General features: G+C 71.2%; 104 protein-coding genes, 4 pseudogenes and 1 riboswitch (1 of these 109 running past the window's edge). Of the genes and pseudogenes, 67 read left to right on the top strand and 41 right to left on the bottom strand.

Going from position 1 to position 113,762, the window contains the following annotated elements:
* A protein-coding gene (locus FB157_RS35895) for an ArgE/DapE family deacylase (protein WP_261386750.1) crosses the window boundary here: on the top strand, positions 1-77 show its final stretch. The gene continues 1,192 nt to the left of window position 1, outside the view; 77 of the gene's 1,269 nt are visible here — the last part of the coding sequence; the start codon falls outside the window, past its left edge; it ends in the stop codon at positions 75-77.
* Here the strand turns inward: FB157_RS35895 and FB157_RS35890 are convergent.
* The 4 genes from FB157_RS35890 to FB157_RS35875 form a co-directional block, all read right to left on the bottom strand.
* Entirely contained in the window at positions 61-1,881 is a 1,821-nt protein-coding gene (locus FB157_RS35890; protein WP_145884898.1) for a phosphatidylglycerol lysyltransferase domain-containing protein, read from the bottom strand. The genes FB157_RS35895 and FB157_RS35890 overlap by 17 nt on opposite strands.
* A gap of 102 nt (positions 1,882-1,983) precedes the next feature.
* Positions 1,984-2,265 (bottom strand): hypothetical protein, encoded by a 282-nt coding sequence (locus tag FB157_RS35885; protein ID WP_145884897.1) that lies wholly within the window; start codon positions 2,263-2,265, stop codon positions 1,984-1,986.
* Between the two features lie 51 nt (positions 2,266-2,316).
* Positions 2,317-2,493, bottom strand: coding sequence for a hypothetical protein (locus FB157_RS48895; RefSeq protein WP_261386749.1), 177 nt, complete (start codon positions 2,491-2,493; stop codon positions 2,317-2,319).
* A 402-nt stretch (positions 2,494-2,895) separates the two neighbouring features.
* On the bottom strand, positions 2,896-3,507 hold the full coding sequence (locus tag FB157_RS35875) for an ABATE domain-containing protein (protein ID WP_145884896.1): 612 nt from the start codon (positions 3,505-3,507) through the stop codon (positions 2,896-2,898).
* A gap of 107 nt (positions 3,508-3,614) precedes the next feature.
* Between FB157_RS35875 and FB157_RS35870 the strand changes: the two genes are divergently transcribed.
* The 5 genes from FB157_RS35870 to FB157_RS35850 all read left to right on the top strand — a co-directional run bounded on the left by FB157_RS35870 (position 3,615) and on the right by FB157_RS35850 (position 8,374).
* On the top strand, positions 3,615-4,397 hold the full coding sequence (locus FB157_RS35870; RefSeq protein ID WP_145884895.1) for an MBL fold metallo-hydrolase: 783 nt from the start codon (positions 3,615-3,617) through the stop codon (positions 4,395-4,397).
* A 155-nt stretch (positions 4,398-4,552) separates the two neighbouring features.
* On the top strand, positions 4,553-5,500 hold the full coding sequence (locus FB157_RS35865) for an ATP-binding cassette domain-containing protein (protein WP_145884894.1): 948 nt from the start codon (positions 4,553-4,555) through the stop codon (positions 5,498-5,500).
* Entirely contained in the window at positions 5,497-6,336 is an 840-nt protein-coding gene (locus tag FB157_RS35860) for an ABC transporter permease (protein WP_145884893.1), read from the top strand. Before FB157_RS35865 ends, FB157_RS35860 begins: the two co-directional genes overlap by 4 nt.
* Positions 6,337-6,449: 113 nt before the next feature.
* Positions 6,450-7,703: a sensor histidine kinase gene (locus FB157_RS35855; RefSeq protein ID WP_222440999.1), complete on the top strand. Its 1,254-nt coding sequence runs from the start codon at positions 6,450-6,452 to the stop codon at positions 7,701-7,703.
* On the top strand, positions 7,700-8,374 hold the full coding sequence (locus FB157_RS35850) for a response regulator transcription factor (protein WP_145884892.1): 675 nt from the start codon (positions 7,700-7,702) through the stop codon (positions 8,372-8,374). The genes FB157_RS35855 and FB157_RS35850 overlap by 4 nt, the downstream gene beginning before the upstream one ends.
* Here the strand turns inward: FB157_RS35850 and FB157_RS35845 are convergent.
* Positions 8,368-8,877, bottom strand: coding sequence for an FxLYD domain-containing protein (locus FB157_RS35845; RefSeq protein ID WP_145884891.1), 510 nt, complete (start codon positions 8,875-8,877; stop codon positions 8,368-8,370). The two genes, FB157_RS35850 and FB157_RS35845, sit on opposite strands and share 7 nt — an antisense overlap.
* A gap of 248 nt (positions 8,878-9,125) precedes the next feature.
* Between FB157_RS35845 and FB157_RS35840 the strand changes: the two genes are divergently transcribed.
* The gene (locus tag FB157_RS35840; protein ID WP_145884890.1) at positions 9,126-9,461 is read left to right on the top strand and encodes a hypothetical protein; all 336 of its coding nucleotides are present in this window, start codon (positions 9,126-9,128) and stop codon (positions 9,459-9,461) included.
* 31 nt (positions 9,462-9,492) lie between these two features.
* On the opposite strand, the gene FB157_RS35835 is transcribed toward FB157_RS35840, so the two are convergent.
* A complete protein-coding gene (locus FB157_RS35835; protein ID WP_186581841.1) occupies positions 9,493-9,930 on the bottom strand; it encodes a plastocyanin/azurin family copper-binding protein in 438 nt (145 codons plus the stop codon).
* Between the two features lie 478 nt (positions 9,931-10,408).
* Here FB157_RS35835 and FB157_RS35830 point away from each other — a divergent pair, with 478 nt between their 5' ends.
* The gene (locus FB157_RS35830; RefSeq protein WP_145884889.1) at positions 10,409-10,906 is read left to right on the top strand and encodes a GNAT family N-acetyltransferase; all 498 of its coding nucleotides are present in this window, start codon (positions 10,409-10,411) and stop codon (positions 10,904-10,906) included.
* A 151-nt stretch (positions 10,907-11,057) separates the two neighbouring features.
* On the opposite strand, the gene FB157_RS35825 is transcribed toward FB157_RS35830, so the two are convergent.
* Entirely contained in the window at positions 11,058-11,495 is a 438-nt protein-coding gene (locus tag FB157_RS35825) for a hypothetical protein (protein ID WP_003974483.1), read from the bottom strand.
* A 540-nt stretch (positions 11,496-12,035) separates the two neighbouring features.
* Here FB157_RS35825 and hemL point away from each other — a divergent pair.
* The 8 genes from hemL (at position 12,036) to FB157_RS35780 (ending at position 20,310) form a co-directional block, all read left to right on the top strand.
* The gene (gene hemL / locus FB157_RS35815) at positions 12,036-13,355 is read left to right on the top strand and encodes a glutamate-1-semialdehyde 2,1-aminomutase (RefSeq protein WP_145884954.1); all 1,320 of its coding nucleotides are present in this window, start codon (positions 12,036-12,038) and stop codon (positions 13,353-13,355) included.
* Positions 13,352-14,053: a histidine phosphatase family protein gene (locus FB157_RS35810; protein WP_145884887.1), complete on the top strand. Its 702-nt coding sequence runs from the start codon at positions 13,352-13,354 to the stop codon at positions 14,051-14,053. The genes hemL and FB157_RS35810 overlap by 4 nt, the downstream gene beginning before the upstream one ends.
* 170 nt (positions 14,054-14,223) lie before the next feature.
* A complete protein-coding gene (locus tag FB157_RS35805) occupies positions 14,224-15,525 on the top strand; it encodes a hypothetical protein (protein WP_145884886.1) in 1,302 nt (433 codons plus the stop codon).
* 115 nt (positions 15,526-15,640) lie between these two features.
* Complete coding sequence (locus FB157_RS35800; protein ID WP_261386746.1) at positions 15,641-16,231, top strand: TlpA disulfide reductase family protein; 591 nt, start codon at positions 15,641-15,643, stop codon at positions 16,229-16,231.
* A gap of 1 nt (position 16,232) precedes the next feature.
* The gene (locus tag FB157_RS35795; protein ID WP_145884885.1) at positions 16,233-16,997 is read left to right on the top strand and encodes a cytochrome c biogenesis CcdA family protein; all 765 of its coding nucleotides are present in this window, start codon (positions 16,233-16,235) and stop codon (positions 16,995-16,997) included.
* A 3-nt stretch (positions 16,998-17,000) separates the two neighbouring features.
* Positions 17,001-18,692, top strand: coding sequence for a cytochrome c biogenesis protein ResB (locus FB157_RS35790; RefSeq protein ID WP_145884884.1), 1,692 nt, complete (start codon positions 17,001-17,003; stop codon positions 18,690-18,692).
* A complete protein-coding gene (gene ccsB, locus FB157_RS35785) occupies positions 18,689-19,771 on the top strand; it encodes a c-type cytochrome biogenesis protein CcsB (protein ID WP_145884883.1) in 1,083 nt (360 codons plus the stop codon). Before FB157_RS35790 ends, ccsB begins: the two co-directional genes overlap by 4 nt.
* A 131-nt stretch (positions 19,772-19,902) precedes the next feature.
* On the top strand, positions 19,903-20,310 hold the full coding sequence (locus FB157_RS35780) for an SRPBCC domain-containing protein (RefSeq protein ID WP_145884882.1): 408 nt from the start codon (positions 19,903-19,905) through the stop codon (positions 20,308-20,310).
* A 15-nt stretch (positions 20,311-20,325) separates the two neighbouring features.
* On the opposite strand, the gene FB157_RS35775 is transcribed toward FB157_RS35780, so the two are convergent.
* The 5 genes from FB157_RS35775 to FB157_RS35755 all read right to left on the bottom strand — a co-directional run bounded on the left by FB157_RS35775 (position 20,326) and on the right by FB157_RS35755 (position 27,036).
* Positions 20,326-21,873 carry a hypothetical protein gene (locus tag FB157_RS35775; RefSeq protein ID WP_145884881.1) on the bottom strand — a complete coding sequence of 516 codons (1,548 nt, stop codon included), beginning with the start codon at positions 21,871-21,873 and terminating at the stop codon, positions 20,326-20,328.
* Complete coding sequence (locus FB157_RS35770; protein ID WP_145884880.1) at positions 21,873-23,987, bottom strand: hypothetical protein; 2,115 nt, start codon at positions 23,985-23,987, stop codon at positions 21,873-21,875. The genes FB157_RS35775 and FB157_RS35770 overlap by 1 nt, the downstream gene beginning before the upstream one ends.
* Positions 23,988-24,058: 71 nt before the next feature.
* Positions 24,059-25,462 carry a condensation domain-containing protein gene (locus FB157_RS35765; protein WP_145884879.1) on the bottom strand — a complete coding sequence of 468 codons (1,404 nt, stop codon included), beginning with the start codon at positions 25,460-25,462 and terminating at the stop codon, positions 24,059-24,061.
* Positions 25,463-25,616: 154 nt separating this feature from the next.
* Positions 25,617-26,594 (bottom strand): isopenicillin N synthase family oxygenase, encoded by a 978-nt coding sequence (locus tag FB157_RS35760; protein ID WP_145884878.1) that lies wholly within the window; start codon positions 26,592-26,594, stop codon positions 25,617-25,619.
* Complete coding sequence (locus FB157_RS35755) at positions 26,587-27,036, bottom strand: nucleoside deaminase (protein WP_145884877.1); 450 nt, start codon at positions 27,034-27,036, stop codon at positions 26,587-26,589. The genes FB157_RS35760 and FB157_RS35755 overlap by 8 nt, the downstream gene beginning before the upstream one ends.
* A 112-nt stretch (positions 27,037-27,148) precedes the next feature.
* Here FB157_RS35755 and FB157_RS35750 point away from each other — a divergent pair, with 112 nt between their 5' ends.
* Positions 27,149-27,916, top strand: coding sequence for a CDP-alcohol phosphatidyltransferase family protein (locus tag FB157_RS35750; RefSeq protein WP_145884876.1), 768 nt, complete (start codon positions 27,149-27,151; stop codon positions 27,914-27,916).
* Between the two features lie 182 nt (positions 27,917-28,098).
* A complete protein-coding gene (locus FB157_RS35745) occupies positions 28,099-28,545 on the top strand; it encodes an RICIN domain-containing protein (RefSeq protein WP_145884875.1) in 447 nt (148 codons plus the stop codon).
* Between the two features lie 75 nt (positions 28,546-28,620).
* Here FB157_RS35745 and FB157_RS35740 read toward each other — a convergent pair whose 3' ends face one another.
* Complete coding sequence (locus FB157_RS35740; RefSeq protein WP_145884874.1) at positions 28,621-29,244, bottom strand: TetR/AcrR family transcriptional regulator; 624 nt, start codon at positions 29,242-29,244, stop codon at positions 28,621-28,623.
* 104 nt (positions 29,245-29,348) lie between these two features.
* Here FB157_RS35740 and FB157_RS35735 point away from each other — a divergent pair, with 104 nt between their 5' ends.
* Positions 29,349-31,196 (top strand): serine/threonine-protein kinase, encoded by a 1,848-nt coding sequence (locus FB157_RS35735; protein WP_261386745.1) that lies wholly within the window; start codon positions 29,349-29,351, stop codon positions 31,194-31,196.
* A 10-nt stretch (positions 31,197-31,206) separates the two neighbouring features.
* Here the strand turns inward: FB157_RS35735 and FB157_RS35730 are convergent, their stop codons facing one another.
* Positions 31,207-32,181 carry a zinc-binding dehydrogenase gene (locus tag FB157_RS35730; RefSeq protein WP_145884873.1) on the bottom strand — a complete coding sequence of 325 codons (975 nt, stop codon included), beginning with the start codon at positions 32,179-32,181 and terminating at the stop codon, positions 31,207-31,209.
* 129 nt (positions 32,182-32,310) lie between these two features.
* Between FB157_RS35730 and FB157_RS35725 the strand changes: the two genes are divergently transcribed.
* Together FB157_RS35725 and FB157_RS35720 are read left to right on the top strand one after the other, a co-directional pair.
* Positions 32,311-32,646, top strand: a complete 336-nt coding sequence (locus FB157_RS35725) for a helix-turn-helix transcriptional regulator (protein ID WP_145884872.1) — start codon at positions 32,311-32,313, stop codon at positions 32,644-32,646.
* A gap of 337 nt (positions 32,647-32,983) precedes the next feature.
* On the top strand, positions 32,984-33,931 hold the full coding sequence (locus FB157_RS35720) for a DMT family transporter (protein ID WP_145884871.1): 948 nt from the start codon (positions 32,984-32,986) through the stop codon (positions 33,929-33,931).
* Here the strand turns inward: FB157_RS35720 and FB157_RS35715 are convergent.
* Positions 33,828-34,709: a LysR family transcriptional regulator gene (locus tag FB157_RS35715; protein WP_145884870.1), complete on the bottom strand. Its 882-nt coding sequence runs from the start codon at positions 34,707-34,709 to the stop codon at positions 33,828-33,830. The two genes, FB157_RS35720 and FB157_RS35715, sit on opposite strands and share 104 nt — an antisense overlap.
* Before the next feature lie 6 nt (positions 34,710-34,715).
* Positions 34,716-35,027 (bottom strand): annotated as a pseudogene (locus FB157_RS35710) (PLD nuclease N-terminal domain-containing protein); the annotation flags it as partial.
* Positions 35,028-35,103: 76 nt separating this feature from the next.
* Here FB157_RS35710 and FB157_RS35705 point away from each other — a divergent pair.
* From FB157_RS35705 to FB157_RS35675, 7 genes are all read left to right on the top strand, one after another.
* Complete coding sequence (locus tag FB157_RS35705; protein WP_145884868.1) at positions 35,104-36,555, top strand: menaquinone biosynthesis decarboxylase; 1,452 nt, start codon at positions 35,104-35,106, stop codon at positions 36,553-36,555.
* Complete coding sequence (mqnP, locus tag FB157_RS35700) at positions 36,552-37,454, top strand: menaquinone biosynthesis prenyltransferase MqnP (RefSeq protein ID WP_145884867.1); 903 nt, start codon at positions 36,552-36,554, stop codon at positions 37,452-37,454. Before FB157_RS35705 ends, mqnP begins: the two co-directional genes overlap by 4 nt.
* 64 nt (positions 37,455-37,518) lie before the next feature.
* Positions 37,519-38,193: a UbiX family flavin prenyltransferase gene (locus FB157_RS35695; protein ID WP_145884866.1), complete on the top strand. Its 675-nt coding sequence runs from the start codon at positions 37,519-37,521 to the stop codon at positions 38,191-38,193.
* 70 nt (positions 38,194-38,263) lie between these two features.
* Positions 38,264-38,719 (top strand): Lrp/AsnC family transcriptional regulator, encoded by a 456-nt coding sequence (locus FB157_RS35690; protein ID WP_066995366.1) that lies wholly within the window; start codon positions 38,264-38,266, stop codon positions 38,717-38,719.
* Between the two features lie 176 nt (positions 38,720-38,895).
* Positions 38,896-40,059, top strand: a complete 1,164-nt coding sequence (mqnE, locus tag FB157_RS35685) for an aminofutalosine synthase MqnE (RefSeq protein ID WP_145884865.1) — start codon at positions 38,896-38,898, stop codon at positions 40,057-40,059.
* Positions 40,060-40,063: 4 nt separating this feature from the next.
* On the top strand, positions 40,064-40,588 hold the full coding sequence (locus FB157_RS35680; RefSeq protein ID WP_145884864.1) for a GNAT family N-acetyltransferase: 525 nt from the start codon (positions 40,064-40,066) through the stop codon (positions 40,586-40,588).
* A 75-nt stretch (positions 40,589-40,663) separates the two neighbouring features.
* Entirely contained in the window at positions 40,664-40,972 is a 309-nt protein-coding gene (locus FB157_RS35675) for a DUF4229 domain-containing protein (RefSeq protein ID WP_145884863.1), read from the top strand.
* 68 nt (positions 40,973-41,040) lie between these two features.
* Here FB157_RS35675 and FB157_RS35670 read toward each other — a convergent pair whose 3' ends face one another.
* Positions 41,041-41,598, bottom strand: a complete 558-nt coding sequence (locus tag FB157_RS35670; RefSeq protein WP_145884862.1) for a GNAT family N-acetyltransferase — start codon at positions 41,596-41,598, stop codon at positions 41,041-41,043.
* Between the two features lie 336 nt (positions 41,599-41,934).
* Between FB157_RS35670 and FB157_RS35665 the strand changes: the two genes are divergently transcribed.
* Both FB157_RS35665 and FB157_RS35660 read left to right on the top strand, forming a co-directional pair.
* Positions 41,935-43,941, top strand: a complete 2,007-nt coding sequence (locus FB157_RS35665) for a transposase (protein ID WP_145884861.1) — start codon at positions 41,935-41,937, stop codon at positions 43,939-43,941.
* Between the two features lie 28 nt (positions 43,942-43,969).
* Positions 43,970-44,614, top strand: coding sequence for a TetR/AcrR family transcriptional regulator (locus tag FB157_RS35660; RefSeq protein WP_145884860.1), 645 nt, complete (start codon positions 43,970-43,972; stop codon positions 44,612-44,614).
* A gap of 16 nt (positions 44,615-44,630) precedes the next feature.
* Here the strand turns inward: FB157_RS35660 and FB157_RS35655 are convergent.
* Positions 44,631-45,460, bottom strand: a pseudogene (locus FB157_RS35655) (IS5 family transposase).
* Positions 45,461-45,756: 296 nt separating this feature from the next.
* Positions 45,757-46,617, bottom strand: coding sequence for a MaoC/PaaZ C-terminal domain-containing protein (locus FB157_RS35650; RefSeq protein ID WP_145884859.1), 861 nt, complete (start codon positions 46,615-46,617; stop codon positions 45,757-45,759).
* A 358-nt stretch (positions 46,618-46,975) separates the two neighbouring features.
* On the opposite strand from FB157_RS35650, the gene FB157_RS35645 reads away from it, so the two are divergent.
* From FB157_RS35645 to FB157_RS35625, 5 genes are all read left to right on the top strand, one after another.
* Positions 46,976-48,919, top strand: coding sequence for a long-chain fatty acid--CoA ligase (locus FB157_RS35645; RefSeq protein WP_261386757.1), 1,944 nt, complete (start codon positions 46,976-46,978; stop codon positions 48,917-48,919).
* Positions 48,920-49,088: 169 nt separating this feature from the next.
* The gene (locus FB157_RS35640) at positions 49,089-49,988 is read left to right on the top strand and encodes a LysR family transcriptional regulator (protein WP_186581840.1); all 900 of its coding nucleotides are present in this window, start codon (positions 49,089-49,091) and stop codon (positions 49,986-49,988) included.
* Positions 49,989-50,239: 251 nt separating this feature from the next.
* Entirely contained in the window at positions 50,240-51,058 is an 819-nt protein-coding gene (locus FB157_RS35635; RefSeq protein ID WP_145884857.1) for a hypothetical protein, read from the top strand.
* Between the two features lie 112 nt (positions 51,059-51,170).
* Complete coding sequence (locus tag FB157_RS35630; protein WP_145884856.1) at positions 51,171-51,965, top strand: AfsR/SARP family transcriptional regulator; 795 nt, start codon at positions 51,171-51,173, stop codon at positions 51,963-51,965.
* Between the two features lie 169 nt (positions 51,966-52,134).
* Positions 52,135-55,152 (top strand): BTAD domain-containing putative transcriptional regulator, encoded by a 3,018-nt coding sequence (locus tag FB157_RS35625; protein WP_315903859.1) that lies wholly within the window; start codon positions 52,135-52,137, stop codon positions 55,150-55,152.
* A 122-nt stretch (positions 55,153-55,274) separates the two neighbouring features.
* Here FB157_RS35625 and FB157_RS35620 read toward each other — a convergent pair whose 3' ends face one another.
* The 4 genes from FB157_RS35620 to FB157_RS35605 form a co-directional block, all read right to left on the bottom strand.
* Positions 55,275-55,478: a hypothetical protein gene (locus tag FB157_RS35620; RefSeq protein WP_145884855.1), complete on the bottom strand. Its 204-nt coding sequence runs from the start codon at positions 55,476-55,478 to the stop codon at positions 55,275-55,277.
* Positions 55,479-55,628: 150 nt separating this feature from the next.
* Entirely contained in the window at positions 55,629-56,288 is a 660-nt protein-coding gene (locus FB157_RS35615) for a class I SAM-dependent methyltransferase (protein ID WP_145884854.1), read from the bottom strand.
* A 53-nt stretch (positions 56,289-56,341) separates the two neighbouring features.
* The gene (locus FB157_RS35610) at positions 56,342-56,638 is read right to left on the bottom strand and encodes an AzlD domain-containing protein (RefSeq protein ID WP_391337898.1); all 297 of its coding nucleotides are present in this window, start codon (positions 56,636-56,638) and stop codon (positions 56,342-56,344) included.
* 14 nt (positions 56,639-56,652) lie between these two features.
* Positions 56,653-57,369 (bottom strand): AzlC family ABC transporter permease, encoded by a 717-nt coding sequence (locus FB157_RS35605; protein WP_145884852.1) that lies wholly within the window; start codon positions 57,367-57,369, stop codon positions 56,653-56,655.
* 68 nt (positions 57,370-57,437) lie between these two features.
* On the opposite strand from FB157_RS35605, the gene FB157_RS35600 reads away from it, so the two are divergent.
* The gene (locus FB157_RS35600; RefSeq protein WP_145884851.1) at positions 57,438-58,013 is read left to right on the top strand and encodes a helix-turn-helix domain-containing protein; all 576 of its coding nucleotides are present in this window, start codon (positions 57,438-57,440) and stop codon (positions 58,011-58,013) included.
* A 92-nt stretch (positions 58,014-58,105) separates the two neighbouring features.
* Here FB157_RS35600 and FB157_RS35595 read toward each other — a convergent pair whose 3' ends face one another.
* Entirely contained in the window at positions 58,106-58,309 is a 204-nt protein-coding gene (locus FB157_RS35595) for a cold-shock protein (RefSeq protein ID WP_003992177.1), read from the bottom strand.
* A gap of 286 nt (positions 58,310-58,595) precedes the next feature.
* On the opposite strand from FB157_RS35595, the gene FB157_RS35590 reads away from it, so the two are divergent.
* The 6 genes from FB157_RS35590 (at position 58,596) to FB157_RS35565 (ending at position 66,589) form a co-directional block, all read left to right on the top strand.
* Complete coding sequence (locus tag FB157_RS35590) at positions 58,596-59,444, top strand: menaquinone biosynthetic enzyme MqnA/MqnD family protein (RefSeq protein ID WP_145884850.1); 849 nt, start codon at positions 58,596-58,598, stop codon at positions 59,442-59,444.
* A 77-nt stretch (positions 59,445-59,521) separates the two neighbouring features.
* Positions 59,522-61,210, top strand: coding sequence for a serine/threonine-protein kinase (locus FB157_RS35585; protein WP_145884849.1), 1,689 nt, complete (start codon positions 59,522-59,524; stop codon positions 61,208-61,210).
* A gap of 336 nt (positions 61,211-61,546) precedes the next feature.
* Positions 61,547-63,934, top strand: a complete 2,388-nt coding sequence (locus tag FB157_RS35580; RefSeq protein ID WP_145884848.1) for a protein kinase domain-containing protein — start codon at positions 61,547-61,549, stop codon at positions 63,932-63,934.
* Positions 63,935-63,981: 47 nt separating this feature from the next.
* Positions 63,982-64,701: an A24 family peptidase gene (locus FB157_RS35575; protein ID WP_145884949.1), complete on the top strand. Its 720-nt coding sequence runs from the start codon at positions 63,982-63,984 to the stop codon at positions 64,699-64,701.
* Between the two features lie 71 nt (positions 64,702-64,772).
* Positions 64,773-65,972 (top strand): cyclic dehypoxanthinyl futalosine synthase, encoded by a 1,200-nt coding sequence (mqnC, locus tag FB157_RS35570; RefSeq protein ID WP_145884847.1) that lies wholly within the window; start codon positions 64,773-64,775, stop codon positions 65,970-65,972.
* 17 nt (positions 65,973-65,989) lie between these two features.
* Positions 65,990-66,589: an imidazolonepropionase-like domain-containing protein gene (locus FB157_RS35565; protein WP_145884846.1), complete on the top strand. Its 600-nt coding sequence runs from the start codon at positions 65,990-65,992 to the stop codon at positions 66,587-66,589.
* A 26-nt stretch (positions 66,590-66,615) separates the two neighbouring features.
* Here FB157_RS35565 and FB157_RS35560 read toward each other — a convergent pair.
* Positions 66,616-67,086: pseudogene (locus tag FB157_RS35560) on the bottom strand (hydrolase); the annotation flags it as partial.
* Between the two features lie 111 nt (positions 67,087-67,197).
* Here FB157_RS35560 and FB157_RS35555 point away from each other — a divergent pair.
* On the top strand, positions 67,198-67,893 hold the full coding sequence (locus FB157_RS35555; RefSeq protein ID WP_145884845.1) for a demethylmenaquinone methyltransferase: 696 nt from the start codon (positions 67,198-67,200) through the stop codon (positions 67,891-67,893).
* A gap of 23 nt (positions 67,894-67,916) precedes the next feature.
* On the opposite strand, the gene FB157_RS35550 is transcribed toward FB157_RS35555, so the two are convergent.
* Together FB157_RS35550 and FB157_RS35545 are read right to left on the bottom strand one after the other, a co-directional pair.
* Positions 67,917-68,225, bottom strand: a complete 309-nt coding sequence (locus FB157_RS35550) for a PASTA domain-containing protein (protein WP_145884844.1) — start codon at positions 68,223-68,225, stop codon at positions 67,917-67,919.
* 119 nt (positions 68,226-68,344) lie between these two features.
* A complete protein-coding gene (locus FB157_RS35545; RefSeq protein WP_186581838.1) occupies positions 68,345-68,851 on the bottom strand; it encodes a GNAT family N-acetyltransferase in 507 nt (168 codons plus the stop codon).
* A gap of 47 nt (positions 68,852-68,898) precedes the next feature.
* On the opposite strand from FB157_RS35545, the gene FB157_RS35540 reads away from it, so the two are divergent.
* The gene (locus tag FB157_RS35540) at positions 68,899-70,233 is read left to right on the top strand and encodes a geranylgeranyl reductase family protein (RefSeq protein WP_145884842.1); all 1,335 of its coding nucleotides are present in this window, start codon (positions 68,899-68,901) and stop codon (positions 70,231-70,233) included.
* Here the strand turns inward: FB157_RS35540 and def are convergent, their stop codons facing one another.
* Complete coding sequence (gene def, locus FB157_RS35535; protein WP_145884841.1) at positions 70,234-70,857, bottom strand: peptide deformylase; 624 nt, start codon at positions 70,855-70,857, stop codon at positions 70,234-70,236.
* 89 nt (positions 70,858-70,946) lie between these two features.
* Between def and FB157_RS35530 the strand changes: the two are divergent.
* Positions 70,947-72,742 (top strand): annotated as a pseudogene (locus FB157_RS35530) (FAD-dependent oxidoreductase).
* 115 nt (positions 72,743-72,857) lie between these two features.
* Here FB157_RS35530 and FB157_RS35525 read toward each other — a convergent pair.
* A complete protein-coding gene (locus FB157_RS35525; RefSeq protein ID WP_145884840.1) occupies positions 72,858-73,673 on the bottom strand; it encodes a C40 family peptidase in 816 nt (271 codons plus the stop codon).
* A 745-nt stretch (positions 73,674-74,418) separates the two neighbouring features.
* Between FB157_RS35525 and FB157_RS35520 the strand changes: the two genes are divergently transcribed.
* The 14 genes from FB157_RS35520 to nuoN are packed head-to-tail and all read left to right on the top strand — an operon-like array spanning position 74,419 to position 90,399.
* Positions 74,419-74,778 carry an NADH-quinone oxidoreductase subunit A gene (locus FB157_RS35520; RefSeq protein ID WP_003992243.1) on the top strand — a complete coding sequence of 120 codons (360 nt, stop codon included), beginning with the start codon at positions 74,419-74,421 and terminating at the stop codon, positions 74,776-74,778.
* Between the two features lie 15 nt (positions 74,779-74,793).
* Positions 74,794-75,348 (top strand): NADH-quinone oxidoreductase subunit B family protein, encoded by a 555-nt coding sequence (locus FB157_RS35515; RefSeq protein ID WP_023547484.1) that lies wholly within the window; start codon positions 74,794-74,796, stop codon positions 75,346-75,348.
* The gene (locus tag FB157_RS35510) at positions 75,345-76,097 is read left to right on the top strand and encodes an NADH-quinone oxidoreductase subunit C (RefSeq protein ID WP_145884839.1); all 753 of its coding nucleotides are present in this window, start codon (positions 75,345-75,347) and stop codon (positions 76,095-76,097) included. The genes FB157_RS35515 and FB157_RS35510 overlap by 4 nt, the downstream gene beginning before the upstream one ends.
* Positions 76,094-77,434 (top strand): NADH-quinone oxidoreductase subunit D, encoded by a 1,341-nt coding sequence (locus FB157_RS35505; RefSeq protein ID WP_145884838.1) that lies wholly within the window; start codon positions 76,094-76,096, stop codon positions 77,432-77,434. Before FB157_RS35510 ends, FB157_RS35505 begins: the two co-directional genes overlap by 4 nt.
* Complete coding sequence (gene nuoE, locus FB157_RS35500) at positions 77,431-78,300, top strand: NADH-quinone oxidoreductase subunit NuoE (RefSeq protein ID WP_145884837.1); 870 nt, start codon at positions 77,431-77,433, stop codon at positions 78,298-78,300. The genes FB157_RS35505 and nuoE overlap by 4 nt, the downstream gene beginning before the upstream one ends.
* Complete coding sequence (gene nuoF / locus FB157_RS35495) at positions 78,297-79,646, top strand: NADH-quinone oxidoreductase subunit NuoF (protein WP_186581837.1); 1,350 nt, start codon at positions 78,297-78,299, stop codon at positions 79,644-79,646. Before nuoE ends, nuoF begins: the two co-directional genes overlap by 4 nt.
* The gene (locus tag FB157_RS35490; protein ID WP_145884835.1) at positions 79,643-82,147 is read left to right on the top strand and encodes an NADH-quinone oxidoreductase subunit G; all 2,505 of its coding nucleotides are present in this window, start codon (positions 79,643-79,645) and stop codon (positions 82,145-82,147) included. The genes nuoF and FB157_RS35490 overlap by 4 nt, the downstream gene beginning before the upstream one ends.
* The gene (nuoH, locus tag FB157_RS35485; RefSeq protein ID WP_145884834.1) at positions 82,144-83,508 is read left to right on the top strand and encodes an NADH-quinone oxidoreductase subunit NuoH; all 1,365 of its coding nucleotides are present in this window, start codon (positions 82,144-82,146) and stop codon (positions 83,506-83,508) included. Before FB157_RS35490 ends, nuoH begins: the two co-directional genes overlap by 4 nt.
* The gene (gene nuoI / locus FB157_RS35480; protein WP_145884833.1) at positions 83,501-84,130 is read left to right on the top strand and encodes an NADH-quinone oxidoreductase subunit NuoI; all 630 of its coding nucleotides are present in this window, start codon (positions 83,501-83,503) and stop codon (positions 84,128-84,130) included. The genes nuoH and nuoI overlap by 8 nt, the downstream gene beginning before the upstream one ends.
* A complete protein-coding gene (locus tag FB157_RS35475) occupies positions 84,127-84,969 on the top strand; it encodes an NADH-quinone oxidoreductase subunit J (protein ID WP_145884832.1) in 843 nt (280 codons plus the stop codon). Before nuoI ends, FB157_RS35475 begins: the two co-directional genes overlap by 4 nt.
* Positions 84,966-85,265, top strand: coding sequence for an NADH-quinone oxidoreductase subunit NuoK (nuoK, locus tag FB157_RS35470; protein ID WP_073901863.1), 300 nt, complete (start codon positions 84,966-84,968; stop codon positions 85,263-85,265). Before FB157_RS35475 ends, nuoK begins: the two co-directional genes overlap by 4 nt.
* A 15-nt stretch (positions 85,266-85,280) precedes the next feature.
* On the top strand, positions 85,281-87,176 hold the full coding sequence (gene nuoL, locus FB157_RS35465) for an NADH-quinone oxidoreductase subunit L (RefSeq protein WP_145884831.1): 1,896 nt from the start codon (positions 85,281-85,283) through the stop codon (positions 87,174-87,176).
* A gap of 5 nt (positions 87,177-87,181) precedes the next feature.
* Entirely contained in the window at positions 87,182-88,753 is a 1,572-nt protein-coding gene (locus FB157_RS35460) for an NADH-quinone oxidoreductase subunit M (protein WP_145884830.1), read from the top strand.
* Complete coding sequence (gene nuoN, locus FB157_RS35455; protein WP_145884829.1) at positions 88,750-90,399, top strand: NADH-quinone oxidoreductase subunit NuoN; 1,650 nt, start codon at positions 88,750-88,752, stop codon at positions 90,397-90,399. Before FB157_RS35460 ends, nuoN begins: the two co-directional genes overlap by 4 nt.
* 60 nt (positions 90,400-90,459) lie before the next feature.
* Here nuoN and FB157_RS35450 read toward each other — a convergent pair whose 3' ends face one another.
* The gene (locus tag FB157_RS35450) at positions 90,460-91,005 is read right to left on the bottom strand and encodes a hypothetical protein (protein WP_145884828.1); all 546 of its coding nucleotides are present in this window, start codon (positions 91,003-91,005) and stop codon (positions 90,460-90,462) included.
* 334 nt (positions 91,006-91,339) lie between these two features.
* Here FB157_RS35450 and recQ point away from each other — a divergent pair, with 334 nt between their 5' ends.
* Positions 91,340-93,379: a DNA helicase RecQ gene (gene recQ, locus FB157_RS35445; protein ID WP_145884827.1), complete on the top strand. Its 2,040-nt coding sequence runs from the start codon at positions 91,340-91,342 to the stop codon at positions 93,377-93,379.
* A gap of 66 nt (positions 93,380-93,445) precedes the next feature.
* Here the strand turns inward: recQ and FB157_RS35440 are convergent, their stop codons facing one another.
* From FB157_RS35440 to fahA, 10 genes are all read right to left on the bottom strand, one after another.
* Positions 93,446-96,193: a fumarate reductase/succinate dehydrogenase flavoprotein subunit gene (locus FB157_RS35440; protein WP_145884948.1), complete on the bottom strand. Its 2,748-nt coding sequence runs from the start codon at positions 96,191-96,193 to the stop codon at positions 93,446-93,448.
* Between the two features lie 47 nt (positions 96,194-96,240).
* Positions 96,241-97,038 (bottom strand): ABC transporter ATP-binding protein, encoded by a 798-nt coding sequence (locus tag FB157_RS35435; RefSeq protein ID WP_145884826.1) that lies wholly within the window; start codon positions 97,036-97,038, stop codon positions 96,241-96,243.
* Complete coding sequence (locus tag FB157_RS35430; protein WP_261386737.1) at positions 97,022-97,954, bottom strand: ABC transporter permease; 933 nt, start codon at positions 97,952-97,954, stop codon at positions 97,022-97,024. Before FB157_RS35430 ends, FB157_RS35435 begins: the two co-directional genes overlap by 17 nt.
* Positions 97,951-99,294 carry an ABC transporter substrate-binding protein gene (locus tag FB157_RS35425; protein ID WP_145884825.1) on the bottom strand — a complete coding sequence of 448 codons (1,344 nt, stop codon included), beginning with the start codon at positions 99,292-99,294 and terminating at the stop codon, positions 97,951-97,953. Before FB157_RS35425 ends, FB157_RS35430 begins: the two co-directional genes overlap by 4 nt.
* 36 nt (positions 99,295-99,330) lie before the next feature.
* On the bottom strand, positions 99,331-99,558 hold the full coding sequence (locus FB157_RS35420; protein WP_016437651.1) for a ferredoxin family protein: 228 nt from the start codon (positions 99,556-99,558) through the stop codon (positions 99,331-99,333).
* A gap of 33 nt (positions 99,559-99,591) precedes the next feature.
* Entirely contained in the window at positions 99,592-100,383 is a 792-nt protein-coding gene (locus FB157_RS35415) for a GntR family transcriptional regulator (protein ID WP_145884824.1), read from the bottom strand.
* Between the two features lie 246 nt (positions 100,384-100,629).
* Complete coding sequence (locus FB157_RS35410; RefSeq protein WP_145884823.1) at positions 100,630-101,568, bottom strand: M56 family metallopeptidase; 939 nt, start codon at positions 101,566-101,568, stop codon at positions 100,630-100,632.
* A gap of 202 nt (positions 101,569-101,770) precedes the next feature.
* Entirely contained in the window at positions 101,771-102,151 is a 381-nt protein-coding gene (locus tag FB157_RS35405; RefSeq protein ID WP_145884822.1) for a GntR family transcriptional regulator, read from the bottom strand.
* Positions 102,148-102,966, bottom strand: a complete 819-nt coding sequence (locus FB157_RS35400; protein WP_145884821.1) for a hypothetical protein — start codon at positions 102,964-102,966, stop codon at positions 102,148-102,150. The genes FB157_RS35405 and FB157_RS35400 overlap by 4 nt, the downstream gene beginning before the upstream one ends.
* Positions 102,967-103,118: 152 nt before the next feature.
* On the bottom strand, positions 103,119-104,336 hold the full coding sequence (gene fahA / locus FB157_RS35395; protein WP_145884820.1) for a fumarylacetoacetase: 1,218 nt from the start codon (positions 104,334-104,336) through the stop codon (positions 103,119-103,121).
* Positions 104,337-104,608: 272 nt separating this feature from the next.
* Between fahA and FB157_RS35390 the strand changes: the two genes are divergently transcribed.
* From FB157_RS35390 to FB157_RS35380, 3 genes are all read left to right on the top strand, one after another.
* Positions 104,609-105,859, top strand: a complete 1,251-nt coding sequence (locus FB157_RS35390) for an ATP-grasp domain-containing protein (RefSeq protein ID WP_145884947.1) — start codon at positions 104,609-104,611, stop codon at positions 105,857-105,859.
* A 44-nt stretch (positions 105,860-105,903) separates the two neighbouring features.
* On the top strand, positions 105,904-107,106 hold the full coding sequence (locus tag FB157_RS35385; RefSeq protein WP_145884819.1) for an FAD-dependent oxidoreductase: 1,203 nt from the start codon (positions 105,904-105,906) through the stop codon (positions 107,104-107,106).
* A 154-nt stretch (positions 107,107-107,260) separates the two neighbouring features.
* Entirely contained in the window at positions 107,261-108,073 is an 813-nt protein-coding gene (locus FB157_RS35380; protein ID WP_145884818.1) for an HAD family hydrolase, read from the top strand.
* 34 nt (positions 108,074-108,107) lie between these two features.
* On the opposite strand, the gene FB157_RS35375 is transcribed toward FB157_RS35380, so the two are convergent.
* Complete coding sequence (locus FB157_RS35375; RefSeq protein ID WP_145884817.1) at positions 108,108-108,596, bottom strand: transglycosylase SLT domain-containing protein; 489 nt, start codon at positions 108,594-108,596, stop codon at positions 108,108-108,110.
* Between the two features lie 5 nt (positions 108,597-108,601).
* Positions 108,602-108,816: riboswitch (cyclic di-AMP (ydaO/yuaA leader) on the bottom strand.
* A 498-nt stretch (positions 108,817-109,314) separates the two neighbouring features.
* Between FB157_RS35375 and FB157_RS35370 the strand changes: the two genes are divergently transcribed.
* The 4 genes from FB157_RS35370 to FB157_RS35355 all read left to right on the top strand — a co-directional run bounded on the left by FB157_RS35370 (position 109,315) and on the right by FB157_RS35355 (position 113,672).
* Positions 109,315-110,325 carry a polyprenyl synthetase family protein gene (locus FB157_RS35370; protein ID WP_145884816.1) on the top strand — a complete coding sequence of 337 codons (1,011 nt, stop codon included), beginning with the start codon at positions 109,315-109,317 and terminating at the stop codon, positions 110,323-110,325.
* A gap of 247 nt (positions 110,326-110,572) precedes the next feature.
* Positions 110,573-111,769 carry an outer membrane lipoprotein carrier protein LolA gene (locus tag FB157_RS35365; RefSeq protein ID WP_145884815.1) on the top strand — a complete coding sequence of 399 codons (1,197 nt, stop codon included), beginning with the start codon at positions 110,573-110,575 and terminating at the stop codon, positions 111,767-111,769.
* Positions 111,770-111,808: 39 nt separating this feature from the next.
* Positions 111,809-112,783, top strand: coding sequence for an ABC transporter ATP-binding protein (locus tag FB157_RS35360; protein ID WP_145884814.1), 975 nt, complete (start codon positions 111,809-111,811; stop codon positions 112,781-112,783).
* Entirely contained in the window at positions 112,770-113,672 is a 903-nt protein-coding gene (locus FB157_RS35355; RefSeq protein ID WP_145884813.1) for an ABC transporter permease, read from the top strand. The genes FB157_RS35360 and FB157_RS35355 overlap by 14 nt, the downstream gene beginning before the upstream one ends.
* The last annotated feature ends 90 nt before the right edge of the window (positions 113,673-113,762 follow it).

Genomic DNA, 113,762 nt, shown 5'->3' with positions numbered 1-113,762 from the left:
CCGTGTCCCTCCGTGAGGTGGTGGAGGTGGCGCGCACGCTCGTGCTCACCGTGCTGCGGACTACCGGGGTGAAGTGAGCTCCGGGCAGCCGGACTGCCTGCGGCGGGTGAGGGCCGGCAGGGCGGGCGGGGTGAGGAAGCCCTCCGCCCGGGCGCTGGCCAGGCCGATGCGGGGGATGTCGCTGCTCTTCGCGAAGAGCAGGAAGCGCGGCTCCCAGACCGGGCGGTACTTGGCGTTCGCGCGGTACAGGGACTCGATCTGCCACCAGCGGGAGAAGAAGGTGAGGACCGAGCGCCAGAGGCGGAGCACGGGCCCGGCGCCGAGACGGGAGCCGCGTTCGAAGACCGAGCGGAACATCGCGAAGTTCAGGGACACCCGGCCGACGCCCAGCTCCTCGGCCCGCAGCAGGAGTTCCACGACCATGTACTCCATCAGGCCGTTCTCGCAGTCGCGGTCGCGGCGCATCAGGTCGAGGGAGAGACCGGCCTCGCCCCAGGGGACGAAGCTGAGCAGGGCCCGGGGCACGTCGTCCGCGTCCCGGCACTCCAGCATGACGCAGCGGCCGTCGCCGGGGTCGCCGAGGCGCCCCAGGGCCATGGAGAAGCCGCGTTCGGTGGCGCCGTCGCGCCAGTGGTCGGCGCGGTCGACGAGGAGGGCCATCTCCTCGTCGGGGATCTCCTCGTGGCGGCGGATGCGGACCGTGTAGCCGGCCCGGCGGACACGGTTGTGAGCCTGCCTGACCACCCGCATGGCCCGGCCTTCGAGGGTGAAGTCGGACAGGTCGACGATCGCCTCGTCGCCCAGTTCCAGGGCGTCCAGACCGTGGCGGGAGTAGATGGTGCCCGCCTCCTCGCTCGCGCCCATGACGGCCGGGGTCCAGGCGTGGCGGCGGGCCTCGGCCAGCCAGGCGTCGATGGCGCCGGGCCAGGCCTCGGGGTCGCCGATGGGGTCGCCGGAGGCCAGGCTGACGCCGCCGACGACACGGTAGGTGACGGCCGCCTTGCCGCTGGGGGAGAAGATGACGGCCTTGTCGCGGCGCAGGGCGAAGTAGCCGAGGGAGTCGCGTTCGCCGTGCCGGTCCAGCAGCGCACGCAGCTTCCGCTCGTCCTCCTGCGCCAGCAGGCACTCGCCGCGCGGAGCACGGAAGCAGGCGTAGAGGACCAGGAGGAAGGTCGCCGCGACCAGGACGTTGACGATCACGTCCGTCCAGCGGGGTGCGTCGACGGCGGCGACGCGGTCGGCGAGCGGGCCGACGCTGATGCCGCGCAGCAGGGTGTAGGCGATCTCGTCCTCGAGGGTGGCCCCGGGCAGCTTGTTGGTCGCGTGCACGAGCAGCGTGCCGAGGGCGGCGCTGAGCAGCGCGCCGCCGGTGCCCACGGCGAGCGCCAGGCGCGGGTTGGACCGGTCGCCGATCGCGTCGAACTCGCGCCGGCCGATCAGCAGGGCGGTCACGAACAGGCCGGTCAGAGCGGCGGAGAGCCAGTTGAAGACGTGCTCGCGGTAGGGGTCGCGGGTGAGGGCGAGGACGTAGAGGGAGAAGAGCGGACCGGCAAGGAGGAGGTTGAAGACCCAGGCCGCTCGCTTGCGGCGGCGCATCACGATCGCGAGGAAGAGGGCGAGGGCCGCCGAACCCAGGCCGGCGGTGGCCAGGTAGGGCGTGAAGAACGCGCCTCCGTTGTGCTCGTGCACCTCCTCGCGGAACGGCAGCGAGACGACCGCCGCGATGTTGAGCACCACCTGCAGCCGCAGGTACCAGACGGTGGCGGTCGCCGCCCGCTTCCGGAGCCGGCCGTCGCCGGCGGACGGGAAGGGGATGCGGGCACGGCGGTTGCGCTGAGCGGGGACCTGTGGGGTGGTCAGGCTCGACTGTTGTGCGGGCATGGTGGCGGGCACCTTGGGGAGGGGGACGGGGCTACGCTGACCCTACAGATCGTAGGGTAGCGCGCATGTGTACAGGTGTACACATGCCTGCTTCACAGGATCTCATCCCGGACCTTGGCCGCCCCGCCGGGCCGCCGCAAGGGTCCACGCCAGATTGCCCGCCGCCGCCCCGGCCGCCACGGCGGCGACGATCACCCCGCCGGTCGCCAGGCCGTCGCTGAACAGGTGCGGGCGCCGGTCGAGGCTGTGCAGCCCGAAGCCGCACAGCTCGTACACGCCGACGGCGGCGACGAGAAGGCTGACGATCAGCAGGGTCAGCGTCGGGGCGAGAGCGCGTACACAGACCTCCTCCGCCGGGCTCGGTTTCGCTTCCGTGTCCTGCATGGTGCTCCCCCGGTGAACGGATGTGTGACCGCTGGCGGTTGGGAACCTACATTACGTAGGGTCGGTCGGGGTCGCAGGCGTGCGGACCCACCTGGGCGTGGACATGGCGGGTGTCGCCTGCTCGGCTCCGACGACCTCCGGCCCGGCCAGGACCACGAGCCGGACCGCTCCATGATGGCCGAAGGACGGGAACGCCGCGGTGCGCGGCACGCTGGCGGCGGACGCCACGGACATCCTCGCCCGAGCGGATGCCCGTGCCGGAGGGGCTCGGCCCCGGGTACGACGCCGTGCTCTGTGGCGGATACCACTCCAGGGCCGGTGCCCTCGGCGTGCTCGGCCACGGCTTCATGGGTCATGAGAACGAGGCCGTCCGGCCGGACGGCCGTCCCGTCGGCAGGGCGGCCTCGCGAACGCCACCGCGGCGGCCCCGGGCGTCCCGCTGGTGGCCCGCACGAGTGACGACGCCGCGTGCGCGGAGATGACGGCGCGGGACGCACCGGTCGTCACCGCCCGCGTGAAGTACGCCCACGACCGGTTCGCGGCCGGGCCGCGCCCGGCGGGCGCCGCGCGCGGGCGTCGGGATGCGCCGGTCGGTCCGGTCCGGCCGTGCGCCGGTCCGCCCCGGTCGGTTCAGTCCGGCTGTGCGGGCGCGGTGCGGCGGGCGTAGGCGCGGGCCGCGCGGGCGCGGTCGCCGCAGCGGGTGGAGCACCAGTGGCGGCGGCCGTGCCGGAGGAGGTAGCGGTTGCACGGGCTGGAGCCGCAGGCGGTGAGACGGCCGGCGTCGGGGCCGGTGAGCAGTTCGGCGGCGTCGGAGGCGAGGGTCGCCAGGGCGTGCTCGACGATCTGGGTCGTGGGGTGCGAGGCCGCCCGGTACAGGCCGCGCTCGGGGTGCCAGTGCAGCAGGGCGGCCGCGGGGGCGCGGGTGAGCGCGTCGTTGAGCGCGTCCAGTGCGTCGGCGGGGGCGGCGTGCCCGTCGACCCGGGAGGCGAGCAGGGCGCGGATCTGTTCGCGCAGGGAGCGCAGCCGGGCCGCGCAGGTCTCCTGGAGCTGCGCGCCGGCCGGGGCCAGGCCGTGCTCCACGAGCCAGCGTTCGGCCGCGGCGGGCGTTTCGAGCAGGTCGGTGAACTGGCCGCCGGGCTGGGTGACGGCACTGTTGGCGAGGTCGAGGGCGGCGTACTGCTCCGCGCCCGGCGCGGGGTGCACGGTCGGCTCGTCGGTCACGGTCCCCTTCATGAGTCTCATGGTACGGCTTGCGTCCATCCGTGAGAGGCGGCTAGCGTTCATCACGGATAGAAACTCTCTATCCGTGAGACAGGTGTCCCTGAGACGACCCTCCGCGAGGTGCCCCCATGACTGCAGCCGGTCCGAACTCCGACCCCACGAGCGAGCAGGTGCCCGTCCGCGTCCTCGGCGGTCCGACCGTCCTCATCGAGTACGGCGGCCTCCGCCTTCTTACCGACCCCACCTTCGACGCCCCCGGCGACTACCCCTCGCCCAGCGGCCGGGTCCTGACCAAGACCGCGCCGCCCCGCCTCACCCCGGCCGAACTCGGCCCCGTGGACGTCGTCCTGCTCTCCCACGACCAGCACGCCGACAACCTCGACCACTCGGGCCGCGCCCTGCTCGCCGAGGTGCCCCGCACCCTCACCACACCGAGCGCCGCCGGCCGCCTCGGCGGCACCGCCCGCGCCCTCGCCCCCTGGGAGTCCGTCGAACTGCCCCGCCCCGACGGCGGCACCGTCACCGTCACCGCCGCACCCGGCCTGCACGGCCCCAAGGGCTCCGAGCCGATCGTGGGCGAGGTCACCGGCTTCGTCCTGACCTCCGCCGACCTGCCCACCGTCTACGTCAGCGGCGACAACGCCTCGCTCGAACTCGTCCAGGAGATCGCGGACAGGTACGCCCCCGTCGACACCGCCGTCCTCTTCGCCGGCGCGCCCCGCCTGCCCGTCCTCGACGACGCCCTCCTCGTCCTCGACGGCGCCGGAACCGCGACCGCCGCCCGCCTCCTCGACGCCCGCCGCGTGGTCCCGGCCCACTGCGACAGCTGGGCCCACTTCACCGAGACCAGGCAGGACGTGGTGGCCGCGTTCGCCGAGGCGGGACTGACGGAGCGGCTGCAGCTGGACTGAGCGGCCGGCGGTGTCGCGGGGCCGTAGTACCGCGGTACCACCCGGCCGGGCCCCGTTCAGCCCCCGGTACCACGGAATCGGGCGATTCGGACTTTAGCGTTGCGGGTGAGGCGCCGGACGCGACGGGCGCCCGAGGCCGAGGGAGAGCGACGCGCATGATCGACGCACGGCAACTGACCAAGCGGTACGGAGGGAAGACGGCCGTCGACGGGCTGGACTTCGTCGTGAAGCCGGGCACCGTGACCGGCTTCCTGGGGCCCAACGGCGCGGGGAAGTCCACCACCATGCGGATGATCGTCGGGCTCGACGCCCCGACGAGCGGCACCGTCACCGTGAACGGCCACCACTACGCCCACCACCGGGCACCGCTGCAGGAGGTCGGGGCGCTCCTGGAGGCGAAGTCCGTCCACCCGGGCCGCACGGCCCACCAGCACCTCAGAGCACTCGCCCTGACCCACGGCATCCCGCGCCGCCGGGTCGACGAGGTCATCGAGCTGGCCGGGCTCGGCAGCGTGGCCCGCAAGCGGGCCGGTGCCTTCTCTCTCGGCATGGGCCAGCGGCTCGGCATCGCGGCGGCGCTGCTCGGCGATCCGCAGACGGTGATGCTGGACGAGCCGGTCAACGGCCTCGACCCGGAGGGCGTGCGCTGGATCCGCACCCTGCTGACCTCGCTCGCGGCCGAGGGCCGGACCGTGTTCGTCTCCTCCCACCTGATGAGTGAGGTGGCACTGGTGGCGGACCATCTGATCGTCGTGGGCCGGGGCCGGCTGCTGGCCGACACCACCGTGAGCGACCTGGTCCGCGAGGCGGGCGGCGACACGGTGCGGGTCGCGACCGAGGACCCGGCACGGCTGCGGGACGTGCTGGCCGGGCCCGGCGTCGACATCACCGGCCGCGTCGGCTCCGAGGAACTGCAGGTCACCGGTCTGACCGCCCGTGAGGTCGGGCTGAAGGCCGCCGCACACGGCATCCCGCTGTTCGAACTGACCTCACGGACCGTCTCCCTGGAGGAGGCGTTCATGGACCTGACCCGGGACGCCGTGGAGTACCACGGCTCCACGACCGGCAACGAGAGCCCCGAGACCGCCGGGAGGACGGCATGACCACCCTCACCGCCACCGCCGAGGAACCCCGCACCGCTTCCGCCCGCCCCGCCTACCGCGTGACCGGACGGCGCGTGCTGTCCTCCGAGTGGGCCAAACTCTGGTCGCTGCGCTCGACCTGGATCACCCTGGCCCTCGGCCTGCTGTTCCTCGTCGTCTTCGGACTCATCGCCGCGGCCCGCTACCGGTCGATGGTCGGCACCCCCCGCATGGCCCCGGACTTCGCCCGCGCGACGGCCGTGAGCCTGTCCCTCTTCGGCACCAACTTCGCCCAGCTGGCCCTCGGCGTCCTCGGCGTGCTGGTCATGGCGGGGGAGTACTCCACCGGCCTGATCCGCTCGACCCTGGCGGCCGTACCGCGCCGGCTGCCCGTCCTGTGGTCCAAGGCGGCCGTGTTCGGGCTGGTCGCGCTGGTGGTCGGCACCGCCGGCGCGTTCGTCGCCTTCCTGCTCGGCAGCGGCATCGTCTCCGGCACGCCCGCCGCGATGGACCTGACCCACGCGGGGGTCGTCCGCAGCCTGCTGGGCGCCGGCCTCTACCTCGGCCTGGTCGGCGTCGTCGGTATCGCCCTGGGCGCGCTGCTGCGGTCGGTGGCCGGCGGCATCTCGGTGCTGGTCGGCACCCTCATGCTCATCCCCGGACTGACCTCCCTCCTGCCCAGCTCCTGGCAGGACGACATCAGCCCCTACCTGCCGAGCCACGCGGGCCAGGCGATGTTCGCCGTGACCCAGGACTCCACCATCCTGTCGCCCCTGCCCGGACTGCTGGTCCTCCTCGGCTGGACGGCACTCGCGCTGGCGGGGGCGGCGTACCGGCTGGTGCGCAGCGACGCCTGAGCATGGACGCGATGGACACGGTGATGTCCGAGGGCGGGGGGAACGGCACGACGGCGGACGGCCGTGTGCACCATGGGCGGGTGACCGCCGTGACCGCCTACGACATCAGTGGGATGGGGCCGCTGGTCGCCCGGCTCGGCCGGGCGGGCCAACGGCTCCGGCAGGCCGACCGGGCCCGGCCGTGGGTGCTGGACACCACGGTGGTGCTGCTGGTCCTCCTGATGTTCTGCCTGCCCGACCTGCTGCACGCGGGCGCCGGGGACGGCGACGGACCGCGCCACGCGCGGCTCGCCTTCACCCGGCCGTCCGTGGCGGCCATGTCCGCCCTGCAGGCGGGTCTGCTGCTGCCGCTGCTGTGGCGAAGGCGCCGACCCCTGGCCGCCTTCGGTGCCGTCTGGGCCGTCTTCGTCCTGCAGTGGTCCCTCGATGTGGCGCTGCGCGCGGACGTGGCCCTCTTCATAGCGCTGTACAGCCTGGCCCTGCACGGGCGGCTGCGGCAGCTGCCCTGGGCCTGCGGGGCCGGCGCGGCCGGGATGGCGCTGGTCGCGGTGCGCGTCTCACCGGCCGTGTCCGTCTGGGACGCACTGTTCTTCCTGCTGAGCACGGCGACCGCGGCCCTGGCGCTCGGCCTGGTGGTGCGCATCCGCCGGGCCCAGCTCGCAGGACTGCGGGACCGGGCGGCCCGGCTGGAGATCGAGCGCGACCAGCGCAGCAGGCTGGCCGCCGCCACCGAACGGGCCCGGGTGGCCCGCGAGATGCACGACATCGTCGGACACAACCTGTCCGTCATCATCACGCTGGCCGACGCCGGCGCCTACGCCACCGACACCGCTCCCGAACGCGGCAAGGAGGCCCTGCACCTCATCGGCGACACCGGCCGCCAGGCGCTCGGCGAACTCCGGCGTGTCCTCGGCGTCCTGCGCGAGGCGGCCGACGGCCCGCCGGGTGCGCCCGAACTCAGCCCGCAGCCCGGCATCGCGGACATCGGGGCACTGTGCGAGGGCGTGCGCGCAGCGGGTCTGGACATCGTCTACCGGTCCGCCGGAGACGTCGACGCCCTGGACGACGGAGTGCAGCTGACGGCCTACCGGATCGCCCAGGAAGCCCTGACGAACACCCTCAAGCACGCGGGAGCCGGCACCCGGGCCCGTCTGTCGATCGCCGTCGAGGACACCCGGCTGACCATCCGGGTCCAGGACACCGGCCCGGCCGTCCGGCCCGGACCGCCGAACGAGGAAGGGCACGGCCTGGTGGGTATGCGGGAACGAGCGGCACTCTACGGCGGAACGGTCAGCGCGGGCCCGGCGGGCGGCGGCTGGCGGGTGGCCGTCTGCCTGGACCTGGCCTCGGCGGGCGGTGCCGCGTGACGACCGTACTGATCGTCGACGACCAGCCGCTCCAGCGCTACGGCTTCCGCCTGCTGCTGGAGTCCGTCCCCGGGACCGAGGTGGTCGGCGAGTCCGCGCACGGCGCCGAGGCCGTCCGCATGGCCGCCGAACTGCGCCCGGACGTCGTGCTGATGGACGTACGGATGCCCGGCATGGACGGCATCGAGGCCACCCGCCGTATCGCCGGGTCCGGCGGCCGCTCCCGGGTCCTCGTCCTGACCACCTTCGACCTGGACGAGTACGTCCACGCGGCCCTGCGCGCCGGAGCCAGCGGCTTCCTCCTCAAGGACGCGCGCCCCGAGGAACTCCTGGCCGGCATCCGCGCGGTCGCCGTCGGGGACGCCGTGATCGCGCCCGCGCTCACCCGGCGCCTGCTGGACGAGTTCGCCCGGCTCCTGCCGCGGCCCGCCGGTGATCCGGCCGAGGACACGCGTCTGAACTCCCTCACCGAGCGAGAACGCGAGATCCTCGTCGCCATCGGCAGGGGCTGGACCAACGGCGAGATCGCCGCCCGCTTCGTCCTGTCCGAGTCCACGGTCAAGACCCACGTGGGCCGGGTCCTGGCCAAGATCGGCGCGCGGGACCGTGTGCAGGCGGTGATCTTCGCGTACGACCGCGGGCTCGCCCTGCCGGGCGACGGCGGTCAGTAGCGCAGCGCCGAGCCGACCACCGCGTGCACCTCGCCGGTCAGCTTGCGGTTGCTGGTGGCCGTGGCCTCGCCGGAGGCACCCGCGCCCACGTCCTTGACCGTCGCCACGGTCACGTCCAGCAGGTTGCCGCTCTTGTCCGTGAAGTTGACCTGGACGGCGAAGGACTTGGCGGAGTCGGCGGTGTTCTTGGCGGTCACCTTGACCGTGGCCTTGCCCGCGCTGTCGGGGGCGGGGACGCCGAGCGTCACGTCGTCCTTGGCCTTCACCCCGTTCTTCACCGAGTCGAGCTTGTTCCTGGCCTGTGCCGAGGCCGAGGCCAGCGCCTCGCCGCCCTGGGAGGCGAGGGAGGCGGCGGCGGAGGAGGCCGCCGATGCCGCCTTGCTGGCGACGCCCGACGTGTTTCCGGAGCTGTTGCTGCCGGAACATCCGGCCGCCGCGACCCCGACGGCCAGGGCCAGCGCCGCGCCCGCCGTGCCCCTCGTCCACTTCTTTCGCACTGCCATACCGCGCCTCCACGGACTCCCGAAAGCTGTCTGTTCCTCTCACCTCAGTGAAGGGGCCGCAGCCGTGCCCTGCACGCCGGGTGAGATGTCCGGGTGCCGTCCGTCGGGCCGCAGGTTCCGTCGCTTCCGTCGCGAAATTCACCCGAATGCAGCAGCGGCCATACGTGCCGGGGGCGCCGATCGGAGTACCGACGGATAGTGGTGCCCGGGGAACGACGTCCCGACGGCTCCCCGGTACAGGAGGCTCCATGCGTGCTTCACGGTCGCTGGCCGCACTCACCGCTGTCGCATCGCTCGGCATCGCGCTGACCGCTTGCCAGGACCAGGCGTCCGGCACGGTCGTGGCGCACACCGGTGCCCGATATGTGGAGACCTTCACGAACCCGCCGATCCGCGGGTGCCACCGTTTCCGCGAGGGCGTGACCAACATCAAGAACTACACGCTGAGCAGCATGCTCCTGTACACGACACCCGACTGCACCGTGCCGCCGGGCGGATCGAGGATCTACGTGGACATGCAGTCGTCGGACCAGGTGGTCCCGGCCTCCGGCCTGTGGCGGAGCTTCTCCTTCGCCCCTGAATGACGCGTGAGGGGTGAGCGGGAACGCGAACGTCTCAGCCGACCCTGATGTGCTGGTTCATTCCCATCTGCCGGTGACTGTCGACGGGGCAGTACACGTCGTACGTGCCCTTCGCGAGGGTCACCGTCACGGTCGCACTGTGGCCTGCCGGTATGTCCTTGGTCCGGGCGTCCCGCACGCCGGGGCCGTCGACGGACAGGGCGTGGGTGATCTTGCCGGCGTTGTCGGAGACGAAGGTGTAGGTGCCCGGTGTGAACGACGTCCGGGGCAGCTTCAGCGTGTACTCGGTCTCGATGACCGTCACCCGGGTCCCCGAGCCCGCCCGGGGCGTGCCGGAACCGGCCGGACCGCTCGCCCGACCGCCGCCTCCGCTCGAACAGGCGGCCAGGAGGAGAGCGGCGCAGAAGGCTCCCGCAGTCGCACGGAGTGCCGTGCGGGGTGCCGTACGGGGTGTATGTGTCGAGATCGTCATGTGGCTCATCCCCTTTCCCCTATGACGGATACGTTCGAACGGGCCGGATGGTTCGTGCCGGCGTCCATCTGCGGCCCGGCGGCGGGAGCCTGTGCTCACATCCGCCCCCGGGCCCTGTGCGGTGCGCTTAACCCCTGGTGATCCGGTGCAGAGACACCCGCGTAATGAGCGGTTCGTACCGTGGACAGGCCGCCGCGAGTTTCCGGGCCTCGTCGAAGCCGGAGTGGCTGAGCAGGACCCAGCGGGCGGTTGCGGGGGATGGGCGTCATGATCGGCTCGTGTGAACCGCGCAAGCCGAGGGTCGGCGGCGGGGCGGGCCGGGTGCCGTGACCGGATAGGTTCGCCGAGGTCTCGTGGCCTGCGGGTGCGTGAGTCACTTTTTCTCCCCGGTTTGGGTTGGTTGCGGGGCTGAACGGCCTCGTTTGCATGGTGGTAATCAACTTGCTGCCCGCCCCGGCGGGCGGGCAGGGTCTGGATCATGCTTGAACTACGCACCTTGGAATCAGACGACTGGCCCCTTTGGCGGGAGTTGCGACTGGCTGCGCTTGCTGAGGCGCCCTACGCGTTCGGATCGACGCTGGCCCAGTGGCAGGGCTCCGGCGACCGAGAGGAACGCTGGCGTGCCCGTCTGTCGATTGCTGGCGCGCACGATCTCATCGCGCTCCTAGACGGCCGCCCGGTGGGCATGGCCAGCGGAGTGCCGGGCGAGGGAACAGAGAACGTGGAGTTGATCTCCATGTGGGTCAACCCCACGGCGCGGGGCAAGGGCGTGGGTGACTACCTGATCCAGGCGGTCGAGCGGTGGGCGGCGGAGCGCGGTGCCACGACGCTGCGGTTGTCCGTCATGCCGGACAACCGCAGGGCAACCGCGCTCTATGAGCGGCACGGTTTCACGGACACGGGTGAGCCCGGCGATCTTCTGCCCGAGGGCGTGGGCAGGGAGCGAGTCATGGCGAAGAGCCTGGCCGCTGTCTGATCTCCACATCCGGGCACGGCGGGATCCGCACTGGGCACCGCCACCGCCGCAGCCATCACCATCTGGCTCCGCACATGATCGCCCGGACAAGTCCTGGGCGGGACGAGGCCCGAAAGCCCCGCCCAAACCTTACGAAACCCCAGGTCAGGACTCAGGGCCAGACCAGGCAGTACGGCTGATGCCCCGCCTCGTGCAGCCGATGCGAGAAGTCCTGCCACTCGTGCAGCAGCTGGTACACGTTGAACGCGTCCCGTGGCCCGCCCCGGTCAGGGACCGTCGACCAGATGAACGCCGCCGCGCCCACCGCTTCCTCACCGATGCCGCGCAGGGGGTCGACCACCGTCATGGGGAGCTTGACGACGGCGTAGTCGGGGTGCAGGACGACCAGCTCCAGGGGTGGCACCTTGTGCAGGGGCACGCCCTCGATGCCGGTCAGCACCATCGCGGCCATCGTCTCCGGCTTGATCTTGGTGAACATGCCGTTCATGCCCAGCTCGTCGCCGCCGAGTTCCTCGGGGCGCATCGAGATGGGGACGCGGGCCGCGGTCGCGCCGTCCGGCGCGCCGAAGTATTTGTACGTCACCCCCACCCGACCACCATTCCTGCTCCCCGCCCGGAGGCGGTCGACCCGCTGGTCGAGCCGGCTGTCGAACTGCCGGTCGTGCCGCTCGGGATCACTCGGTACACCCTGTGCCTGACGTGCGTCAGTCTGCCGTGCTTCGGTAGTTTCCTCCGCGTCGCGTCGGTGCCTTCCCCGCCGGGCACGTCGAGGACCCAGGTCATCAGTCCCCTCGCCCAGTCCGCCACCGCGATGCATATCTCCACCCGACTGCTTTTCTAGGACGCGTGGCCCCCGCCGCGCAACCCGATCATCGTGTCAGTGACCTCCCCCACGGCCGCTCGCCGAAACGTGCGGTGAAACACCAGTCCGCAGGATCTTCTACGGCCCCTTACTACTACGTGCCGTATGAGCTGTGTGTATCAGCTCTCAGTCTCGCAGATGGCACAACCGCGATCTCGGTTCCGATCTTGAGGCGGGCCGCGGCCGGGGCGGGGTGCGGCCTACCCTGAGGAGGTCACCACGCAACCGGAGTCCGAGAAGTCGGAGAATTCGCACGTCATGAGCGCCATGAGCGAACTGCCCTATCCCTATGATGCGCCCGTCTCACAGGCGCTCTTCGACCGTGCGTCCGTCGTCACACCGGGCGGTGTGAACTCGCCGGTGCGCGCCTTTCGTGCCGTGGGCGGAACGCCGCGGTTCATGGTTTCCGGCACGGGGCCGTACCTGACCGACGCCGACGGGCGGGAGTACGTGGACCTCGTGTGCTCCTGGGGGCCGATGATTCTGGGGCACTCCCACCCCGAGGTCATCGGAGCCGTCCAGGAGGCGGTCGCGCGCGGTACGTCGTTCGGCACGCCCGGTGAGGGCGAGGTCGCGCTCGCCGAGGAGATCGTCGCGCGGGTGGAGCCCGTCGAGCAGGTGCGGCTCGTGAGCAGCGGCACCGAGGCGACCATGTCGGCGATCCGGCTCGCCCGCGGGTTCACCCGGCGCTCCAAGGTGATCAAGTTCGCCGGGTGCTACCACGGGCATGTCGACTCGCTGCTCGCCGCGGCGGGGAGCGGGGTCGCGACGTTCGCGCTGCCCGACACGCCCGGCGTCACCGGCGCCCAGGCCGGCGACACGATCGTGCTGCCGTACAACGACCTCGAAGCCGTGCACGAGGCCTTCCACCGGCACCCGGGCGAGATCGCCTGTGTCATCACCGAGGCCTCGCCCGGCAACATGGGCGTCGTTCCGCCGGACCCCGGGTTCAACCAGGGGCTCAAGGACGCCTGCCGGAAGAACGGCGCCCTCTTCATCTCCGACGAGGTCATGACCGGGTTCCGGACCAGCCGCGCCGGCTGGTTCGGGATCGACGGGGTCAAGCCCGACCTCATGACCTTCGGCAAGGTCATGGGCGGCGGGTTCCCCGCCGCGGCCTTCGGCGGTCGCGCCGACGTCATGGCCCACCTCGCTCCGGCCGGGCCCGTCTACCAGGCCGGCACCCTCTCCGGGAACCCCGTCGCCACCGCCGCCGGACTCGCCCAGCTGCGGCTGCTCGACGACGCCGCGTACGACAAGGTCGACGCCGTCTCCGAGCAGATCCGGTCGCTCGTGACCGAGGCGCTCGGCAAGGAGGGCGTGGCGCACCGGCTCCAGACCGCCTCCAACATGTTCTCCGTGTTCTTCACCGACCGGCAGGTGCGGAACTACGAGGACGCCAAGCGGCAGGAGTCGTACCGCTTCACCGCCTTCTTCCACTCGCTGCTGTCGAACGGCGTCTACCTGCCGCCGTCGTCCTTCGAGTCCTGGTTCGTGTCCACGGCCCACGACGAGCGGGCCATCCAGAAGATCGCCGACGCCCTTCCGGCGGCGGCCCGAGCGGCCGCGGAGGCCACCGCAGCATGAGCAGCAACGACAGCTACGTCAGCGAGAAGGACATCACCGTCGTCCACCTCATGCGGCACGGCGAGGTCGCCAACCCGGACGGGATCCTGTACGGGCGGCTGCCCGGCTACCACCTGTCCGAGCTGGGCCGGCAGATGGCCGACCGGGTGGCCGAGCACCTCTCCTCGCGCGACGTCACCCACGTGGTCGCCTCGCCGCTGGAGCGCGCGCAGGAGACCGCCACCCCGATCGCCAAGGCGCACGGGCTCGGCCTCGCCACCGACGACCGGCTGATCGAGGCCGACAACGTCTTCCAGGGCAAGACCTTCGGGGTCGGGGACGGCGCGCTGCGCAAGCCCGACAACTGGAAGCACCTCGTCAACCCGTTCAAGCCGTCCTGGGGCGAGCCCTACATCGACCAGGTCGTCCGGATGATGGGCGCGCTGAACGCGGCCAAGGACCAGGCCCGCGGGCACGAGGCGGTGCTGGTCAGCCACCAGCTGCCGATCTGGATCGTGCGGTCGTACGTCGAGAAGCGGCGGCTGTGGCACGACCCGCGCAAGCGGCAGTGCACCCTCGCATCCCTGACGACTTTCACATATCTGGGCGACAGGATCGTCTCCGTCGGCTACAGCGAGCCCGCCATCGACCTCGTGCCGGCTCATCTCCGGGCCGGTGCCAAGCCGGTACAGGGGAAGAGCAAGGCCTTCGGGGCGTGACGCTCCGGTCGAAAACCCACCTGACGCCCGCTTCTGACGGACCGTTTGGAATGGCTTAGGGTCTCTTTGCCGCATCCGTTACGAAAAACATAAATATCAGCGGAACCTCCCCGATCGTCGCGCCCTCTGACTGGGTGACCACCAGCAGGCGCGATGAATCGGGGATCTCCATGCGCACCAACTCCCGGACCGTTTCCCGGAGGGGAATACTCGGCCTCGGCGCGGGCGCGGCGGCTGCCGCCACACTCGCGGGCTGTGGGTCTCTCAAGTCCTCGGACGGCGGTGGGCACGGATCCGGTTCCGGGGGCTCGGCCGGGGGGGACGGCGGCAAGAACGGCGGGACCAAGGCGCGGCCCATCGGCGACGGCTCGACCTCCTTCACCGGCAAGCAGCCGCACCAGCCGGCCAGGCCCGAGCCGCTGGAGCCGGGGCAGACCCCGCCGCAGTTCGTGATCTTCTCCTGGGACGGTGCCGGCGAGGTCGGCAACGGGCTCTTCCCGCGCTTTCTGGACCTGGCCAAGGAGCACGGCGCGAGCATGACCTTCTTCCTCTCGGGGCTGTATCTGCTGCCCGAGTCGAAGAAGCGGCTGTACGAGCCGCCGAACAACCCGCGCGGCGCCTCCGACATCGGCTACCTCACCGACGAGCACATCAAGTCGACGCTGGCCAACGTCCGCCGGGCCTGGCTCGAGGGGCACGAGATCGGCACCCACTTCAACGGGCACTTCTGCGCCGGGACCGGCACCGTCGGCAACTGGACCCCGCAGCAGTGGTCGAGCGAGATCAGGCAGGCCAAGGCGTTCGTGAAGGAGTGGCGGACCAACACCGGCTGGACCGATCTGCCCTCGCTGCCGTTCGACTACGACAAGGAGCTGGCCGGCGGCCGCACGCCCTGTCTGCTCGGCCAGAACAACCTGCTGCCCACCGCGAAGAAGCTGGGCTGGCGCTACGACGCCTCCTCACCGGGCGGCCGTCAGGTGTGGCCGGAGAAGAAGCTGGGGATCTGGGACCTGCCGTTGCAGCAGATACCTTTCCCGGGACGTTCCTTCGAAGTCCTGTCCATGGACTACAACATGCTCGCCAACCAGTCGGTCAACTCGACCAAGGCGCCCGCCTACAACTACCCGGGCTGGCGCAAGCAGTCCGCGCAGGCGTACATAGCGGGATTCGAGCGGGCGTACAAGACAAACCGGGCGCCGTTCTTCATCGGCAACCACTTCGAGCAGTGGAACGGCGGCATCTACATGGACTCCGTCGAGGAGGCCTTCAAGCACATCGCGCGCGAGAAGGAGAAGGGTGCGGACGTGCGCCTGGTCTCCTTCCGGCAGTTCGTGGACTGGATGGACGTCCAGAAGCCCGAGGTGCTCGCCAAGCTGCGCACGCTGGAGGTCGGTCAGCAGCCGGCCGGAGGCTGGAAGGGCTTCCTGCGGGACGCCGGGGGTGCCAAGTCGGCCTCCCAGAACGCCGCCTGAGGGGCTACCCGGCGATCTGCCTGAAATGTCCGGAGTAAATACCTCCTGAAATGCGGTTTTCCACCCGCCAGGGGGGTGCGCGAAATCCCCGGAACAGGCATGCGAAACTTTTCACATGAGTACCCGTAGCCGCGCCGTCCTGTTCGGCGCCATGGCCGCCGCGGCGGCCCTGACCCTGTCCGCGTGCGGCAACGGCGGCACCTCCGGCGGGGGCGGCAACACCGGCTTCGTCACCGGCAACAACGGCATCGACACCGTCGCGCAGGGCAAGCGGGCCGCGGCGCCCGACCTGTCCGGCAAGACCATCGACGGCAAGACCCTGGACGTCGCCGACTACAAGGGCAAGGTCGTCGTGATCAATGTCTGGGGCTCCTGGTGCGGACCGTGCCGGGAGGAGGCCAAGTACTTCTCCAAGGTCTCCAAGGCGTACGAGGGCAAGGGCCTCCAGTTCGTCGGCATCAACACCCGGGACACCAGCACCACCCCCGCGATCGCCTTCGAGAAGGAGCACGGGATCGGCTACCCGAGCCTGTACGACCCCACGGGCAGGCTGATGCTCCGCTTCAAGAAGGGCACGCTCAACCCGCAGCTGATCCCGTCCACGCTCGTCATCGACAAGGACGGGAAGGTCGCCGCGCGGGCGCTGGAGGCGCTCGACGACACCACCCTGCTGAAGATGGTCAAGCCGGTCCTCGCGGAGAAGTGACGTGAGCGCACTCGTCACACTCGCCGCGCAGAACCAGACCGTCCTCCACGGGGCCCTGCTGGTCTCCCTGCCGATCGCCCTGCTCGGCGGTCTCGTCTCCTTCTTCTCGCCGTGCGTCCTGCCGCTGGTGCCGGGCTACCTCTCCTACGTCACCGGGGTCGCCGGCACCGACCTGGCCGAGGCCAGACGCGGGCGCATGGTCGCCGGGGCCTCCCTGTTCGTGCTCGGGTTCAGCGCCGTGTTCGTCTCCGGCGGGGCGCTGTTCGGCTCGTTCGGCTGGACCCTGCAGGAGCACAAGGCCGTCCTGGCCAAGGTGCTCGGCGTGCTCATGATCCTCATGGGCGTGTTCTTCATGGGGCTGATGCCCTGGCTCACCCAGCGCGAGTTCCGCTTCCACCGCCGGCCCACGACCGGACTGGTGGGCGCACCGCTGCTCGGCGCCCTCTTCGGCATCGGCTGGACCCCCTGTCTGGGGCCGACCCTGTCGTCCGTGAACTTCCTCGCCATGGAACAGTCGAGCGCCGGGCGTGGAGCGCTGCTGATGGTCGCCTACTGCCTGGGCCTCGGCGTGCCCTTCGTGCTCGCGGCCGTCGGCTTCCGCAAGGCGCTCGGTGCCTTCGGCTGGGTCAAGCGCCACTATGTCTGGGTGATGCGCATCGGCGGCACGATGATGATCGTGACCGGTGTGCTGCTGCTGACCGGGGCCTGGGACCGCCTGGTGCAGGAGATGCAGACCTGGTCCGACGGCTTCACTGTGGGGATCTGATCGATGAGCAAGACCGAAACCGACAACGGCCCTGAGCAGGAGGATCTGGGGGCGGCCGGCTCCCAGCTGTCCACCGCCCCGCAGGAGGAGACCACGGCCGCACCGGGCCTCGGCGTCATCGGCTGGGCCCGGTGGTTCTGGCGGCAGCTCACCTCCATGCGGGTCGCGCTGCTGCTGCTCCTGCTGCTGTCGCTCGGCGCGATCCCCGGCTCGCTGATCCCGCAGACCGCCGCCGACGCCTCCAAGGTCGACGACTTCCGCCAGGCGCACAGGACGCTCGCGCCGGTCTACGACAAGCTCGGCCTGTTCCACGTCTACAGCTCGGTGTGGTTCTCCGCGATCTACATCCTGCTGTTCGTCTCCCTCATCGGCTGCATCGTCCCGCGCACCTGGCAGTTCGTCGGCCAGCTGCGCGGCCGCCCGCCGGGCGCCCCCAAGCGCCTCGACCGGCTGCCCGCCTACACCACCTGGCGCACCACCGCCGAGCCGGAGCAGGTCCGCGAGGCCGCGCTCGCACTGCTGAAGAAGCGCCGCTTCCGCGCCCACCTCGCCGGTGACGCCGTCGCCGCCGAGAAGGGGTACGTCCGGGAGCTGGGCAACCTGGTCTTCCATGTCGCGCTGATCGTGCTGCTCACCGCGTTCGCCTCGGGCCAGATGTTCAAGTCGGACGGCACCAAGCTCATGGTGGAGGGCGACGGCTTCGCCAACGCGCTGCCGATGTACGACGACTTCAAGTCCGGCAGCCTGTTCAGCACCGACGAGCTGGTGCCGTTCAGCTTCGACCTGAAGGACTTCGAGGGCACCTACGAGCTGACCGGCCCCAACCGCGGCACCCCGCGCACCTTCCAGGCGAAGATCACCTACAGCGAGGGCGCGTACGGCAAGGAGAAGCCGGCCACCGTCAAGGTCAACCAGCCGCTGGAGATCGGCGACTCCAAGGTCTACCTGGTCAGCCACGGCTACGCGCCCGTGATCACCGTCCGCGACGGCAAGGGCAAGGTCGTCTACCAGGACGCCGTACCGCTGCTGCCGCTCGACGGGAACGTCACCTCGCAGGGCGTCATCAAGGTCATGGACGGCTACCGCAACGCCCAGGGGCAGAAGGAGCAGCTCGGCGTCCGGGCCTTCTTCCTGCCGACCTACGGCGGCGGCGCCTCCGTGCTCTCGCAGTTCCCGGCGCTGCTGAACCCGGTGCTGAACCTGGAGCCGTACCACGGCGACCTCGGCGTCAACTCGGGCCTTCCGCAGAGCGTGTACCAGCTCGACAAGACCCACATGAAGGCGTTCAAGGACGCCAAGGGCCTGCAGCTGCGCGGGAACCTCAAGCCCGGGCAGACCCTGCAGCTGCCGAACGGCGCCGGCTCGATCACCCTCGAGAAGGACATCAAGGAGTGGGCCGGCTTCGAGATCGTCCAGGAGCCGGGCAGCGGCTGGGCGCTCGGCGGTGCCCTCGCCGCGATCTTCGGTCTGGCCGCGTCCCTGTTCATCCAGCGCCGCCGCGTGTGGGTGCGGGCGGTGCGCGGCGCCGACGGCGTGACGGTCGTCGAGATGGCCGGGCTCGGCCGCAGCGAGTCCGCCAAGGTGCCCGAGGAACTGGGCGACCTCGCCGGAACCCTCTACGACCAGGCGCCGGGGGCGCCCGACCGCGACTCCACCGAATCCGACGTCGTACCTGCCGAAGGGGCTGAGAAGTGACTCTCGCCGCCGCGACCAACGAACACCTGGCCAGCATCAGCAACACGCTGATCTACTCGTCCATGGCCGTCTACACCCTGGCCTTCTTCGCGTACATCGCCGAGTGGCTCTTCGGCAGCCGCAGCAAGGTGGCCCGTACGGCCGCGGCGCTGACCTCCGCCGGCGAGCAGAAGGCGGGCGGGCCCGCCGTCACCGTCAAGCAGGCCGGGGGCACCGCCGTACTGGAGCGGCCCAAGGTCGTCGTGCGCTCCGCGTCCGGCGCCCGGGACGTGCCGGACGGTCCCGGTGCGCACGGCGGGGACGAGCAGGGCGACCTCTACGGGCGGATCGCCATCTCCCTCACCGTGCTCGCGTTCCTGGTGGAGCTGGCCGGGGTCGTCACCCGCGCGGCCTCCGTGGAGCGGGCGCCGTGGGGCAACATGTACGAGTTCAACATCACCTTCTCCACGGTCGCGGTCGCGGTCTACCTGGGGCTGCTGGCGCTGAAGAAGAACGTGCGCTGGCTCGGTCTGTTCCTGATCACCACGGTCCTGCTCGACCTCGGTCTGGCCGTCACGGTCCTGTACACCGCGAGCGACCAGCTCGTCCCGGCCCTGCACTCGTACTGGCTGTACATCCACGTCTCCACCGCGATCTTCTGCGGTGCGGTCTTCTACGTCGGCGCGGTCGCCACGATCCTGTACCTGTTCAAGGACTCGTACGAGAACAAGCTGCAGGCCGGCGGCAAGCCCGGCAGCTTCGCGACCTCGGTGCTGGAGCGGCTGCCCGCCTCCGCCTCGCTCGACAAGTTCGCCTACCGCGTCAACGCGGCGGTCTTCCCGCTCTGGACCTTCACGATCATCGCGGGAGCGATCTGGGCGGGCGACGCCTGGGGCCGCTACTGGAACTGGGACCCCAAGGAGACCTGGTCCTTCATCACCTGGATCGCCTACGCCTGCTACCTGCACGCCCGGGCCACGGCCGGCTGGAAGGGCCGCAAGGCCGCCTACCTCGCGATGATCGCCTTCGGCTGCTGGCTGTTCAACTACTACGGCGTCAACATCTTCGTGAGCGGCAAGCACTCCTACGCGGGCGTGTAGGCCACCTGGACCGAGGGCCGGTTCCCGTGACGTGGGTCGCGGGAACCGGCCTTCGTCGTCCACGTCGTCGACCGCGCAGGTCAGCGGCCCTAACGGGTGCGGATCCGCGGGGCCGGGGTCACGCTGGTGTCATGAGCGGTTCCATCGAACAGGGCACCAGCCGGACGCACGGGAACACGCACATACTCCACTTCCTGGTGCGCGTCCCCAGGCGTATGGAGGAGGTCTGGGTGGCGGTGGCCACCCCGGCGGGGCTCGCCTCCTGGTTCACCGCGGCCGACGCCCTGGAACCCAGACTCGGCGGCGCGGTCACCCTGCGTGGCGTGGGTTCCGGGCGGGTCACCGCGTGGGACGTGGACCGGGTGGCGGAGTACACGGTGGAGGGCGCCGGGCGGATCAGGTTCCATCTGGAGCGGGACGGGGAAACGGCGAGCGTGCTGCGCTTCACCCACGAGTTCCGGGGCGAGGGGGAGGCGGAGGCCCGCTGGCGCTCCCGATTCGAACGCCTTGTCGACATCCTCCAGCTCTCCCAGGCCTAGGGCGTCCCGCCGGACCTACGACGGCGGCAGGCACTCCTTCGTCGGAGGCCTGCCCTCGGGCCAGGCGATCCTGACGAAGCGGGAGCCGCCCTCCGGGGTCAGTTCCACGATCGGGACCGCCTTGTCGTACGGGTTGCCGTGTACGTCCAGGCAGATCCAGCCGCTCGCGCCGCTCACCCGGAGCGAGCCCTTGACCTGCGGCCACTGGAGGCCGACGTCCGTGAGGGCCGGGACGTTCCCGCCGTCCGGTACCGCCTCGCGGATGCCGTGGACCGCCAGCTGCAGGGCGTCGTAGCCGATGATCAGCTGGCCGTCGTCCAGGGCGACCGAACCGATGGGCCCGGAAGGCCCCCGCTCGGCGGCGGTCAGCAACCGCCGCAGCACCCCGAAGTCCGCCGCCGAGCCGCCGGTCTTCGCCGGGTCCCTCGTCCAGGCGTCCGGGTGGGCGAGGGAGGTGTAGCGGACGGAGAGGTTGTGGCGCAGGGCGTCGCGGTCCAGATCGCTCTCGTGGGTCAGGTACGACGCCTCGTCGCCGGTCAGGACCGTGAATCTGCGGTCCTGGCAGCCGCGTCCGCCGAGCGCGTTGATGAACTGTCGCAGCTGGGTGTGACGTCCCGCGAACAGGATGGTGTCGGTCTCCCGGGAGGTGTCGCACACCAGGTGCGTGATCTGCCGGAAGGTGTTCGCCGTCGTCCCTTCCCTGCTGCGGTCGGCGGGCGGCGTGAACGGCTGCGGCTCGTACGGCGAGCCCTTGATCAGCGCCGCGAACGACTCCTGCAGCGTCCGGGTGTACGGGTCGCCCGGCTTGTCGTAGACCAGCAGCGCCCTGCCCGCGCTCACCTTGGCGAACGACGCCAGCGCGCGGGCCTCGTCGGTGTTGGTCGGCGACACCCGGGCAAGGCCGGGGTAGGGGTCCGTGCCGCCCTGCCCGTTGGCCAGGTCGTCGGCGGTGATCGAGGAGCCGACCACCGGGATCCCGAGCCGGGTCAGCGCCTGGACGGCCTTCTTGTTGTTGTCGGTGCTCTGCCCGATCCCCGCCACGGCCCGCAGCCGGTCCGCGCTCGTCGTCATCCGCTTCAGCCGGTCCACCGTCTGCTGCCAGTGGTCCCCGGTCGCACCCGGGTTGGCCAGCACCAGCCGGATCGCGGGCGCCTCCCCGTTCGACTCGTGGTTGGCCTGGTACTGCGCCAGATAGGCGCCCTGCAGCTGGTGCTGGATGTCGTTCAGGTTGGTGGCGGAGGAGGAGCTGTACGGGAGCATCAGCGCCACCGTCACATAACTGCCGGGCTTGAGGCGTTCGTTCTCCCGCGCGACCGCCCCCACGACATCCTTCAGCTGCGCGTGCCCGAAGGAGTACGAGCCCGTCGCCACGCCCACGCACTCGTCGCTGCCCTGCGGCCGGACCACACCGGGCGCACAGGACCGGTTCTCGTGCATGAGCGCCCGGCCCGCGAACACCAGCCCCGTCACCAGGGCCGCCGTCACCAGCAGCGCCAGATAGCGGCGCAGCGGGATCTCCCACACGCTCTCGCGCACCCACGTGCCCACGCCTCTGCGTGCCATCACGCCTCCCCGCTGCGGTCGTCCGAGCCGTCATCCGTGTCGTCGGGGTCGTCGTGGCCGTCGGGGTCGTCGGGGTCGGCCATCGGGTGCCCGGCGAGCGCCGCCGCCGGCCAGTCCCTGGACGCCCGCCACAGCAGCGCGTTGGCGGCCGGCCGCAGGTTGGACAGCTGCTCCAGCTCGAAGCGGAGCCGGTCGCACACCTTCGGGTCGGGCAGCACCAGCGGATCGCCCAGCTGCCACACCGCGTGCAGCAACCGCCGTATCCGCAGGTGCAGTACGGCGTCCACGCCCTCGGGCGGTTCCTGCCCGGCGTCCGTGCGGCCGAGCGCGATCGCGGCCCGCCGGTCGCCGTGACCGGTGAAGTCGCGGCCGTCGGCGTCGTGCGCGTGGAAGTAGGGCGCCGACGCCACGAAGCGCAGGGTGCGCAGCCAGCTCCGGATGTCCGCGGTGTGGAAGGTGTCGCGCAGGTGGTCGACCGCCGGCTCCGAGCTGCCCAGGGCGAGTTCGTGATGGAGCCGGTAGCGGGCCTGTTCGGGGTCCGGGTGGTGCGCGATCAGCGTCTCGTGCGCCGTACGCCACGACGTGTGGTCGGCGTCCCGCAGATGCAGCCTCAGCAGCAGCAGGGTGCGCACGAAGGGGTCGCCGACGAACCGGCCCGGCTCGGCCGGCAGCCCCTCCTCGGCCAGCCGGGTCCGCAGGGCCCGTACGTCCGCCGGGCCGAAGGTGTCCGGCAGCAGGGCCGCGGCCAGCGCGCAGGCCGAGTCGTGGTCGTGGGCGGCGGCCAGTACGGTCAGCTCGTCCAGGTGCTCGGCGGGCACGAGTCGGTCCAGCAGCGCCTGGTAGGCGGGGGCGGCCTCCTGGTCCTCGTCCAGCTGCACGTCGGCGGTGAGCAGCGCACCGAGCGAAGCGGCCCGGTTCTGCGCGGCGGACTCGGCGAGCAGGACGATGCCCAGCGGATTGCCGCCGGTCAACCGGTGGGTCGCATGCGGCATTTGGGGCGGGACCGGGATGTCGTCGCAGACGGCGCCCACGATGTGCAGGGTGTCGTCCGGGCTCAGCGGGGGAAGCGCGACGAGCAGCGCCCGCGAGGAGGGGGCCGCGTCCGGGGTCCAGCCGCTGCGCCGGGCCACCTCGGGCAGCTCCCGCCGGACCGCGCTGCGCAGCTCCTCGCGGCCCTCGCCGCGCCGGGCGGCGACGAACGCCACCTGGTCCGCGATGCCCTCGGCACGGTCGCGCAGCACGGCCTCCACGAGCCCGGGCCCCGGCGCGGTCTGCGCGTCGTCGATCAGCACCAGCGGCCGCCCGAGCCGCTGCATGCGCGGCAGCACCCCCGCGTACGCCTCCGTCAGGTCGGCCAGCAGCGCCCGCACCAGATACCGCTCGGCGTGCTCCCGGGAGGTGCCGCCCGCCCGGAAGTGTCCCGACAGCAGCATGAGCCCGCGCTGGGCGTGCCCGCCCGCGTTCGGGTACGTGCGGTACCAGACCGACGCCTTCTGGTGCCGCCGGCTGGTGAAGCCCTCGGCGACGGACTCCAGGGTCGCCTCGATCGCCCCGGACAGCAGCGGCCCGGTGCCGGTGGCCGCGGCGACCACCTTGGCCGCCACCTTCCCGGCCCAGCGGCCGGCCAGACCGCTGATCCACGAACCGCTCTCGTTCAGCAGCAGGATCCGCTCGACCTCCCGGCGGATCCGCTCCGAGTCGGCGTCGCCCCAGCCGCTCGCGGCCACCGCCACCAGGCCCGACATCAGCCGCGGAAAGGTGATCCGCCCGGCGCCCGTCACCGGCGCCGCCAGCTGCTCGGCGATCACCAGCAGCGCCTGCGCCACCGGCGACCACGACTCGGCGGGCCGCTCCGCGGGCGGCCTCGTGAACTGTTCCTCCGCGCAGTCGATCAACGCGACCGGCGTGTGGCCCTTGTAGGCCTCCCGTAACTCGGCCAGTACCGCGCTCTTGCCCAGCCCGCGGGCGCCCGTGAGCACCACGAAGGGCAGCTCGCCCGGGTGCTCGAACGGATGACCACGGTGCTGGTGGGGGCGCAGGCCCACGAGCCGGGGCGCGAGACCGGCCGGATCGACGTCGAACAGCGCTCCGCGCCCGTGCAACCGTCTGTGCACCGCATTCCCCCCTCAACAGCAGTGTAGAAAGGGGAAGTTGTCACTGACCAGGGTCAGTGATGTCCGTTGGGTTACGAAATCTGTCCGGGCCGCGAGGCCGTCGCCGTGACCAGATCCCGCAGCCGCTCGACGTACAGCCGCATGTGCTTGGCGGCCACGTCGGTGTCCGGGTAGCGGCTCGCCACCCACAGGCCGTCGTGCAGCCGGGTGACCCACACGCACACCTGGTCGCCGTACGAAACCCGCAGCAGCCCGTACGCCTTCTGCCCGGCCCACCGCGCGGCGCCCGGGATGCCGCGGGCGTCCAGGAACGAGACGATCGAGTACAGGTCGGGGGAGGGCGGCCGGAAGTCCGCGCCGAGCAGCTTCAGCACCCGGGCGAGCGGCATGCGCGCGAGCGGCCGGTTGGCCTGCAGCTCGGCCCGCACGGCCCGCAGCGTGCTGGGCAGGTCGGGCGTGCCGGCCACGGGCACCTCGATCGGGGCGCCGCCCACGAACCAGCCCACCGAGCCGCTCCAGCGGGACTTCACCCGGGTGTGGAACGGCACCACCGTCCGGTACACGGACTGCCCGCCGAGTTCGTGGACGATCAGACCGGTGGCCGCCAGCAGACCGACCAGGCTGCCGCCGTGAGGCCGGCAGTACGCCTCGAACGCGGCGGCCGAGTCCGCGTCCGCGAGCGGCTCGCAGATCATCTTCTGCGGCGGCAGCGGACCACCGGGTCCGAGGCCGAGGTCGACGGGGAAGCCCGGCAGCGTTCCGTCGCACCGCCGGACGAACTCCCGCCAGCGCGCCACGATCTCGTGGCCGCCGTCGATGCGGTCGGCGTCCGCCCGCTCCAGCTCGCAGAAGTCGACGTAACTCGCGGCCGGGGTGCGCACCACGGGCCCGCGCCCCCGCAGGCTCGCCGCGTACAGCTCGTGGATCTCGGCGGGGATGCCGTGCAGGGAGTAGGCGTCCACGTTGCTGTGGTCGAAGGCCATGTACACGCTGGTCGAGTCGTCCCGGACGACCGCCGTGTAGATGAGGTTCGGCCAGCGCAGGGCGTCCGCGACGGTGTCGAAGCGGTCCTGGAGGTGCCGGGCCAGGGCGTCCGCGTCACCGAAGTCGCCGACCGTCTCGCGCCGCAGGGACACGTCACCCGCGTCGAGGGTGAACCGGCGCAGCCGGTCGTCCGCCCAGCGGAAGCCGCTGCGCAGCGTCTCGTGCCGCAGCGTCCAGGCCCGCAGGGACTCCTGGAGCACGTCGAGGTCGACCCGGCCCGGCAGGTCGAAGGCCGTACCGATCCAGGTCGGCACGAACAGCCCGCCGTCCCGTACGGACCTGGCCGTTCTGATGTGCGACTCCTGGATGTAGGCCGGCGGCCGGGAGTCCTCCGGCAGCCCCTCCGCCGTGGCGACGGTGGCCGGACTCAGCGTCCACTCGACGAGCCGTCCCGGCCGGACCTCGCAGCGCTGGATGTCAGTGATTCGCACGCGTCTCCGATCGCAGAAGGGGGCCCTGTGATGTGGGCCCCCTTCAAGGGAATGCCGTCGGACGCGGCCGGGACATGCCCGACCGGGGCATTTCAACGGAACGGATGGCGGGGCGAACGTGGAAGTGAATAACCCACGGTGACCGGGCCGGGGTTCATTCGACGGTGATCGAGTTCAGCTTCTCCCGCAGGTACACGTGCGAGTCGACGGGCGGGTACGCCACCCGGCCCACCGGCGCCGGCACGGACTCCACCAGTGTGCCCGGGGTGCACTCGCCGAAGTACACCAGCGACATCAGCTCCTCGCCGGGCGCGTCGGCGGGCGGCGGCAGCACCCGGTGCCGCCCCGACCGCCACCGGTCGCCGGTCCACCGGGCCATCAGGTCACCGATGTTGATGGTGAAGGCCGCCGGATCGTAGGGCGCGTCCTCCCACCCGGCACCTCCTTCGGCCGGGTCCGTGTAGACCTGCAGGCCGCCTTTCCCCGCCTGCCGGTCGAGAATGGTGACGGTCCCGAAGTCGGTGTGCGGCCCGATCCGGAACTGCCCGGGCTCGGGCTCTCCGACGACCTCGGTCCCCGGGTACCAGTTGATGTTGAAGCCGTACGTCGGACGGTCCATGTGCCGGGAGAAGAAGTCGGGTTCGAGCCCGAGGGCGTACCCCAGCAGCGACAGCAGTTCCTTCTCCAGCCCGGCCATCCTGGTCAGGTACTCCTCGCACAGCGGGCGAAGCCCGGGGATCTCGGCCGGCCACACGTTCGGCGCGTACCACTCGGCGTTGACGACCGGGTCCTCGTACGGCTCGTGCGTGGCGAAGGTCAGCGACTCCTTCAGGTCGGGCGGGGTCTCGGTGCCCTCCGCGTACGCGTTGGCCTCGGCGCCCGGACCCAGCCAGCCGCGCCCGCCGACCCTGGCCTCGTACCGCCGCTTGGCCTCTGGTGGCAGCAGGAAGAAGTCCCGGGCGGCCGCACGGATCCGGGCGCGCAGCTCCGGCTCCACGCCGTGCCCGGTGACCAGCAGGAACCCGGCGGTCCTGAGGGCCTGGTCGACGGTGAGGGCGAGGGCCGCCCGGGCCTCGGCGTCGCCGTCCAGCCAGGGGCGGAGGTCGATGGTGGGAATCCGCGGTTCAGTCACCGATGTCCTCGTTCCACAGAGCCGGGTTGTCCTTGACGAAGGCACGCATCACGGCGACACACTCGGGGTCGTCCAGCAGCACGATCTCCACGCCGTGTCCGGCGAGCCAGTCGTGACCGCCGTGGAAGGTGGTCGCCTCGCCGATGACCACCCGCGAGATCCCGAACTGGCGGACCAGACCGCTGCAGTACCAGCAGGGGGAGAGGGTGGTCACCATGGTCGTGCCGCGGTACGTGCGCTGCCGTCCCGCGGCGCGGAACGCCGCCGTCTCCGCGTGCATCGAGGGGTCGTCGTCCTGGACGCGGCGGTTGTGGCCGCGGCCCAGCAGTGTGCCGTCGGGGCCGTAGAGGGCGGCGCCGATCGGGATGCCGCCCTCGGCGAGTCCGGCGCGGGCCTCGGCGACGGCGGTGGCGAGCCAGGCGCGGGCCTGTTGCTGATCCATGTCCTCACCCTTCCCCGGTGAGGGTGCCCGGACAACCCGCGGCGCCCGCGTCCGGGTGTCCCGAACCGCCTCTGTACCCTGGCCCGATCACATCGCGCGGGAGGGAACGTCCATGGTCGCTGCCCCGGTTCTGGAGGAGCTGCGGGAGGTCTGCCAGCCGCACGCCAAGCTGGCGAGCCGCAACGGGGAGCACTGGGCGGGCCGGCTGTACATGCGCAGGATCTCGCTGCGGTTCACCCGGCAGCTGGTGCGCACCCCGGTCACCCCGGACCAGCTGACCTGGACCATGGTGGTCTGCGGCATCGCCTCCGGCGCGGCCCTTCTGATCCCCGGCCCGACCGGGGCGGTCCTGGCCGTCGTCCTCATGCAGCTGTTCCTCCTCTTCGACTGCGTCGACGGCGAGGTCGCACGCTGGAAGGGGCAGAACAGCGCGACCGGCATCTACGTGGACCGGCTCGGGGCCTACCTCGCGGACGCGGCGCTGATGGTGGGGATCGGGTTCCGGGCGGCTCAGAACGGCCTCGGCGGCTGGCTCTCGCTCGGCATCGCCACCGCGCTCGGGGTGGTCCTGCTGAAGGCCTCGACCGACCTGGTGGACGTGGCCCGGGCCCGGCGCGGGCTCGGGGTGGCCGACGACGAGTCGACCCGGCCGCGGTCGCAGGGCGTGGCCACGGTGCGGCGGCTGGCGGCGGCCTTCAGGATCCACCGCGTGACGAACGGCATCGAGGCGTCCCTGGTCCTGCTGGCGGCGGCACTCGGCGACCTGGCCATGGGCGGGGTCGAGGTGACCCGTTGGGCGCTGGTCGCACTGGCCGCGATCACCTGGCTGATGGTCCCGGCCCACCTGCTGTCGATCCTGGCGTCGTCGCGGCTGCGTTAACGCATTGCTGGGGTGATCGCGTCGGAGTAGCGTGCCACCGACCGCAATGATCGATTCGGCACGTCCAGGCCGCCGTCACCCCTGGGTGCACGCAGCGCACTTGCCGCTCACCGGTCGTACGCCCGCAGGTGAGGCAGCCGTTGTCGCCGGACACGACATTCGACCTGTGAACGGGGAACTCCATGAAGAAGCGTTTGGTGGGCAAGTTCGTCGCGGCGGCACTCCTCGCCCCGGCGTTGGCCTTCGCGGGTACGGGGCAGGCGCTCGCCGCCGACCACGCCGTCACCTGGAAGAGCAAGAGCAACGGCGAGTACCTGGCCTACTTCAACGGCAAGGTCCGTACGACCTCCGCCACCGGGGCGAGCATGAAGTGGGACGAGAACAAGCAGTCCGACGGCGCCTTCACCATGAAGCACGACCTCACCGGGAAGTGCCTCGACAGCAACAGCAACGGCGCCGTCTACGTGGGTGCGTGCAACGGCGGCGACTACCAGAGGTGGTACGAGAGCAACGACGCCTCGGGCTGGCACCTGCAGAACAAGGCGACCGGGCGCACCCTCGGGCTGGCGCTCAGCGGGGCCGTCGTCACCGCTCCTGACGCGGGCACCCCGCGCCAGCGCTGGAGCTGATCCGCGGTTCGCTGCGTCGAGCAGGCCGGGCCGGTCCGCATCCGTTCGCGACGGGGGCGGGCCGGCCCGGCCGCTTCATGTGCGCCCGTACGGCTCTCGGTTCGGCTCCGCGGCGACCGACCGCCAGATCCTCTCGGGCAGGATCACCGCCGCCTCGTCGAGGTCGACGTCGTCCACGCCGGAGAGCCAGCGGCGGGAGATTCCGATCACCGGGCCGAGGATCAGCGATTCGATCAACGCCGGTGGCAGCGGGGCGAGTTCGCCGGAGGCGACGTACGTCCGGGCCCAGGCCGCGAGGGGGGAGAGGCGGGCCTCCTGGGCGTCGCGCAGGCGCCGGCCGTCGGCCATGCCCGCGCGGTCGGCGTAGGAGGAGTGCAGGAGCAGGGCGGCCTCCCGGTGCTCCTGGACGAAGCCCAGGTAGGCCGTGACCAGCGCCCGGATGCCGGTGTGGGCGGTGCGGGTGCCCCGCAGGGCTTCGACCAGTTCGTCCAGCAGCCGCCCCAGCCAGCGCAGCAGCAGCGCGTTCAGCAGGCCGTCGATGCTGCCGAAGTGGTGGTAGAGGCTGCCGAGGCTGACCCCGCTCGCCTTGGTGACGGCACCGACCGTCAGGCCCTGGTCGCCTGCCTCGGCGTACACGCGCAGGGCGGCGTCGAGGAGCTGCTCGGCGGTGGCTTCCCCACGCTGTTGTTTGCGGCTCATTCTGGAATACTTTTCTAGAAACTTATTTCAGAACAGTGTACTGCCCGGTAGGAACTGCCTGGTGGGCCGCGGCTCGTACGCTCGCTGAACTCAGGGGGAGAGACGTGAACGGGGAACAGAACGGGGTCGAGCCGCTGGAGGACGGCGATCCCCGGCGGATCGGACCGATCCCGCTGCTCGGCCGGCTCGGAGCGGGCGGCATGGGGCGGGTCTACCTGGGCGTGCACGAGGGCCGGTACGCGGCCGTCAAACAGGTGCTGCCCTCGGTGGTGGGCGAGGACAAGGACTTCGTACGGCGCTTCGGGCACGAGCTGGACAACCTCTCCCGGCTGCCCGCGGGAGCGACCGCGCCGCTGCTCGCGGGTGACCGGGCCGCCCGGCCGCCGTGGTTCGCCACCGCGTACGTGCCCGGGCTGACCCTGCGCGAGGCCGTCGAGGTGCACGGCGGGCCGCTGCCGCCCGGGGCGCTGTGGCTGCTGCTGCGGGAGGCCGCGGCGGGGCTGGCCGCGGTGCACGAGCTGGACATGGTGCACCGGGACGTCAAGCCGTCGAACGTCATGCTGACCCTGGAGGGTGTCACCCTCATCGACTTCGGTGTGGCCCGGGCCGCCGAGCAGAGCCAGCTGACCCGGACCGGCATGGTGGTGGGCACTCCCGCCTACATGTCTCCCGAACAGGCTTCGGGGGCGAGGCGTCCGACCGGCGCGGTGGACGTGTTCGCACTGGGTTCGGTGATCGCGTTCGCGGGCAGCGGCCGGCCGCCCTTCGGTGACGAGTCCGGGCACGGCGTGCTGTACCGGATCGTGCACGAGCAGCCCGACCTGGAGGAACTGAGGGCGGCCGACGCGGAGTTGGCCGCAGTCGTCGCGTCCTGCCTGGACAAGGATCCCGAGGGCCGGCCCACCGCCGCCGAACTCGTCGAACTGGCCGCCGACCGAGGCCCGTCGGAGCCCCCGCTGTGGCCCGGGTCCGTCACCGAACGGCTGACCGCCCGGGCGGCGTTCGCGGCGCGGGTGCCGGAGGCGACGGTGGCGGATCCTGAACCCGAGCCGGCGCCGGAGGCCGAGCCGGAGCCCGAGGTGGTCGTACGGCCCGACGGGAAGCAGCGGCCGGCCGAGCCCCGCGAACGGCGCCGCAGGCGCGTCCTGTTGGCGGTCGTGCCGGCCGTGGTCGTCGTGGGTACGGCGACCCTGGCCTTCCAGCTCCTGCCGTACGCCACCGGCTCCGACCGGAAGGACACCGCGGGCACCCCCGGGGCGTCCGCCTCCGCGTCGGCCGATCCGGCGCCCGGCCGGTCCTCCGCGGGCCCGTCGGACAGCGGGAAGCCGGGCGGGAAGGGGTCGGCTTCTCCCGCGGGCAGGAAGAAGCGGGACAAGGGGGGTTCCGGTGGCGGCAGGGATGCCTCAGGTGCCCCGGGCGCCTCGGGGGATTCCGGAGGCTCGGGTCCGGCGGGCGGTGGCAGCGGCGGCACCGGCGGTGACCAGGGATCCGGCTCGGGCGGCTCGTCCGGCGGCTCCTCCGGCGGTTCTTCGGGCGGCTCCTCCTCCGGCGGTTCCTCCTCCGGAGGGACCTCCACGTCCAGCCCCGGCACGGGCTCCTTCCGGCTCGAGAACGGCGAGAACGGCAAGTGCCTGATCCAGGTCTACGGTTCCACGGGCCTCGGTGACTGCTCGGACTCGTCCGCCAAGTGGACCTTCCGCAGTGCCTCCGGCGGCAGCGTCAAGGTCATCAACGTGTCGACCGGCGCCTGCCTGAGCGCCAACGGCAACGGCCAGGCCGTCTTCGTCGGCGACTGCTCCCAGAGCAGCAGCCTGCGCCTGTGGAAGACGGGCTCCGGCAACTCCCTGCGCACCGTCTACGACGGCGGCTGCCTCGACCTCGCCTTCGGCGGCGGGGTGGCCGAGGCGACCTGCCGGTCGGGGGCCGCCTCCCAGAGCTGGGCGAGGACGTGAGGCGGGACGCCTAGGCGTGCACGCGGAGCAGCAGCTTCCCCGTGCTCGTCCGGGTGCCCATCAGCCGGTGTGCCCCGGCCGCGTCCGCCAGCGGGAACTCGGCCGTGACCGGCAGGGACACCGTGCCGTCGACCACCTTGGCGAAGGCCTGTTCGGACAGGCGGCGCAGCTCGGCCGGGGCCGTCCGCGCGAGGGTCAGGATGGAGAACCCGGACACCGAGATGCCGAGCGGGTACAGCTCGGGCTGGCCCACGGTCCACGGCTCGGCGGAGCCGGCGTTGCCGAAGGAGACCAGGCGGCCGAAGGGAGCGAGGGAGGCGAGGCCCGCGCGCAGGGTTTCGCCGCCGACGGGGTCCAGGACCAGGTCGACGCCACGGCCGCCGGTGGCCTGCCGCACCGGGTCCTGGAAGGCGCCGACGAACACCTCGTCGTAGCCGTGCTCCTTGGCGTGGGCGACCTTCGCCGCCGAGGACACCACGCCGTACACCGCCCCGGCCCCCGCCGCGCGGGCCAGCCGGCCGGCCACCGTGCCGACCCCGCCCGCCGCTCCCTGGACGAGGACCGTCTCGCCGGGCTGGAGGCGGCCGACCGTGTGGATCAGGGCGTAGGCCGTCGGCAGGACCGTCGGGAGCGTGGCCGCCGTGCGCAGGTCCACGCCCGCGGGGAGCGGGAAGACGGTGGTCGTGCCGGCCACGGCCACCTCGGCGTACGCCCCGCCCTCGGTCAGTGCCGCCACCTCCTGGCCGACGGCCAGTCCGGTGACACCCGCGCCGAGTGCGCGGATCCGGCCGGAGACCTCCAGGCCGGGGACGTACGGCAGCCGCGGCACCCGGTAGCCCTCAGCGCGGGCCTTCAGGTCGGCGAAGTTCACGCCCGTGTAGGCCACGTCGATGCTCACCTGGCCGGGGCCGGGCTCGGGCACCTCGGCCGTCACCGCCCTCAGCACCTCGGGACCGCCGTACTCCTGGAACTCGACCGCGCGCATGCCGTACCTCCGGCTCGGGAGAGTGTTCAATGAAAAGCGAACACTCGTGAGTGTATGATTTTCATCGAACACTCGGCAAGTGCCCGCCCTCGAGGCGTGCGAGCGGGACCCGGCAGCAGGGAGGACGGCATGGCCGCGAGCAGTCACCGCGCCGCCCCGGAGCACACCCACCCCGACGACGTGCCCGTCCTCACCGCGCTCGCCGCCCTCGCCGACCCCGTGCGCCTCGCCCTGGTCAGGGAGTTGGCCGGCTCCGCCGAGTGGTCCCGCAGCTGCGGCAGCTTCGACGTGCCGGTCGGCAAGGCCGCCCTCAGTCACCACTTCGCGGTGCTGCGCGGCGCGGGTCTCGTCGAGCAGCGGGACGAGGGGCCCAAGCGGGTCAACCGGCTGCGCCGGGCGGAGTTCGACGTGCGCTTCCCGGGACTGCTCGACCTCGTCCTGCACACCCCGGCCCCGGGTAACTGACGTACCGTCACTTTCGTCGCGTCACCCTTCGGGCGGCTTCGAGGACTGCGAGGTCCAGTGGCTGCTCATCCGGCAACGGCTTCCGGGTGCACATCGCCGTTCCAGGGCTGTTGCCCCGCGTTGGCCAACTCGCCGTGATCCGGACATATGGTCCGGTGGCCCCCCCCGAACGGTCTTGAGGGCCAGGGAACAGCGCGAGCTGGTCACCTCGGCGCAGTCGGGTCTGGCCGCCCTGAGGGCGTCCGGCCTGCGCCCATCGGCACCGCCGATGCCCCCATCGGCAGGACGCCCCACCAGCCCGTGGACCGGTACCGGCGGCCGCTCGTAGCTTCCGGGCATGATCTCAGAGCACAAGGGCACGGCCCAGCTGACCACCGCGATGATGCTGTCCGGCACCCTCGGCGTCTTCGTCGTCGAATCGGGCGCCTCGCCCTTCGACGTCGTCTTCTTCCGCGTCCTGTTCGGCGCCCTCGCCCTCGGCGGCTACGTCGTCGCGCGCGGCTGGCTGCGGGACCACGGCTTCACCCCGCGCACCCTCGGACTCGCCGTACTGGGCGGGGTGTTCATCGTCTTCAACTGGGTGCTGCTGTTCCAGTCGTACGAGAACACGTCCATCTCCGTGGCCACCGTGGTCTACCACACGCAGCCCTTCTACGTGGTCCTCCTCGGCGCCCTCCTCTTCCGGGAACGGCTCACCGCCGCCCGCGTCGGCTGGATCGCCGTCGCCTTCGCGGGCCTGATCCTGGTCTCCGGCGTGACCCCCGCCGACTTCACCGGCGGCGGCGCCTACCTCACCGGCATCGGCCAGGCGTTGCTCGCGGCCCTCCTCTACGGCCTGTCCACCCTGGTCACCAAGCGGATCACCGGCGTGCGCCCGCATCTGATCGCCCTCGTCCAGGTCCTGGTCGGCATCCCGCTGCTGCTCCCGTTCGCCGACTTCGGCGCGATGGCCGGCACGGGCTGGGACTGGGGCTGGCTGATCGGGCTCGGCCTCATCCACACCGGCGTGATGTACGTGCTCATGTACGCCGCCTACGCCCAGCTGCCGACCGCGAAGATCGCCGTACTCGCCTTCGTCTACCCGGCCGTGGCGATGCTGACGGACTGGGCGGTGTACGGCCACCACATCGGCCTCGTCCAGGCGCTGGGCGTCCCGCTGATCGTGACGGCGAGCCTGAAGGTCACCCTTGCTCGGCCACGAGCCGCCGCGCCTGCTCCACGAACAGCCGCGCATGAGCCGGAAGCCGCTTCCCGGACCGCCACGCCAGCTGCGTGCGAAGCGTGAACGGAGGCTCCCAGCCGAGCCCTACCAGGGAGCCCTCCGCGAGTTCGGCGGCGACCGTCACCTCGGGCAGCAGTGCCGTCCCGAGGCCGGCCGCCGCCGCGCGTTTGGTGGCCTCGATCGTGCCGAACTCCATGAACTCCACCGGCTTCAGCGCGGTCAGCTCCCGCTCGAACAGGTCCCGGTAGGCGCAGCCGGGCTCGGTGGCCAGCAGGGCCTGCCCGGTCAGGTCGGCCGTCGTGACCGGCCGTCCGGCCAGCGGGTGTCCGGGCGCCGCCACCAGTGCCAGCGGCTCCACCGCGAGCACCGCGCTCTCCAGACCCGGATGCTCGGTCTCCTCCTCCATCAGGAAACCGACGTCGTACGTCCCCTGCCGCAGCGCCCGCCGGGTCTCGTCGCCGATGGTGGTCCGCAGGGCGAGCCGCACCTTCGGGTGGCGGTGGTGGAAGTACTCCAGCAGCGGGGGCAGCCGGTAGGAGGTCAGGGACTCCATGGTGCCGACCGTGAGGGTGCCGGACGGCTCCTCGGCACCGGTGACGGCCGCCCGGGCCTCCTCGGCCAGCTCGATGATCTGCCGGGCGTAGGGCAGCAGCCGCCCGCCCGCCTCGGTGAGCCTGATGCGGCTGCCGAGCCGGTCGAACAGCTCGACGCCCAGGTCGGACTCCAGGGTGCGGATCTGGCTCGTCACGCTGGACTGCGCGTACGACAGTTCGGCCGCCGCACGGGTGAAGCTCAGGACCGTGGCGACCTTCTCGAAGGTGACGAGCAGCCGGAGTTCCATGTGTCAGTCGCTCTTCGGGTCGTCCTTGTCGAGGGACTTGAGGAACTCGGGGTTGTCGTCGGGGGCGACCCAGGCGGCGGCGCCGCGGTGTCGCCCCGGAAAGGGGGACGGAGCGGAGCCCGCCTCGGGGGCGCGCCGCACCTTGCCGGTGACCAGCCAGGCGACCGGGCCCACCAGCACCTCACCGAACAGCAGGATGATGATCACCCACACCACCTTCGGCAGATGGCGCACCTCTTCCTCGGGGGTGTTCAGACAGTCCACGAAGGCGTAGATCCACAACGCCAGGACCAGCAGGAACGGCAGATACCTGAGCATCGGTGTGCGCTCTTTCCGACAGGTGAGTGGGCCCCGGTGGCGGGCCCAGGTTAGCGGGTGACAGATACTGGGACACATGGCTTACGACGATCTTCGCTCCCTGCTCAGGGCGCTGGAGCGCGAGGGAGACCTCAAGCGCATCAAGGCCGAGGTCGACCCGTATCTGGAGGTCGGGGAGATCGTCGACCGGGTGCAGAAGTCCGGGGGACCGGCGCTGCTCTTCGAGAACGTGAAGGGCTCGGCGATGCCCCTCGCGATGAACGTCTTCGGGACCGACCGGCGGCTGCTGAAGGCGCTGGGCCTGAAGTCGTACGGCGAGATCTCCGAGAAGATCGGCGGGCTGCTGCGGCCCGAGCTGCCGCACGGGTTCGTGGGCGTGCGCGAGGCGTTCGGGAAGCTGGGCGCGATGGCGCACGTGCCGCCGAAGAAGGTGAAGGAAGCGCCCGCACAGGAAGTCGTCCTGCGCGGCGACGACGTGGACCTCGACCGGCTCCCGGCCCTGTTCACCTGGCCGAAGGACGGCGGCTCCTTCTTCAACCTGGGGCTCACCCACACCAAGGACCCGGAGACCGGGATCCGCAACCTCGGGCTCTACCGCCTCCAGCGGCACGACAAGCGCACCATCGGCATGCACTGGCAGATCCACAAGGACAGCCGGAACCACTACCAGGTGGCGGCCCGGCGCGGCGAGCGCCTCCCGGTGGCGATCGCCTTCGGCTGCCCCCCGGCGGTCACCTACGCCTCCACCGCGCCCCTCCCCGGCGACATCGACGAGTACCTCTTCGCGGGGTTCATCGCGGGCAAGCGCATCGAGATGGTCGACTGCAAGACGGTCCCGCTCCAGGTCCCCGCGAACGCCGAGGTCGTCCTGGAGGGCTGGCTGGAGCCCGGCGAGATGCTCCCCGAGGGCCCCTTCGGCGACCACACCGGCTTCTACACTCCGCAGGAGCCGTTCCCGGCGCTGAAGATCGACTGTGTGACGATGCGGAAGCGCCCGCTGCTCCAGTCGATCGTGGTGGGCAGGCCCCCGACGGAGGACGGCCCGCTCGGCCGCGCCACGGAACGCTTCTTCCTGCCCCTGCTGAAGATCATCGTCCCGGACATCGTGGACTACCACCTGCCCGAGGCCGGCGGCTTCCACAACTGCGCGATCGTCTCGATCGACAAGAAGTACCCGAAGCACGCGCAGAAGGTCATGCACGCGATCTGGGGGGCCCACATGATGTCCCTCACCAAGCTGATCGTGGTCGTCGACTCCGACTGCGACGTGCACGACCTGCACGAGGTCGCCTGGCGGGCCCTCGGCAACACCGACTACGCCCGTGACCTGACCGTCGCGGAAGGCCCCGTCGACCACCTCGACCACGCCTCCTACCAGCAGTTCTGGGGCGGCAAGGCGGGCATCGACGCGACGAAGAAGTGGCCCGAGGAGGGCTACACGCGCGACGGCGGATGGCCGGACATGGTGGAGTCCGACCCGGATACGGCGGCCCTGGTGGACCGCCGCTGGAAGGAGTACGGCCTGTGAGCAGCGCCTCCGCGGCACTCCCGCAGCCGGGACGCACCAAGGCGTTCCTGCGCCTGGTGATGATCGAGCACTCGGTCTTCGCGCTCCCCTTCGCCTACATCGCCGCCCTCACCGCGATGTTCCAGTGGGACCGGAACATCCACTGGGCACGGCTCCTCCTCGTCACGGTCTGCATGGTCGGCCTGCGCACCTTCGCCATGGCGGTCAACCGGATCATCGACCGCGAGATCGACGCCCGGAACCCGCGGACGGCACACCGCGAGCTGGTGACCGGCGCGATGTCGGTGAAGCACGCCTGGACCGGCGCCCTGATCGCCCTGGCGGTCTTCCTCGGCGCGGCCGCCCTGCTGAACCCGCTCTGCCTGGCCCTGGCCCCCATCGCGGTGATCCCGATGGTGGTCTACCCGTACGGGAAGCGGTTCACGAACTTCCCGCAGGCCATCCTGGGCCTCGCCCAGGCGATGGGCCCGGTCGGCGGCTGGCTCGCGATCACCGGCGAGTGGTCCTGGGACGCGGTGATCCTGGGCCTCGCCGTCGGCATCTGGATCGGCGGCTTCGACCTGATCTACGCCTGCCAGGACGTCGAGACCGACCGCGAGATCGGCGTCATGTCGGTCCCGGCCCGCTTCGGCATCCCGGCGGCGATCCGGGGCGCACGCGCGTGCCACGCCGTCACCACGGCCCTGTTCGTCTGGTACGCCCTGAGCACCCACGCCGGCGCCTTCTTCTGGCTGGGCCTGGTGATCGTCGCGGCCGCCTTCGGATACGAGCACCGCATCGTCCGCCCGCATGACCTGTCCCGTCTGAACAGGGCGTTCTTCAGCGTCAACGGTTTCATCGGCATTGCCCTGTTCGTGTGCGCGCTGCTGGATCTTCTGGTTCGAGGGCTGACTGTCTGAGTACGGTGCGGTGCCGCGGGTGGCCCGGCCTGAGCACCATTTCGTCCGCCGGTACGCTCAAGGTGTGAACGCAGGAAATACGCAGCGCGCGCCTTGGATCGTGGGGGTGTCCGGAGCTTCCGGGACGCCGTATGCCGCTGCCGTGCTGCGGGCGCTGCTGGACGCCGGGGAGGCCGTGGACCTGGTGGTCAGCCGGGCCTCGCGGCTGACGCTGCTGGACGAGACGGGGATCTCGTTCCGGGACGCGCACTGGCAGGAGGACCTGCGGGAATGGCTGGCCCGGGGCGCCGACGGCAAGCCCGGGACCTTCGACGTGGACGTCAGCGCGGTGCGGTACTGGAGCGCGGGGGATCTCGCGGCTGGGCCGTCCTCGGGGTCGTACCCGGCGAAGGGGATGCTCATCGTGCCCGCCTCGACCGCCTGTGTCGCCGGTGTCGCCCTCGGGCTGTCCAAGGATCTGCTGCAGCGCACGGCGAGCGTCACACTGAAGGAGCGCCGGCCGCTGGTCGTGGCCGTACGGGAGACCCCCTTGAACGGTCAGACCCTGCGGCACCTGGTCGCACTCGACGACGCGGGGGCGAGTGTGGTGCCGGCCTCGCCCGCCTTCTACGCGGGCGCGACCCACATCCAGGATCTGGTGGACTTCGTCGCCGGGCGGGTGCTGGACGCGGCGGGCGTCGGGCACGGTCTGTACCGGCGCTGGAAGGGCGAACTGGGCGGCGGTTCAGCGGCCCGTTAGCCGAGCAAGTCGCAGTACCTCTCATCACTTCAGGAACGTCAGAACTTTTCCAGGGGAAGGCTTCGATCGCATGGACGCGGTGGACAGGCAGCTCATCCAGGCCCTGAGGGAGAACGGCCGGGCCTCCTACGCGGAGCTGGGACGCCTCGTCGGCCTGTCGGGACCCAGCGTCACCGACCGCATCAACCGGCTGGAGGCGGCCGGTGTCATCACCGGTTACCGCGCCACCGTGAACGCGGCCTCCCTCGGCCTCGGCGTGACCGCCCTGATCGGCATCTCGCTGTCCGACGCCGCCGACCACGAAGACGTGGCCCAACGGCTGAAGGAACTCCCCGAGATCGAGGACTGCTGGTTCATCGCCGGCGACGACTCCTACATGCTCAAGGTGCGGGCGGCCGACGTGGACGGGCTGGAGCGGATCATCCGGCGGCTGAGCGGGACCAAGGGCGTCTCCCGCACCCGCACCACGATCGTGCTCTCCACCAAGTGGGAGAACCGGGTCGGGGAACTTCCCGAAGAGGTATAGGCGCGTTCAGCGCCGTGTGGGGGTACCGCCCGCCCGAAGGGTGGGGGAGCGTTCAGCGCCGTGTGGGGGTACCGCCCGCCCGAAGGGTGGGGGAGCGTTCAGCGCCGTGTGGGGGGTGCCGTCCGCCCGAAGGGCGGGGAGTACGGTTGGTCGGGCTGTCGAGGAAAGGTGTTGGCATGGACGTCGGGCTCAAGCGCGAGCTGGAGGAGAAGGTCCGCTCCGGTGAGCGGCTGACCCGCGAGGACGGCATCGCGCTGTACGAGTCGGACGACCTGGCCTGGCTCGGCGGTCTCGCGCACGAGGTGCGGACGAGGAAGAACGGCGACGTCGTCCACTTCAACGTCAACCGGCACCTCAACATGACCAACGTGTGCACGGCCTCCTGCGCCTACTGCTCCTTCCAGCGCAAGCCGGGCGAGAAGGACGCGTACACGATGCGCATCGAGGAGGCCGTCCGGCTCGCCAAGGCGATGGAGTCGGAGAACCTCACCGAACTGCACATCGTCAACGGCCTGCACCCCAACCTGCCGTGGCGCTACTACCCGCGCTCGCTGCGGGAGCTGAAGGCCGCCCTGCCGGACGTCTCGCTGAAGGCGTTCACGGCGACGGAGATCCACCACTTCGAGACCATCTCCGGGCTGTCCGCCTCCGAGATCCTCGACGAGCTGATCGACGCCGGTCTGGAGTCCCTGACCGGCGGCGGCGCGGAGATCTTCGACTGGGAGGTCCGCCAGCACATCGTGGACCACAGGACCCACTGGGAGGACTGGTCCCGCATCCACCGGCTGGCGCACGAGAAGGGTCTGAAGACCCCGTGCACCATGCTGTACGGGCACATCGAGGAGCCCCGCCACCGGGTCGACCACGTCCTGCGCCTGCGTGAGCTGCAGGACGAGACGAACGGCTTCCAGGTCTTCATCCCGCTGCGCTACCAGCACGACTTCGTGGACATGAAGGACGGCAAGGTACGCAACCGGCTGCAGGCCCGGACCCAGATGGCGACCGGCGCCGAGGCGCTGAAGACCTTCGCGGTCTCCCGGCTGCTCTTCGACAACGTGCCGCACGTCAAGGTCTTCTGGGTCATGCACGGCGTGCAGACGGCCCAGCTCGCCCTCCAGCACGGCGCCGACGACATGGACGGCTCGGTGGTCGAGTACAAGATCACGCACGACGCGGACAACTACGGCACCCCGAACAAGCTGACCCGCGACGACCTGCTGGACCTGATCCGCGACGCCGGCTTCCGCCCGGTGGAGCGCAACACGCGGTACGAGATCATCCGCGAGTACGACGGCCCGGACCCGCTGCGCCGGGAGTCGCCGCAGCCCATGCGGGTCTGAGCCGGTGACGCTGTCGTTCGAGCTGGACCCGGCCGTCTCGCCCGCACTCAGGGACGAGGTGCTCTCGCTGTGGGCGGACGTGTCCAACGCGGGCGGCTCGGTCGGCTTCGTGCCGCCGGTGACCACGGACGAGATACGCCCCGAGCTGGTCAGGCACCTCGTCGCGATGGCCGAGGGCCGCACCCGGCTGCTGGTGGGCCGGGACGGGACGGGCGCGGTCGTGGCGACCGCGTTCCTCACCTGCAACACGCACCGGCTGATGCGGCACTGGGTGTGGCTGTACACGGTGATGGTCCACCCCCGGCACCAGGGCAAGGGCTACGGCCGCGACCTCCTGGACGCCGCGGCCGACGCCGCCCGCGGCCTCGACGGCATCGAGGCCATCCGGCTCACCTGCCGGGGCGGCCTCGGCCTGGAGCGGTTCTACGGCTCCTGCGGCTACAAGGAGGTCGGCCGGATACCCGGCGCGATCCGGGTCGCGCCCGGCGACGACCGGGACGACGTCTTCATGCTGCTGCCGCTGCCCTGACCCCGCTGCAAGATCGGGTCCGCACCGTGCTTCACTGGACGGTGCCCCTGTTTGGAATCGGAAGAGTGGATTGAGATGCTCCGCTACACGCTGATGCGCCTCGGCATCTTCGCCGGCTGCTTCGTGGTCGTCTGGGGAGCCGTCTACTCCGGGATCTTCCCGCGCGGCTTCGGCGACTCCAACTTCCTGTGGGTCATGCTGCTCGCGCTGGTGCTCTCGGCGCCGATCAGCTTCGTGGTGCTGCGCAGGGAGCGGGACCGGGCCTCCGTGCAGATCGTGAACCGGGTCGACCGGATGAAGGCCAACCTGGATGCCAGCCGCAGCCAGGAGGACGTGGCGGACGACTCCGCGCGGGCGCAGGGCGGGGCAGCCACGCCCAACTGAGGCTTCTCGTCCGTCCGGTTCGGCGTGGTTTCGTGCCCACCTCAGACGAAGGCCGCCTTCAGACCAGTTCACAGTCTGCTCACCGAGTGCAGTTGGGCGAACTCGTCAGCGAGCATGCCCATCATGACGAGATCATGGTGTCGGCCGGCGAAGAACACGTGATCGCGGAGGCGGCCCTCTTCGGTGAATCCGAGCCGACGGTGGAGTGACAGCGATGCCTCGTTGTGGGCGAAGATCCGCGCCTGGCACCTGTGATAGCGCCGCTCGGCGAACATGAAGCGCAGCAACAGCACGACGGCTTCTACCGCGTAGCCCTTGCGCCAGTGGTCAGCACCGATGGTGACGCCGTACTCGAACCAGCCGGCACGAGGATCAGCGAGATGCGAGCCGACAGTGCCGACTATTTCTCCCGTGCCGACGGCCTCGACTGCCAACCGGAAGCAGTCACCGCCGGGCTGGGCACCGGCTTGCTCCCTCGCCCAGACGCGGTAGCCCTCGGCAGAACGAGGCGGCTGCAGCAGGTCTCCCAACCGCTCCTCGTCCGCGGTGAAGCGCATGAACGCCGCCCAGTCGTCGGGCTCGATACCGCGCAGGCGTACCCGTTTGCCGGTCCAGAACGACGTCATCCCCTATTTGATCACGCTGCCGCCCGGCGAGTTCCAGGCTTGCTGCCCCTGAGGCAGAAGGTCAGGCCGGTCCAGTGCTTGAGGGTACGGGCGTTCAGGCCGGCGGCGCAGAACCTGGGCCGACGCGGGGCATATGTCCGAGCAGGTGAGTCCTCTTGGCTCGACCTTTCCCCGCAGAGGATGTCGTGCTGCCGAGGTCGCGTTGGGTGTCCGTACGGCGATGCGGGGCTCGAATGCGTGACCCTTTCATCGTGGTGTCGTTGATCGGGTGACGGCGCCCCGAGCGGGAATCGGCGCCGCGCAGTCTGGCTGTTGCGTCTGGAGGGGGTGTCAGTCATGCAGGCTGACCAGACGCGGCGGTTTCGGGGGAAGAACAAGGCCCCGAAGTGGACCAAGCCCGACGACGGGACCGTGTCGGTGATGGTGCTGCCGCTGGCCGTCACTGACCCCGCCGACCTGGACCGGCTGGAGAAACTGTTTGGGTCGATGTGGTCGATCAAGCGGGCCGTCCAACGCGACGCCCGCGCCAAGGTCGATGCCTACTGGGCCGCCAAACACGAACGAGACCACGACGGCGCCAAGGCCGTAAGACAGCGCCTCGGCCTGTCCCGGGAGGCACTGGAGCGCTGCGCCTACCGGCACTTGGAGGACGCAGGCCACCTCAAGCACCACGCCACCAAGGCCCTGGTCATGCACATGGCTGACGAGGTGTGGAACGGTGTCTCCCGCCACCTGTTCGCAGACAACTCGGGGCGTCGGCTCGGGCGCCCGAAAGTGGGCCGATGGCACGACTTCACCCGCATCCCCGGGCGCGCCCGCTCCCACACCACCGCGAACAAGTGGGAGACCTTCCGTCTCGTCGGTACCCTCCAGGGCCACGCCTTGGCCTACGCCTCCGGCGGCCGGTACGAGTTGATGCAGCCGCACCGGATGCCCAAGCCGACCGCACCGACCGGCCGGGTGCCCACGGGCAAGTTAACCGTCTCGGCCAAGCCGGTCACGCGTAAGGCCACCTGGTGGGACCACACGGGTCCGCTCGCCGTCGTCTTTGCCGGAGGCTCCAACTCCAGTCGGGGTGACCTGGTACTCCCCGTCCGCGTCCCCCAGGGGCCGAAGCAGTACGCACGCGTGGAGTACTTCCTCAGCGATCCGGGATGCTGGCACAAGGTGGACCTTGTACGCCGCCGGAAGGCATCCGCGCCGGGCGGCTGGTCGTACGAGGCGCACCTGATGATCCTGGGCCCCGGATACGTCTCCCCGACCGTGCGGGAGATGCGCCGAACGGCCGCCGAGCTGGACCGGATCGGCGGCGTGGATGGCAACGTATCCAACCTGTCGATTGTGTCCTTCCCTGCCTCCCTGGACCCCGCCGACGGGTGTCCGAAGTCCTCCGAAGTCGTGTTGACCGAGGAGGAACGGGTGCGGCTGGAGAAGGAGGCGAATAAGCGGCGGGGGCGTGCGCGGGCCCTGGAGCGCTCCCGCCGGGCCACCAACGCCGCCCAGTACGGCCTTTCCAAGCGGCAGGTCAAACGCGCCGAGCGCCGGGCCGCCAAGGGCCTCAAGCCCAAGACGGTGACAGTGCCGGGTGGTGCCCGCGACGCCCGGTCTAACGGGGTGCCGAAGCAGGCATTCCGCCGCGACCGGCTGTCCAACGGCTACCAGGAGCTGCGCGCCCGCCAGACCGAAGCCGCAGCCACCGCTGCCGAGTACCGGCGTCACCGCGCCCGAGCCGTAGCCCGCGACATCATCGCCGTCCACGGCCCCCACCTCACGGTGGAGGACTGCGACATCCGCACCTGGTACCGGCTATGGGGCAAGCGCCTCTCTCAGACCACGCCCGGCATGCTGATCTGTGCCCTGGAGATCGAATGCAAGGCCGCCGGTGGAAGGCTCGTGCGGGCCTCCACCTGGTCAACAGCCCTGTCCCAGCACTGTCTCTGTGGTGAACGCGTCACCAAGTCCCTGCGGGACCGGGAACACAAGTGCATCGCGTGCGGCCTGATCGGCAAGCGTGATCTCGTGTCCGCGGCGCTGGCCGCCTTCGTGGATCTGACCGACCCGGACGATCCCAGCACTGCCCGGCTGGACAGCGCCCGGTCGCGGCACGCACAGATCATCTTCTCTGAAGGGCTGGAAGAAGCCCTGCGTGAGTCAACCACACCGTGCCAGAGCGCCCCTCGGGGTGCCGGTCGCGTGGCAGTTCCGCGTCAGCGCGGGACCTCTGCTCACCGAACCGTCGGGAAGCGACTCCGAGCAACCCCGGATGAGACACGCCCCGTGCGTGACCACACCGGAAAGCCCGGGTATCGCCCCGCGTGCGGTCCCCAGCTCACCTTCTGGTGAAGTGCGGATCAAGTCTTAGGCTTGCCCTATGGGTGCCGTGAAGACCAAACGGATGCCGAGGGCGGTTCGGGAGCAGCAGATGCTCGATGCCGCCGTGCGGATCTTCGGCCAACGCGGCTACATGGCCGCCTCGATGGACGAGATAGCCGAGCTCGCGGGCGTGTCCAAGCCGCTGGTCTACCTGTACCTGAACTCGAAGGAAGACCTCTTCACCGCCTGCATCCGTCGTGAGGCCGATGCCCTCACCCAGGCCGTCCGGGCCGGGGTCCGCGCGGGGCTGCCCGCCGACCGCCAGCTGTGGGACGGGCTCCAGGCGTTCTTCGCGCACACCGCCGAGCACCCCGACGGCTGGTCCGTGCTGCACCTCCAGGCCCGCACCCACGGCGAGAGCTTCGCCGCCGAGGTCAGCGCGATGCGCGAGGAGATCGTCGCGTTCGTGACCCAGCTGATCGCGGAGGCGGCCCGTGCCGCCCACCGGGACCCCGACCTCCGTGACCACGAGGTCGCAGGCCTGGCCGAGGCCCTGGTCGGCGCCGCCGAGTCCCTCGCCGCCTGGGCGAACACCACGGACGGCGTCACCGCCAGGGAGGCCGCGTCCACCCTGATGAACTTCGCCTGGTCGGGTCTGGGCAACCTGATGCAGGGGCGTCCCTGGGTTCCGCCGCAGGACTAGGAGTTGTCGTCAAATGTCACGCCCACATCAGGAGCGCTGCGAGGGTGACGGCTGCCTGGTAGGACTCGGCGGTCTTGTCGTACCGGGTGGCGATGCCGCGCCATTGCTTCAGTCGGTTGAAGCAGCGTTCCACGACGTTGCGTCGCTTGTAGAGCTGCTTGTCGAATGCCGGCGGCCGCCCGCCACGACTGCCGCGCTTCAGCCTGTTGCGGACCTGATCGGCCCGTTCGGGGATCGTGTGGGCGATACCGCGCCGCCTGAGCCAGCTGCGGATGGCCCGGGAGCTGTAGCCCTTGTCGCCCAGGACGTGGGCGGGCCGCATACGAGGTCGTCCCGCACCGACTCGGGGCACCCGGATTGCTTCCATCACCGCGGTGAACTGGGTGCAGTCGTTGGTGTTCCCGCCGGTGAGGGTGAAGGCGAGCGGGCGGCCGGCTCCGTCGCAGGCGAGGTGGATTTTGCTGGTCAGGCCGCCACGGGACCGTCCGAGGGCCGGGCTGCGGGTCCCCCTTTTCGAGCTCCGGGGGCGTGCTGGTGGGCGCGGACGATGGTCGAGTCGACCGACACGAGCCAATCGATGTCCCCGGCCGCGTCCGCCCGGGCCTGGGCGGCCTTGAGCATCCGCTCGAAGGTGCCGTCCGCCGCCCACCGGCGGAAACGGGTGTGGAGCGTGGCCCACGACCCGTACCGCTCGGGCACATCCCGCCAGGCCGTCCCGGTCCGGAACTTCCACACGATCCCGTTGAGGACCCTTCGGTCGTCCAGCCTTTTCCGCCCCCGCAAGGACGCGGGCAGCAGCGGCCGGACGAACTCCCACTCGGCATCGGACAGTTCATGGCGACGTATCACCCGACCATGATCCACTATCCAAGATCATTTGAAGACACGTCCTAGGGGGTTTCGTTCGGTTCAGCCCGGGTCCGCGACGGCCGGCACGGCACCTCGCCGCGTTGTCGGACCACCCGGGTGCGCCCGGTACGCGGGTGCTCCTCCGCCTTGCGATGCACCGCACCGGACGCCGCGGCCTGATCCGACCTGATCCGAACGAAACCCCCTGGGCGCCGTCGGGGTCCGCGTCGTTGCCGGGTGCGGACAACCCCCATGCACCCCCACCCGGCAGCGGCGACGCACCCGTACGGCGCCTAGCTCACCTCCCCGGTCAGGTGCAGGCGGCCCCCGGCGCCCCTCAGCTCGAAACGGCCCGTGCCGTCCGCGCCGTACCTCACCGTCCCGGGCAGCAGTACCGGCGCCCGGAATTCGGCCCGGACCACGGTGGAGCCGCTCGTGCCGTGGGCGGCCAGGCTGCGGGCGACCGTCCACATGCCGTGCGCGACGGCCCGCGGGAAGCCGAAGAGGCGGGCGGCGATGGGGTGCAGGTGGATGGGGTTGCGGTCACCGGAGGCTGCGCCGTAGCGGCGGCCGACGTCCCCGGCGAGCCGCCACTCGGCCAGGACGGGCAGCGGGGCCGGGCGCTCGTCCCCGGACCGGCCGGGCCGGCCGGGTGTCCGGTGCCGGGCGAGGTAGGTGCTCCGCGACTCCCACACGGCGTCCCCGCCGGCCGACAGCTCGGTGACCACCGTGGCCTGCGTGCCGCGCCGGTGCGGGGCCAACCCTTCGATGTGGACGGCCAGTTCGTACTCCCGGGTGGCCGGCAGGGCGGTGCGGCGGACGATCTCGACCGAGGTGTGGACCAGGCCGAGCAGCGGCAGCGGGAAGTCCCGGCCGCTCATCAGGCGCATGGCCAGCGGGAAGCCGAGGACGTGCGGATAGGTGACGGGCAGTGCGTCCGTGCCGTCGGCCGAGCCGGTGGCGAAGCCGCACACCCGCTCGTACGCGGCCAGCCGGGCCAGGTCGATGCGCAGGCCGGGCAGCACCAGCCGGGTGCGCGGGAAGCCCGCTTCCGGGGACGGGCGCTTGAGGGGAGAGCGCAGCGCGCCCCGGGCCAGCAGCGGGGCCAGCGCGGGAGCGGCGGCCAGGGTGAAGCTCAGACGGCGGTCGGCCATGTCCAACTCCCGCACGACTCGGTCCAAAGTCCTTACTCTGGAGTAAGGTTACCGGAGGTAAGCCTATGCCACGACTGAGGAGCGGTCGAGATGAGTCACCTTGAACCACCTCGGCCGACAGGGGCGGGCGGGCAGGAGGGCAGGGGAAGTTGAAACCCCCTCACATGCCCCCCGAGGCTGCACACCCCCGGCTCCGGACCGCCGCCGAACCCGCACAAGCCCCCCACAGGGGCCTCGTACGATCACCTGCCTAACCAGCGGTAACCCCTTTTCGAGGGTCGCCGGTGAACACCTCGCCGCACGAGGTACGTACGTCATGCAGCAAGCAGTTCGCCGCTGCACGCCCGAGGAGCCGCCCGTGTCCACGCCGTACCCGAACACCTCCGTCTCCTCCGGCGCCACGGTCTCGGCCACCGACTACGACGGCCTGCCGGTCCTGGTGGAGCCCGAGACCCGGCGGCTGGACGGTGCCGTGCGGGAGGCGTACGTCCCCCCGTTCGCGCCGCCGGTCAAGCACGGCTCCCTCGCGGACCTCCCGTTCGACAACGCCGAGGCGGCCCCCGGCGCGATCGTGCTCAGCCGCAGGTTCGCCGACGGCAGCTGGACGGACGTGACCGCCGAGGAGTTCGCCGGACAGGTGCTCTCGGTGGCGAAGGGGATGATCGCGGAGGGGCTGGTGCCGGGCGACCGGATCGCCGTCATGGCCCGCACCACGTACGAGTGGACCCTGCTCGACTTCGCGGCCTGGGCGGCGGGCCTGGTCACCGTCCCCGTCTACCCCACCTCCTCCGTCTTCCAGACCCGCTGGATCCTGCACGACTCCGGTGCGAAGGCCCTGGTCACGGAGACCGCGGGGGAGGCCGCGGCCATCGCCCCCGAGCTGGAGCGCATACCGGACCTGCGGCACCTGTGGGTGATCGAGAAGGGGCACGTGGAGCGGCTGGCGGAGCTGGGCGACCAGGTACCGGACGGCGAAGTGGGCGTCCGGCGCGGGATGCTGGGGCCCGACACGCTCGCCACGCTCATCTACACGTCCGGCACCACCGGCCGGCCCAAGGGCTGCGCCCTCTCGCACGGCAACTTCTTCGCCGAGGTCGACAACGCCGTCGAGCTGCTCTACCCGATCTTCAAGGCGAAGTCGGGTGAGGAGGTGTCGGTGCTGCTGTTCCTGCCGATGTCCCACGTCTTCGGGCGGATGGTGGCGATCGCCTGCGTCCGGGCCCGGGTGCGGCTCGGGCACGCGCCCAGCCTGAAGGCCGAGGACCTGCTGCCGGACCTGGCCGCCTTCCGGCCGACCTGTCTGCTGACCATCCCGTACATGCTGGAGAAGATCTACAACTCCGCGCGGGCCAAGGCGGAGACGGGCGGCCGGGTGGCCGCCTTCGACCGCGCCTCCACCGTGGCCGTGCGCTACGGGGAGGCGCTGGAGGCCCGCCAGACCGGAACCGGCGGCGGCCCGGGCCGGGCCCTGAAGACGGCCCGTTCCTTCTACGACCCGCTCGTCTACCGGCGCATCCGCAGCGCCATGGGCGGCAAGGTCAAGTACGCCATCTGCGGCGGCTCGCCCCTCGGCCGCCGTCTGGCCGCCTTCTACGCCGGTGCAGGCATCGAGATCTTCGAGGGCTACGGCCTCACGGAGACCACCGGCGCCTCGACGGTGACCCCGCCGCTCAAGCCCCGCCTGGGCACGGTCGGCTGGCCGCTGCCCGGCACCCGGGTGCGGATCGCGGCGGACGGCGAGATCCTGATCGCCGGCGACCACGTCCTGCGCGGCTACTGGGACCCGCAGGCGGGCGGTGTCGTCCCCGCGACCCGGGACGGCTGGCTGCCCACAGGCGACCTCGGCGAGCTGGACGACGAGGGCTATCTGACCATCACCGGCCGCAAGAAGGAGCTGCTGATCACGGCCGGCGGCAAGTCGGTGGCACCGGCACCGCTGGAGAACTGGCTGCGCCAGCACCCGCTGATCTCCCAGTGCATGCTCGTCGGTGACGCCCGCCCCTACGTCGCCGCCCTCATCACCCTGGACCCCGACGGCATCACGCACTGGCGCCAGATGAACGGCAAGCATCCCGTGCCGCCGGAACTCCTGGTCGGCGACCCGGAGCTGGAGGCCGTCCTGCAGCGGGCGCTGGACGAGGCCAACAAGCTGGTGTCCCGGCCCGAGTCGATCCGCCGATTCGCCGTGCTGCCCGTGGACTTCACCGAGGTGGCGGGCCATCTGACCCCCTCGATGAAGCTGCGCCGACAGCAGATCATGCAGGACTTCGCTGCCGAGGTGGAGGGCCTCTACACCCGCTGAGACGGTCGGCACCCGCTCCCGCCGGCCCCGCCTCGGTCCGGACTCGGCGAGGAGCGTGGAGCGGGTTGCCGCCTGGGTCGGTTGCGGCCCGGAGCCGATCCTCGTACGGCCGCCGAAGCCAGTCAATCCTAAGATTTCCTCTCCGAACCCCAGTGTTAGCTTGGGTGTTGTGACCCTGGACGACCTTCGTGTGTTCGTGGCGGTGTGCCGGGCCGGGAGCCTCAGCGCCGTCGCACGGGAGCTGGGCTGCACCCAGTCCGCCGTCAGCCAGCACGTCAAACGCCTGGAGCGGGAGACCGGAGTGGCCCTGCTGGAGCGGCAGCCGCGCGGGGTCGTGCCCACCCGGGCCGGCCGGATCCTCGAAGCCGCGGCGGCCGAGGGGATATCGGGCCTCGACCTGGCGGTACGGCAGCTGCGCGACCTGCTCGACGGGCACAGCGGACACGTCCGCGTGGCCACCGGTGCCACCACCGTCCGGCACTTCATGTCCGACGCCGTCGTCACCTTCCGGCGCCGCCACCCCCAGGTCAACCTCGAGTTCCGAACGGTCAGTTCCGGCCGCGGCAGCTTCGACGCGCTCACCGACGGCACCCTGGATCTGGCCTGGATCACCCTCGGCCCCCCGGTGCGCGGCATCGAGCAGCGCCCCGTCGTCGAGCTGCCCTGGGTGCTCGCCGTACCCGCCGACGACCCGCTGGCCACGCGCACCCATCTGGATCCGGCCGATCTGACCGACGTCCGGCTCATCCGGCTGCCGCCGAATTCCGCCTCCGCCGCCCAGCTCGAGGACGCCTGCGCGGAGTGGGGCGTCCGGCTCGGCCACGACACCAGCGTCGCCGACTGGGACACCGCGCTGCTGCTGGCCGAGCTGGGGGTGGGACGGGCCGTCGTCCCCGCCGTACCGGGGCTGCCGGTGCCCGGCGAGGGCGCGCTCCGGCTCGTGCCGCTGCCGGGGCTGCGGCCCCTGCCGGTCGGCTGGGCGGTCCGCCGCTGGGACGCGCTCGGTCCGCCCGCGAGGGCCTTCGCGGACACGGTCGTCGAACGCTGCGGCGCACCGGCTGTGCCCTGAAACGGCCGGACAGCGCGGTAAACCGGCTGTTCTGTTTTTGCCGTGAATCCGCCCCCGGCAAGTGCCGGAGAGCGGGTAGCGTAGGAGGGATGCACCCGTATCCAGGTGTGTCGTCAACTGGTCGACCACACAGAAGAAGTGAGCGTCTTGGGCCCACGCACCACCTCGGGAACCGGCCGGGATCGGATCGGTAACGCCCGCTCGTAGCCTGCCTTTCCACCCTCGCCGACTCCGTCACCACGAGCAGAGGCATGAAAGAAGACAACGACGTCCGCCGAATCTTCCTGCTGAACCCTGACCAGCGCCTCGTCCGCGAGGCCGCGCACGCGGGTGTCCAAGTGCGCTCGATCCGGGTCGACGCAACGGACGAGGCGGCCCTGCGCGCACCGCTCGCGGAGGCCGCCGAGGCCGGGCTGTGCGTCAACCCGGCCCGCGCCCTCAGGGTGCTCTCGGACCCGGCGGCCGTGCAGCGCCTGGTCCGCGACAACCGGCTCTCCCCCGGGGGCACCGAGGTCGCCCCCGGTGATCTGCGGCTGACCGTGGAGACGCTGAGCGTGCACGGCATGCACCAGGCCGTCGGGATCACCGCCAGCACCCCCTACGGCCTGCTCCACCCCGCCCCGCTCACCGACGACACCGCCGCCGAGGTGCGCGCGGTGGTGACCGCGCTGCTGGACCTGACCGGGTACCAGTACGGACCGGCCCACATCAGCGTCGCCCTCACCCCGCGCGGGCCGGTGATCACCGGCTGCCGGGCGGGACTCGGGGACGACCCGGTGCCCGAACTGGTCAAGGTGGCCGGCGGGTTCGACCTGGCGGCCGGCGCCATCGAGGTGCTGGCCGGCCGGCTGGTCGACGCGGTGCGGCCGAACCGGTTCGCGGCCGCGGCCCTGCTGAGCCCGCCGTGGCGGCTGGAGACCACCGAGGTCGGGATACTGCCGCACGTCCGGCACGTCTCGCCGCCCGGGGCGCTGGGCCCCGGACACCTCGTCGTGCACGCCGAATCGCCCGAGCTGGCGGCCCGCCGGGTCGCCTCCCTCACCGCCCTGGTCGTCGGCGACGGCGGCTGACCGGCGACCGGGAACGGATCGGGAACGATCCGGTACGGGCCGACCGCACTGTTGATACGTCGCCGGAAGAAGGACGACGACGCCAGCGACGTCAACGGGAGGCGGAGTCAGGATGCTGAAGTTCTCGATCCTCGGGGCACTGCAGATCCGTACCGTGTCCGGCCCGGCGGAGATCTCCGGCGACCTGCAGCGCACCCTGGTGCAGACCCTGCTGATCAGCGAGGGCCAGTCGGTGTCCGGGGAGAGCCTGGTCGAGGAGATGTGGGGTGACGCGGTCCCCGACAACCAGGCCAACGCCCTGCAGGCCCATGTCAGCCGGCTGCGCCGCAGACTGCGCAGCCTGGAGCCCGGCCGGTCCGGATCCCGGGTGACCATCCACCCCTCCGGCTACCGGCTGGTGGTGTCCGAGGGCGAGCTGGACGCCGCGGAGTTCGTGCGCACGGTACGGCAGGCCGAGTCGGCGTCCCCGCAGGACGCGGAGCGCACCGCGCGGCTGCTCGGCGACGCTCTCGCGCAGTGGCGCGGACCCGTCTTCGGCGGGTTCGCCGGCGGGACGCTGTGCCAGCTGGCCGGTGCGCGGTACGAGGAGTACCGGATGCGGGCCATGGAGCTGCGCTTCGACGCCGAGCTGCGGCTGGGCCGGCATGCCGCCGTGCTCGCGGAGCTGACCGAGGCGCACACCAACCACCCCTTGCGGGAGCGCTTCTGCGAGCAGCTGATGATCGCCCTGTACGGCTCGGGACGGCAGGCCGACGCCCTGGACGTCTTCCGCCGGATGCGCCGCCACCTCGACGACGAACTCGGCATCCAGCCATCCCCCGCCCTGCGGCACGTCGAGAGCGCGATTCTCCGCCATGACCCGGCTTTGGCCGGTGATGCGCGTTCCTCGCTCCTTCAACTTGCGTAAAGGGTTAGCTTTTGACTGAGCCGAGACGTGTCGCACGGTAACGTGAAGTCGCCTTTCAGCGTGGCCCGTTCGGGTACAACCTAGGATTGTCCCGAACATCTCGGGCCGGGCAACGCGATGGGGCGGGGGGGACGGGTTCGTGGAGTCGGCGGTATCCGCTCGGCCTGTCGTGCGCTTCAACATCCTCGGTTCGTTGGAGGGCTGGCACGGCCAGCGTCGGCTGAGACTCGGCAGCCCGACCCAGGAACGCGTTCTGGTCACGCTCTTACTGGAGCCGGGGCGTATGGTGCCGGTGCCCCGGCTGGTCGCCGCGGCCTGGGACGACGAGCCGCCGCAGACCGCCGGCCACCAGATCCGCAAGGCGGTCGCCGCGCTGCGCACCCGGATACCGGGCGGCGCCGGACTGATCGTCACCGACGGCGCCGGATACCGGGCCGTCATCGACGAGGGCCAGCTCGACCTGCACGAGTTCGGCCGCCGCTCGGCCGAGGCCCGGCAGGCGGTGGCCGCCGGTCAGCCCGCGGAGGCCGTCAGGCATCTGCGGGCCTGTCTGGACCTGTGGCGGGGTCCGGTCATGGCCGGAACGGGCGGTTCGGTGATCTCCGCGGCCTCCGCCGCGCTCGAGGAACGGCACATGGCCGTCGCCGAGCAGTACTTCGAGCTGCAGCTGGAACTCGGCCAGTCCGCGGAACTCATCGGACCTCTACGCGAGTTGGTGACCGCGCACCCGCTGCGGGAGACCCTGCGCGGACGGCTGATGCTGGCCCTGTACCGGGGCGGCCGGCAGGCCGATGCGCTGGAGGAGTTCGGCCGGGTGCGCGAACTGCTCGTCGAGGAGCTGGGCATCGACCCGGGCGCCGAACTGACAAGGCTGTACGAAGCCATTCTGCGCGACAGCCCCGAAGTGGCACCCCGGGTACCGCAGTCCGTGGCCGACCGCGCCGCCCACCTCGTACCGGCCCCGCTCGCACAGCCTGACGGGTCCGAGCCGGTGCCCTGCACCCTGCCGTACGACCTGCCGGACTTCACCGGGCGGGACGAGGAGTTGGCCCGGCTGCTGGAAGTGGGCAGGGCCCCGACCGGCGTGAGCACCCGGATCGTCGGTCTGGACGGCATGGGCGGCAGCGGCAAGACCGCCCTGGCCGTGCACGCCGCCCACCTGCTCGCGCCGGACTACCCCGACGGGCAGCTCTTCGTCGACCTGCGTGGGTTCAGCCCTGGCGAGAAGGCGCAGGAGCCCGGTGCGGTCCTGCACTCCCTGCTCCGCACCATCGGCGTCCAGGACGACCGAATACCGGACGACCTGGAGCGGCGCACCACCCTGTGGCGAACCGTTTCCGCCCAGCGGAAGCTGCTGCTCCTCCTCGACAATGCCGCCGACGCCGCCCAGGTACGGCCGCTGCTGCCCGCTTCCGAGAACTGTCTGGCCATCCTCACCGGCCGGGTCCGGATGCTCGAACTCGACGGCGCCGAGTGGCTCTCGCTGGGGCTGCTCTCGGCCGGCGACAGCACCACCCTGCTGACCCGGATGCTCGGCGCCGAGCGGACCTCCGCCGAACCCCAGGCAGTCGACCAGCTCGCCCGGCTGTGCTGCGGCCTGCCCCTCGCCCTGCGCATCACCACCGCCCGGCTGCGCAACCGGCCCCGCTGGACCGTCCAGTACCTGGTCGACCGGCTTGCCGACGAGACCCGGCGGCTGCGCGAGATGAGCGCCGGGGAGCGCAGTGTCGAGGCCACGCTCAGGCTGTCGTACCAGGCGATGGAGGAGGACCTGCGCGCCGCGTTCCGCTTGCTCGGCCTGCACCCCGGCAGCGCCATCGATGTCCACTCGGCCGCCGCGCTGCTCGGCACCGACGTCCACGGAGCCGAGGACGTCCTGGAGCATCTGCTCGACACGCATCTGCTGGAACAGCACGAGGCGGGGCTGTACGGCTTCCACGATCTGGTGCGGACCTACGCGATGAGCGTGCGGGAGGCCGAGGACGACGAGGAGGCGGCCGGCGGGCGCCTGGTGGCGTACTACGCGCTGGCCACCGACAAAGCCTGCGATGTGCTCTTCCCCGGCCGTAGCCGCCACGGCGACCCGCCGACCGACGACGCGCCCGAACTGCCCCGGTTGGACGGCGACGAGCGGGTGCTGCGCTGGTTCGACCGCGAGTACGAGGCACTGCTCGCGATCGTCGCGCAGGCGGGCACACAGCGCCTGCACCGCCGGGCCGCGCTCCTGGCCCGCAATGTCCTGTTCTATTTGAACTTGCGTGGACACTACGAGCAGTTCCGGGTCGTCAGCCGGATCGCGGTCGGCGCCTGCCAGCGGCTCGACGACCCGGTGCTGCTCGGCATCAGCCTCGGTAACCTGGCCGTGGCGCACTGGTGGCTCGGCGACTTCCAGGACGGGATCAGCACCGCCCAGGAGGCCCTGGAACTGGCCGGCAGCCACGATCGCAGCACCGAGGCGTTCTGCCTCGATGTGCTCGGCCTGCTGCACGGGGCACTCGGCAACTTCGACGAGGCCCGCGCTCATCTGGCCCAAGGTATCGAGCTGCACCGGGAGTTGGGTGCGCCCCGCGACGAGGCTCAGGCGCTGGTCAACCTCAGCACGGTACAGACCTGGGCGGGCCACTACGCCGAGGCCGCCCGGCACGCGGCTCGCGCCACCGAACTGAACCGGCGTCTCGGCGAGCGGAACAACGAGATCTCGTCGCTGACCTGGCTTGCCTTGGCCCATCTGGGCACCGGTGAGGACGAGCGGGCGCGGGCCTGCCTCGCCCAGGCCCTCGAACTGTGCGACGAGTCCCGAAGACCCGCGAACGTGGCCGTCGTCCTCGCCCACTGGGCGCGGGTCTGCCAGCGGCTCGGGGACACGCGTACGGCAGCCGAACACGCCGAGCGTGCCCTGGACCTGGTCTCCGCCGAGGGCACGGCTCTGCGCCAGTCGACCGTGGCGAACGTGGTGGGCCTGGTCCACCTGCGCCGCGGCGCACCCGACCGTGCCATGGAACTGCATGGCCACGCCCATGAGTTGGCCTCCCGCCTCGGCTACCGGTTCGAGACCGCCCGCGCCCTGCACGGCATGGCCGAGGCGGCGCAGGCCCTGGGCGATGAATCGATGGCACGTCAGCACTGGCGGGCGGCGGAGGCGCTGTACGACGCGATGGGCGTGACCGAGGCGGGGCGGCGTGTCTAGGCAACGGCGGCCTTGCGGGGTGGCAGAGCGTACCGATGCGGCTTTCATGACAAACGGCACCGGCGGGGCGTGAGCCCGGCGGTGCCGTCGATGCCGCGGTGCGTGATCGGCGATGCGACGCGTCAGTAGTGGACCAGCTTCGGCTCGCGCTCGTCCGCCAGAGACGGCCCGGAGTGCGCCTGGTGCCCCGACAGACCGGAGGCGATGCGCACCACGGCATCCTGAACACCGGTCGCGGGAACGGCCGCACCGGTGCCGAGTGCCAGGACGCCGGCGCCGGTGAGCGCGGTCAGAACCGTCTTCGTACGCAGTGCGATGGCGCGCATAGGTCAACCCCCAGGAAGAGACGGATCGTGATCCGGTCGCCGGGCCTCTCCCCGACGCCGCATCCGATGCTCGTGGCGAGCGATCCCCATGCCGTCCCCGCCGGTTCCCGGCACGGGGCGGGCTCCCGGTACTCCTGGTTTCAACCGCGCCTAGGCGGGCTTCCGGGCGAACAGGAAGGCCTGGGGGACCGGCTCACCGAGGGCGGTGTCGGCTTCGCGGACCGTGCGGGAGCCGAGCGCGAAACCGGCGTCCGTGAGCAGTTCCGCCAGGTGTTCGGGGCGGCGCCGGTGGAAGTCCAGCGCCACCGGATGGCCCCAGGGACGGTCGTGGCGGCGGGTGTGCTCCCCGGCCTGGAAGGCGAGCAGGAGGTGGCCGCCGGGGGACAGGACCCGGTGGAACTCGGCGAACAGCGCGGGGAGTTCGTCCACCGGGGTGTGGATGGTCGAGTACCAGGCGACGACACCGGCCAGCGCGCCGTCCCCGAGGGGGAGGTCCAGCATGGAGCCCTGCTCGAAGCGCAGCCCGGGGTTCTCGCGGCGGGCGATCGCGAGCATGGATTCGGACAGGTCGAGTCCGAAGACGTCCAGGCCGAGCGCGGCGAGGTGCGCGGTGACCTCCCCGGGTCCGCAGCCGAGGTCGGCCACCGGTCCGCCGGGGCCGACGAGTTCGGCGTACGCGGCGAGCAGGGCCCGGTCCAGGGGCCTGCCCGCGTAAGCGTCCCGGAACTGCTCGGCGTAGTCGTCGGCGACGGTGTCGTAGAAGGTACGGGTGGCGGTGAGGAAGTCGTGGGAGTCGTGGGAGTCGGTCATGGGGAGGGACCGTAGCCAGGTCCACTGACAGTGGGGCTGCCGGCAGCCCCGGACTACGCCACCCCCGCCAGTCGCAGCAGTGCCGTCGTCGCCGCCGCGCCCAGGACGACCACCGCGAACGGTGCCCGACGCCATGCCAGAAGGCCTCCGGCCAGCACCCCCGCAGGGCGGGCCCAGCCCGCGAAGCCGCCGCCCTCGGTCAGGGCGCCCGTGGCCAGCAGGGCGGCGAGCAGGACGACGGCGCCCGCCGACGCCAGCTCCTGCACCCGGGCCGGAACCGTGACCCGGCCGTGCAGCAGCGGGCCCACCAGGCGGAAGGCGTACGTGCCGACGGCCAGGGCCAGGATCATGCCGACCGTGGCGTTCACGCGGCGGCCCCGGCGGGGCGGCGGTACAGGAACAGCCCGGCCAGTGCGAGCAGCACCGGCACCCCGGCCGGTACCGCGGGCGTCACGGCCAGGGCCAGGGCGGCGCCGGGCAGGGCGCAGCGCCGCAGCATCGCGTCGGCGCGCAGGGTCGGCACGACCAGGGCCGCCAGGACGGCGGGGAAGGCCGCGTCGAGGCCGTAGCGCGCGGTGTCGCCCAGGGCGCGGCCGGCGAGGGCCCCCGCCAGTACGCCGGTGTTCCAGACGGCGAACAGGCCGAGTCCGGAGATCCAGAACGCCCGGCGCCGCCGCCGCGGGTCGGGCTGGGCGAGGGCGAAGGCGACCGTCTCGTCGGTGACGAGATGCGCACCCAGGAAACGGGTCGCCCGACCGGTACCGATGGTCTCGGCCACCGCCAGGCTGAAGGCGGCCGTGCGCGTGTTGAGCAGCAGGCCGGTGGCCGCGGCGGCCAGTGGACCGCCTCCGGCGAGGAGCACCCCGACCGCGCTGAACTGGGCCGATCCCGCGTACACCACCAGCGACATCAGTACCGGGACCCACACCGGCAGCCCGCCCGCGACGGAGACCGCGCCGAACGAGACGCCGACGATGCCACTGGCCAGCCAGACGAGGGAGCTGTCCCGGACCAGCGAGCCGGTCTCCGGCGTGCCGAGACCCGTTCGGCCGAGTGAGCGTGTTCGGAGTAGCGAACGCATGTTTTCTACAATGAACAGCGACTACCCAGTCCGTCAAGGCGAACGATCGTACCGATGGAGCGAACGACATGTCCGAGGCACCGTCCGGGCCGCCCGCCCGGCTCCCGATGGAGTGGATCGCCGCGTCCCTCAGGCGGGAGCGCACCCGCACCGGGCTGTCCCTGTCCGAGCTGGCCAAGCGCGCCGGGATCGCGAAGTCCACGCTGTCCCAGCTGGAGGCGGCGAGCGGGAATCCGAGCATGGAGACGATCTGGGCGCTGGCCGTGGCCCTCGGGGTGCCCTTCAGTGCCCTCGTGGAGCCGCCCACGCCCGCGGTCCAGGTGATCCGGGCCGGCGCGGGACCCGCCGTGCACTCCGAGCGGGCCGGCTATCTGGCGACGCTGTTGTCGGCGAGCCCGCCGGGTGTGCGCAGGGATATCTATTACGTCTGGCTGGAGCCCGGGACCGTACGGGATTCCGAACCGCACATTCCCGGGACCACGGAGCACATCGTGGTCACCGAGGGGGGCGTCAAGGCGGGGCCGCGTGGGGAGACGGTCGAACTGGCGCCCGGGGACTACATGTCCTACCGCGGCGATGTCCCGCATGCCTACGAAGCGCTCACCGCCGGGACAAAGTTCGTACTGATCATGCAGCACATGTGAACCGGAAATGAACGGGAAAAGGCAGGAGCCCCGTCGCCTTGCGGCGTGGGGCTCCTTGGGTACTGCACTCAGGTTCTGCGATCAGGCAGTGATTAGACGGGGGTGACGTTCTCCGCCTGCGGACCCTTCGGGCCCTGCGTCACGTCAAAGCTCACCTGCTGGTTCTCCTCGAGGGAGCGGAAGCCGGAGGCGTTGATCGCGGAGTAGTGAACGAAGACGTCGGGGCCGCCGCCCTCCTGGGCGATGAAGCCAAAGCCCTTTTCGGCGTTGAACCACTTCACGGTTCCGGTAGCCATAAGCCCTCCTTGGGCTCAAAAGGGTTGCCCTGCTCCAGAACCTGCAAGTGCGAAACTGTGCTGCACAACGCATTCGTCTGAAAACGACGAGAGCCCGCGGTCACATGCTCCGCAGGCTCTGTACTGCAAGGGAAACCAAACTGCAACTTGCGGCGAGCCTAGCACGCGGGCAGCCGAAAGCAATAGAGGTCAAGATCACGTCACCCGAATGTTTGAACCACCGGACGGGTGGGTTGACGGTGGGGCCGGTCTCAGCACGGTACAGCACGGGGTCTAGTCTCGCGATGTGGACAATTCTCGCACCCGGCCGCGCGTCGGCCACATCCAGTTCCTGAACTGCCTGCCCCTCTACTGGGGGCTCGCGAGAACCGGCACGCTCCTCGACTTCGAGCTGACCAAGGACACCCCGGAGAAGCTCAGCGAGCAGCTCGTGCGCGGCGACCTCGACATCGGGCCCGTCACCCTCGTCGAGTTCCTGCGCAACGCCGACGATCTGGTCGCCTTCCCGGACATCGCCGTCGGCTGCGACGGCCCGGTGATGTCCTGCGTGATCGTCTCGCAGGTCCCGCTCGACCGGCTGGACGGCGCCCGGGTCGCCCTCGGCTCGACCTCCCGCACCTCGGTCCGGCTCGCCCAGCTCCTGCTGGCCGAGCGGTACGGCGTGCAGCCCGAGTACTACACCTGCCCGCCCGACCTCGGCCTGATGATGCAGGAGGCGGAGGCCGCCGTCCTCATCGGCGACGCGGCCCTGCGCGCGAACCTGCACTACGGCCCCAAGCTCGGCCTGGACGTGCACGACCTCGGGGCCATGTGGAAGGAGTGGACCGGCCTGCCGTTCGTCTTCGCGGTCTGGGCGGCCCGGCGCGACTACCTGGAGCGCGAGCCGGCCCTCACCCGCCAGGTCCACGAAGCCTTCCTCGCCTCCCGCAACCTCTCCCTGGAGGAGGTCGGCAAGGTCGCCGAACAGGCCTCGCGCTGGGAGGCCTTCGACGAGGCGACCCTGGAGCAGTACTTCACCACCCTCGACTTCAGCTTCGGCGAGCCGCAGCTGAACGCGGTCACCGAGTTCGCCCGCCGGGTGGGCCCGACGACCGGCTTCCCGGCGGACGTGAAGGTGGACCTGCTTCAGCCGTAATCGCCACGGCACTACGCTGCGGGCAGTGAGGTGTACCGGGGGAGAGGCGGGACGCCCCGGGGGAAGAGGGGGACGCCATGCAGCCGCTCGCAGCGGACGAACCTGCCGCCGTCGGGCCCTACCGGCTGCTCGGCCGGCTCGGCTCCGGCGGCATGGGCCGGGTCTACCTGGGCCGCAGCGCGGGCGGCCGTACGGTCGCCGTGAAGATCGTGCATCCGCACTTCGCGCTGGACGAGGAGTTCCGGGCCCGCTTCCGGCGCGAGGTGGAGGCCGCCCGCCGGGTCGGCGGGGCCTGGACCGCGCCCGTGCTCGACGCGGACCCGGAGGCCGCCGTGCCCTGGGTCGCCACCGCCTACGCGGCCGGCCCCTCCCTCGCCACGGCCGTCCGGGACGGCGGCGCACTGCCCGCGCACACCGTACGGGCGCTGGGCGCGGGCCTCGCCGAGGCGCTGACGGCGGTGCACGAACTGGGCCTCGTCCACCGGGACGTGAAGCCCTCCAACGTCCTGCTGACCCTGGACGGCCCGCTGCTGATCGACTTCGGCATCGCGCGCGCCACGGACGGCACGGCGTCCCTGACCTCGACCGGCGTCTCCGTCGGCTCACCGGGCTACATGTCCCCCGAGCAGATCCTCGGCAAGGGGGTCACGGGCGCGGCGGACGTCTTCTCCCTCGGCGCGGTGCTGGCGTACGCGGCGACCGGTGAGCCGCCCTTCCCCGGCGACTCCTCGGCCGCGCTGCTCTACAAGGTCGTCCACGAGGAGCCGGAACTCGGTGACCTGACGGGTGAGTTGCGGGAAGCCGCTGCCGCCTGCCTGGCGAAGGACCCGGCCGCCCGCCCGGCCCCGGCCGAACTGGCCCGCCGGCTCGCCCCCGAGGGCGCCGCCCGCCTGGTCGCCGGCGGCTGGCTGCCGGGCGCACTGGTGGAACAGGTCAGCCGCAGCGCCGTACACCTGCTGAACCTGGAGACCGCGGAGCCGGCGCCGTCGGGGCCGGTGCGGTTCAGCAGTCCATCGGTGGGCGGGGAACCCGGTGCGGTCCCGCGTGAGCCGGCCCTGGTCGCGGGGGAGTTCGGACCGGCCCCGGTGATGACTCCCCCCGTGCCGGCCGCGGCTCCGGCCGGGCCGTCGGGGGCTTTGCCCGAGGACGCGGTGCCGGCGCCCGGGAAGGTCAGCGTCAGCGTGGCGGCGGCTTCCGGGCCGGCGGAGAGCGGGCGCGGACGGCGGGTGAGCTGCACCGTCGCGCTGGCCGTGGCGGGGGCACTGGCCGCGACCGCCGTGGGGATCGGGGCGCTGCTCCAGCCGTGGGCCGAAGGGAAGCACGACACGGTGGGCGGCGCGGCGCCCACCTCCGCCTCGTCCTCGGCACAGTCACCCGCCGACGGCGCTTCGCAGCGGCCGAGTGCCGCGCCGGGCGCGATCCCGGCCCGCTACCTGGGCACCTGGGAGGGCCGGGCCACCGGACTCGGCGGCAGCCTGGACATGGGCACCTTCCGGCTCACCGTCCACCAGGCCGCCGTCGGCAAGGAGCTGGGGCGGCTGAGGCAGACCGACCAGATCGGGGGCGTCTGCACCGACATCCTCACCCTCAAGCAGGTGACGAAGACCCGGATCGTGGCGACCTCGGTGGGCGCCGCGGGCAACCACGCCGGCTGCGATCCCGCGCCGCACCCCGTGGAGTTGACGCCGGTCGGCGACGACCTGCGGTACACCGCACAGAGCGCGGCCGAGGGCGACCCGGAGTCGCGGATGTCGAAGGTGGGCTAGGGGGTTTCGTTCGGTCCAGCCCGGGTCCGCGAGGCCCGGCACGGCACCTCGTCGCGTTGTCGGACCACCCGGGTACGCCCAGTACGCGGGTGCTCCTCCGCCTTGCGATGCACCGCACCGGACGCCGCGGCCTGATCCGACCTGATCCAGACGCCCCCCAGCCCCGGCACCGCGCCACGCCCCCGGCGGCCCGCCCGCCCCGGCTGTCACTAATGTGTCTGCGTTGGCGAACGCCAACGGCGCGCCGCCGCACCGGCCTTGGTCCGGACAACGCGCCACAACGAGCAGCACAGCGGTGCAAAGCATCGCAACGGGGAAGGACGGGGAACGCCCGCCATGGAGACACTGCAGCCGGACGACCCACGGGAGTTGGGCAGCTACCGCATGCTGCGCCGGCTCGGAGCCGGCGGCATGGGCCGGGTCTACCTGGCCCGTTCGCCGGGCGGCCGCACCGTCGCCGTGAAGGTCGTACGCCCCGACCTCGCCGCCGACGCCGACTTCCGCCGGCGCTTCCGGCACGAGGTGGAGATCGCCCAGGCGGTCTCCGGCCCCTGCACCGCCTCGGTCGTGGACGCCGACCCGGACGCACCGCTGCCGTGGCTGGCGACCTCGTACGTGCTCGGCCCGGACCTGACGGACGTCGTGGACGCGCACGGCGCGCTGCCCGAGCGCACCGTGCGCGCGCTGGGCGCCGGGCTCGCGGCCGCCCTCCAGGAGATCCACGCGGCCGGTCTCATCCACCGTGACCTCAAGCCCTCGAACGTCCTCCTGGCCGCCGACGGCCCCCGCGTCATCGACTTCGGCATCGCGCGGGCGGTGGACGGCAACCGGATGACCCAGACCGGCGTCGTGGTCGGCTCGCCCGGCTACATGCCCCCCGAGCAGGCCCTGGGCCAGGACGTCGGCCCCTCCGGCGACGTCTTCTCGCTGGGCGCCGTCCTCGCCTTCGCCGCCACCGGCCGCAACGTCTTCGGTGACGGCGCCGCCTCGCACGCCGCGATGCTCTATCAGGTCGTCCACGGCGAACCGGATCTGACGGACGTACCGCAGTCCCTGCTCGGTCTGGTGCGGGCCTGTCTGCTGAAGGACCCGGCCGGCCGGCCCGGCCCCGCCGAGATCGTGGCGGCACTGGCCCCGCAGGGCGTCGAGGGCGTGCTCGGCGACTGGCTGCCCTCGGCGGTGGCGTCCACCATCGCCACTCACGCGGCCGGGATCCTGGACCTCGACCTGGAGGCACCGGAGCAGCCGGCCGCACCGGCCGCCGCGCCCTCCTTCGGCCCGGCCCCGACGATGCCGGCCGCAGCGGTCCCGTCGACGGGTACGCCGGCCGGGGGATACGGCTACCCGCCGGCGGGTACGCCCGCGGCCGGGTACGGCCATCCGCGGGCCGGCACGCCCGCCCCCGCCTACGGCCCACCGGCGCCCGCCCCCGGCACACCCGCCCCCGGCCACGACACCCCGCAGCCCGGCACCGTCCGGCTCGGCGCCACGGACGCCTCCGCCCCGGCCCCCACCCGCCGCCGCGCCCTCTCCTACGCCCTCGGCGGGGCCGCCGCCGTAGCCGTCGCCGGCGGGGGCACGGCCTGGTGGCTGTCCCGGAAGGACGGCGGGACCGGCACGTCCGACGGCCCGGGCGGCCACGGCAGTTCCGGCGAGCCGGCCGCCGAGACCTTCACCACCCCGCCTCCCGGAGTGGCCCCGCAGCCGCTGTGGCACAGGAGCGCCGCCGAGGACAGCACCGCGACCTCCGTACCGCTCGTCACCTACGACGGACTGCTCCTGGTCAGCGGCGACCCGCTGGTGGCGTACGACGTGAAGACCGGCAAGGCGCGCTGGTCCAGGAAGGGCATCTGCCGCTCGGGAGCCCCGCTCCTCTTCCACGGCGGCAAGGTGTTCCTGGCCGACGGCGACTTCGACGGCGTCCTGGTCGCCTACGACGTACGGACCGGCGACGAGGCCTGGCGCAGCCGGCTCGGCAAGAAGCTGAGCATCGAGCGGACGATCGCCATCGACGACGAGAACGTCTACGTCACGCTGACCGACTACGGCCAGGCGAAGAGCGCCACCAAGTACCGCACGGCCGTCGCCGCGGTCAGCCACGCCACGGGCCGGACCACATGGCTGCAGCGGCGCGACTGGGGCACCAAGGACTACGACGTCGAGGGCACCGTCTCCGGCAAGTACCTCGTCTACGCCGACTCCAACTACAACCTGACCGTGCGGGACACCGCCACCGGCGGGCAGCTGTGGACCAGGAAGATCGGCGACGACTGGAGCTGGCAGCCCACGGCCGCGAACGGACTGGTGTTCCTGCCGGGCGAGGAGCTGACCGCCGTGGACATCGAGACCGGCAGGACCCGCTGGACGCTCTCGCCGAACGGCCGCCGCGGCTTCCACAACCCCACCGTCATCGACGGCGTCCTCTACGCCACCGACTACGACCGCGGCATCTGGGCCGTCGACGTCGAGGACGCCAAGCGGATCTGGCTCTGCGAGGCGGGCAACCGCGTGCCCAGGGAGACGTTCCTGAAGGCCGGGACAACGCTGTACGCGGCCGCCGGCGCGCTGGGCGGCGGCATCATCTCCCTGGACGCCAGGACCGGCAAGGTCCGCTGGACCTGGGTCGACAACACCGACGCCACCGACTACTGGCAGATCACCCGGTCGGGCAGCCGGCTGCTGGTCACCGGCGGTCAGGAGGTCTACGCGATGCCGGCTGTCTGAGACCGGCCTCCCGGACCGGCCGCACTCCCTAGGATCTCCCCGTGAGCATGGGCGCGTTGGTCCTCGTCGCGGCGCTGTGGGGCGCGGTCGCGGGCGCGCTGCTGCCCCGGGCCGCCTACCGGTTCGCCGCCCCGGACGAGGAGCCGTGGCGGGAGCGGTGCCCGGACGGCCACCCGGTGCGCGGGTGGCTCGGCCGGGCACGGTGCGGCGCGTGCGCGCGGACGCCGGACGACGCCTCTGCGGCGCTGGCCACCGCCACCGCCCTCACCTGTGCCGCCCTTGCCGCAGCCACCGGTACCCGGCCCGAGTTGGGGGTCTGGCTGCTGCTCGCTCCGGTGTGGGTGCTGCTGGCCGCCGTCGACCTGCGGGTGCGGCGGCTGCCCGACCCGCTGACCCTGCCGCTCGCGGCCGCCGGGCTCGCCCTGCTCGGCCTCGTCGCGCTGCTGCCCGAGCACGCCGGTCACTGGCTCACCGCGCTGTACGGCTCCCTCGCGCTCGGCGTCGGCTACTACGTGCTGTACCTGATCAACCCGGCCGGCATGGGCTTCGGCGACGTGAAACTGGCCCTCGGCATGGGCGCCGTCCTCGGCTGGTACGGCTGGCCGACCGTCCTTCTCGGCACCTTCGCGGGCTTCCTGCTCGGGGCGTTGTACGGCGGTGCCCTCGTCCTCGCGCGACGGGCGGGCCGCAGGACAGTGATCCCGTTCGGGCCCTTCCTCCTCGCCGGAGCCGTCGCCGGGCTGCTGATCGGCGCGTACGCGGCCTGAGCGCAGACGGCCCGAACCCCTGGCGTAGGCTGGATCAGTCCGTCCACAACCCTTGACGAAAGGGACTCCTGGTGACCGAGAAGGCCGACCTCCAGTCTGTCCTCGACCGTGCCGCTGCCGGTGGGCGGATCACCCCGGAAGAGGCGCTCGTCCTCTACCGCGACGCTCCGCTGCATGCGCTGGGCGCCGCCGCCGACGCCGTACGCCGCCGCAGGTACGCGGGCGTCGAGCACATCGCGACGTACATCATCGAGCGCAACATCAACTACACGAACGTGTGTGTCACGGCGTGCAAGTTCTGCGCCTTCTACGCGGCCCCCAAGGACACCGCCAAGGGCTGGACCCGCGACCTCGACGACATCCTGCGCCGCTGCGCGGAGACCGTGGAGCTGGGCGGCACCCAGATCATGTTCCAGGGCGGCCACCACCCGGACTACGGCGTCGAGTACTACGAGAAGCACTTCAAGGCCATCAAGGACGCCTTCCCGCAGCTGGTGATCCACTCGCTCGGCGCCTCCGAGGTCGAGCACATGGCCCGGATCTCCGGGGTGTCGGTCGAGGAGGCCATCACCCGGATCCACGAGGCGGGCCTCGACTCCTTCGCGGGTGCCGGCGCCGAACTGCTGCCCGCCCGCCCCCGCAAGGCCATCGCGCCCCTCAAGGAGAGCGGCGAGCGCTGGCTGGAGATCATGGAGGCCGCACACCGGCTGGGCGTGGAGTCCACGTCCACCATGCTCATGGGCACCGGCGAGACGAACGCCGAGCGCATCGAGCACCTGCGCATGATCCGGGACGTACAGGACCGCACGGGCGGCTTCCGCGCCTTCATCCCGTACACCTACCAGCCCGAGAACAACCACCTGAAGGGCCGCACCCAGGCCACGCTCTTCGAGTACCTGCGGATGATCGCGATCGCTCGCCTCTTCCTGGACAACGTCCAGCACATCCAGGGCTCGTGGCTGACCACCGGCAAGGAGGTCGGCCAGTTGTCCCTGCACTACGGCGCGGACGACCTCGGCTCGATCATGCTGGAGGAGAACGTGGTCTCCTCGGCCGGCGCCAAGCACCGCTCCAACCGGCTCGAGATCATCGACCTCATCCGCAAGGCGGGCCGCGTCCCGGCCCAGCGGGCCACGACCTACGAGCACCTCGTCGTGCACGACGACCCGGCGAACGACCCCGTCGACGAGCGGGTGATGTCGCACATCTCGTCCACGGCGATCGAGGGCGGCACGGCTCACCCCGAGCTGAAGCTGCTGGCGTCCAACTAGAGCCGGCCCGGCGTTCCGTGCTGACACTTCATGTCGCCGAGCAGTCGCCCGAGACGGCGGTCGTGGTCGACGGGGCGTCCGTCGCCGCGGTCGGCCCGTACCAGGAACTGGCCGCCGCCCACCCGCAGGCGAGGGTGCGGCGCTGGCCCGGCATCCTGACGCCGGGACTGCTGAACCCGTACGGCCCGGAGCTGCTGGAGGCCACGTACCATCCCGACCCGCGCGAGGCCGACTCCCTCGGTACCGAGCCCATCCGCGGGGAACGGGCGCGGGAGATCCTGCGCGGCGACCCCGCCCGCCTCGGCGCGAGCGCGCGGCGCGGGGTGCAGCGGATGCTGGCGCACGGCACGGTGGCGGTGGCCGGGGAGCTGCGGTCGCGGGCCGCGGCCGACGCGGTGCGCAGAGCCGGGCTCGTGACGGGGCAGCGGCCGGACCGTCTGCCGGGCCCGGCGGCGCTGTCCCCGACCCCGCTGATCCTGCTGCCGAAGCTGGTGCCGGGCGGTCCGGCCCGATTCGCCGTTTTCGATGTGGCGGACCGCGCCGAACTGGTCCGGCGCGGTGCCGGGACCTGCGTGGCGACCGTGATCGGAGGACGGCTGGTGTACCGCGGCCGCTGATCACGGCCCGTACCGGGGACGCCGGCTCAGCCCGCGAAGGCCTGCGCGAACGCGCCCGTACTCTGCTTCACCCCACTGCAGTCGGTCGCCGCGTCGTCCGACGCGGAGTCACCCTTCTCGCAGCGTCGGTCCCGGAACGCCGACCACATCGACACCCAGGCGATCTCCTTGCGCCCGGCGAACTTCCGCACCTGCGCGGCGTCGGAGAGCGTGAAGGTCTCCCCGGCCACGTCGTGGACGCCGATCATCGAGGTGAGCGCCATGCCCCGCCAGGCGGCCGCGTCGGACAGCCCGAACACCTTCTTCAGCTGGGTGTGCGCGGCCTCGGCGGAGGTGAGGGCGTAGTCGCCCATGCCGCCGGTGTAGGACTCGCCGTAGTTCATCGTCATGAGGTTGACGGTGGAGACCTGGACGTCGTGCGTGTTGGCGCCGGCTCTGGCGAGGTCCCCGGCAAGGTCCTCGACGGCGGCCCGATCCTGACCTTCCGGGGCGGCCGGGCCACCACTCGGCTGGGTCCTGATCGCCGGCTTCGTCCTGGCGTGCGGCTGGGTGGCCGCGAAGAAGAAGCCGCGACCGGTCCCGGGAGGACGTGCTGCAAGAATGGGCGGGTGACCCGCGCTTCCCTGAACAAGCAGCCGCACGAAGTCGCCTCGATGTTCGACGACGTGGCGGAACGGTACGACCTGACGAACGACGTGCTGTCGCTCGGCCAGGACCGGCGCTGGCGCAAGGAGGTGGCGAAGGCGGTCGGCGCGCGCCCCGCGCAGAAGGTTCTCGACCTCGCGGCCGGCACGGCGACCTCCTCGCTGCCCTTCGCGCAGACGGGCGCGTACGTGGTCCCCTGCGACTTCTCGCTGGGGATGCTCCAGGTCGGCAAGAAGAAGCACACCTGGCTGCCGTTCACCGCGGGCGACGCGACGAGGCTGCCGTTCAAGGACGACACCTTCGACGCCGTGACGATCTCCTTCGGGCTGCGCAACGTGCAGGACACGGACGCGGCGCTGCGTGAGATGTACCGGGTGACCCGGCCCGGCGGCCGGGTGGTGATCTGCGAGTTCTCGCACCCGACGTGGGCGCCGTTCCGGACCGTCTACACCGAGTACCTGATGCGGGCGCTGCCGCCGGTCGCGCGCGCGGTGTCCTCGAACCCGGACGCCTACGTCTACCTCGCCGAGTCCATCCGCACCTGGCCCGACCAGCCCGCGCTCGCCGAGCGGCTGCGCAAGGCGGGCTGGTCGAAGGTGGCCTGGCGCAACCTGAGCGGCGGTGTGGTCGCGCTGCACCGGGGCTTCAAGGAGAGCTGAGCCCCGGCGGCGGGGCCGTCGTCTCACCGGTCGATCATCTCGAAGGCGTCGCCGGGCTCGCCCAGTTCGCGTTGCATTCCGCCTCTGGGCGGCCGTGGGATGCGTGGCTCGCGCACGCCCCCGCCGCCCTCACCCTCACCGAAGTCGAACCACACGTACACCATGGAGTCCCGCGGCACCTCGGCGCCGGGCTGCGGGTACTGCCGTACGACGTAGTCGACGACCGTGAGATGGAATTCCGGGCGGTCCGGCGCGTTCAGGAACAGACCCCGCGCCTGGGCCGTCTCGCGCGCGTCCATGGCCATGAGGCCGACCAGACGAGGAACGCGCACTTCGGGTGTTTTGGGTGTTATGTGCACAGATGTCACCCCCAGCGGTACTGGCAGGGTAACCCGAGTGCGCGCCGCCCGGAAGCGTCATGTGGCTTTCTGTAACACTTGGTTACTCAAAGTCACAGATCAAGTCGGTAGCAGTGCCCCTCGCGTTCCGAGGACGGGGTCACGAACGTCTCCGCGAGCCGCATGTTCAGGCGCCGGGTGACCGCGATGGAGCGCTCGTTGCGCGCGTCCACCATCGCCACCACCTGCGGCACCCCCAGCGCCCGCAGCCGCTCCAGGGTCGCCTCGGCGGCCGCCGAGGCGTATCCCCGGCCCCAGTGCGCCCGGCCGAGCCGCCAGCCGATCTCGATCTCGCCCGACGGCCCCCACTCGTGCGGCCACGGCTGGGCGCCGGTGAAGCCGACGACGTCACCGGAGTCGTCCAGCACCGACCACAGGCAGAACCCCCGCTCCGCGTCGTGCCGGCGCTGGCGCGCGGTCAGCTCCTCGTAGACCGAGAGTTCGGCCGCCCTGCCACCGTGGAACTCCATGACCTCGGGATCGTCGAAGACCCGGTGCCAGGCGAACGCGTCCTCGTCGGTGGGCACTCGCAGCTGTACTGCGGGGAGAGCTCGGTTCACGGGGCAGCCCTTCAGCCGGGTGATCAATTCTGCTGAATAGACTGCCCATGTCCAGTGCCGGTCGGCACGCAGATTTCGAACCTTGGGGAGATCCCGCCGTGACCGAGCCCCTCTCCGACAACACCGCCGATGTGATCGTCGTGGGCGCGGGGCCAGCCGGCTCCACCACCGCGTACCACCTCGCCAAGGCCGGACTCGACGTCCTCCTGCTGGAGAAGACCGAGTTCCCCCGGGAGAAGGTCTGCGGTGACGGCCTCACCCCGCGCGCGGTCAAGCAGCTCGTAGCCATGGGCATCGACATCTCCGAAGAGGCCGGCTGGCTGCGCAACAAGGGCCTGCGCATCATCGGCGGCGGCTCGCGACTCCAGCTGGACTGGCCGGATCTCGCCGCCTACCCGAACTACGGTCTCGTCCGCAAGCGCGACGACTTCGACGAGCAACTCGCCCGCCAGGCCCAGAAGGCGGGAGCGCGGCTCTTCGAGCTGTGCAACGTCAGCGGTCCGGTCGTCGACGACCGCACGGGCCGCATCACCGGCGTGACCGCCAAGCTCGGCGAGGAGAAGCGTGAGGTCACCTTCCGTGCACCGCTCGTCGTCGCGGCCGACGGCAACTCCACCCGCCTGTCCCTGGCGATGGGCCTGCACCGCCGTGAGGACCGCCCGATGGGCGTCGCGGTGCGCACGTACTTCACCTCGCCGCGCCACGAGGACGACTACCTGGAGTCCTGGCTGGAACTGTGGGACCGCCGCGGCGCCCAGGACCGTCTGCTGCCCGGCTACGGCTGGATCTTCGGCATGGGCGACGGCACCTCCAACGTGGGCCTCGGTGTGCTCAACACCTCCGCCTCCTTCAAGGAGCTGGACTGGCGGGAGGTCCTCAAGGCCTGGTGCGCGTCCATGCCGCAGGAGTGGGGCTACACCCCCGAGAACATGACCGGACCCATCCGCGGCGCAGCCCTCCCCATGGCCTTCAACCGCCAGCCGCACTACACCAAGGGCCTGCTGCTCGTCGGCGACGCCGGCGGCCTGGTGAACCCCTTCAACGGCGAGGGCATCGCCTACGCCATGGAGTCCGGCCAGATCGCCGCCGACGTCATCGTCCAGGCCCACGCGCGGGCCACGCCCGCCCAGCGCGAGATCGCCCTGCAGCGCTACCCGCGCGTCCTCAAGGACACCTACGGCGGCTACTACACGCTCGGCCGCGCCTTCGTGAAGCTCATCGGCAACCCGAAGGTCATGCAGATCGCCGCCCAGCGCGGTCTCACTCACCCGCAGCTGATGAAGTTCACCCTGAAGCTCCTCGCGAACCTCACCGACCCGACGGGCGGCGACGCGATGGACCGCATCATCAACGGCCTGAGCAAGGTGGCCCCGAAGGCGTGATCAGCCGCTGAGGGCCGCCGCGTTGGCGGTCCGGCGGGCGTACACCTCGTCCCGCCGGTCCGCCATCTGCCGCAGTGCGTCCTTTTTCTCCCGCTTGGAGAGCCGATCCAGGTAGATGTACCCGTTGGTGTGGTCGGTCTCATGGGCGAGGCAGCGCGCGAAGTACCCCGTGCCCTCGACGACCACGGCCTTGCCGTCCCTGTCCTGCCCGCGCACGACGGCCCGGTCCGGCCGCGGTACGGCCATGACGGCGCCCGGCACCGACAGGCACCCCTCACCCTCGTCCAGCAGCCGCCGGCCGCTCACAGGCGTCTCCAGCACGGGATTGGCGATGTGCCCGACATGCCGGACTCCGTCGTCATCGGGGCAGTCGTACACGAACAGGCGCAGATCGACCCCGACCTGGTTCGCCGCCAGCCCCGCGCCCTCGGCCACGTACATGGTGAGGAACATGTCGTCGACGAGCGCGGCGAGGTCGGGCCCGAACTCCGTGACGTCCCGGCAGGGCTTGTGCAGGACCTCCTCCCCGACCTCGGTGATACGGCGCACCGCACCGCGCCCGGCCTCGGGGGCGTGGCGCGGGTAGTGGTCGGCGGGACTGCCCTGGACGAACACACGTGGCATCGCTGTGTCTCCCTGTGTTTGTGAGGATGCTGTGGGTGAAGGGCAGTGGGCTTCCGGCCTCCGGCGCCCCTCCCTACCCTCCGGGACTCATCACAACAGAACACGCGCAGCGGTCACAGGGGCTCGCCGGACACGTCGGCACCTCCCGGAGACGCTTCCTGACAGCGGCCGGGGGAACGGCCGCCGCGGGCGTGGCCGCTGCCGCCGCCCCGGGGACGGCCTCGACGGCCGCTGCGGCGACCCCGGCCGCCGACAGGCGGGTCGCCGTCCTCGGCGGCGGGGTCTCCGGCCTCAGCGCCGCCCACGAACTCGCCGAACGCGGCTACGCCGTCACCGTCCACGAGTACCACGACCACCTCGGCGGCAAGGCCCACTCGATGGACGTCCCCGATACGGGCACCGGCGGCCGCAGACCGCTCCCGGGCGAGCACGGCTTCCGCTTCTTCCCCGGTTTCTGCCGGAACCCGCCGGACACGATGTGCCGCATCCCCGTCCCCGGCAACGCGAACGGCGTCCACGACAACCTGCGCAGCGGCACCGAGGCCCTGTTCGCCCACGGCTCCGGCCGCCCGGACCTGCACTTCCCCTGCGACGGGTCACCACCCCGCCCGTACTTCGCCGACCGCCTCCCGGTCCATCTCACCAGCTGCGACGCCCGCCGCGAGGACCAGTGGGAGAAGACCGCGTGGTGGGACTTCATCCGGGCCGGCGAGATGAGCAGGGAGTACCAGGTTCTCCTCGGCATCGGCCAGACCCGCAACCTGGTGGCCACCCGCGCCGAGATCGCCTCCACCCTCCCCCAGGCTCTCGGCCTCGCTCGAGCAGGGAGGTGCCCCCATCGTCGGCCGCGTCATCATCGAGGCCCCGCTCCTGTGGGGTCTGCTCGGCCGCGGCATGGACGGCGACGCCGACATCGACCGTGTCCTCAACGCCCCCACCGGCGAGGCGTGGATCGACCCCTGGGAGAGGCGCCTGTCTCCCTCGGCGTCGAGTTCGTGCTCGGAACCCAGGTGCGGGAGGAGGTGGTGTACGAGGGCGGCCGGGTGAGCGGCATCCGCCTCTCGGCCCGGGACGGCGGCCACGAGCGCACGACCACCGCCGACCGCTACGTCTCCGCGCTGCCCGTCGAACACGCCCGCGCGACCTGGGGCCGGGCCCTGCGCGCCGCCGACCCCCGGCTCGGCCGCTGCGACGCGCTGAGGACCGACTGGATGACCGGCGTCCCGTTCTGTCTGCGCACGCCCACACCGGTGGTCCACGGGCACATCAACTGCCTCGACTCACCCTGGGCGGTGGCAGGCATCGGCCAGGCCCAGTTCTGGGACGTGCGGGACTTTGCGCGTGACTACGGGGACGGACAGGCCCACGACTGCCTGTCCGCGATCGGCTCCGAATGGGGCAAGCCCGGCATCCTGTACGGCAAGACGGCACGCGCCTGCACCAAGGAGGAGACCGTCGCCGAACTCTGGGCCCAGCTGAAGGACTGGGTGAACGACTCCGGCAGGGCGAGGCTCAGGGACGAGGACCGGCTCGGTGGTTCATGGACCCCGCGGTGACCGGCCTGGGCGGCCCCGATCCGCAGAACCGGGAACAGCTCCTCATCCACCCCACGGGAACGCTCTGCAACCGTCCGTCGGCGAGGACGGCGGTGCCCAACTTCTTCCTCGCCGGCGACTACGTCCGCACGGAGGTGGACCTGGCGACGATGGAGGGCGCCGACGAGTCCGCACGCCGGGCCGTCAACGCTCTTCTGGACGCGGACAATTCGGACACCGGGCGTTGCCGGATCCGGGAGCTGTTCCGCCCGCCCGAGATGGAACCGTTCAAGTGTGTCGACGAGCCGCGCTACCGGCTCGGCCTGCCCAGCACCTTCGACCTGAGATGAGCCCAATAGGGCGAATTTGCCTGGATCGCCCAGGAAGTGAGGGGGCGGACGAGCCCGAAGGGCCGCTGCCCCCGAGCGGCTGCGGCCCTACGCGCGTGAGTGGTGTGCCGAGTGCTCAGAGCACCCGCACGGCGCCGGTCGGCGGGTCGTACGACAGCGGCTTCTCCACGATGCCCGTAGACGGGTTCTGTGCACCGACGAACATGCCGTCGCCGGCGTAGATCGCCACGTGGTACGCGCTGCCCGCGCTGCCCCAGTAGAGGATGTCGCCCGGCTGCAGGTTGCTCAGCGATACCTGGGTGCCCTGGGTCGACTGGTCCTGGGAGACGCGCGGCAGGCTGATGCCGACCTGCTTGAAGGCGGCCTGCACGAGGCTGGAGCAGTCCCACGCGTTGGGGCCGGAGGCACCCAGAACGTAGCTCTTGCCGATCTGCGCCTTGGCGAAGGCGAGCACCGCCGCGGCCGAACCGGTGGCCGTGGACGTGCTGGTGGAGGTGCTCGAGCCGGTGCTCGCCGTGGTGGAGAGGGTCGTCCGCTCCGCGTTGCGCGAGGCACGCTCGGCGGCGGCCTTGCGGGCCGCCTCCTGAGCCTTCTTCTTGGCCTCCGCCGCCTTCTGCTTCGCGTCCGCGAGGTCCGACTTGGCCTGCTTCGCGGCGTTTGCGGCGGCCTGATCACGCTCGGCCTGCAGCTGGTAGTTCGCGGCGGCCTGCTGCGTGGCGTCCGCGGACTGGGCGACCTGAGAGGCCAGGTCGGCCGTCAGGGTGGGCAGTTCGAGGGTCTGCGTCACCGGCTCGGCAGCGTTCGCCGCGCCGGACGCCCCGGCGACTGCCAGGGTGCTGAGGACGCCACCGGCAACTCCGGCCCGCACGGCGATGGTCGACGCGCTGCGGCGGGGCTTCCGGTGGCTGCGTATGTGAGCGGTGTGGGACATGGGAATAACCGGTACCAGGGGCTCCTTCATATCTTCAAGAAACGTGTGCTGCGCCACAGTTGTTCAATCGAGCCCCCGAAGCCCGGGCGTGTCGCTCTTTATTGACGCCGTAACGGACATTGCGGACGACCGTGATCAAGCCCTTGATCACGGTCTTTGATCATTACGTCCGAATTGCCCCGCACCTACCACTGGTTCGGGTGGATGGCCAAGCCCGGTTCTCAGACCGCTCTCATGGATGTGGCGGAGGTCACGGAACGGTTACCGGAGGGGTGGCGTCACGCGCGGGCGGGAGCTCGTGAACGTGTGCACGCATTCGCCGCGCGTCCACATCCCGCCTCGGGGCTCCCCCTGATGTGTGAACGCGGTCCACTACCAGGACGCCGGATCCAGCACCAATTTGCATGCAGCGGAACTCTCTTGATATTGAGACGCCCCCTCCGGCCTGCGGTGACGAGCGAAAATGTCACTTCTGGTGATCACCTGGACGCTTCGCGTACGAAGATCACCCATCATCCGACTTCATGATCCTTCGTCAGGTGGTGGAGATCACAAAGCTTGTGTAATACCCCGTGTCGCAGATCACAGAGCGGCAGGCATAAGATGCGAGGCAGTTGGGCTTGTGACCTGCTTCACATGTTCTCGATCTTCGCCCGGGACGAGCGGGGCTCGTGGGACCGGTGAGGCGGGTGTGAGCCCAGTGCAACCGCCACCAGTCAGTGCCGACTGAGAGGAGCGAGGAGCGGTGAACGCGTATGCGCCCATCCTCGTACTGGGAGCCCTCGGGGCAGGCTTTGCGATCTTCTCCGTGGTCATGGCCACGCTGATCGGTCCGAAGCGGTACAACCGCGCCAAGCTCGAGGCCTACGAGTGCGGTATCGAGCCGACCCCCACGCCGGCCGGCGGCGGGCGCTTTCCCATCAAGTACTACCTGACGGCGATGCTCTTCATCGTCTTCGACATCGAGATCGTCTTCCTCTACCCCTGGGCCGTCACCTTCGACGCCCTGGGGATCTTCGGGCTCGTGGAGATGCTGCTCTTCGTGCTCACCGTCTTCGTCGCGTACGCGTACGTATGGCGGCGCGGCGGCCTGGAATGGGACTGAGGGGCCTTTAGAGACATGGGACTCGAAGAAAAGCTGCCGAGCGGCTTCCTGCTGACCACCGTCGAACAGGCCGCGGGCTGGGTGCGCAAGGCGTCCGTCTTCCCCGCCACCTTCGGCCTGGCGTGCTGCGCCATCGAGATGATGACCACCGGCGCCGGCCGCTACGACCTCGCGCGCTTCGGCATGGAGGTCTTCCGCGGCTCGCCGCGGCAGGCGGACCTGATGATCGTCGCCGGCCGGGTCAGCCAGAAGATGGCGCCGGTGCTCAGGCAGGTCTACGACCAGATGCCCAATCCCAAGTGGGTGATCTCCATGGGCGTCTGCGCCTCCTCGGGCGGCATGTTCAACAACTACGCGATCGTCCAGGGCGTCGACCACATCGTCCCCGTCGACATCTACCTCCCCGGCTGCCCGCCGCGGCCCGAGATGCTGATGGACGCGATCCTCAAGCTCCACCACAAGATCCAGACCTCCAAGCTCGGCGTGAACGCCGAGGAGGCGGCCCGCGAGGCGGAGGAGGCGGCGCTCAAGGCCCTGCCCACGATCGAGATGAAGGGGCTGCTGCGGTGAGCGACGCGAACGGCACCAACGGCGCGAACGGGGTGAACCCCGAGAAGGACCTCGCCGCCTCCAACCTCCCCGGCCAGCGCGGCCAGGGCGGCGAGGAGATCCGCGTCCAGCGCGGCATGTTCGGCGCCGACAACGGCGGCGACACCTCCGGCTACGGAGGCCTGGTCCGCTCGGTCCGGCTCCCGGGACCGGCGAACCGGCCCTACGGCGGCTGGTTCGACGAGGTCGCCGACGAGCTGGAGGGCGCCCTGGAGGAGCAGGGACTCCTCCCGGAGAACGCCATCGAGAAGACGGTCGTCGACCGGGACGAGCTCACCTTCCACATCGAACGCGAGCACCTGCTCCGTGTCGCCCGCACCCTGCGCGACGACCCGGCCCTGCGCTTCGAGCTGTGCACGGGCGTCAGCGGCGTCCACTACCCGAGCGACAAGGGACGCGAGCTGCACGCCGTGTACCACCTGCGCTCGATCACCCACAACCGGCTCGTCCGCCTGGAGGTCAGCGCCCCCGACAGCGACCGGCACATCCCGTCCCTGGTCTCCGTCTATCCGACCAACGACTGGCACGAGCGCGAGACCTACGACTTCTTCGGGATCGTCTTCGACGGTCACCCGGCCCTGACGCGGATCATGATGCCGGACGACTGGCAGGGCCATCCGCAGCGCAAGGACTACCCCCTCGGCGGCATCCCCGTCGAGTACAAGGGCGCCCAGATCCCGGCTCCGGACCAGCGGAGGTCGTACTCGTGAGCACGCAGTCAGCATCCGCGGCCTCCGCCGCCTCGGCACGCGAGACCACCGAGGGCACCGTATACACGGTCACCGGTGGCGACTGGGACGAGGTCGTCCAGTCCGCGGCCCGCGCCGACGACGAGCGCATCGTCGTCAACATGGGTCCCCAGCACCCGTCCACCCATGGAGTGCTCCGTCTGATCCTGGAGATCGAGGGCGAGACGGTCACCGAGGCCCGCTGCGGCATCGGCTACCTCCACACGGGCATCGAGAAGAACCTCGAGTACCGCACATGGACGCAGGGCACCACGTTCGTGACGCGCATGGACTACCTGACGTCCTTCTTCAACGAGACCGCCTACTGCCTCGCCGTCGAGAAGCTCCTCGGCATCGAGGACCAGATCACCGAGCGCGCCAAGATCATCCGGGTGCTCCTGATGGAGCTGAACCGGATGTCCTCCCACCTGGTGTGCATCGCCACCGGTGGCATGGAGCTGGGCGCCACCACGGTCATGATCTACGGATTCCGTGATCGTGAAATGATTCTCGACATCTACGAGCTCATCACGGGCCTGCGCATGAACCACGCGTACATCAGGCCCGGCGGACTCGCCCAGGACCTGCCCCCCGGCGCGGTGGACCAGATCCGCGAGTTCGTGAAGAAGATGAAGAAGAACCTCCCGGAGTACGACAAGCTCGCCACCGGGAACCCCATCTTCAAGGCCCGTATGCAGGACATCGGCTACCTCGACCTGGCCGGCTGCATGGCCCTCGGCGCCACCGGGCCGATCCTGCGCTCCGCCGGCCTGCCGCACGACCTGCGCAAGGCCCAGCCGTACTGCGACTACGAGACGTACGACTTCGACGTCCCGACCGCCGACAGCTGCGACGCCTACGGCCGCTTCCTGGTCCGCCTGGAGGAGATGCGTCAGTCGCTCAGGATCGTCGAGCAGTGCCTGGACCGGCTCCAGCCCGGCCCGGTCATGGTCGCCGACAAGAAGATCGCCTGGCCCGCCCAGCTCGCCCTGGGACCGGACGGACTCGGCAACTCCCTCGACCACATCAAGAAGATCATGGGCACCTCCATGGAGGCCCTGATCCACCACTTCAAGCTGGTCACCGAGGGCTTCCGCGTCCCGCCCGGACAGGCGTACGCGGCCGTCGAGTCACCCAAGGGCGAACTCGGGGTGCACGCCGTCTCCGACGGCGCCACCCGCCCCTACCGGGTCCACTTCCGCGACCCGTCCTTCACCAACCTGCAGGCCATGGCGGCGATGTGCGAGGGCGGCCAGGTCGCCGACGTCATCGTCGCGGTGGCGTCCATCGACCCCGTGATGGGAGGCGTCGACCGGTGACCACCAGTTCCTCGGAGCGGGGCGTCAGCCTGGGCATGCCCGAACTGCCCGCACCCGCGTATCCGGACGACGTCCGGGCCCGGCTGGAGACGGACGCGCGCGAGCTGATCGCGCGCTACCCGGACTCCAGGTCCGCCCTGCTGCCGCTGCTCCACCTCGTGCAGTCGGAGGAGGGGCATGTCACGCGCACCGGAATGCAGTTCTGCGCGGACATGCTGGACCTGACCACGGCCGAGGTCACCGCCGTCGCCACCTTCTACACCATGTACCGGCGCAGGCCGTCCGGTGACTACCAGGTCGGCGTGTGCACCAACACGCTGTGCGCGGTGATGGGCGGCGACGCGATCTTCGAGACCCTCCAGGAGCACCTGGGCGTCGGCAACGGCGAGACCACCGACGACGGCAAGGTCACCCTGGAGCACATCGAGTGCAACGCGGCCTGCGACTTCGCGCCGGTCGTGATGGTCAACTGGGAGTTCTTCGACAACCAGACTCCCGGCAGCGCCAGGCGTCTGGTCGACGACCTGCGTGCCGGACGGCCCGTGCAGCCCACGCGCGGGGCGCGGCTGTGCACCTTCAAGGAGACCGCGCGGATCCTGGCCGGCTTCCCCGACGAGCGGCCAGGGGCCGTCGAGGAGAGCGGCAGTGCGGGACCCGCTTCGCTGGTGGGCCTTCGCCTGGCAAGGGGAGAGGCCGCACCCGCGCGCGTGGTCCATCCGCGCGACGGCGGTCCGCACGACGAACCGCAGGACCGGGTGCACAAGCCGTCGCCGGCCGAGCACCTCAGTTCTCATGACGCGCCGCAGGAGACATCGGCCTCCGACCCCGCCCACCCCGCAGGGCCTACCGCCGAGGAGGGGGAGTGATGACCGTGGCACCCGAACTCAAGGACTCGAGCCCCGAGAAGCTGCTCGCACCCGTGCTGTCGGCCTTCTGGGACGAGGACCGGTCCTGGACTCTGGACGTCTACCGGAGGCACGAGGGGTACGAGGGGCTCCGCAAGGCGCTCGCCATGTCGCCGGACGACCTGATCGCGTACGTCAAGGACTCAGGTCTGCGCGGGCGTGGCGGCGCGGGATTCCCGACCGGAATGAAGTGGCAGTTCATTCCCCAGGGTGATGGAAAACCGCACTATCTAGTTGTCAACGCCGACGAGTCGGAGCCCGGGACCTGCAAGGACATCCCGCTCCTCTTCGCGAACCCGCACAGCCTCATCGAGGGCATTGTGATCGCGTGCTATGCCATCAGGTCGTCGCATGCCTTCATCTATCTGCGTGGTGAGGTCGTTCCCGTTCTGCGGCGGTTGCACGAGGCCGTGCGCGAGGCCCACGCGGCGGGATACCTCGGCGAGAACATCCTGGGCAGCGGACTCGACCTCGAACTCACCGTGCACGCCGGCGCCGGCGCGTACATCTGCGGTGAGGAGACCGCACTGCTCGACTCGCTCGAAGGCCGCCGTGGTCAACCGCGGCTCCGTCCCCCTTTCCCTGCGGTCGAAGGGCTCTATGCCTGCCCGACTGTTGTGAACAACGTCGAGTCGATCGCGTCGGTTCCCGCCATTCTGAAAAACGGCAAGGAATGGTTCAGGTCGATGGGGAGCGAGAAGTCGCCCGGCTTCACGCTCTACTCGCTCAGCGGTCACGTCGCGAGCCCCGGCCAGTACGAGGCGCCGCTCGGCATCACCCTGCGCCAGCTCCTCGACATGAGCGGCGGCATGCGGCCCGGGCATCGCCTCAAGTTCTGGACGCCGGGCGGCTCCTCGACGCCGATGTTCACCGACGAGCACCTCGACGTCCCGCTCGACTACGAAGGAGTGGGCGCCGCGGGTTCCATGCTCGGCACCAAGGCCCTGCAGTGCTTCGACGAGACGACCTGCGTGGTGCGGGCGGTGACCCGCTGGACCGAGTTCTACGCCCACGAGTCCTGCGGCAAGTGCACACCGTGCCGTGAAGGGACCTACTGGCTGGTGCAGTTGCTGCGGGACATCGAGGCCGGCAAGGGCGTCATGTCCGACCTCGACAAGCTGAACGACATCGCCGACAACATCAACGGCAAGTCCTTCTGCGCCCTCGGCGACGGCGCCGCCTCGCCGATCTTCTCCTCGCTCAAGTACTTCCGCGAGGAGTACGAGCAGCACATCACGGGCCGGGGCTGCCCCTTCGACCCGGCAAAGTCGACGGCCTGGGCCGACCGCCCGGAGGTGAACGCATGACCGTGACCACCAGCGCTCCCTCCGGAGGGGGAGAGGCGGCGGTCCCGCCGGAGGACCTCGTCACGCTGACGATCGACGGCGTGGAGATCAGCGTGCCCAAGGGCACCCTGGTCATCCGCGCCGCCGAGCAGCTCGGCATCGAGATCCCCCGCTTCTGCGACCACCCCCTCCTGGACCCGGCCGGTGCCTGCCGTCAGTGCATCGTCGAGGTCGAGGGCCAGCGCAAGCCGATGGCGTCCTGCACGATCACCTGTACGGACGGGATGGTGGTGAAGACCCACCTCACGTCCCCGGCCGCCGAGAAGGCACAGCACGGGGTGATGGAGCTGCTGCTCATCAACCACCCGCTGGACTGCCCGGTCTGCGACAAGGGCGGCGAGTGCCCGCTGCAGAACCAGGCCATGTCGCACGGCAACGCGGAGTCCCGCTTCGAGGGCCGCAAACGGACGTACGAGAAGCCCGTCCCGATCTCCACCCAGGTGCTGCTCGACCGCGAGCGGTGCGTGCTGTGCGCCCGCTGCACCCGCTTCTCCAACCAGGTCGCGGGCGACCCGATGATCGAACTGCTCGAGCGGGGCGCGCTCCAGCAGGTAGGCACCGGCGAGGGGGACCCCTTCGAGTCGTACTTCTCCGGCAACACCATCCAGATCTGCCCGGTCGGCGCGCTCACCTCCGCGGCCTATCGTTTCCGCTCCCGCCCCTTCGACCTCGTCTCCTCGCCGTCGGTGTGCGAGCACTGCTCCGGCGGCTGCGCGACCCGCACCGACCACCGGCGCGGCAAGGTCATGCGGCGGCTCGCCGCCAACGACCCCGAGGTCAACGAGGAGTGGATCTGCGACAAGGGACGCTTCGCGTTCCGGTACGCGCAGCTCAAGGACCGCCTCGACACCCCGCTGGTGCGCAACGCCGCAGGTGTCCTGGAGCCCGCCTCCTGGCCCGAGGCGCTGGAAGCGGCGGCACGCGGTCTGAGCGCCGCCCGCTCCCGGGCCGGTGTCCTCGTCGGCGGCCGCCTGACCGTCGAGGACGCGTACGCGTACAGCAAGTTCGCGCGCGTGGCACTCGACACGAACGACATCGACTTCCGCGCGCGTGTGCACAGCGGCGAGGAGGCCGACTTCCTGGCGGCCCGGGTGGCCGGCCGCGGCCGTGACCTCGACGGTACGGGCGTCACGTACACCTCCCTGGAGAAGGCGCCCGCCGTCCTGCTCGTCGGGTTCGAGTCGGAGGAGGAGGCGCCCGGCGTCTTCCTGCGGCTGCGCAAGGCCTGGCGCAAGCACAAGCAGCGGGTGTTCTCACTGGCCACACACGCCACCCGCGGCCTGGAGAAGGCGGGCGGCACGCTGCTGCCGGCCGCTCCCGGCACCGAGACCGAGTGGCTGGACGCCCTCGCGAGCGGTGTCGGCCTGGAGGAGCCCGGCACGAAGGCCGCCGAGGCCCTGCGCACCGAGGGTGCGGTGATCGTCGTGGGAGAGCGGCTCGCCGCGGTGGCCGGCGCACTCACCGCCGCCGTACGCACCGCCGCCGCGACCGGCGCACAGCTGGTGTGGATCCCGCGGCGGGCGGGCGAGCGCGGCGCCGTCGAGGTGGGCGCACTCCCGTCGCTGCTGCCGGGCGGCCGCCCGGCGACCGACCCGCGCGCGCGGGAGGAGGTCGCCGCCGCCTGGGGGATCTCCGAACTGCCCCTGCGCTACGGCCGCGACACCCACCAGATCATCGAGGCCGCCGCCACCGGCGAACTGTCGGCCCTGGTGGTCGCCGGTGTCGAGGCCGCGGACCTGCCCGACCCCGCACGCGCGCGTGAGGCGTTCGACAGCGTCGGCTTCCTGGTGTCGCTGGAGCTGCGGCCCAGCGAGGTCACCGAGCGCGCCGACGTCGTCCTGCCGGTCGCCGCGGTCGCCGAGAAGGCCGGCACCTTCCTCAACTGGGAAGGCAGGGTCCGCTTCTTCGAGGCCGCGCTCAAGCCCGACCAGATGACCCGCCGCCTCGCCCCGACCGACGGACGTGTGCTGCAGATGCTGGCCGACGCGATGGACGTCCACCTGGGCCTGCCGGACCTGCGCACCGCGCGCGCGGAGATCGACCGGCTCGGCGCCTGGGACGGCCCGCGCGCCTCCGAGCCCACGGAGACCGCGGCCTCGCTGCCCCGACCCGCCGCGGGTGAGGCCGTACTCGCCGGACACCGGCTGCTGCTCGACCACGGTGTCCTGCAGGAGGGCGACGAGGCGCTGGCCGGCACCCGGCACGCCGCACGCGCGCGCGTGTCGTCGGCGACCGCCGCCGAGGCCGGCGTCGGGGACGGCGATCTCCTCGCCGTCACCGGATCGGCCGGCACGGTCGAACTCCCCCTCCAGATCACCGAGATGCCCGACCGGGTGGTCTGGCTCCCGCTGAACTCCGTCGGCTCGGGCGTCGCCTCCGGCACCGGCGCGCAGCCCGGCTCCCTCGTCCGCATCGGCCCGGCGGCACGCGCCGGCGCGGCCCCCAAGGAGGTGGAGGCATGAGCCCGTACTTCGCCGCTGAAGACCTCTCGATGTTCGGCCGCGACCCCTGGTGGCTGGTCGTCATCAAAGCGGTGTTCTGCTTCGCCTTCCTGATGGTGACCGTGCTGTTCTCCATCGTCTGGGAGCGCAAGGTCGTCGCCTGGATGCAACTTCGCATCGGCCCCAACCGGCACGGCCCCTGGGGCATGCTCCAGTCGCTCGCCGACGGCATCAAGCTGATGCTCAAGGAAGACATCATCGTCAAGCGCGCGGACAAGGTGGTCTACGTCCTCGCGCCGGTCGTCGCGGCCATCCCGGCCTTCATGGCGATCGCGGTGATCCCCTTCGGCCCGGCCGACGACGAGATCTCGATCTTCGGGCACCGCACCACGATGCAGCTGACCGACCTGCCGATCGCGATGCTCTACATCCTCGCGGTCGCCTCCGTCGGCATCTACGGCATCGTCCTCGCGGGCTGGAGTTCCGGATCCACCTACCCGCTGCTCGGCGGCCTGCGCTCCTGCGCGCAGATGATCTCCTACGAGATCGCCATGGGCGCCGCGTTCGCCTCCGTGTTCCTCTACTCCGGCTCGATGTCGACGTCGACGATCGTCGAACAGCAGCAGGACCGGTGGTACATCCTGCTGCTGCCGGTCTCCTTCATCCTCTACATCGTCACGATGGTCGGGGAGACCAACCGCGCCCCCTTCGACATGCCGGAGTCCGAGGGCGACCTGGTCGGCGGCTTCAACACCGAGTACTCCTCGATCAAGTTCGCGATGTTCATGCTCGCCGAGTACGTGAACATGGTGACGGTCTCGGCCGTCGCGACCACCCTGTTCCTCGGCGGCTGGCGCGCCCCTTGGCCGATCAGCGGCTTCTGGGCGGGCGCGAACCACGGCTGGTGGCCGCTGCTCTGGTTCGTCATCAAGGTCCAGCTGCTGCTGTTCTTCTTCATCTGGCTGCGCGGCACGCTCCCACGCGTGCGCTACGACCAACTGATGAAGCTCGGCTGGAAGGTCCTCATCCCGGTCTCGCTGACCTGGCTGATGCTCGTCGCGACCGTGCGGGCGCTGCGCAACGAGAACTACGACTTCGCCGACATCGCCCTCTACGTCGGCGGCGGGGTCCTGGCCCTGCTGCTGGTCTCCTTCATCGCCGACATGTTCCGCGAGAAGGCGAAGACGGCCGAGGAGCCCGCCGCCCAGCAGCCCGGGTTCGACCCGATGGCGGGCGGATTCCCCGTACCGCCGCTGCCCGGACAGGAGCTGCCGCCGGTGCCGAGGCGCCGCTCGCGCCGGGACCGGGAGCTGATTGTCAGTGGCGGATCGGACACTGTCAGTGACGGATCTTCGGATGGAAAGGAGGCGTCCGATGGCTGAGGAGCCCAAGGAGACCAAGCCCGGTTTCCAGAATCCCGTGGCCGGCTTCGGCGTGACCTTCAAGGCCATGTTCAAGAAGCGGCTGACGGAGCAGTACCCCGAGCAGCAGAAGACCACGGCTCCGCGGTTCCACGGACGGCACCAGCTCAACCGCCATCCGGACGGCCTGGAGAAGTGCGTCGGCTGCGAGCTGTGCGCCTGGGCCTGCCCCGCCGACGCCATCTACGTGGAGGGCGCCGACAACACCGACGAGGAGCGCTACTCCCCGGGCGAGCGGTACGGCCGCGTCTACCAGATCAACTACGCCCGCTGCATCCTGTGCGGGCTGTGCATCGAGGCGTGCCCCACGCGCGCGCTGACGATGACCAACGAGTTCGAGCTGGCCGACTCCAGCCGCGCCAACCTCATCTACACCAAGGAGCAGCTGCTCGCCGGCCTCGAAGAAGGCATGGTCGACACGCCCCACGCGATCTTCCCGGGGACCGACGAACAGGACTACTACCGGGGCCTGGTGACCGAGGCCGCGCCGGGGACCGTACGGCAGGTGGCCGTATCCAAGGGAGAACAGCCTCAATCGGCAGGCCCTTCGGCCGCGGCCGAGGACCAGGAGGTGGAGGCATGAGCCCGCAGCTCGCGGCCTACACCACCTCCACCGGTGAGGCCTTCCAGTTCTGGGTCCTCGGCGCGATCGCGGTGATCGGCGCCCTGTGCACCGTCTTCATGAAGAGGGCAGTGCACAGCGCGCTCTGCCTCGCCGGGACCATGATCGTCCTGGCGGTCTTCTACCTCGCCAACGGCGCCTACTTCCTCGGCGTCGTGCAGATCGTCGTCTACACCGGCGCGATCATGATGCTGTTCCTCTTCGTGGTGATGCTCGTCGGCGTCACGGCCGCGGACTCGCTGAAGGAGACCATCAAGGGCCAGCGCTGGCTGGCCCTGCTGTGCGGGGTCGGCTTCGGAGTCCTGCTGTTCGCCGGCATCGGCAACGCCTCCCTGAAGGAGTTCAACGGCACCGGTCAGGCCAACGCGCACGGCAACGTGGAGGGCCTCGCCGCCCTCATCTTCACCAAGTACGTCTTCGCCTTCGAAATCACCGGCGCCCTGCTGATCACGGCCGCCGTCGGCGCCATGGTGCTCACCCACCGCGAGCGCACCGAGCGCGCCAGGACGCAGCGCGAGCTGGCCGAGCAGCGCGTCCGCGAGGGCAAGCACCTGCCGCCCCTGCCGGCCCCCGGTGTCTACGCCCGGCACAACGCCGTGGACGTCGCGGGCCTGCTGCCCGACGGCACCCCCTCCGAGCTGACCGTCAACAAGACGCTGCGCGAGCGCGGCCAGATCCGTGACGTGTCGGCGGAGGCACTGGGCGACCTGCGGGCCCTGGAACAGCGCGCCGAGGAGCGCCTGGAGCGGACCGAGACCGAGCCGACGACGTTCAAGCGGCCCGAGGAGGCGTCGAAGTGAACCCCGTCAACTACCTCTACCTCGCCGCTCTCTTGTTCACCATCGGCGCGACCGGGGTGCTGATCCGGCGCAACGCGATCGTCGTGTTCATGTGCATCGAGCTGATGCTCAACGCCTGCAACCTCGCGTTCGTCGTCTTCTCCCGGATGCACGGCAACCTCGACGGCCAGATCATCGCCTTCTTCACGATGGTCGTCGCCGCCGCGGAGGTCGTGGTGGGCCTCGCGATCATCGTGTCGCTGTTCCGTACCCGCCACTCGGCCTCGGTCGACGACGCCAGCCTGATGAAGCTGTAAGGGGTCGGAAGAATCGTGGAGAACCTGATCGCGCTGCTCATCGCGGCGCCCCTGCTCGGAGCGGCCGTCCTCCTGGTCGGCGGCCGGCGGCTGGACGCCGTCGGCCACTGGATCGGCACGCTCCTGTCGGCCGCCTCCTTCGTGTTCGGCCTGATCCTCTTCGCCGACCTGCTCGGCAAGAACGCCGAACATCGCACCCTGACCCAGCACCTGTGGACGTGGATCTCGGTCGGCAGCTTCCAGGCGGACGTCACCTTCCGCCTCGACCAACTGTCGATGACCTTCGTTCTGCTGATCACCGGCGTCGGCTCGCTGATCCACCTGTACTCGGTCGGGTACATGGAGCACGACGAGCGGCGCCGCCGCTTCTTCGGCTACCTGAACCTGTTCCTCGCGGCGATGCTGCTGCTCGTCCTCGCCGACAACTATCTGCTGCTGTACGTCGGCTGGGAGGGCGTCGGCCTCGCGTCGTATCTGCTGATCGGCTTCTGGCAGCACAAGCCCAGCGCGGCCACGGCGGCGAAGAAGGCCTTCCTGGTCAACCGCGTCGGCGACATGGGCCTGTCGATCGCGATCATGCTGATGTTCACCACCTTCGGCAGCTTCGCCTTCGGCCCGGTCTTCAGCCACGCCGGTGACGCCTCCGAGGGCAGGCTCACCGCGATCGGCCTGATGCTGCTGCTCGCAGCCTGCGGCAAGTCCGCCCAGGTGCCGCTGCAGTCCTGGCTCGGGGACGCCATGGAGGGCCCGACCCCGGTGTCGGCCCTGATCCACGCCGCGACGATGGTGACCGCGGGCGTGTACCTGATCGTCCGCTCCGCGGCCATCTTCAACCTGGCTCCGGACGCCCAGCTCGCCGTCACCGTCGTCGGCGCGGTCACGCTCCTCTTCGGTGCGATCGTCGGTTGCGCGAAGGACGACATCAAGAAGGCGCTGGCCGGATCGACCATGTCGCAGATCGGCTACATGATCCTCGCCGCCGGCCTCGGCCCCATCGGCTACGTCTTCGCGATCATGCACCTGGTGACGCACGGCTTCTTCAAGGCCGGACTGTTCCTCGGCGCCGGTTCCGTCATGCACGGCATGAACGACGAGGTCGACATGCGCAGGTACGGCGGCCTCAGGAAGTACATGCCGGTCACGTTCATCACCTTCGGTCTCGGCTACCTCGCCATCATCGGTTTTCCGTTCCTGTCGGGCTTCTTCTCCAAGGACGCGATCATCGAGGCGGCCTTCGCGAAGGGCGGCACACAGGGCTGGATCCTCGGCGGCGCGGCCCTGCTGGGCGCGGCCATCACCGCGTTCTACATGACCCGCGTGATGCTGATGACGTTCTTCGGCGAGAAGCGCTGGCAGCCGGACGAGAACGGCAACGAGCCGCACCCGCACGAGTCGCCGAAGGTCATGACGATCCCGATGGTCCTGCTCGCGTTCGGGTCGGTCTTCGCCGGCGGGCTGTTCAGCATCGGCGACCGCTTCCTGCACTGGCTGGAGCCGGTCACCGGCCACAGCGAGGGCCACTCGCCGGTCAGCGCGGCCACGGTCACCGCCGCGACGATGGTGTGCCTGGTCATCGGCGTCGGCATCGCCTGGGCCCAGTACGGCCGCAAGCCCGTGCCTGCCGTCGCCCCGCGCGGATCGCTGCTCACCCGGGCCGCCCGGCGCGACCTGCTCCAGGACGACTTCAACCACGTCGTCCTGGTGCGCGGCGGGGAGCACCTCACGCGCTCCCTGGTCTACGTCGACCACACCCTGGTCGACGGCGTCGTCAACGGCACGGCGGCCGGCTTCGGCGGCCTGTCGGGCCGGCTCCGCCGGGTCCAGAACGGCTTCGTCCGTTCTTACGCGGTCTCGATGTTCGGCGGCGCGGCACTCCTGGTCGCCGCGACCCTGCTGATGAGGGCGGTCTGATACCGATGTCCTTTCCTCTGCTGACAGCGACGGCGGCGCTCCCGGCCATCGGGGCCGTCGCCACGGCCGCCGTACCGGCCGCACGGCGTACCGCCGCGAAGTGGCTGGCGCTGCTGGTCTCGCTCGCCACGCTCGCCCTGGCGGTCACCGTCCTGGTCCGCTTCGACCCGGACGGCGCCCGCTACCAGCTCACCGAATCGCACCCCTGGATCGCCGACTTCGGCGTCCGCTACGAGGTGGGCGTCGACGGCATCGCGGTGGCGCTCATCGCGCTGACCGCGCTGCTGATCCCGTTCGTGATCCTCGCCGGCTGGCACGACGCCGACCCGCTGGAGACCGGCAGCCGCCGCTGGCGGCCCACTCAAGGCTTCTTCGCGCTGATCCTGGCGGTCGAGGCGATGGTGGTCATCTCCTTCGAGGCCACCGACGTCTTCCTCTTCTACATCTTCTTCGAAGCCATGCTCATCCCGATGTACTTCCTCATCGGCGGTTTCGGGGACCGTGCCCACGAGCACGGCGAGGAGGCGGCCTCCACGCAGCGGTCGTACGCGGCGGTGAAGTTCCTGCTCTACAACCTGGTCGGCGGCCTGATCATGCTGGCCGCGGTGATCGGCCTCTACGTGGTCGCCGGGAACTTCAGCCTCCAGGAGATCGCGCAGGCACGCGCCAACGGCTCCCTGCACATGGCGACGAACACCGAACGCTGGCTGTTCCTCGGCTTCTTCTTCGCCTTCGCGGTGAAGGCGCCGCTGTGGCCGCTGCACACCTGGCTGCCCAACGCCATGCAGGAGGCCACCGCCCCGGTCGCCGTCCTCATCACCGCGGTCGTCGACAAGGTGGGCACCTTCGCGATGCTCCGCTTCTGCCTCCAGCTGTTCCCGGGGGCCAGCAAGTGGGCGACGCCCGTCATCCTCGTACTGGCGCTCATCAGCATCGTCTACGGAGCCCTGCTCGCCGTCGGCCAGCGGGACATCAAGCGTCTGGTCGCCTACGCGTCGATCTCGCACTTCGGCTTCATCATCATGGGCATCTTCGCGATGACCACCCAGGGCCAGTCCGGCGCCACGCTCTACATGGTCAACCACGGCATCTCCACGGCCGCGCTGATGCTGGTCGCGGGCTTCCTGATCTCCCGGCGCGGCTCGCGCCTCATCGCCGACTACGGCGGTGTGCAGAAGGTCGCCCCGGTGCTCGCCGGCACCTTCCTGATCGGCGGCCTCGCCACTCTGTCGCTGCCCGGGCTCGCGCCGTTCGTCAGTGAGTTCCTGGTCCTGGTCGGCACGTTCACGCGCTACCCGGCGATCGGCATCATCGCCACCTTCGGCATCGTGCTCGCCGCGCTCTACACCCTCGTGCTCTACCAGCGCACGATGACGGGCCCGGTCAAGCCCGAGGTCTCGGCGATGCCCGACCTCCGCGCGCGCGAGCTGGTGGTCGTCGCGCCGTTGATCGTGCTGCTGATCTTCCTGGGCGTCTACCCGAAGCCCGTCACGGACATCGTCAACCCGGCGGTCAAGCAGACCATGTCCGACGTACACAAGACCGATCCCAAGCCCTCGGTGGAGGCGGCCAAGTGAGCGCAACAGCCGTCCACAGCCTGTGGACAACCGCGGCCGAGCCGATCTCGAAGATCCCCACGCCGAAGATCGAGTACGGGCAATTGTCGCCGACCTTGATCGTCGTCGGCGCGGCGCTGGTCGGCGTGCTGATCGAGGCGTTCGTCCCGCGCAGGTCCCGCTACTACGCGCAGGTGTTCGTGTCCGTCGTGGCCCTCTGTGCCGCGTTCGCCGCGGTGGTCGCCCTGGCGGCCGACGGCTACGGCACCACGAAGGCGCACATCGCGGCCATGGGAGCGATCGCGGTCGACGGTCCGGCCCTGTTCCTGCAGGGCACGATCCTGCTGGCCGGTCTGGTCGCCCTGTTCACCTTCGCCGAACGGCGCCTGGACCCGGCGGCGCACGGCAACCGGGTCGACTCGTTCGCGGCGCAGGCCGCGTCCGTGCCGGGCGGTGACGGCGAGAAGGCCGCAGTGAAGGCCGGCTTCACCACCACCGAGGTCTTCCCGCTGCTGCTCTTCGCGATCGCCGGCATGCTGATCTTCCCCTCGGCCAACGACCTGCTGACGCTGTTCGTGGCCCTGGAGGTCTTCTCCCTGCCGCTGTACCTGCTGTGCGCGCTGGCCCGCCGCAAGCGGCTCCTCTCGCAGGAGGCCGCGGTCAAGTACTTCCTGCTCGGCGCGTTCGCCTCGGCGTTCACGCTGTTCGGCATCGCCCTGCTGTACGGCTACGCGGGCTCGATGTCGTACGCGCGCATCGCGCAGGTCGTCGACGGCACGGTCGGCACCGTCGACCCGGCGCTCGCGGGCACCATGGGCAACGACGCTCTGCTGCTGCTGGGCAGCGCCCTGATCGTGATGGGCCTGCTCTTCAAGGTGGGCGCGGTGCCGTTCCACATGTGGACGCCCGACGTCTACCAGGGCGCGCCGACCCCGGTGACCGGCTTCATGGCGGCGGCGACGAAGGTGGCGGCGTTCGGCGCGCTGCTGCGCCTGCTGTACGTCGTCCTGCCCGGCATGCGCTGGGACTGGCGGCCGGTCATGTGGGCGGTGGCCGTCGTCACCATGCTGGGCGGCGCGATCATCGCGATCACGCAGACCGACATCAAGCGACTGCTGGCGTACTCGTCGATCGCGCACGCCGGATTCATCCTCGCGGGTGTCATCGCGACCTCGAAGGACGGCGTGTCGTCCGTGCTGTTCTACCTGGCCGGGTACTCGTTCGTGACGATCGGCGCCTTCGCGGTGGTCACGCTGGTGCGCGACGCGGGCGGCGAGGCGACGCACCTGTCCAAGTGGGCCGGGCTCGGCCGCCGGTCGCCGCTGGTGGCGGCCGTGTTCGCGGTCTTCCTGCTGGCCTTCGCCGGTATCCCGCTGACCTCCGGTTTCGCCGGGAAGTTCGCCGTGTTCAAGGCGGCGGCGGACGGCGGTGCGGCCCCGCTGGTCGTGATCGGTGTGATCTCCTCGGCGATCGCCGCGTTCTTCTACATCCGGGTGATCGTGCTGATGTTCTTCAGCGAGCCGAGGCCCGAGGGCCCGACCGTGGCCGTGCCGTCGCCGCTGACCATGGCGGCGATCGGGGTGGGCGTGGCGGTCACGGTGGTGCTCGGTGTGGCGCCGCAGTACTTCCTGAACCTGGCGAGCCAGGCGGGCGTGTTCGTGCGCTGAGGCCCGCGCGACGTCCTGCGGCCCCGGTTCCTCCGAGCGAGGAGCCGGGGCCGTCGCCTGTCAGTGGCCCGGCATCTTCGACATGCCCGGTGTTGCCGACGAAGGGCACTTCACTGTCGGGTTCCACTGGGAGAAGAGACCGCGGGGGTTCTTCTTGTAGATCCACACGTGCAGGTCGTAGTGGGTGGGCATGCCCGGGTAGTGGCCGGCCATCGGGCCCTGGAAGTCCTGCCCGAACAGGCGGGGCCGCTTCATGTTCTTGCCGGTGACCGGGACCACCCACTCCACGCCCACGAGCCGGCGCTTGCCGTTGCCGACGTCCTCGTAGAGCAGGCCGCCCGGCTTCTTCGGGTCGAGGGAGCCGAAGCGGGACTCGTTGAAGTAGTGGAAGCCCATGGCGCCCTCGGCGCGGGCCAGGCACACATGCGGCTCGTAGCCGGCGGCGGTCGCGAACGGCTCGTAGCGGTACAGCGCCGTCGCTGTGTACGCCGCGGTCAGCTGCGGGTCGGTGAAGGCGTCCTGGTCGGCGGCTTGGGCGGGCACCGAGGCCGGCACGGCGAGGGCCGAGACGAGGGCGAGGGCGGCTCCGGCGAGGCGAGCGATCATGGGGCGGGGCTCCTAGGGGCAGACGCGGGTGTACCGGGGTGTGGGAAGCGTGATCCGGCGGCGAGCGAGCCTCCGCGGCCCGCTCCAGCAGCCTGTCCCCGGGCGAAGGGAGTGGCCATCCAGAGGCGCCCCAATGGGTTGAGCGGTGACCTTTTGGCAGCACCTGACGCGTCCGATGGGGTGCAGGATCGACTGTCCGGAAACAGTCGCTGCATTGATATGACAAGTCACTCGTACCTGTGGACAACTCCCGACGCTGTCGGCGCGGGCGCCTATCGTGGACGCAGTGGTCGAGGGACGACACACGGGGGACGGACCCGGGGGACACAGGACGATGGGCGCGACGGGCGGGATCAGCGAGATGCCAAGGACGACCGAGGGGCCGGGTGCGGCCGCGAGCGAGGCGCTGGCCACGCTGCACCGGGTCTTCGGATACGAGGCCTTCCGCGGTGAGCAGGAAGCGGTCATCGAGCATGTGGTGGCGGGCGGAGACGCCCTCGTCCTCATGCCGACCGGCGGCGGAAAGTCACTGTGCTACCAGATCCCGGCCCTGGTCAGACCCGGTACGGGCGTGGTGATCTCGCCGCTGATCGCGCTGATGCAGGACCAGGTGGACGCCCTGCGTGCCCTCGGCGTACGGGCCGGCTTCATCAACTCCACGCAGGACTTCGGCGAGCGGCGCATGGTCGAGGCCGAGTTCCTCGCAGGCGAGCTGGACCTGCTGTACCTGGCCCCGGAGCGGCTGCGGGTCGAGGCCACGCTCGACCTGCTCTCCCGCGGCAAGATCTCCGTCTTCGCCATCGACGAGGCGCACTGTGTGTCCCAGTGGGGCCACGACTTCCGCCCCGATTACCTGGCCCTCTCCCTGCTCGGCGAGCGCTGGCCGGACGTCCCGCGGATCGCCCTCACGGCCACGGCCACGCGCGCCACCCACGAGGAGATCACCCAGCGGCTGGACCTGCCGAGGGCCCGCCACTTCGTCGCCAGCTTCGACCGGCCCAACATCCAGTACCGGATCGTGCCCAAGGCCGACCCCAGGAAGCAGCTGCTCGCCTTCCTGCGGGAGGAGCACGCGGGCGACGCCGGCATCGTGTACTGCCTCTCCCGCAACTCGGTGGAGCGGACGGCCGAGTTCCTGAGCAGCAATGGCATAGAGGCGGTGCCCTACCACGCGGGCCTGGACGCGGGCACGCGCGCGGCCCACCAGTCCCGGTTCCTGCGCGAGGAGGGCCTGGTCGTGGTCGCGACCATCGCCTTCGGCATGGGCATCGACAAGCCGGACGTGCGCTTCGTCGCCCATCTGGACCTGCCCAAGTCGATCGAGGGCTACTACCAGGAGACGGGCCGCGCAGGTCGCGACGGAGCGACCTCCACCGCCTGGATGGCCTACGGCCTCAACGACGTCATCCAGCAGCGCAAGCTGATCCAGTCCGGCGAGGGCGACGAGGCGTTCCGCCGCCGGGCCTCCGCCCACCTCGACGCCATGCTCGCCCTGTGCGAGACCGCCCAGTGCCGGCGCGGCCAGCTGCTGGCCTACTTCGGCCAGGAACCCTCCACCACGGGCTGCGGCAACTGCGACACCTGCCTGACCCCGCCGGAGACCTGGGACGGCACGGTCGCCGCGCAGAAGGTGCTGTCGACGGTGGTACGGCTGCAGCGGGAGCGCGGGCAGAAGTTCGGCGCCGTACAGATCGTCGACATCCTGCTCGGCAAGCGCACCGGCAAGGTGATCCAGTTCGACCACGACCAGCTGTCCGTGTTCGGCATCGGCCAGGACCTCGCCGAGGGCGAGTGGCGGGGTGTCGTCCGGCAGCTGCTGGCCCAGGGGCTGCTCGCGGTCGAGGGCGAGTACGGAACGCTGGTGCTCACCGAGGCGAGCGGTTCGGTGCTGCGGCGGGAGCGGGAGGTGCCGCTGCGCAAGGAGCCGAAGAAGCCGGCCACGTCGCGGTCGGGATCGGGCGCCTCCTCCGGCCGGGGCGACGGCAAGGCCAAGGCCGCCGCGGTCGAGCTGCCCGACTCGCTGCTCCCCGCCTTCGAGGCCCTGCGCGCCTGGCGCGCCGAACAGGCCCGGGAGCAGGGAGTCCCGGCGTACGTCATCTTCCACGACGCCACCCTCCGGGAGATCGTCACCTCCTGGCCCGGCTCGGTGCGGGAGTTGGGCACGGTGAGCGGGGTCGGCGAGAAGAAGCTGGCGACGTACGGGGAAGGGGTGCTCGAGGTGCTGAACTCCCTCGGCACACCGGGCACGCCCGCCGGCGGCGCCCCCACGGGCGATGTCTCCCCTGCGGGTGAGTCTTCACCGGCGCCCGTCGACTCCCCGGACGACTACTGGCCCGAGCCGGAGGACGAGCCGGAGCCGGACGACTGGATATAGCCCGCCCGAGGCCTCGGGAGACCGGCCTTCCCTCCTGCGCTGCGACTGGGGCGACGCCGCGGATCGTCACAATCCCCGCGCCGCGTATGCCCTGACATCCGCGTCCGAGTCGGTCGTGGCCGTGGCCAGGGCCGCACGAGCCTCCTCGGTGGCGTTGTGCCGGGTCAGGGCCAGGACCGCCGCCTTGCGCACGTCGGGGTTCGGGTCGGCCACGGCCTTGGCAAGGGCGGGGACGGCGGAGTCGGCGGGTGCGACCGACAGCGCGGTGGCGGCGCCGGCGCGGACCTGCCAGGCAGGGTCGGACAGGGCGGCCACGGCACGGGCGGCGAGCGGCGCCGGGCAGCCGGGCGTGGCCAGCGCACCCAGCGCGGCACCGCGCACCAGCGGGTCGGCGTCCTCGGTGAGCCGGTCCAGGGCGCCGGTGAGCGACTCCCGGGCCCGCGGGTCCAGGGGCGCCGGGCTGACGGCGGCCAGCGCCTTGGCCACGGCCACGCGGACTTCCCGGGAGGGATCGTTCGAGGCGCCCGCCAGTGGTTCGGCCACGTCGACCGAGACGAGGGCGCGCACGGCCTCGATACGGACCGGAATGTCGGGGTCGTCCAGCGCGGCGGCGAACACGGCTGCTTCGCCCAGCCGCAGGGCGCGCAGGACATCGAGGGCCGCGGCGCGGACCACGGGGTCCGCCTCGCCGAGCGCGTCGATGAGGGCGGCGCCCAGGGCGGGCTCGGACGGCAGGGTCTCGACAAGTTCACGCATCGAGGCCGCGGCGGCCGCGCGGACCTTGGCGTCGGGGTCCGCGAGGGCGCCCGCCAGGGCCGGTCCGGTGCCGGGCGGCACGGTCTCGGTGAGGACGGAGACGGCCGTACGGCGGACCGCGGGATCGGGATCGGACAAATAGGGCTGCAGGGAAGCGAGTTCGGGCTCCTCCTCGGCCAGCCGCAGCAGCTCCAGGAGCCGGGGCGGGGCGGTGCCCGGGGCGCCGCTCGGGGCCTCCAGTCCGGCGGCGCGGGTGGACGACGGTCCGGTGGCGACCGGCGCCGCATCGCGCGGGCCGGCCGTGGCGACGTCCTCGGGCCGGACCTGGCCCAGCTGCCGGGAGGGACCGCCTGCCGGGGCGAAGCCCTCGACCGGGACCAGATACGGAGCCACGGGCCGGACCGTGAACTCCATCGCACCAGAGGGGGACTTGTGCAGATCGAGGTGGTGGAACCAGGAGGCGTCGTCGCGCCCGGGGTGGTCGATCCGGTCGTGGTAGAGCCCCCAGCGGGACTCGGTACGGGCGAGGGAGGCGCGGGCGGCCATCTCCGCGCAGTCACGGATGAAGGTGACCTCGGCGCAGCGCATCAGCTCGTGCGGGGTGCGGGCGCCCATCGCGGCGATGTCGGCGCGCATCCGTTCGAAAGCCTCCAGGGCGAGGGAGAGGCGGACGCCGGACTTGGGCGGTGCCACGTAGTCGTTCACGAAGCGGCGCAGCTTGTACTCGACCTGGGGCTGCGGCGGGCCGTCCGGGTTGCGCAACGGGCGGTAGATCAGCTCGTGCGCCTCGCGGACCTGGTCCGCGGGAAGCTCTCCCGCGTACGCCGTGTACTGGGCGGCGTCAGCACCCGCGAGGTCCCCGAAGACGAAGGCGCCGATCATGTAGTTGTGCGGGACGCAGGCGAGGTCGCCCGCGGCGTACAGGCGGGGGACGGTCGTACGGGCCCGGTCGTCGACGCGGACACCGGAGGCGGAGTGGCCACCGCACAGACCGATCTCGGAGATGTGCATCTCGACGTCGTGGGTGCGGTAGTCGTGCCCGCGCCCGGCGTGGAAGGTGCCGCGGGTGGGCCGCTCGGTGGAGTGGAGGATGGACTCCAGGGCGGAGACCGACTCCTCGGGCAGATGACTCAGCTTCAGGTAGACCGGGCCGCGGTCGCTGGCGACCTCCGCCGCGAACTCGGCCATCATCTGCCCCGACCAGTAGTCGGAGTCGACGAACCGCTCGCCGTGCCGGTTGACCTGGTAGCCGCCGAAGGGGTTGGCGACGTAGGCGCAGGCCGGACCGTTGTAGTCCTTGATCAGCGGATTGATCTGGAAGCATTCGATTCCGGTCAGCTCGGCGCCCGCGTGGTAGGCCATGGCGTAGCCGTCACCGGCGTTGGTGGGGTTCTCGTAGGTGCCGTAGAGGTAGCCGGAGGCGGGCAGACCGAGACGGCCGCAGGGGCCGGTGGCGAGGATCACCGCGCCCGCGCGGACGGTGACGAAGGCACCGGTGCGGGTGTGGAAGCCGACGGCGCCCACGGCCCGCCCGTCGTCCGCCGCGGTCAGCACACGGACCGGCATCAACCGGTTCTCGATACGGATCCGCTCCCGCATCTCCCGCCGCCGCAACTGCCGGTACAGAACCTTCTTGACGTCCTTGCCCTCCGGCATCGGCAGCACGTACGAGCCCGAGCGGTGGACCTGGCGGACCGCGTAGTCCCCGTGCTCGTCCTTCTCGAACTTGACCCCGTACGACTCCAGCCGCTGGACCATAGCGAAGCCGCGGATGGCGGTCTGGCGGACGGTCGACTGGTCGACGATGCCGTCGTTGGCACGGGTGATCTCGGCGACGTAGTCGTCGGGCTCGGCGCGGCCGGGGACGACCGCGTTGTTGACGCCGTCCATGCCCATGGCCAGCGCGCCGGAGTGGCGGACGTGGGCCTTCTCCAGGAGCAGGACGTCCGCGCCGCGCTCGGCGGCGGTCAGGGCGGCCATGGTGCCGGCGGTGCCACCGCCGATGACGAGAACGTCGCAGGTCAGCTCCTCGGCATCGGTGACGGCGGGGATCTCCATGGGGGTCTGCGCGGGGGCGTTGGCGGGGGTGGTCACCGGGGTGCCTTTCAGGTGCCGAGCGAGGAGAGGACGGTGCGACGCAGGGCTGCCCGGGCCGGGTCGTCGAGGGCGCCACGGTCACGCGGACGCGGCACGTCGCGTACGGAGGCCAGGCCGCCGGCCCCGAGGAGGGCGACGCGGTCGCCGAGGAAGAGCGCCTCGTCCACGTCGTGCGTGACGAAGACGACGGTCGCGCCCGTGCCGCGCAGGACCTCCACCAGCAGGTCCTGCATGCCCGAGCGGGTCTGGGCGTCGAGGGCTCCGAAGGGTTCGTCCATGAGGACCGCGCGCGGGCTGTCCGCCAGGGCGCGGGCCAACTGGGCGCGCTGGCGCTGCCCGCCGGAGACCCGGTGCGGCAACTGTCCCGCCTGTGCACTTAGTCCGACGCGCCCGAGCCAGGACTCGGCCCGCGAACGACGCTCGGAGCGCGGTACGCCGCTGATGGCGAGGGGGAGTTCGACGTTTCCGCGCAGGGTGCGCCAAGGCAGCAGCGCGTCCTCCTGGAAGACCAGCGCACGGTCGGCGGACGGCCCGGTGAGCGGGCTGCCGTCCTGCTCCACCGCCCCGGCCAGCGGTGACAGCAGCCCGGCGAGCGTGCGCAGCAGCGTCGACTTGCCGCAGCCGGAGGGGCCGACGACGGTGAGGATCTCGCCCGGCGCGACATCCAGGTCGACGTCGTGCAGGACCGGGGCGCCCGGACGGCCGAGGACGGCGGCACGGAAGGTGAGCCGGGTGCCGCGTACGGCCTCCCGTGACGTCGTCGCAGGGGCGACGCCTGTCACGACCGTCTCAGACGAGGTGCTCATCCCGCGCCCCCTGCTCGCTTTCGTCGTGGCCCTGGTGCTGGGCCTCGGGCTGGTTCTCGGGGTTGCCGTCGGCCTTCATGGCGACCGCGGCCGGGGCGGCGACGCGGGGCACCCCAGTGCGCCCCCGGCCGGCGGGCACGTACGAGGTGCGGGGCAGCCAGCTGGTCAGGCGGCGGCCGAGGAGTTCCACAGCCGTGGAGGTGACCCAGCCGAGGAGGCCGATCGTGACCATGCCGACGAAGACGCCCGGGTAGTTCACGACCGTGTAGTCCTGCCAGGTGCGGTAACCGACGCCGTACTGGCCGGAGATCATTTCGGCGGAGATCACGCAGATCCACGAGACGCCGATACCGACCGACAGGCCGCCGAAGATGCCGGGCAGCGCCCCCGGCAGCACGACCGAGCCGAGGATCCGCAGCCGGCCGCCACCGAGGGTGCGCACCGCCTCCTCCCACACGGGGGTGAGTGCACGGACCGCGTGCCGGGTGGAGACCAGCACGGGGAAGAAGGCGGCGGTGCACGTGATGAAGACGATGCCCTGTTCGTTCGAGGGGAAGAGAAGGATCGCGACGGGGACGAGGGCGATGGCCGGGATGGGGCGTACGACTTCCAGGACCGGGCCGAGCAGGTCCTCGGCGAGGCGCGAGCGGGCCACGAGCACGCCCGTCGCCACGCCCAGGACGGCTGCCAGCGCGAAGCCGGTGAGGATGCGGGTGAGGCTGTCGGTGAGGTCGGTCCAGTAGTCGGCCCCGGAGACCCGGTCGGCGAAGGCCCGGGCCACGTCGGTGGCCGTCGGAAACTGCGAGAAGCGCAGCCACAGGTCGACGTCCAGGCTGGTCAGCAGCTGCCAGAGCCCAAGAGCGGTGGCAAGGGACGCCGCCCGCAACGCATAGCGGGCGAGCGGCCGCCGGGTCATGAGGACCGCCCGAGTGCCTCGGTGTACGAGACGGCACGGGCGCCGCCGTGAGCCGTGATGTACGCCTGCGCTGTATCTGGGGCCACGAACGGCAGCAGCTGGTCACCGTCGGCCACCCAGACCGCCTTGTCGGCGAACCAGAGGGTGCCGGTGGTGGCGTCGGGGACGTAGGCAGCGCGGATGCCGCCCCGGTGCCCGGCCACGTAGGCCAGCAACTCCTTCGGCGACTTGAAGGAGACGGTCTTCTTGCCGCCCTTGGGCCATACCTCGCTCGCGCCCGGCGCGGGTGCGGCGGCGAGCCGCTCGGCGTAGGAGGCGCCGAGGGCTTTCTTCACGTACCGGTCGTCGATGAAGGAGTCCACGTCTATGTCGCCGGTGAGCTTGGCGGCCTTGAGGACGGAGACGTCCTGCTTCAGCGCGGCGACGAGCTGGGGTTTGACGGCCGGATCGAAGGTGGCGATGCCGTGGGCGCCGTTGTACAGGTAGACGACCTCGGCGGGCAGACCGGTGGCCCCGGCGACCTTCTCCGCGGCGGTCACAGGGTGGTCGTCGAGATAGTCCGAGGCTTGCGCCTGGGCCTTCAGGAAAGCATCCAGCACGGCTGGGTGCTGCTTGGCGAAGTCCTCGCGGGCGGTGACACCGTGGAAGGTCGGCAGGTTCAGCCGGGCGCCGTCGTACAGGGCCTTTGCCTTGCCCTGGTAAGCGAGCAGGCCCGGCCAGGCGACGAACTGCGACAGTGCGTCCACGCTGCCGGCGGAGAGGGCCGAAGCGCCGACGGCGGGCTGCTGGTTGAGCTTCGAGACACCGGTGTTCGGGTCGACGCCCGCGCGCTGCAGGGCTCGCACGAGGGTGCCGTCGGCTGCGGAGCCGACGCTCGTGGAGACCTTCTTGCCCTTCAGGTCCTTCAGGGAAGCGAGCTTGGAGTCCGGGGCGATGACCACGGTGTTGAGGCCGCCGCGCAGGTTGTAGCCGGTGACCGACACCAGGTGTGTGGGCTGGCCGAGCTGCTTGCCGCGTGCCGCGTTGAGCAGCAGGGGGAAGTCGCCCATCGACCCGATGTCGATCTTCCCGGCGGTCATCTGGGCGGTGATCGGGGCGCCGGTGGCGTAGTCCTGCCAGTCGACCTTGTAGGTGTGGCCGTCGTGCAGGGCGTTCAGCTGCTTCTCGAAGTAGCCCAGGGAGCGAAGCAGGGTCCCTGCGGTGACCGTGTTGATGGTCTTGGACTGGTAGCCGACGGTCACGGTGACTGTGGAACCGCTGCCCGCTTCGGCGCTGCCGCCACAGGCGGACAGGGGCAGGAGGAGCGTGGCGGCGGACAGGACGACTGCCTTGCGTTTCATGGTTGTTCGGCCTCTCACCGGAGCAGGTCGGAAGGGTCAGCGGAGCAGGTAGGGCATGTTGACCGTGACGGCTCCGGTGGGACAGCGGGCCGCGCACGGGCCGCAGTACCAGCACTCGTCGACGTGCATGTACGCCTTGCCGCTGCTGTCGTCGATGGCGAGTGAGTCCAGCGGGCACATGTCCACGCAGAGCGTGCAGCCGTCGATGCACTTCGACTCGTCGATGGTCACGGGCACGTCGGCCCGCTGGGGCGCCAAGGGCATGGCTGTCTCCAGGAAACGGGTCAGGCAGGGTGGTTACAGCGACCGGTGGAGCAGGCCGCTCATGGTGATGCGGTCGCCGCGGAAGCGGATGAACTCCAGGTCGACGGGGCGGCCGTCGGCGAGGTGTGTGAGGCGTTCCAGCATCAGCACGGCGGCCCCGCGCGGCGCCTGGAGCACGGCGGCGGAGTGGGCGTCCGCGTTCACCGCCTCCAGGGTGATCTCGGCGTGGCCGAGGCGCTGGCCGGTGATGGCTTCCAGCAGACGGAAGACATCGGTGTTCTCCAGGTCGGCGCCGAGCAGGGATGTTCCGATGTCGAGGGGGATGTAGGTGAGGTCGAGGGAGAGGGGGAGGCCGTTCAAACGGCGCAGGCGTTCGATGTAAAGGACGTCGGCGCCGGCCGGGACATGGAGGCGTTCGGCCACCGGGGCGGGCGCGGGGGCGGGGCCCAGGGTGCGGACCTCGTTGGTGACGCGGCCGTGTTCGCGGAGGGTTTCCGCGAGACCCATCAGGTGGTCGAGCCCGTGTGGGTACTTCTGGCCCACGACGACGGTGCCGACCCCCGGCAGCCGCTCCACCAGGCCTTCCGCCCGAAGCAGGTCCAGGGCCTGGCGGACGGTGTTGCGGGAGGCGCGGTAGTCGGCGGCGAGGGTGGACTCGTGGGGGAGGGTGCCGTCCTCGAACACGCCGGTGAGGAGCTGGTGGCGCAGGAGGTCGGCGAGCTGCCGGGCCCGGTCCGCACGCAGCCGGCGACGCACGCGGTGGGCGGCGACAGTGGTCGCGGCGCCCTGCCCGGCGTGGTCTCGGGAGCGGTCGGTGGGTGGCATGGCTGGAACCATACCGAGCAGGTAGGGAATGGGGTGTTTCTGGAGTGTTGCGCCAGGTGAGGGTGCGTTGGATAGGTCGCTGAGCTTGGGTTTTCCGAGGGGGCGGGCTAGAACTGCCACTCGGCTGCTCTTCGGTTCACGCTGATCGAAGCCGGGTGGGGCGCATGCTCGCGCCGGCGGTAGGCCGCCTGCTGGAGGTGACGACGGTCCGGCTGTGACTGCCCCCGGTGGCGTCGGGACATGGGGTCAGGACAGTGCCGTGAGTCCCGGCGCGAACGTGATCAGCAGCGGCAGCAGCGGGACCAGTGCCGCCACCGTCGTCGTCAGGGCCCGGTGCCGGCGGAGCAGGCGTGGTGGGGGCTCCAGGAGGCGGTCCACGCGTTCGCCGAGGAGGCGGCGGCTGGAGGCGCAGGACAGGACGCCGCGGTGCTGGTTCAGCTCGATCAGGGCCAGGGCGGTGGTGAGGTGGCCGCAGCGGCGGGATGCCGCGTCGTCGGCGGCCAGTTCGACCAGCCGGTGCGTCTGGTCGCAGAAGTGGGCGAAGAGCGGGACGTGCGGGAAGCCCGTGGCGAGCGCGGTGGACAGGTGGAGCAGCCAGTCGTGGTGGGCGCGGGCGTGGCCGCGCTCATGGGTGAGGACCGCGTCCAGCTGATGGTCGGTCAGGCGGTGCAGCGCTCCGGTCGTCACGACCAGCTGGGGCGGGTGGCCCGGCATCCACCAGGCGTCCGGGTACTCGTCCTCCAGCACCAGCATCGGCCCGCGTGCCGCCGGCAGTCCCGCGGGCAGGTCGGGGGCGCGTTCACGCAGATGCGCCCGGGTCTGGCCGCGACGGCGGCGGGCCTCGGCGATCTCCCGGGCGAGCATCGCGGTGGTCCAGGCGGCTCCGCAGGCCAGCAGCAGGGTGAGGGCGACGGCCCAGACCGGGGCGGTGGAGAGGTCGTACGCGGCGGTGACGGCGGGCGGCGCGGGGGCGAAGACATGGTCGCGGACGGTGTGGAAGACCGCCGCCGCGCCCAGCACGAGCGCGGTCAGACAGCACAGCAGGACCGTGGCGACCAGGCACTGCCACACCCACAACGCGACCACGGGATCCCGCTCGGGCCAGGCGGCCCGGGTCAGCGCGCGCGGCGCCGGTACGGCGGCCGTCAGGGCGACGACGCTCAGCAGGAGCAGGCAGACGGTCATGCCGGGGCTCCGGTTCCTGGTCGGAGACGGGTGCGGGTGCCGGGTGGTGCGGAGGCGGTGCACGGGGGCGCATCTTCTGGTGCGTGTCCCGTCAGTATGACGGGACGGGCGGCGCGAGTGTCAGGGTCGAGCAGCGATCGTCTCTTCCCCGACCCTCGTGGCGTGTTCCCGCTGAGCCGGTTCCCGGCTCCCGAACGCGCCCCTATGCGCGCAGCGCCGCCCGGACCGCCGCGGTCACCTGCTCCTCCGTCGCCCCGAGCGCCCGCGCCTGTCCCACGAACCCGTCGGCCAGTGCCGCGAGTTCGGCTGCCGGGTCCGGGCGGTCGGCCGGGGCCGGCAGCGGGGCCACGCGGGTGCCCGCGCCGCGCCGTGTCCGGATCAGGGAGGCCGCCTCCAGCTCGCGGTAGGCGCGGGCCACCGTACCCGCCGCCAGGCCCAGGTCGGCCGCCAGCTGCCGTACCGTCGGCAGCCGTTCGCCCTCGGGCAGGCGACCGGTGGTGATCAGGGCGGCGAGCTGGGCGCGGATCTGTTCGTAGGGCGGGACGGGACTGGTGGTGTCGACCCGCACGACCGCGCCGTTCACCGGCGTTCCCCCGAGCCCGGCCGGCGGAGCGCCCGCCGGCGACGGTCACCGGCGGCGGACCGGCGCCCCCACGACGCCCGCGGGGAGCACACCGTGACCAGCGTCCACGGCACGGTCGCGAGCGCGAGCGTGGCCAGCGGCCACAGCACCGCGTTGGCCACCGTCCCGGCGGTGCCGTCGCAGCTGATGTCCATCAGTGCCCCGGACGCCGTCGAGGCGGCGCCCAGCAGGGAGGCGGACACGACCAGTCCCCAGGCGGCGACGACGGCGAGGCTGCGGTCGCGGCGGGACTGTTCGTCGCCGGGCCGGGTCGCGATCCGCCGCAGGGACCAGCCGCAGGCGGCCGTGGCGACGGCCAGGGAGGACAGCATCGGCAGGCCGTAGTGGAAGCCGGGCCAGGGTGTGGCCGACTGGGTGACGCCCCGGCAGGTCGCCGTGAGGGCGCGCCCCGCGTGCCCCAGGTCGTCCGGTGAGGCGATCGCGCCCGCCACCACGAGCAGCACCACCAGCGCCCCCGCGAGGGCCAGGAGCAGCCAGGTCACGCGCGGCGGCACATAGGCCCGGACGCGGCGCGGGGCGAGCCCCGCCGTGCGGACGGTGCCCTGAGCCGGCGGGGTCAGCGCGTCGCCCGCCAGGACGCCGGCCACCGCGCACAGTCCGAACGCCGGGATGGCGTACAGCACCCCGTCGCCGTGGTCGAGCGAGGACAGCCAGCGGCCGACGAGCGCGCCGACGATCAGGCCCGTCCAGCGGGCGTAGCGGTCGACGGGCACGCGGGACGCCGGAGCCGTCGTACCAAGGTCGGCATCAGCCATGACAAACCCCCGTGAAAGTGAGCATCTTGTACTCACCGCTTGTATCAAGTGGTGAGTACAAGATGGCATCACGGCGGACTTGTGTCAATTGCTTGATACAAGTCTCGGCCCGTCCGGTGCAAAGCTCGGCCCGAGACGACCCGGAACGGGGCTCAGCCCGAGACGACGCGGCCGCTGACCTCCCCGAGACCCACCCGGCCCCCGTCCGCCCCCGGCGCCCACGCCGACATCGTCACGACGTCGCCGTCCTCCAGGAACGTCCGCTTGCCGTCCGGGAGTTCGAGCGGGTCGCGGCCGTTCCAGGTCAGCTCCAGCAGTGAGCCGCGCTGGTTCTCCGCCGGGCCGCTCACCGTGCCCGAGCCGTACAGGTCGCCGGTGCGCAGGGAAGCGCCGTTCACCGTCATGTGGGCGAGCTGCTGGGCCGCGGTCCAGTACATGCTGGAGAACGGCGGCTCGGACACCACATGGCCGTTGATCGCGACGGAGATCCGCAGGTCGTAGCCGCCGGGCTCGATCTCCGGCGCGGCGTCGTCCAGGTAGGGCAGCAGCGGGTGGGTGCGCTCCGGAGGAGCCACGCGCGCGTGCTCCAGCGCCTCCAGCGGGGTGATCCACGCCGACACCGAGGTCGCGAAGGACTTGCCGAGGAACGGGCCGAGCGGGACGTACTCCCAGGCCTGGACGTCCCGCGCCGACCAGTCGTTCAGCAGGCACAGCCCGAAGACGTGCTCCCGGAAGTCGCCGAGCGCGACCGGCCTGCCCAGCTCCGAGGGCACGCCCACCACGAAGCCGACCTCGGCCTCGATGTCCAGCCGGATCGAGGGGCCGAAGACGGGTGCCGGGTCGGCGGGGCCCTTGCGCTGCCCGGACGGCCGTACGACGTCCGTGTCCGACACCACCACGGTGCCGGAGCGGCCGTGGTAGCCGATCGGCAGGTGCTTCCAGTTGGGGGTCAGGGAGTCCTCGGCGTCCGGGCGGAACATCTGGCCGACGTTCCGGGCGTGGTTCTCGGAGGCGTAGAAGTCGACGTAGTCCGCGACCTCGAAGGGCAGGTGGAGGGTCACCGACGACAGGGGGTGGAACAGCGCTTCGATCGTGGACCGGTGCGAGGGCACGGTCACCCACGCCGTCAGCGCGCGCCGCACGTCCGACCACGCCGTGCGCCCGGCCGCCAGCAGGGGCGTGAGGGTGGGCTGCGCGAGCAGGGAGACGTACGGCGAGCCGAGGGCGGCGGCCGCGGCGCCCGCGTCGAGGACGTGGTCACCGAGCCGAACGCCGACCGTCCGCTCCGTGCTGCCGGAGGGCGAGAACACGCCATAGGGAAGGTTGTGCGGACCGAAGGGGTCGCCCTCGGGGACGTCGAAGGGGGGCATGGGGTACTGCCTCGCTCTCATCCGGGCCATGCATGGCGGTGCGTTCCATGTGGTCGCGGCACACGTTACGGCCGAGTCGGGACCACATGGAACGCACCGCCAGGCGTTGCTCGAAAGGTTGCTCGGACAGTGTCTAAAGAGTTCGCAATGTCCGAATAGCCCTTGTGGGAGGCGGCAATTCCGGCTTAGCGTCCTTTGGGGGACACGGACGGGTTGGGTCCGGTCCGTAGGGGGGACACGTGGGGGGACCCGTGGCCAGAAGCACCATCGGCATGCCTTTCGAGGCGGACCGTGACGTGCCGGGACTGATCGTCAAATTCGGGGACTACCCGCTGCACCACGGCGGTGTCGGCGCGATCCGCAGCCTGGGCCGCCTCGGCGTACCGATGTATGCGATCACCGAGGACGCCTACACGCCCGCAGCCGCCTCTCGCTATCTCGAGCGGGCGTTCGTGTGGCCGACGACCGGCGCCGAGGACCCGGGCCGGCTGGTCGAGGGCCTGCTGCGCATCGGCCGCCGGATCGGCCGTCCGACCGTCCTGGTTCCGACGGACGAGGAGGCCGCCGTCCTGATCGCCGAGCACCAGGACGATCTGGCCGGTCCCTTTCTCTTCCCGCGTGTCGACCCCGCGCTGCCGCGCCGGCTGGCCAGCAAGCAGGGCCTGCACGAGCTGTGCGCGGAACACGGCATCGCGAGCCCGGCGGCCGCGTTCCCGGAGTCGTACGACGAGGTCGTCGCCTTCGCCGACACGTCCCGCTTCCCTGTGGTGGCCAAGAACCGCGAGGCGTTCGTGCGGCGCAGCCGGCCCGCCGTCAACGGCACCACGAGGATCGCCACCCGCGAGGGCCTGCTCGCGCTCGCCCGGGACTGGGGCGAGCAGCCCGGCGTGATCCTGCAGGAGTACCTGCCGAGGGAGGAGGCCGAGGACTGGATCGTGCACGCCTGCTTCGACGCCGACGCCAACCCGCTCGCGCTCTTCACCGGAGTCAAGGTCCGCTCCTGGCCGCCGCACGCGGGCATGACGGCGAACGCCTACGTCGTCGACAACCCGGAACTCGCCGACCTCGCCGCGCGTTTCGTCAAACAGATCGGCTTCACCGGCATCATCGACCTCGACCTGCGCTTCGACCGGCGCGACGGACAGTACAAGCTCCTCGACTTCAACCCGCGCATGGGCGCCCAGTTCCGGCTCTTCGAGAACGAGTCGGGCGTGGACGTCGTACGCGCGATGCACCTGGACCTGACCGGCCGCGCCGTACCGGAGGGGGAACAGCGCGCCGGCCACCGTTTCGTCGTGGAGAACATCGACCTGCCCGCCCTCCTCGCCTACCGCCGCAGCGGCTACACGACGCCGCACGCGCCGGCGAAGGCGAGCGGGACGGAGCTGGCCTGGTTCGCGGGTGACGACCCGATGCCGTTCCTCACGATGCTCGCCCGGTTCGTGCGCCCGGGCGCGAAGCACCTGTATCAGCTGTGGCGCACCAGCCGGCGCGGCAGCAGCACCACTCACACCACGAAGTAGGCAAGGCCACGGAAGTGGCGCACCGCGTCCTGGGGAGGGACTTCGTGATTCGACCGGTTGCAGTCATCGGTGCCGGGCCGTACGGCCTGTCCACCGCCGCCCATCTGCGGGCGCGCGGCATCCCCGTCCGCATCTTCGGCGACCCCATGGTCAGCTGGCGCGACCACATGCCCGAGGGCATGCTCCTCAAATCGACCCCCGCCGCCTCCAGCCTCGACTGCCCGCAGCCCGGCCACACCCTCGCCGACTACTGCGACGCGGCCGGTGTCCGCCGGCTGGTGACCGACGAGGACATCGTCCCGGTGGAGACCTTCATCGCGTACGGCGAGTGGTTCCAGGAGAAGCTGCTGCCCGGCCTGGAGCAGGTCCGGGTCGTCTCCGTGGACCGCGACGAGAGCGGAGGGTTCGAACTCAAACTGGACTCGGGGGAGCTGTTCACCGCCCGCGCGGTCGTGGTCGCCACCGGGCTGTCCGGGCTGGCCCATCTCCCGGCGGAGCTGGCGGCAGCGGCGGCCGACGGTCCGGCGCTCACGGGCCCGGTCTCGCACAGCTCCCAGCACCACGACCTCACCCGCTTCGCCGGCAAGGAGCTGATCGTCGTCGGCGCCGGCCAGTCCGCACTGGAGACGGCCGCCCTCGCGGCCGAGTCCGGCGCCCAGGTGCGCGTGGTCTCGCGCGGCCGCGGCCGGGTCGCCTTCGGCGCCCCGCCCTGGGCCCAGCCCAGGCTGCGCCCCGAGTCGCCCTTCGGGCGTGCCTGGTCCCTGTGGGCGCTCAGCTACTACCCCCAGCCGTACCGCTTCCTGCCCGCCCGCACCCGCCACTACCTGGTCCGCCGGGTCCTCGGCCCGCTCGGCGCCTGGTGGCTGCGCGACCGCTTCGAGGGCAAGGTGCAGGTCGAGGAGGTCGAGCGGGTGGTGGGCGCCGAGGCCCCGGGCGGCAGTCCGGTCCTCACCGTGAGCACCCACGTCGGGCGCACCGAGCGGCTCTCGGCCGACCACGTCATCGCGGCCACCGGCTACCGCGTGAACATCGCCGCGATGGACTTCCTCGGCCATGGGCTGCGCACCCGGCTGGCGGTGAGCCGGGGCGCGCCCAGGCTGGGACCCGGGTTCGTCTCCTCCGTCCCGGGCCTGTACTTCACCGGCCTCCCGGCGGCGTCCTCGTACGGCCCGGTGATGCGGTTCGTGTGCGGCACGGAGTTCGCCTCGCCGCGTCTGGCCGGGCATCTGGCGGCGGCACACGGCTGAGCGGCGGAAGACGCCGTCCCGCTCACCCGCGGGTCCGATCGCGTCAACTCCACCACCATCAGGGGCCCCGCAGGGGCCACTTGAGGCCGAGGAGCACACAAGTCCGGGAACTCCAGGGTGAGTCGGCGGGGCGTGGGATCCGTATTCTCTGATCATGGCCGCACCCCCCGCATACGCACTGATCGCCACCGACCTGGACGGGACGCTGCTGCGCGGCGACGACACCGTCTCCGACCGGTCGCGCGCCGCGCTCGAGCGGGTGGCGCGGGCCGGCGCCCGGCACCTGGTGGTGACGGGCCGCCCGGCCCCCCGGGTGCGGCCCCTCCTGGAGGGCCTCGGCAGCACGGGACTCGCGGTGTGCGGGCAGGGCGCGCAGGTCTACGACGCCGGCACCGACCGTCTGCTGTGGTCGGTCCGGCTGGACCGGGAACTGGCCGAGACCGCGCTCGGCAAGATCGAGGCCGAGGTGGGGCAGGTCTACGCGGCCGTCGACCAGGACGGCGTGGACGGGCTCACCCTGATCGAACCGGGGTATCTGATGCCGCACCCGACCCTGCCCGCCGTGCGGGTCGGCCGCCGCGACGACCTGTGGTGCGAGCCCATCAGCAAGGTGCTGCTGCGCCACCACACGCTGTCCGACGACGAGTTGGCGGAGACCGCGCGCGCGGCGGTGGGCTCGTTGGCGACGGTCACGATGTCGGGGCCCGGGACCGTGGAGCTGCAGCCGTGCGGGGTCACCAAGGCGACGGGGCTGGCGCTGGCCGCCGAGTACCTGGGGATCGCCGCCGACCGGGCCCTCGCGTTCGGCGACATGCCCAACGACATCCCCATGTTCGACTGGGCCGGACGAGGTGTCGCCATGGCCAACGCCCATCCCGAACTCAAGGCCGTCGCCGATGAGATCACCACGTCGAACGAGGACGACGGCATCGCCGTCGTCCTCGAAAGACTGTTCCCGACCGACTGACCGGGCTATCAGCAGGGCCCGCCGTGGGCGCCGGTCAGTAGGCGCCGAAGACGTTGTCGATCGACCCGTAGCGCGCGGCCGCGTAGTTGCAGGCGGCCGTGATGTTCGCGACCGGGTCGTAGATGTCGAAGGACGTTCCGGCCACGTGGTACGCGTTGAACGTCGGGTCGATCACCTGGAGCAGGCCCTTGGACGGGATGCCCTTGGCCGCGTTGGAGTCCCAGAGGTTGATGGCCGCCGGGTTGCCCGACGACTCGCGGATGACGTTGCGGTAGATGCCGTTGTACGTCCCCGGGATGCCCTTCTGAGCCATGATCGCGAGCGACTCGCGGATCCAGCCGTCCAGGTTGTTCGGGTACCCGGCGAGCGTGGTGGCCGCCGTGCTGGCCGTGGGGGTGGCGGCGGAGGCGCCGGTCGCGCCGATGAGCGGGAGGGCGAGCACGGCGGCGCCGGTGCCGATGACGGCGAACTTGCGGACGAGGCGGTTGGTGCGGGTGCGGCGGGGCAGAGCGGCAGCAGACATGGGGACGTTCCTCTCCGTCGCCTGCGAGGTGAGCTGTCGGGTTCGGGCGGGGAGGTGCCCGGCCGTACCTCTGGGGGGAGGTACGGCTTCACCCCTAGCCGTCCCGGTGCGACATGCGTCGTCCGGTCCGGCGGCTTACCTGGGTCCCCCGCTCCTGCCGTACGAAATGAGTTCGTCGATGGGTGGTGTCAGACGCGGCAGGATTCGGCGTTCGTCTGACTGGCCCGGAAGCTATGCGACAGCACATGTCCGAAACAAGTACTGAATTCACCCAATGAGGCAGTTGACCTTGATCTATTCCCAATGGGGTACTTGATCCTTTGCTGTTGCCAACGCTCAACTGGCCGATGCGGCAAGGGGAGAACGCGGTGGCGGCCAATGGCTGATTCACGGACCCGCGTGACCCAACTCACGAAATGGCAAAGGGTATCAAATCAGACATGGGGGATTCGGGAGATTTGCTGAGTATGGCGCAAAAGGAGTACTCCGCGCGCCGTGCGGTTCGCGACAAATCGGACGAGATCCTGTTAAGTCGTTGTGTACCAACACTTATCAGATGATCAAAAACATACTGGCCCTGATCCGATACCGCCCGGGCTGGACCGGTGGGCGCTATCGGTGATCGAAACAGGACCGGATACGCTGACTTGAGTGATGGCAACGACCTATCGACAAACCGTGTAATCGCCAGCAGACACCAGCAGACAGGAGACCCCTCGTGACCGTCGTCGGGCCGTTCGGGCTGAGCGTGCGGGACCAGGCTCTGGAAGCCGATGTCCAGGCCGGATTGGCGGCTGTCGAGGAAGGCTTGCTCGAAGCCACCAAGAGCGAGGTCCCGTTCATCACGGAGGCCGCGCAGCACCTCGTCCGGGCCGGCGGGAAGCGGTTCAGGCCGCTGCTCGTGATGCTCGCGGCGCAGTTCGGCGACCCGTACGCGCCGGGCGTCGTGCCGTCGGCCGTCGTCGTGGAGCTGACCCACCTGGCCACGCTGTACCACGACGACGTCATGGACGAGGCGTCCGTGCGGCGCGGCGTGGACAGTGCCAACACCCGCTGGGGCAACTCGGTCGCGGTCCTCACCGGCGACTTCCTCTTCGCCCGCGCCTCCCAGATCCTCGCCGACCTCGGCCCCGAGGCGGTCCGGGTCCAGGCCCTCGCGTTCGAGAGGCTGGTCACCGGGCAGATCCTGGAGACCGCGGGCCCCTCGGACGGCCGCGACCCGGTCGACCACTACCTGGACGTGCTCGGCGGCAAGACGGGCTCCCTGGTGGCCGTGTCGTGCCGCTTCGGCGCGATGATGTCCGGCGCCGACGAGACGGTCGTCGACGTGCTCACCCAGTACGGCGAACGGCTCGGGGTCGCCTTCCAGCTCGCGGACGACGTCCTGGACATCGCCTCCGACTCGCACGAGTCCGGCAAGACCCCGGGTACCGACCTGCGCGAGGGCATCCCGACGCTGCCCGTGCTCCGGCTGCGCGAGCGGGCCGCCCGCCTCGGCCTGGCCGAGGACATCGCGCTGTGCGAGCTGCTGGACTCCGACCTCAGCGACGACGCCCGGCACGCCGAGGCGCTGACCGCGCTGCGCGCGCACCCCGCGCTGGAGCAGGCCCGCCGGGACACCGTCCGCTACGCAGAGGAGGCGCGGGCGGCACTGGCCCCGCTGCGGGAGTGCGACGCCAAGGCGGCGCTGCTCGAGCTGTGCGACGCGGTGGTGCACCGGGCCGGCTAGCCGCCCGCACACCTGACCCGACGGCGGTGTCTCCCGCACGACCCCTACGGGTCGGGGGAGGCACCGCCCTCGTGTGTCATACCGCAGGCGTACACGGAGTTGGCTCCGTGGTCTGACGCTTCCTCACGGCCGATTTGGTCAGATGGAAACCACGGAAATCACCACTCCTCACCGATTCGGGTGAGAATGGCGGCTCAGGTGGACCAGTGTGGGGACAGCCGCCGCCGACGACGGAGGTAAGGCACAGATGGCACCGTACGAATCCGACGAGGCAACGGGCGCCGGACAGGGCGAGGACCTGCCCACCGGACGCCGCAAAGCCGCCCGGTACGTGGTCCCGGTCGCGGTGGTGGGGGTGGCGGCGGCCACGATCGGGCTGGTCCCGGCTCTCGCCGACTCCGGCTCCCCCGATCTGCCGAAGATCACCGCGCAGCAGCTCATCGAGAAGATCGCCAAGTCGGACGTGCAGCAGCTGTCCGGCACGGTGAAGGTCAGCACCGACCTCGGCCTGCCGAACCTCGGCGGCCTGGAGAGCAGCCTGGCGTCCGGGGCGGCCCGGGGCGGCGACGGCTCCTCCGCCGACCCGAAGTCCAAGCTCACCGAGCTGGTCTCCGGCACGCACACCCTGCGCGTGGCGACCGACGGCCCGGACCGGCAGAAGCTCTCGCTGCTGGAGAGCGGCTCCGAGTACAGCCTCATCCACGACGGCAGGAACGTCTGGGGCTACGACAGCAAGAGCAACGAGGTCTTCCACGGCACCGCCGCCGACTCGGGCAAGGAGCACCGGGCCGAGCCGCCGGCCACGCCCAAGGGCTTCGCCGACGAGGCCCTGAAGTCGGTCGACGACACCACGTCCGTGACCGTCGACGGCACCGCGCAGGTCGCCGGACGCGACGCCTACAAGCTGCTGATCAAGCCCAGGCAGTCCGGTTCGACGGTCGGCGCGATCAGCATCGCCGTGGACGCGAAGACGGGTATGCCGCTCAAGTTCACGCTCACCCCGAAGAGTGGCGGCGCCGCCGTGCTCGACGCGGGCTTCACCCAGGTCTCCTTCGCCAAGCCGGCCGACTCCACCTTCGACTTCACCCCGCCCAAGGGTGCGAAGGTCACCGAGGAGAAGAAGGAGGCCAAGGCTCCCGGGCACACCCCGAGGTCCGGTGAGGACTTCACCCAGGGCCTGCAGGGTGCCAACGTGCTCGGCAAGGGCTGGACGTCCGTCGCCACCTTCGACACCGGTGCCAAGGGCGGCATGCCGTCCGGCTCCGAGGGCGGCGCCTTCGGCGGCTTCCTCGGCTCGCTCGGCGACCACGTCTCCGGGAAGTTCGGCAAGGGCACGGTCTTCTCCACCCGCCTGGTCAACGCGCTGATCACCGACGACGGCAAGGTGTACGCCGGCGCGGTCACCAAGGACACGCTGGTCAAGGCGGCCGACGAAGCGAAGTAACCCTTCCGGGGTACGGCACACGACGAATCGAGGGAGCCGATGGGCGAACCGTCCGCCACGGAGCAGGACTCGGGGGAGGCGCCTGCGCATGTCATCGCCACGCGCGGCCTCACCAAGCGCTACCGCGGCGGACAGCTCGCCGTCGACGGTCTCGACCTGACCGTCCCGGCGGGCAGCGTCTTCGGCTTCCTCGGCCCCAACGGCTCGGGCAAGACCACCACGATCCGCATGCTGATGGGTCTGATCGAGCCGACCTCGGGCACGGCCCGTGTCCTGGGCCGCCCCATGCCCCGGGCCGGCCGTACCGTCCTCCCGCAGGTCGGCGCGCTGATCGAGGGCCCCGCCCTGTACGGCTTCCTCTCCGGCCGGGACAACCTGCTGCGCTACGACGCCGCCGACCCGACCGCGGACCCGCGCACCCGGCGGACCCGTGTCGCGGCCGCCCTGGACCGCGTGGGCCTCACGGCCGCCGCGGGCAAGAAGGCCAGGGCGTACTCGCTCGGCATGAAGCAGCGCCTCGGCCTGGCCGCGGCCCTGCTCCAGCCGCGCAGGCTGCTCGTCCTGGACGAGCCCACCAACGGCCTCGACCCGCAGGGCATGCGGGAAATACGCGCCCTGATCCGGGAGTTGGCCTCCGACGGCACCACCGTCTTCCTCTCCTCCCACCTCCTCGACGAGATCGAGCAGGTGTGCACGCACGCGGCGGTGATGGCACAGGGCCGCCTGATCACGCAGGGCGAGGTGGCCGACCTGGCGGCCGGGGCGCGCGGCCGGCTCGTGGTGACCACGCCGGACCCGGGCGAGGCGGCCCGGCTGCTGAAGGAACAGGGCGTCGGGGACGTCACCGCCGACGGCGACCGGGTGACCGGCGAGCCTCCCGAGCGGGACCTCGCCGAGATCAACGCCGCCCTGGTCACGGCGGGTGTCCGGGTCCGGGGCCTCACACTCGAACGAGCCTCCCTGGAGGACGCGTTCGTGGCACTGACGGGAGAGGGATTCGATGTCGCGGGCTGAGGCCGAGGCACTCCGGGCACCGGCCGCCGCAGCCGGCCCCGGCCGTCCGAACCCCCTGTGGACCTTCGGGCTGCTGCGCAGCGAGCTGGTCACCACCGTCCGCCGCTGGCGCACCCTCGCGCTGCTCGGGGTGCTGGCAGCGGTGCCGGTTCTGGTCGGGATCGCGGTGCGGATCGAGACGCGGGGCGGCTCGACGGCGGGCCGGGGCGGTGGCGACGGGCCGGCGTTCATCGCGCAGATCACCAACAACGGCCTGTTCCTGGTGTTCACGGCACTGGCCGCGACCCTGCCGTTCTTCCTGCCGATGGCGGTCGGCGTGGTCGCGGGCGACGCGATCGCCGGCGAGGCGGGCGGCGGCACCCTGCGCTATCTGCTGGTCGCCCCGGCCGGCCGCACCCGCCTGCTGCTCACCAAGTACACGACGGTCATGGCCTTCTGCGTGCTGGCCACCCTGGTCGTGGCCGTCTCCGCGCTGATCGTCGGCGCGCTGCTGTTCCCGCTCGGCGACCTCACCACGATCTCCGGCACCCGGATCAGTTTCGCCGAGGGCCTCGGCCGGGCGCTGCTGATAGCCCTGGTCGTCGCGGCCTCGCTGGTCGGCGTCGCGGCCCTCGGCCTGTTCGTGTCGACGCTGACCAACAGCGGCATCGCGGCGATGGCGACCACCGTGGGCCTGCTCATCACCGTCCAGATCCTCGACCAGATACCCCAGCTGCACGCGCTGCAGCCGTACTTCTTCCCCCATTACTGGCTGTCCTTCGCCGATCTGATGCGCGACCCCGTCTACTGGGACGACCTGGTCAGGAATCTCGGTCTCCAGGCGCTGTACGCGGCCGTGTTCGGCTCGGCGGCCTGGGCGCGGTTCACGACGAAGGACATCAACACCTAGGTGTATTGACCCGCAGCGTTGTTCACTCGGCTGATCGGGGGCTGGCCTCCGAGTGCGGTGTGGCAGCGGTGGTGGTTGTAGGTGTGGAGA

Source organism: Streptomyces sp. BK340 (assembly GCF_007827595.1).
In the GTDB taxonomy this organism is placed as follows: Bacteria; Actinomycetota; Actinomycetes; order Streptomycetales; family Streptomycetaceae; genus Streptomyces.
The sequence above is the reverse complement of the archived record's forward strand: the minus strand, read 5'-3'. Positions and strand labels throughout refer to the sequence as shown.

Excerpts from the sequence above, each read along its gene's own strand:
- FB157_RS35890 (WP_145884898.1), bottom strand. The coding sequence starts at position 1,881 with ATGCCCGCACAACAGTCGAGCCTGACCACCCCACAGGTCCCCGCTCAG.
- FB157_RS35885 (WP_145884897.1), bottom strand. The coding sequence starts at position 2,265 with ATGCAGGACACGGAAGCGAAACCGAGCCCGGCGGAGGAGGTCTGTGTA.
- FB157_RS35875 (WP_145884896.1), bottom strand. The coding sequence starts at position 3,507 with ATGAGACTCATGAAGGGGACCGTGACCGACGAGCCGACCGTGCACCCC.
- FB157_RS35870 (WP_145884895.1), top strand. The coding sequence starts at position 3,615 with ATGACTGCAGCCGGTCCGAACTCCGACCCCACGAGCGAGCAGGTGCCC.
- FB157_RS35865 (WP_145884894.1), top strand. The coding sequence starts at position 4,553 with ATGATCGACGCACGGCAACTGACCAAGCGGTACGGAGGGAAGACGGCC.
- FB157_RS35860 (WP_145884893.1), top strand. The coding sequence starts at position 5,497 with ATGACCACCCTCACCGCCACCGCCGAGGAACCCCGCACCGCTTCCGCC.
- FB157_RS35855 (WP_222440999.1), top strand. The coding sequence starts at position 6,450 with ATGGGGCCGCTGGTCGCCCGGCTCGGCCGGGCGGGCCAACGGCTCCGG.
- FB157_RS35845 (WP_145884891.1), bottom strand. The coding sequence starts at position 8,877 with ATGGCAGTGCGAAAGAAGTGGACGAGGGGCACGGCGGGCGCGGCGCTG.
- FB157_RS35840 (WP_145884890.1), top strand. The coding sequence starts at position 9,126 with ATGCGTGCTTCACGGTCGCTGGCCGCACTCACCGCTGTCGCATCGCTC.
- FB157_RS35835 (WP_186581841.1), bottom strand. The coding sequence starts at position 9,930 with ATGACGATCTCGACACATACACCCCGTACGGCACCCCGCACGGCACTC.
- FB157_RS35830 (WP_145884889.1), top strand. The coding sequence starts at position 10,409 with ATGCTTGAACTACGCACCTTGGAATCAGACGACTGGCCCCTTTGGCGG.
- hemL (WP_145884954.1), top strand. The coding sequence starts at position 12,036 with ATGAGCGAACTGCCCTATCCCTATGATGCGCCCGTCTCACAGGCGCTC.
- FB157_RS35810 (WP_145884887.1), top strand. The coding sequence starts at position 13,352 with ATGAGCAGCAACGACAGCTACGTCAGCGAGAAGGACATCACCGTCGTC.
- FB157_RS35805 (WP_145884886.1), top strand. The coding sequence starts at position 14,224 with ATGCGCACCAACTCCCGGACCGTTTCCCGGAGGGGAATACTCGGCCTC.
- FB157_RS35800 (WP_261386746.1), top strand. The coding sequence starts at position 15,641 with ATGAGTACCCGTAGCCGCGCCGTCCTGTTCGGCGCCATGGCCGCCGCG.
- FB157_RS35790 (WP_145884884.1), top strand. The coding sequence starts at position 17,001 with ATGAGCAAGACCGAAACCGACAACGGCCCTGAGCAGGAGGATCTGGGG.
- FB157_RS35780 (WP_145884882.1), top strand. The coding sequence starts at position 19,903 with ATGAGCGGTTCCATCGAACAGGGCACCAGCCGGACGCACGGGAACACG.
- FB157_RS35775 (WP_145884881.1), bottom strand. The coding sequence starts at position 21,873 with ATGGCACGCAGAGGCGTGGGCACGTGGGTGCGCGAGAGCGTGTGGGAG.
- FB157_RS35755 (WP_145884877.1), bottom strand. The coding sequence starts at position 27,036 with ATGGATCAGCAACAGGCCCGCGCCTGGCTCGCCACCGCCGTCGCCGAG.
- FB157_RS35750 (WP_145884876.1), top strand. The coding sequence starts at position 27,149 with ATGGTCGCTGCCCCGGTTCTGGAGGAGCTGCGGGAGGTCTGCCAGCCG.
- FB157_RS35745 (WP_145884875.1), top strand. The coding sequence starts at position 28,099 with ATGAAGAAGCGTTTGGTGGGCAAGTTCGTCGCGGCGGCACTCCTCGCC.
- FB157_RS35740 (WP_145884874.1), bottom strand. The coding sequence starts at position 29,244 with ATGAGCCGCAAACAACAGCGTGGGGAAGCCACCGCCGAGCAGCTCCTC.
- FB157_RS35730 (WP_145884873.1), bottom strand. The coding sequence starts at position 32,181 with ATGCGCGCGGTCGAGTTCCAGGAGTACGGCGGTCCCGAGGTGCTGAGG.
- FB157_RS35725 (WP_145884872.1), top strand. The coding sequence starts at position 32,311 with ATGGCCGCGAGCAGTCACCGCGCCGCCCCGGAGCACACCCACCCCGAC.
- FB157_RS35720 (WP_145884871.1), top strand. The coding sequence starts at position 32,984 with ATGATCTCAGAGCACAAGGGCACGGCCCAGCTGACCACCGCGATGATG.
- FB157_RS35715 (WP_145884870.1), bottom strand. The coding sequence starts at position 34,709 with ATGGAACTCCGGCTGCTCGTCACCTTCGAGAAGGTCGCCACGGTCCTG.
- FB157_RS35705 (WP_145884868.1), top strand. The coding sequence starts at position 35,104 with ATGGCTTACGACGATCTTCGCTCCCTGCTCAGGGCGCTGGAGCGCGAG.
- FB157_RS35690 (WP_066995366.1), top strand. The coding sequence starts at position 38,264 with ATGGACGCGGTGGACAGGCAGCTCATCCAGGCCCTGAGGGAGAACGGC.
- mqnE (WP_145884865.1), top strand. The coding sequence starts at position 38,896 with ATGGACGTCGGGCTCAAGCGCGAGCTGGAGGAGAAGGTCCGCTCCGGT.
- FB157_RS35675 (WP_145884863.1), top strand. The coding sequence starts at position 40,664 with ATGCTCCGCTACACGCTGATGCGCCTCGGCATCTTCGCCGGCTGCTTC.
- FB157_RS35670 (WP_145884862.1), bottom strand. The coding sequence starts at position 41,598 with ATGACGTCGTTCTGGACCGGCAAACGGGTACGCCTGCGCGGTATCGAG.
- FB157_RS35665 (WP_145884861.1), top strand. The coding sequence starts at position 41,935 with ATGCAGGCTGACCAGACGCGGCGGTTTCGGGGGAAGAACAAGGCCCCG.
- FB157_RS35660 (WP_145884860.1), top strand. The coding sequence starts at position 43,970 with ATGGGTGCCGTGAAGACCAAACGGATGCCGAGGGCGGTTCGGGAGCAG.
- FB157_RS35650 (WP_145884859.1), bottom strand. The coding sequence starts at position 46,617 with ATGGCCGACCGCCGTCTGAGCTTCACCCTGGCCGCCGCTCCCGCGCTG.
- FB157_RS35635 (WP_145884857.1), top strand. The coding sequence starts at position 50,240 with ATGAAAGAAGACAACGACGTCCGCCGAATCTTCCTGCTGAACCCTGAC.
- FB157_RS35630 (WP_145884856.1), top strand. The coding sequence starts at position 51,171 with ATGCTGAAGTTCTCGATCCTCGGGGCACTGCAGATCCGTACCGTGTCC.
- FB157_RS35620 (WP_145884855.1), bottom strand. The coding sequence starts at position 55,478 with ATGCGCGCCATCGCACTGCGTACGAAGACGGTTCTGACCGCGCTCACC.
- FB157_RS35615 (WP_145884854.1), bottom strand. The coding sequence starts at position 56,288 with ATGACCGACTCCCACGACTCCCACGACTTCCTCACCGCCACCCGTACC.
- FB157_RS35610 (WP_391337898.1), bottom strand. The coding sequence starts at position 56,638 with ATGATCCTGGCCCTGGCCGTCGGCACGTACGCCTTCCGCCTGGTGGGC.
- FB157_RS35605 (WP_145884852.1), bottom strand. The coding sequence starts at position 57,369 with ATGCGTTCGCTACTCCGAACACGCTCACTCGGCCGAACGGGTCTCGGC.
- FB157_RS35600 (WP_145884851.1), top strand. The coding sequence starts at position 57,438 with ATGTCCGAGGCACCGTCCGGGCCGCCCGCCCGGCTCCCGATGGAGTGG.
- FB157_RS35595 (WP_003992177.1), bottom strand. The coding sequence starts at position 58,309 with ATGGCTACCGGAACCGTGAAGTGGTTCAACGCCGAAAAGGGCTTTGGC.
- FB157_RS35585 (WP_145884849.1), top strand. The coding sequence starts at position 59,522 with ATGCAGCCGCTCGCAGCGGACGAACCTGCCGCCGTCGGGCCCTACCGG.
- FB157_RS35580 (WP_145884848.1), top strand. The coding sequence starts at position 61,547 with ATGGAGACACTGCAGCCGGACGACCCACGGGAGTTGGGCAGCTACCGC.
- FB157_RS35575 (WP_145884949.1), top strand. The coding sequence starts at position 63,982 with ATGGGCGCGTTGGTCCTCGTCGCGGCGCTGTGGGGCGCGGTCGCGGGC.
- FB157_RS35540 (WP_145884842.1), top strand. The coding sequence starts at position 68,899 with ATGTCCAGTGCCGGTCGGCACGCAGATTTCGAACCTTGGGGAGATCCC.
- def (WP_145884841.1), bottom strand. The coding sequence starts at position 70,857 with ATGCCACGTGTGTTCGTCCAGGGCAGTCCCGCCGACCACTACCCGCGC.
- FB157_RS35525 (WP_145884840.1), bottom strand. The coding sequence starts at position 73,673 with ATGTCCCACACCGCTCACATACGCAGCCACCGGAAGCCCCGCCGCAGC.
- FB157_RS35515 (WP_023547484.1), top strand. The coding sequence starts at position 74,794 with ATGGGACTCGAAGAAAAGCTGCCGAGCGGCTTCCTGCTGACCACCGTC.
- FB157_RS35490 (WP_145884835.1), top strand. The coding sequence starts at position 79,643 with ATGACCGTGACCACCAGCGCTCCCTCCGGAGGGGGAGAGGCGGCGGTC.
- nuoH (WP_145884834.1), top strand. The coding sequence starts at position 82,144 with ATGAGCCCGTACTTCGCCGCTGAAGACCTCTCGATGTTCGGCCGCGAC.
- nuoI (WP_145884833.1), top strand. The coding sequence starts at position 83,501 with ATGGCTGAGGAGCCCAAGGAGACCAAGCCCGGTTTCCAGAATCCCGTG.
- FB157_RS35475 (WP_145884832.1), top strand. The coding sequence starts at position 84,127 with ATGAGCCCGCAGCTCGCGGCCTACACCACCTCCACCGGTGAGGCCTTC.
- FB157_RS35460 (WP_145884830.1), top strand. The coding sequence starts at position 87,182 with ATGTCCTTTCCTCTGCTGACAGCGACGGCGGCGCTCCCGGCCATCGGG.
- FB157_RS35450 (WP_145884828.1), bottom strand. The coding sequence starts at position 91,005 with ATGATCGCTCGCCTCGCCGGAGCCGCCCTCGCCCTCGTCTCGGCCCTC.
- recQ (WP_145884827.1), top strand. The coding sequence starts at position 91,340 with ATGGGCGCGACGGGCGGGATCAGCGAGATGCCAAGGACGACCGAGGGG.
- FB157_RS35440 (WP_145884948.1), bottom strand. The coding sequence starts at position 96,193 with ATGGAGATCCCCGCCGTCACCGATGCCGAGGAGCTGACCTGCGACGTT.
- FB157_RS35435 (WP_145884826.1), bottom strand. The coding sequence starts at position 97,038 with ATGAGCACCTCGTCTGAGACGGTCGTGACAGGCGTCGCCCCTGCGACG.
- FB157_RS35430 (WP_261386737.1), bottom strand. The coding sequence starts at position 97,954 with ATGACCCGGCGGCCGCTCGCCCGCTATGCGTTGCGGGCGGCGTCCCTT.
- FB157_RS35425 (WP_145884825.1), bottom strand. The coding sequence starts at position 99,294 with ATGAAACGCAAGGCAGTCGTCCTGTCCGCCGCCACGCTCCTCCTGCCC.
- FB157_RS35420 (WP_016437651.1), bottom strand. The coding sequence starts at position 99,558 with ATGCCCTTGGCGCCCCAGCGGGCCGACGTGCCCGTGACCATCGACGAG.
- FB157_RS35415 (WP_145884824.1), bottom strand. The coding sequence starts at position 100,383 with ATGCCACCCACCGACCGCTCCCGAGACCACGCCGGGCAGGGCGCCGCG.
- FB157_RS35410 (WP_145884823.1), bottom strand. The coding sequence starts at position 101,568 with ATGACCGTCTGCCTGCTCCTGCTGAGCGTCGTCGCCCTGACGGCCGCC.
- FB157_RS35400 (WP_145884821.1), bottom strand. The coding sequence starts at position 102,966 with ATGGCTGATGCCGACCTTGGTACGACGGCTCCGGCGTCCCGCGTGCCC.
- fahA (WP_145884820.1), bottom strand. The coding sequence starts at position 104,336 with ATGCCCCCCTTCGACGTCCCCGAGGGCGACCCCTTCGGTCCGCACAAC.
- FB157_RS35390 (WP_145884947.1), top strand. The coding sequence starts at position 104,609 with ATGCCTTTCGAGGCGGACCGTGACGTGCCGGGACTGATCGTCAAATTC.
- FB157_RS35380 (WP_145884818.1), top strand. The coding sequence starts at position 107,261 with ATGGCCGCACCCCCCGCATACGCACTGATCGCCACCGACCTGGACGGG.
- FB157_RS35375 (WP_145884817.1), bottom strand. The coding sequence starts at position 108,596 with ATGTCTGCTGCCGCTCTGCCCCGCCGCACCCGCACCAACCGCCTCGTC.
- FB157_RS35365 (WP_145884815.1), top strand. The coding sequence starts at position 110,573 with ATGGCACCGTACGAATCCGACGAGGCAACGGGCGCCGGACAGGGCGAG.
- FB157_RS35360 (WP_145884814.1), top strand. The coding sequence starts at position 111,809 with ATGGGCGAACCGTCCGCCACGGAGCAGGACTCGGGGGAGGCGCCTGCG.
- FB157_RS35355 (WP_145884813.1), top strand. The coding sequence starts at position 112,770 with ATGTCGCGGGCTGAGGCCGAGGCACTCCGGGCACCGGCCGCCGCAGCC.